124 protein-coding genes and 7 tRNA genes (2 of these 131 running past the window's edge) are annotated in these 115,343 nt (G+C 32.5%); 101 read left to right on the top strand and 30 right to left on the bottom strand.

Annotated features, from left to right (window positions below; genetic code table 11):
• On the bottom strand, positions 1-1,980 hold the 5' portion of the coding sequence (locus SULAZ_RS03085; protein ID WP_012674990.1) for a TonB-dependent receptor domain-containing protein. The gene continues 123 nt to the left of window position 1, outside the view; the window shows 1,980 of its 2,103 coding nt (coding positions 1-1,980); it begins with the start codon at positions 1,978-1,980; its stop codon lies beyond the left edge, outside the window.
• Positions 1,981-2,197: 217 nt separating this feature from the next.
• Here SULAZ_RS03085 and SULAZ_RS03080 point away from each other — a divergent pair, with 217 nt between their 5' ends.
• Both SULAZ_RS03080 and SULAZ_RS03075 read left to right on the top strand, forming a co-directional pair.
• Positions 2,198-3,139: an RpnC/YadD family protein gene (locus tag SULAZ_RS03080; RefSeq protein ID WP_012674494.1), complete on the top strand. Its 942-nt coding sequence runs from the start codon at positions 2,198-2,200 to the stop codon at positions 3,137-3,139.
• Between the two features lie 40 nt (positions 3,140-3,179).
• Complete coding sequence (locus tag SULAZ_RS03075) at positions 3,180-3,890, top strand: succinate dehydrogenase/fumarate reductase iron-sulfur subunit (RefSeq protein WP_012673734.1); 711 nt, start codon at positions 3,180-3,182, stop codon at positions 3,888-3,890.
• Here SULAZ_RS03075 and SULAZ_RS03070 read toward each other — a convergent pair.
• The 4 genes from SULAZ_RS03070 to SULAZ_RS03055 form a co-directional block, all read right to left on the bottom strand.
• Positions 3,887-4,951: an AI-2E family transporter gene (locus SULAZ_RS03070; RefSeq protein ID WP_012674442.1), complete on the bottom strand. Its 1,065-nt coding sequence runs from the start codon at positions 4,949-4,951 to the stop codon at positions 3,887-3,889. The two genes, SULAZ_RS03075 and SULAZ_RS03070, sit on opposite strands and share 4 nt — an antisense overlap.
• Before the next feature lie 165 nt (positions 4,952-5,116).
• Positions 5,117-5,923, bottom strand: coding sequence for a 2-amino-3,7-dideoxy-D-threo-hept-6-ulosonate synthase (locus SULAZ_RS03065; RefSeq protein WP_012675127.1), 807 nt, complete (start codon positions 5,921-5,923; stop codon positions 5,117-5,119).
• Between the two features lie 33 nt (positions 5,924-5,956).
• The gene (locus SULAZ_RS03060) at positions 5,957-6,280 is read right to left on the bottom strand and encodes a LapA family protein (protein ID WP_041675796.1); all 324 of its coding nucleotides are present in this window, start codon (positions 6,278-6,280) and stop codon (positions 5,957-5,959) included.
• Complete coding sequence (locus SULAZ_RS03055; RefSeq protein WP_012675000.1) at positions 6,270-6,758, bottom strand: HIT family protein; 489 nt, start codon at positions 6,756-6,758, stop codon at positions 6,270-6,272. Before SULAZ_RS03055 ends, SULAZ_RS03060 begins: the two co-directional genes overlap by 11 nt.
• Positions 6,759-6,857: 99 nt before the next feature.
• Here SULAZ_RS03055 and hemH point away from each other — a divergent pair, with 99 nt between their 5' ends.
• Complete coding sequence (hemH, locus tag SULAZ_RS03050) at positions 6,858-7,859, top strand: ferrochelatase (protein WP_012673584.1); 1,002 nt, start codon at positions 6,858-6,860, stop codon at positions 7,857-7,859.
• 4 nt (positions 7,860-7,863) lie between these two features.
• Here the strand turns inward: hemH and SULAZ_RS03045 are convergent, their stop codons facing one another.
• The 3 genes from SULAZ_RS03045 to SULAZ_RS03035 are packed head-to-tail and all read right to left on the bottom strand — an operon-like array spanning position 7,864 to position 11,075.
• Positions 7,864-9,816 carry a primosomal protein N' family DNA-binding protein gene (locus SULAZ_RS03045; RefSeq protein ID WP_012674768.1) on the bottom strand — a complete coding sequence of 651 codons (1,953 nt, stop codon included), beginning with the start codon at positions 9,814-9,816 and terminating at the stop codon, positions 7,864-7,866.
• A gap of 7 nt (positions 9,817-9,823) precedes the next feature.
• The gene (hslV, locus tag SULAZ_RS03040; RefSeq protein WP_012674237.1) at positions 9,824-10,360 is read right to left on the bottom strand and encodes an ATP-dependent protease subunit HslV; all 537 of its coding nucleotides are present in this window, start codon (positions 10,358-10,360) and stop codon (positions 9,824-9,826) included.
• Positions 10,347-11,075 carry a C40 family peptidase gene (locus SULAZ_RS03035; RefSeq protein ID WP_012673969.1) on the bottom strand — a complete coding sequence of 243 codons (729 nt, stop codon included), beginning with the start codon at positions 11,073-11,075 and terminating at the stop codon, positions 10,347-10,349. The genes hslV and SULAZ_RS03035 overlap by 14 nt, the downstream gene beginning before the upstream one ends.
• Before the next feature lie 115 nt (positions 11,076-11,190).
• Here SULAZ_RS03035 and SULAZ_RS03030 point away from each other — a divergent pair, with 115 nt between their 5' ends.
• From SULAZ_RS03030 to dtd, 9 genes are all read left to right on the top strand, one after another.
• Positions 11,191-12,030, top strand: coding sequence for an NAD(+)/NADH kinase (locus tag SULAZ_RS03030; RefSeq protein ID WP_012674779.1), 840 nt, complete (start codon positions 11,191-11,193; stop codon positions 12,028-12,030).
• Positions 12,021-12,503: a 2-C-methyl-D-erythritol 2,4-cyclodiphosphate synthase gene (ispF, locus tag SULAZ_RS03025; RefSeq protein WP_012674335.1), complete on the top strand. Its 483-nt coding sequence runs from the start codon at positions 12,021-12,023 to the stop codon at positions 12,501-12,503. The genes SULAZ_RS03030 and ispF overlap by 10 nt, the downstream gene beginning before the upstream one ends.
• A gap of 3 nt (positions 12,504-12,506) precedes the next feature.
• A complete protein-coding gene (locus SULAZ_RS03020; protein WP_012675119.1) occupies positions 12,507-12,728 on the top strand; it encodes a hypothetical protein in 222 nt (73 codons plus the stop codon).
• Positions 12,706-15,111 (top strand): ATP-dependent DNA helicase RecG, encoded by a 2,406-nt coding sequence (gene recG, locus SULAZ_RS03015; RefSeq protein ID WP_012674985.1) that lies wholly within the window; start codon positions 12,706-12,708, stop codon positions 15,109-15,111. The genes SULAZ_RS03020 and recG overlap by 23 nt, the downstream gene beginning before the upstream one ends.
• Before the next feature lie 112 nt (positions 15,112-15,223).
• Positions 15,224-16,117 carry a KaiC domain-containing protein gene (locus tag SULAZ_RS03010; RefSeq protein ID WP_041675990.1) on the top strand — a complete coding sequence of 298 codons (894 nt, stop codon included), beginning with the start codon at positions 15,224-15,226 and terminating at the stop codon, positions 16,115-16,117.
• A gap of 4 nt (positions 16,118-16,121) precedes the next feature.
• A complete protein-coding gene (locus SULAZ_RS03005; protein WP_012674895.1) occupies positions 16,122-16,790 on the top strand; it encodes a helix-turn-helix domain-containing protein in 669 nt (222 codons plus the stop codon).
• A 265-nt stretch (positions 16,791-17,055) separates the two neighbouring features.
• Positions 17,056-17,913 carry a DHH family phosphoesterase gene (locus SULAZ_RS03000; protein ID WP_012674585.1) on the top strand — a complete coding sequence of 286 codons (858 nt, stop codon included), beginning with the start codon at positions 17,056-17,058 and terminating at the stop codon, positions 17,911-17,913.
• A 14-nt stretch (positions 17,914-17,927) separates the two neighbouring features.
• Positions 17,928-18,524 (top strand): TetR/AcrR family transcriptional regulator, encoded by a 597-nt coding sequence (locus tag SULAZ_RS02995; protein ID WP_012674637.1) that lies wholly within the window; start codon positions 17,928-17,930, stop codon positions 18,522-18,524.
• Positions 18,521-18,964, top strand: a complete 444-nt coding sequence (gene dtd / locus SULAZ_RS02990; RefSeq protein ID WP_012673437.1) for a D-aminoacyl-tRNA deacylase — start codon at positions 18,521-18,523, stop codon at positions 18,962-18,964. The genes SULAZ_RS02995 and dtd overlap by 4 nt, the downstream gene beginning before the upstream one ends.
• Before the next feature lie 2 nt (positions 18,965-18,966).
• Here the strand turns inward: dtd and SULAZ_RS02985 are convergent, their stop codons facing one another.
• Complete coding sequence (locus SULAZ_RS02985) at positions 18,967-19,179, bottom strand: hypothetical protein (protein ID WP_012674639.1); 213 nt, start codon at positions 19,177-19,179, stop codon at positions 18,967-18,969.
• A 69-nt stretch (positions 19,180-19,248) separates the two neighbouring features.
• On the opposite strand from SULAZ_RS02985, the gene rimO reads away from it, so the two are divergent.
• From rimO to dxs, 7 genes are all read left to right on the top strand, one after another.
• Positions 19,249-20,541 (top strand): 30S ribosomal protein S12 methylthiotransferase RimO, encoded by a 1,293-nt coding sequence (gene rimO / locus SULAZ_RS02980; RefSeq protein WP_041675793.1) that lies wholly within the window; start codon positions 19,249-19,251, stop codon positions 20,539-20,541.
• Positions 20,538-21,560: an S-methyl-5-thioribose-1-phosphate isomerase gene (mtnA, locus tag SULAZ_RS02975; protein ID WP_012673880.1), complete on the top strand. Its 1,023-nt coding sequence runs from the start codon at positions 20,538-20,540 to the stop codon at positions 21,558-21,560. The genes rimO and mtnA overlap by 4 nt, the downstream gene beginning before the upstream one ends.
• 1 nt (position 21,561) lies before the next feature.
• Positions 21,562-22,557 carry a gluconeogenesis factor YvcK family protein gene (locus tag SULAZ_RS02970; protein ID WP_012674751.1) on the top strand — a complete coding sequence of 332 codons (996 nt, stop codon included), beginning with the start codon at positions 21,562-21,564 and terminating at the stop codon, positions 22,555-22,557.
• Positions 22,547-24,124 (top strand): L-aspartate oxidase, encoded by a 1,578-nt coding sequence (gene nadB, locus SULAZ_RS02965; protein WP_012674594.1) that lies wholly within the window; start codon positions 22,547-22,549, stop codon positions 24,122-24,124. Before SULAZ_RS02970 ends, nadB begins: the two co-directional genes overlap by 11 nt.
• A gap of 2 nt (positions 24,125-24,126) precedes the next feature.
• The gene (infC, locus tag SULAZ_RS02960) at positions 24,127-24,633 is read left to right on the top strand and encodes a translation initiation factor IF-3 (RefSeq protein ID WP_041675790.1); all 507 of its coding nucleotides are present in this window, start codon (positions 24,127-24,129) and stop codon (positions 24,631-24,633) included.
• Positions 24,634-24,665: 32 nt separating this feature from the next.
• Positions 24,666-24,749: transfer RNA gene (locus SULAZ_RS02955), tRNA-Leu, on the top strand.
• Between the two features lie 105 nt (positions 24,750-24,854).
• Positions 24,855-26,753, top strand: a complete 1,899-nt coding sequence (gene dxs, locus SULAZ_RS02950; RefSeq protein ID WP_012673428.1) for a 1-deoxy-D-xylulose-5-phosphate synthase — start codon at positions 24,855-24,857, stop codon at positions 26,751-26,753.
• Here the strand turns inward: dxs and SULAZ_RS02945 are convergent.
• Both SULAZ_RS02945 and SULAZ_RS02940 read right to left on the bottom strand, forming a co-directional pair.
• Positions 26,750-27,505 carry an energy transducer TonB family protein gene (locus SULAZ_RS02945; RefSeq protein WP_012674351.1) on the bottom strand — a complete coding sequence of 252 codons (756 nt, stop codon included), beginning with the start codon at positions 27,503-27,505 and terminating at the stop codon, positions 26,750-26,752. The two genes, dxs and SULAZ_RS02945, sit on opposite strands and share 4 nt — an antisense overlap.
• Entirely contained in the window at positions 27,502-28,152 is a 651-nt protein-coding gene (locus SULAZ_RS02940) for an endonuclease III domain-containing protein (RefSeq protein ID WP_012674389.1), read from the bottom strand. The genes SULAZ_RS02945 and SULAZ_RS02940 overlap by 4 nt, the downstream gene beginning before the upstream one ends.
• Positions 28,153-28,230: 78 nt before the next feature.
• Between SULAZ_RS02940 and hemN the strand changes: the two genes are divergently transcribed.
• Genes hemN through SULAZ_RS02915 form a run of 5 tightly spaced genes read left to right on the top strand, consistent with a single transcriptional unit; the run spans position 28,231 to position 33,464 of the window.
• The gene (hemN, locus tag SULAZ_RS02935; protein ID WP_012674071.1) at positions 28,231-29,619 is read left to right on the top strand and encodes an oxygen-independent coproporphyrinogen III oxidase; all 1,389 of its coding nucleotides are present in this window, start codon (positions 28,231-28,233) and stop codon (positions 29,617-29,619) included.
• Between the two features lie 8 nt (positions 29,620-29,627).
• Positions 29,628-30,359, top strand: coding sequence for an ABC transporter permease (locus SULAZ_RS02930; protein ID WP_012674075.1), 732 nt, complete (start codon positions 29,628-29,630; stop codon positions 30,357-30,359).
• Positions 30,347-31,531, top strand: coding sequence for a 3-deoxy-D-manno-octulosonic acid transferase (locus SULAZ_RS02925; RefSeq protein WP_012674894.1), 1,185 nt, complete (start codon positions 30,347-30,349; stop codon positions 31,529-31,531). Before SULAZ_RS02930 ends, SULAZ_RS02925 begins: the two co-directional genes overlap by 13 nt.
• Complete coding sequence (locus SULAZ_RS02920) at positions 31,522-32,604, top strand: VIT1/CCC1 transporter family protein (RefSeq protein WP_012673917.1); 1,083 nt, start codon at positions 31,522-31,524, stop codon at positions 32,602-32,604. The genes SULAZ_RS02925 and SULAZ_RS02920 overlap by 10 nt, the downstream gene beginning before the upstream one ends.
• A gap of 2 nt (positions 32,605-32,606) precedes the next feature.
• Positions 32,607-33,464, top strand: coding sequence for a YicC/YloC family endoribonuclease (locus tag SULAZ_RS02915; RefSeq protein WP_012674482.1), 858 nt, complete (start codon positions 32,607-32,609; stop codon positions 33,462-33,464).
• 120 nt (positions 33,465-33,584) lie between these two features.
• Here the strand turns inward: SULAZ_RS02915 and SULAZ_RS02910 are convergent, their stop codons facing one another.
• The 3 genes from SULAZ_RS02910 to SULAZ_RS02900 are packed head-to-tail and all read right to left on the bottom strand — an operon-like array spanning position 33,585 to position 34,866.
• Positions 33,585-33,875: a ferredoxin gene (locus tag SULAZ_RS02910; RefSeq protein WP_012673796.1), complete on the bottom strand. Its 291-nt coding sequence runs from the start codon at positions 33,873-33,875 to the stop codon at positions 33,585-33,587.
• 12 nt (positions 33,876-33,887) lie between these two features.
• Entirely contained in the window at positions 33,888-34,478 is a 591-nt protein-coding gene (locus SULAZ_RS02905; RefSeq protein WP_012674546.1) for a sulfite oxidase-like oxidoreductase, read from the bottom strand.
• Positions 34,462-34,866 (bottom strand): Fur family transcriptional regulator, encoded by a 405-nt coding sequence (locus SULAZ_RS02900; protein WP_012673560.1) that lies wholly within the window; start codon positions 34,864-34,866, stop codon positions 34,462-34,464. The genes SULAZ_RS02905 and SULAZ_RS02900 overlap by 17 nt, the downstream gene beginning before the upstream one ends.
• 116 nt (positions 34,867-34,982) lie before the next feature.
• Here SULAZ_RS02900 and SULAZ_RS02895 point away from each other — a divergent pair, with 116 nt between their 5' ends.
• From SULAZ_RS02895 to SULAZ_RS02870, 6 genes are read left to right on the top strand one after another with little or no spacing between them, the layout of a single operon-like run.
• The gene (locus SULAZ_RS02895) at positions 34,983-37,520 is read left to right on the top strand and encodes a BamA/OMP85 family outer membrane protein (protein WP_148205407.1); all 2,538 of its coding nucleotides are present in this window, start codon (positions 34,983-34,985) and stop codon (positions 37,518-37,520) included.
• Positions 37,521-37,533: 13 nt separating this feature from the next.
• Positions 37,534-37,875, top strand: a complete 342-nt coding sequence (gene tatB / locus SULAZ_RS02890; RefSeq protein WP_012675070.1) for a Sec-independent protein translocase protein TatB — start codon at positions 37,534-37,536, stop codon at positions 37,873-37,875.
• Between the two features lies 1 nt (position 37,876).
• The gene (tatC, locus tag SULAZ_RS02885) at positions 37,877-38,638 is read left to right on the top strand and encodes a twin-arginine translocase subunit TatC (protein WP_012673452.1); all 762 of its coding nucleotides are present in this window, start codon (positions 37,877-37,879) and stop codon (positions 38,636-38,638) included.
• Complete coding sequence (locus SULAZ_RS02880) at positions 38,631-39,302, top strand: LOG family protein (protein WP_012674772.1); 672 nt, start codon at positions 38,631-38,633, stop codon at positions 39,300-39,302. Before tatC ends, SULAZ_RS02880 begins: the two co-directional genes overlap by 8 nt.
• Before the next feature lies 1 nt (position 39,303).
• On the top strand, positions 39,304-39,912 hold the full coding sequence (locus SULAZ_RS02875) for a flavin reductase family protein (RefSeq protein ID WP_012674238.1): 609 nt from the start codon (positions 39,304-39,306) through the stop codon (positions 39,910-39,912).
• A 5-nt stretch (positions 39,913-39,917) separates the two neighbouring features.
• A complete protein-coding gene (locus tag SULAZ_RS02870; protein ID WP_012674593.1) occupies positions 39,918-40,355 on the top strand; it encodes a Fur family transcriptional regulator in 438 nt (145 codons plus the stop codon).
• A gap of 13 nt (positions 40,356-40,368) precedes the next feature.
• Here the strand turns inward: SULAZ_RS02870 and SULAZ_RS02865 are convergent, their stop codons facing one another.
• The 4 genes from SULAZ_RS02865 to SULAZ_RS02850 form a co-directional block, all read right to left on the bottom strand.
• The gene (locus SULAZ_RS02865; protein WP_012673852.1) at positions 40,369-40,851 is read right to left on the bottom strand and encodes an FKBP-type peptidyl-prolyl cis-trans isomerase; all 483 of its coding nucleotides are present in this window, start codon (positions 40,849-40,851) and stop codon (positions 40,369-40,371) included.
• A gap of 83 nt (positions 40,852-40,934) precedes the next feature.
• On the bottom strand, positions 40,935-42,185 hold the full coding sequence (gene hisZ, locus SULAZ_RS02860; RefSeq protein WP_041675988.1) for an ATP phosphoribosyltransferase regulatory subunit: 1,251 nt from the start codon (positions 42,183-42,185) through the stop codon (positions 40,935-40,937).
• A 10-nt stretch (positions 42,186-42,195) separates the two neighbouring features.
• Positions 42,196-42,831: a phosphoserine phosphatase PspA gene (gene pspA, locus SULAZ_RS02855; RefSeq protein WP_012673440.1), complete on the bottom strand. Its 636-nt coding sequence runs from the start codon at positions 42,829-42,831 to the stop codon at positions 42,196-42,198.
• A 12-nt stretch (positions 42,832-42,843) separates the two neighbouring features.
• Positions 42,844-43,983, bottom strand: a complete 1,140-nt coding sequence (locus tag SULAZ_RS02850) for a pyridoxal-phosphate-dependent aminotransferase family protein (protein ID WP_012675016.1) — start codon at positions 43,981-43,983, stop codon at positions 42,844-42,846.
• A gap of 255 nt (positions 43,984-44,238) precedes the next feature.
• On the opposite strand from SULAZ_RS02850, the gene SULAZ_RS02845 reads away from it, so the two are divergent.
• On the top strand, positions 44,239-45,087 hold the full coding sequence (locus tag SULAZ_RS02845) for an IS982 family transposase (protein ID WP_012674111.1): 849 nt from the start codon (positions 44,239-44,241) through the stop codon (positions 45,085-45,087).
• 185 nt (positions 45,088-45,272) lie between these two features.
• Positions 45,273-46,664, top strand: a complete 1,392-nt coding sequence (locus SULAZ_RS02840) for a hypothetical protein (protein WP_012675023.1) — start codon at positions 45,273-45,275, stop codon at positions 46,662-46,664.
• Positions 46,665-46,667: 3 nt separating this feature from the next.
• On the opposite strand, the gene SULAZ_RS02835 is transcribed toward SULAZ_RS02840, so the two are convergent.
• Positions 46,668-47,297 carry an O-methyltransferase gene (locus SULAZ_RS02835; protein WP_012673879.1) on the bottom strand — a complete coding sequence of 210 codons (630 nt, stop codon included), beginning with the start codon at positions 47,295-47,297 and terminating at the stop codon, positions 46,668-46,670.
• Between the two features lie 90 nt (positions 47,298-47,387).
• Between SULAZ_RS02835 and SULAZ_RS02830 the strand changes: the two genes are divergently transcribed.
• The 23 genes from SULAZ_RS02830 to SULAZ_RS02720 all read left to right on the top strand — a co-directional run bounded on the left by SULAZ_RS02830 (position 47,388) and on the right by SULAZ_RS02720 (position 66,562).
• On the top strand, positions 47,388-48,587 hold the full coding sequence (locus tag SULAZ_RS02830; RefSeq protein ID WP_012673786.1) for an argininosuccinate synthase: 1,200 nt from the start codon (positions 47,388-47,390) through the stop codon (positions 48,585-48,587).
• A gap of 3 nt (positions 48,588-48,590) precedes the next feature.
• The gene (locus SULAZ_RS02825; protein ID WP_012674661.1) at positions 48,591-51,512 is read left to right on the top strand and encodes a valine--tRNA ligase; all 2,922 of its coding nucleotides are present in this window, start codon (positions 48,591-48,593) and stop codon (positions 51,510-51,512) included.
• 52 nt (positions 51,513-51,564) lie between these two features.
• Positions 51,565-51,637, top strand: a tRNA-Asn gene (locus tag SULAZ_RS02820).
• Positions 51,638-51,672: 35 nt separating this feature from the next.
• Complete coding sequence (ppa, locus tag SULAZ_RS02815; RefSeq protein ID WP_012673500.1) at positions 51,673-52,200, top strand: inorganic diphosphatase; 528 nt, start codon at positions 51,673-51,675, stop codon at positions 52,198-52,200.
• Positions 52,201-52,243: 43 nt separating this feature from the next.
• Positions 52,244-52,316: transfer RNA gene (locus tag SULAZ_RS02810), tRNA-Pro, on the top strand.
• Positions 52,317-52,336: 20 nt separating this feature from the next.
• Positions 52,337-52,410, top strand: a tRNA-Arg gene (locus tag SULAZ_RS02805).
• 8 nt (positions 52,411-52,418) lie between these two features.
• Positions 52,419-52,495 (top strand) — tRNA-Met (locus SULAZ_RS02800).
• 315 nt (positions 52,496-52,810) lie between these two features.
• Positions 52,811-54,700, top strand: coding sequence for a lipoprotein N-acyltransferase Lnb domain-containing protein (locus SULAZ_RS08685; RefSeq protein WP_012673870.1), 1,890 nt, complete (start codon positions 52,811-52,813; stop codon positions 54,698-54,700).
• A 115-nt stretch (positions 54,701-54,815) separates the two neighbouring features.
• On the top strand, positions 54,816-55,427 hold the full coding sequence (locus tag SULAZ_RS02790) for a DUF8196 domain-containing protein (RefSeq protein ID WP_012675115.1): 612 nt from the start codon (positions 54,816-54,818) through the stop codon (positions 55,425-55,427).
• Positions 55,428-55,559: 132 nt separating this feature from the next.
• Positions 55,560-55,787 (top strand): ribbon-helix-helix domain-containing protein, encoded by a 228-nt coding sequence (locus tag SULAZ_RS02785; RefSeq protein WP_012674558.1) that lies wholly within the window; start codon positions 55,560-55,562, stop codon positions 55,785-55,787.
• Entirely contained in the window at positions 55,780-56,001 is a 222-nt protein-coding gene (locus SULAZ_RS02780) for a hypothetical protein (RefSeq protein WP_012673928.1), read from the top strand. The genes SULAZ_RS02785 and SULAZ_RS02780 overlap by 8 nt, the downstream gene beginning before the upstream one ends.
• Before the next feature lie 125 nt (positions 56,002-56,126).
• On the top strand, positions 56,127-56,876 hold the full coding sequence (locus SULAZ_RS02775) for an aminotransferase class IV (RefSeq protein WP_012674308.1): 750 nt from the start codon (positions 56,127-56,129) through the stop codon (positions 56,874-56,876).
• Positions 56,873-58,243: a D-alanyl-D-alanine carboxypeptidase/D-alanyl-D-alanine endopeptidase gene (gene dacB / locus SULAZ_RS02770; RefSeq protein ID WP_012673782.1), complete on the top strand. Its 1,371-nt coding sequence runs from the start codon at positions 56,873-56,875 to the stop codon at positions 58,241-58,243. The genes SULAZ_RS02775 and dacB overlap by 4 nt, the downstream gene beginning before the upstream one ends.
• Positions 58,244-58,285: 42 nt before the next feature.
• The gene (rseP, locus tag SULAZ_RS02765) at positions 58,286-59,596 is read left to right on the top strand and encodes an RIP metalloprotease RseP (protein ID WP_228357488.1); all 1,311 of its coding nucleotides are present in this window, start codon (positions 58,286-58,288) and stop codon (positions 59,594-59,596) included.
• A gap of 36 nt (positions 59,597-59,632) precedes the next feature.
• Complete coding sequence (locus SULAZ_RS02760) at positions 59,633-60,112, top strand: DsrE/DsrF/DrsH-like family protein (protein ID WP_012673752.1); 480 nt, start codon at positions 59,633-59,635, stop codon at positions 60,110-60,112.
• Between the two features lies 1 nt (position 60,113).
• A complete protein-coding gene (locus tag SULAZ_RS02755) occupies positions 60,114-60,797 on the top strand; it encodes a YggS family pyridoxal phosphate-dependent enzyme (protein ID WP_012674971.1) in 684 nt (227 codons plus the stop codon).
• Positions 60,794-60,982 (top strand): Trm112 family protein, encoded by a 189-nt coding sequence (locus SULAZ_RS02750; RefSeq protein WP_012673996.1) that lies wholly within the window; start codon positions 60,794-60,796, stop codon positions 60,980-60,982. Before SULAZ_RS02755 ends, SULAZ_RS02750 begins: the two co-directional genes overlap by 4 nt.
• Positions 60,966-62,705, top strand: coding sequence for an ABC transporter substrate-binding protein (locus SULAZ_RS02745; RefSeq protein ID WP_012675060.1), 1,740 nt, complete (start codon positions 60,966-60,968; stop codon positions 62,703-62,705). The genes SULAZ_RS02750 and SULAZ_RS02745 overlap by 17 nt, the downstream gene beginning before the upstream one ends.
• A 53-nt stretch (positions 62,706-62,758) precedes the next feature.
• Positions 62,759-63,046 (top strand): 30S ribosomal protein S15, encoded by a 288-nt coding sequence (rpsO, locus tag SULAZ_RS02740; RefSeq protein WP_012673882.1) that lies wholly within the window; start codon positions 62,759-62,761, stop codon positions 63,044-63,046.
• 14 nt (positions 63,047-63,060) lie between these two features.
• On the top strand, positions 63,061-65,184 hold the full coding sequence (locus SULAZ_RS02735; RefSeq protein WP_012674909.1) for a polyribonucleotide nucleotidyltransferase: 2,124 nt from the start codon (positions 63,061-63,063) through the stop codon (positions 65,182-65,184).
• A 17-nt stretch (positions 65,185-65,201) separates the two neighbouring features.
• The gene (locus SULAZ_RS02730; protein ID WP_012674572.1) at positions 65,202-65,600 is read left to right on the top strand and encodes a PA2779 family protein; all 399 of its coding nucleotides are present in this window, start codon (positions 65,202-65,204) and stop codon (positions 65,598-65,600) included.
• Between the two features lie 33 nt (positions 65,601-65,633).
• A complete protein-coding gene (locus tag SULAZ_RS02725; protein ID WP_012674589.1) occupies positions 65,634-66,122 on the top strand; it encodes a C39 family peptidase in 489 nt (162 codons plus the stop codon).
• Positions 66,119-66,562: a tetratricopeptide repeat protein gene (locus SULAZ_RS02720; RefSeq protein ID WP_012674438.1), complete on the top strand. Its 444-nt coding sequence runs from the start codon at positions 66,119-66,121 to the stop codon at positions 66,560-66,562. The genes SULAZ_RS02725 and SULAZ_RS02720 overlap by 4 nt, the downstream gene beginning before the upstream one ends.
• On the opposite strand, the gene queF is transcribed toward SULAZ_RS02720, so the two are convergent.
• Together queF and SULAZ_RS02710 are read right to left on the bottom strand one after the other, a co-directional pair.
• On the bottom strand, positions 66,559-66,930 hold the full coding sequence (queF, locus tag SULAZ_RS02715) for a preQ(1) synthase (RefSeq protein WP_012673459.1): 372 nt from the start codon (positions 66,928-66,930) through the stop codon (positions 66,559-66,561). The genes SULAZ_RS02720 and queF overlap by 4 nt on opposite strands.
• A 13-nt stretch (positions 66,931-66,943) precedes the next feature.
• Positions 66,944-67,810, bottom strand: coding sequence for a polyprenyl synthetase family protein (locus SULAZ_RS02710; protein WP_012673445.1), 867 nt, complete (start codon positions 67,808-67,810; stop codon positions 66,944-66,946).
• Positions 67,811-67,854: 44 nt separating this feature from the next.
• Here SULAZ_RS02710 and SULAZ_RS02705 point away from each other — a divergent pair, with 44 nt between their 5' ends.
• From SULAZ_RS02705 to SULAZ_RS02680, 6 genes are read left to right on the top strand one after another with little or no spacing between them, the layout of a single operon-like run.
• Complete coding sequence (locus tag SULAZ_RS02705; RefSeq protein WP_012674495.1) at positions 67,855-69,225, top strand: peptidylprolyl isomerase; 1,371 nt, start codon at positions 67,855-67,857, stop codon at positions 69,223-69,225.
• Positions 69,218-69,691 carry a hypothetical protein gene (locus SULAZ_RS02700; protein WP_012674836.1) on the top strand — a complete coding sequence of 158 codons (474 nt, stop codon included), beginning with the start codon at positions 69,218-69,220 and terminating at the stop codon, positions 69,689-69,691. Before SULAZ_RS02705 ends, SULAZ_RS02700 begins: the two co-directional genes overlap by 8 nt.
• Entirely contained in the window at positions 69,675-70,439 is a 765-nt protein-coding gene (locus tag SULAZ_RS02695) for an oxygen-binding di-iron domain-containing protein (RefSeq protein WP_012674736.1), read from the top strand. The genes SULAZ_RS02700 and SULAZ_RS02695 overlap by 17 nt, the downstream gene beginning before the upstream one ends.
• Positions 70,440-71,321 (top strand): 16S rRNA (cytosine(1402)-N(4))-methyltransferase RsmH, encoded by an 882-nt coding sequence (gene rsmH / locus SULAZ_RS02690; protein ID WP_012673761.1) that lies wholly within the window; start codon positions 70,440-70,442, stop codon positions 71,319-71,321.
• On the top strand, positions 71,321-71,641 hold the full coding sequence (gene ftsL, locus SULAZ_RS02685; RefSeq protein WP_012674539.1) for a cell division protein FtsL: 321 nt from the start codon (positions 71,321-71,323) through the stop codon (positions 71,639-71,641). The genes rsmH and ftsL overlap by 1 nt, the downstream gene beginning before the upstream one ends.
• Positions 71,634-73,358, top strand: coding sequence for a peptidoglycan D,D-transpeptidase FtsI family protein (locus tag SULAZ_RS02680; protein ID WP_012673629.1), 1,725 nt, complete (start codon positions 71,634-71,636; stop codon positions 73,356-73,358). Before ftsL ends, SULAZ_RS02680 begins: the two co-directional genes overlap by 8 nt.
• On the opposite strand, the gene uvrC is transcribed toward SULAZ_RS02680, so the two are convergent.
• Positions 73,315-75,033 (bottom strand): excinuclease ABC subunit UvrC, encoded by a 1,719-nt coding sequence (uvrC, locus tag SULAZ_RS02675; protein WP_012674437.1) that lies wholly within the window; start codon positions 75,031-75,033, stop codon positions 73,315-73,317. The two genes, SULAZ_RS02680 and uvrC, sit on opposite strands and share 44 nt — an antisense overlap.
• 18 nt (positions 75,034-75,051) lie before the next feature.
• Here uvrC and SULAZ_RS02670 point away from each other — a divergent pair, with 18 nt between their 5' ends.
• The 7 genes from SULAZ_RS02670 to SULAZ_RS02640 all read left to right on the top strand — a co-directional run bounded on the left by SULAZ_RS02670 (position 75,052) and on the right by SULAZ_RS02640 (position 82,268).
• Complete coding sequence (locus SULAZ_RS02670; protein ID WP_012674323.1) at positions 75,052-76,590, top strand: ArnT family glycosyltransferase; 1,539 nt, start codon at positions 75,052-75,054, stop codon at positions 76,588-76,590.
• Between the two features lie 88 nt (positions 76,591-76,678).
• Positions 76,679-77,605 carry a hydroxymethylbilane synthase gene (gene hemC / locus SULAZ_RS02665; RefSeq protein ID WP_012675001.1) on the top strand — a complete coding sequence of 309 codons (927 nt, stop codon included), beginning with the start codon at positions 76,679-76,681 and terminating at the stop codon, positions 77,603-77,605.
• 40 nt (positions 77,606-77,645) lie between these two features.
• A complete protein-coding gene (locus tag SULAZ_RS02660; protein WP_012674246.1) occupies positions 77,646-78,350 on the top strand; it encodes a helix-turn-helix domain-containing protein in 705 nt (234 codons plus the stop codon).
• The gene (locus SULAZ_RS02655) at positions 78,347-79,015 is read left to right on the top strand and encodes an N-glycosylase/DNA lyase (RefSeq protein WP_012674767.1); all 669 of its coding nucleotides are present in this window, start codon (positions 78,347-78,349) and stop codon (positions 79,013-79,015) included. Before SULAZ_RS02660 ends, SULAZ_RS02655 begins: the two co-directional genes overlap by 4 nt.
• Complete coding sequence (gene rsmG, locus SULAZ_RS02650) at positions 79,012-79,629, top strand: 16S rRNA (guanine(527)-N(7))-methyltransferase RsmG (protein WP_012673717.1); 618 nt, start codon at positions 79,012-79,014, stop codon at positions 79,627-79,629. The genes SULAZ_RS02655 and rsmG overlap by 4 nt, the downstream gene beginning before the upstream one ends.
• Positions 79,613-80,356, top strand: coding sequence for a pseudouridine synthase (locus SULAZ_RS02645; protein ID WP_012674297.1), 744 nt, complete (start codon positions 79,613-79,615; stop codon positions 80,354-80,356). The genes rsmG and SULAZ_RS02645 overlap by 17 nt, the downstream gene beginning before the upstream one ends.
• A complete protein-coding gene (locus SULAZ_RS02640) occupies positions 80,325-82,268 on the top strand; it encodes a glycoside hydrolase family 15 protein (protein WP_012674825.1) in 1,944 nt (647 codons plus the stop codon). Before SULAZ_RS02645 ends, SULAZ_RS02640 begins: the two co-directional genes overlap by 32 nt.
• On the opposite strand, the gene SULAZ_RS02635 is transcribed toward SULAZ_RS02640, so the two are convergent.
• The gene (locus SULAZ_RS02635; protein ID WP_012673908.1) at positions 82,234-83,463 is read right to left on the bottom strand and encodes an epoxyqueuosine reductase QueH; all 1,230 of its coding nucleotides are present in this window, start codon (positions 83,461-83,463) and stop codon (positions 82,234-82,236) included. The two genes, SULAZ_RS02640 and SULAZ_RS02635, sit on opposite strands and share 35 nt — an antisense overlap.
• Positions 83,464-83,572: 109 nt before the next feature.
• Between SULAZ_RS02635 and SULAZ_RS02630 the strand changes: the two genes are divergently transcribed.
• Complete coding sequence (locus SULAZ_RS02630; RefSeq protein WP_012674680.1) at positions 83,573-84,337, top strand: carbonic anhydrase; 765 nt, start codon at positions 83,573-83,575, stop codon at positions 84,335-84,337.
• Here SULAZ_RS02630 and bioB read toward each other — a convergent pair.
• A complete protein-coding gene (gene bioB / locus SULAZ_RS02625; RefSeq protein ID WP_012673692.1) occupies positions 84,334-85,341 on the bottom strand; it encodes a biotin synthase BioB in 1,008 nt (335 codons plus the stop codon). The two genes, SULAZ_RS02630 and bioB, sit on opposite strands and share 4 nt — an antisense overlap.
• A gap of 128 nt (positions 85,342-85,469) precedes the next feature.
• Between bioB and atpB the strand changes: the two genes are divergently transcribed.
• The 13 genes from atpB (at position 85,470) to SULAZ_RS02565 (ending at position 94,830) form a co-directional block, all read left to right on the top strand.
• Positions 85,470-86,099: a F0F1 ATP synthase subunit A gene (gene atpB, locus SULAZ_RS02620; protein ID WP_012673505.1), complete on the top strand. Its 630-nt coding sequence runs from the start codon at positions 85,470-85,472 to the stop codon at positions 86,097-86,099.
• 10 nt (positions 86,100-86,109) lie between these two features.
• Positions 86,110-86,508, top strand: coding sequence for a universal stress protein (locus SULAZ_RS02615; protein ID WP_012674545.1), 399 nt, complete (start codon positions 86,110-86,112; stop codon positions 86,506-86,508).
• A 26-nt stretch (positions 86,509-86,534) separates the two neighbouring features.
• Positions 86,535-86,879, top strand: coding sequence for an ATP synthase F0 subunit C (atpE, locus tag SULAZ_RS02610; RefSeq protein ID WP_012674451.1), 345 nt, complete (start codon positions 86,535-86,537; stop codon positions 86,877-86,879).
• 69 nt (positions 86,880-86,948) lie between these two features.
• Positions 86,949-87,092, top strand: coding sequence for a 50S ribosomal protein L34 (rpmH, locus tag SULAZ_RS02605; protein WP_012673723.1), 144 nt, complete (start codon positions 86,949-86,951; stop codon positions 87,090-87,092).
• Entirely contained in the window at positions 87,085-87,420 is a 336-nt protein-coding gene (gene rnpA / locus SULAZ_RS09305) for a ribonuclease P protein component (RefSeq protein WP_083758905.1), read from the top strand. The genes rpmH and rnpA overlap by 8 nt, the downstream gene beginning before the upstream one ends.
• The gene (gene yidD, locus SULAZ_RS02600; protein ID WP_012674379.1) at positions 87,414-87,623 is read left to right on the top strand and encodes a membrane protein insertion efficiency factor YidD; all 210 of its coding nucleotides are present in this window, start codon (positions 87,414-87,416) and stop codon (positions 87,621-87,623) included. Before rnpA ends, yidD begins: the two co-directional genes overlap by 7 nt.
• 14 nt (positions 87,624-87,637) lie before the next feature.
• Positions 87,638-89,182, top strand: a complete 1,545-nt coding sequence (gene yidC / locus SULAZ_RS02595) for a membrane protein insertase YidC (protein WP_012673842.1) — start codon at positions 87,638-87,640, stop codon at positions 89,180-89,182.
• A complete protein-coding gene (gene mnmE / locus SULAZ_RS02590; protein WP_012675012.1) occupies positions 89,179-90,522 on the top strand; it encodes a tRNA uridine-5-carboxymethylaminomethyl(34) synthesis GTPase MnmE in 1,344 nt (447 codons plus the stop codon). The genes yidC and mnmE overlap by 4 nt, the downstream gene beginning before the upstream one ends.
• A 20-nt stretch (positions 90,523-90,542) precedes the next feature.
• Entirely contained in the window at positions 90,543-91,811 is a 1,269-nt protein-coding gene (gene rho / locus SULAZ_RS02585) for a transcription termination factor Rho (protein ID WP_012673513.1), read from the top strand.
• 46 nt (positions 91,812-91,857) lie between these two features.
• The gene (gene rpmE, locus SULAZ_RS02580; protein ID WP_012673679.1) at positions 91,858-92,052 is read left to right on the top strand and encodes a 50S ribosomal protein L31; all 195 of its coding nucleotides are present in this window, start codon (positions 91,858-91,860) and stop codon (positions 92,050-92,052) included.
• A 3-nt stretch (positions 92,053-92,055) separates the two neighbouring features.
• Positions 92,056-93,138: a peptide chain release factor 1 gene (prfA, locus tag SULAZ_RS02575; RefSeq protein WP_012674714.1), complete on the top strand. Its 1,083-nt coding sequence runs from the start codon at positions 92,056-92,058 to the stop codon at positions 93,136-93,138.
• Positions 93,139-93,154: 16 nt separating this feature from the next.
• Positions 93,155-93,228, top strand: a tRNA-Arg gene (locus tag SULAZ_RS02570).
• 36 nt (positions 93,229-93,264) lie between these two features.
• Positions 93,265-94,830, top strand: a complete 1,566-nt coding sequence (locus SULAZ_RS02565; RefSeq protein ID WP_012674796.1) for an ATP-binding protein — start codon at positions 93,265-93,267, stop codon at positions 94,828-94,830.
• 55 nt (positions 94,831-94,885) lie between these two features.
• Here SULAZ_RS02565 and SULAZ_RS02560 read toward each other — a convergent pair whose 3' ends face one another.
• Positions 94,886-96,736, bottom strand: a complete 1,851-nt coding sequence (locus tag SULAZ_RS02560) for a citrate/2-methylcitrate synthase (protein WP_012673967.1) — start codon at positions 96,734-96,736, stop codon at positions 94,886-94,888.
• Positions 96,737-96,755: 19 nt separating this feature from the next.
• Positions 96,756-98,063, bottom strand: coding sequence for an ATP citrate lyase citrate-binding domain-containing protein (locus tag SULAZ_RS02555; RefSeq protein ID WP_012673604.1), 1,308 nt, complete (start codon positions 98,061-98,063; stop codon positions 96,756-96,758).
• A gap of 210 nt (positions 98,064-98,273) precedes the next feature.
• On the opposite strand from SULAZ_RS02555, the gene SULAZ_RS02550 reads away from it, so the two are divergent.
• The 16 genes from SULAZ_RS02550 to SULAZ_RS08810 all read left to right on the top strand — a co-directional run bounded on the left by SULAZ_RS02550 (position 98,274) and on the right by SULAZ_RS08810 (position 108,710).
• The gene (locus tag SULAZ_RS02550) at positions 98,274-99,539 is read left to right on the top strand and encodes an NADP-dependent isocitrate dehydrogenase (RefSeq protein WP_012674929.1); all 1,266 of its coding nucleotides are present in this window, start codon (positions 98,274-98,276) and stop codon (positions 99,537-99,539) included.
• 13 nt (positions 99,540-99,552) lie between these two features.
• Entirely contained in the window at positions 99,553-99,963 is a 411-nt protein-coding gene (locus SULAZ_RS02545) for an OsmC family protein (protein ID WP_012673744.1), read from the top strand.
• A 12-nt stretch (positions 99,964-99,975) separates the two neighbouring features.
• Entirely contained in the window at positions 99,976-101,394 is a 1,419-nt protein-coding gene (gene accC, locus SULAZ_RS02540) for an acetyl-CoA carboxylase biotin carboxylase subunit (protein ID WP_012674921.1), read from the top strand.
• Positions 101,395-101,418: 24 nt separating this feature from the next.
• Positions 101,419-103,362, top strand: coding sequence for a pyruvate/oxaloacetate carboxyltransferase (locus SULAZ_RS02535; protein WP_012673944.1), 1,944 nt, complete (start codon positions 101,419-101,421; stop codon positions 103,360-103,362).
• Between the two features lie 100 nt (positions 103,363-103,462).
• Complete coding sequence (locus SULAZ_RS02530) at positions 103,463-103,753, top strand: DUF4911 domain-containing protein (RefSeq protein ID WP_228357461.1); 291 nt, start codon at positions 103,463-103,465, stop codon at positions 103,751-103,753.
• Between the two features lie 4 nt (positions 103,754-103,757).
• Entirely contained in the window at positions 103,758-104,255 is a 498-nt protein-coding gene (locus SULAZ_RS02525; RefSeq protein ID WP_012673532.1) for a CPBP family glutamic-type intramembrane protease, read from the top strand.
• Positions 104,256-104,270: 15 nt separating this feature from the next.
• Positions 104,271-104,681, top strand: coding sequence for a glycine cleavage system protein GcvH (gcvH, locus tag SULAZ_RS02520; protein WP_012674474.1), 411 nt, complete (start codon positions 104,271-104,273; stop codon positions 104,679-104,681).
• Positions 104,678-105,196, top strand: a complete 519-nt coding sequence (locus SULAZ_RS02515; protein ID WP_012673658.1) for a glycine cleavage system transcriptional repressor — start codon at positions 104,678-104,680, stop codon at positions 105,194-105,196. The genes gcvH and SULAZ_RS02515 overlap by 4 nt, the downstream gene beginning before the upstream one ends.
• Positions 105,196-105,702 carry a peptide deformylase gene (gene def / locus SULAZ_RS02510; protein ID WP_012674643.1) on the top strand — a complete coding sequence of 169 codons (507 nt, stop codon included), beginning with the start codon at positions 105,196-105,198 and terminating at the stop codon, positions 105,700-105,702. The genes SULAZ_RS02515 and def overlap by 1 nt, the downstream gene beginning before the upstream one ends.
• A gap of 10 nt (positions 105,703-105,712) precedes the next feature.
• Entirely contained in the window at positions 105,713-105,871 is a 159-nt protein-coding gene (locus tag SULAZ_RS09000; RefSeq protein WP_012674822.1) for a hypothetical protein, read from the top strand.
• The gene (locus SULAZ_RS02505) at positions 105,846-106,664 is read left to right on the top strand and encodes a TlyA family RNA methyltransferase (RefSeq protein WP_012674518.1); all 819 of its coding nucleotides are present in this window, start codon (positions 105,846-105,848) and stop codon (positions 106,662-106,664) included. Before SULAZ_RS09000 ends, SULAZ_RS02505 begins: the two co-directional genes overlap by 26 nt.
• A 35-nt stretch (positions 106,665-106,699) precedes the next feature.
• A complete protein-coding gene (gene purS, locus SULAZ_RS02500) occupies positions 106,700-106,942 on the top strand; it encodes a phosphoribosylformylglycinamidine synthase subunit PurS (protein ID WP_012675058.1) in 243 nt (80 codons plus the stop codon).
• Positions 106,943-106,946: 4 nt separating this feature from the next.
• Positions 106,947-107,627 carry a phosphoribosylformylglycinamidine synthase I gene (purQ, locus tag SULAZ_RS02495; RefSeq protein ID WP_012674450.1) on the top strand — a complete coding sequence of 227 codons (681 nt, stop codon included), beginning with the start codon at positions 106,947-106,949 and terminating at the stop codon, positions 107,625-107,627.
• A 12-nt stretch (positions 107,628-107,639) separates the two neighbouring features.
• The gene (locus tag SULAZ_RS02490) at positions 107,640-107,888 is read left to right on the top strand and encodes a hypothetical protein (protein WP_012673812.1); all 249 of its coding nucleotides are present in this window, start codon (positions 107,640-107,642) and stop codon (positions 107,886-107,888) included.
• Entirely contained in the window at positions 107,857-108,258 is a 402-nt protein-coding gene (locus SULAZ_RS02485) for a hypothetical protein (protein WP_041675784.1), read from the top strand. The genes SULAZ_RS02490 and SULAZ_RS02485 overlap by 32 nt, the downstream gene beginning before the upstream one ends.
• A 2-nt stretch (positions 108,259-108,260) precedes the next feature.
• The gene (locus SULAZ_RS08810) at positions 108,261-108,710 is read left to right on the top strand and encodes a TlpA family protein disulfide reductase (RefSeq protein ID WP_012674866.1); all 450 of its coding nucleotides are present in this window, start codon (positions 108,261-108,263) and stop codon (positions 108,708-108,710) included.
• On the opposite strand, the gene SULAZ_RS02480 is transcribed toward SULAZ_RS08810, so the two are convergent.
• From SULAZ_RS02480 to accC (SULAZ_RS02470), 4 genes are all read right to left on the bottom strand, one after another.
• Positions 108,692-108,765: transfer RNA gene (locus SULAZ_RS02480), tRNA-Arg, on the bottom strand. The two genes, SULAZ_RS08810 and SULAZ_RS02480, sit on opposite strands and share 19 nt — an antisense overlap.
• Positions 108,756-109,598, bottom strand: coding sequence for a deoxyribonuclease IV (locus SULAZ_RS08805; RefSeq protein ID WP_012673652.1), 843 nt, complete (start codon positions 109,596-109,598; stop codon positions 108,756-108,758). Before SULAZ_RS08805 ends, SULAZ_RS02480 begins: the two co-directional genes overlap by 10 nt.
• A complete protein-coding gene (locus tag SULAZ_RS02475; RefSeq protein ID WP_012674942.1) occupies positions 109,592-110,230 on the bottom strand; it encodes an MBL fold metallo-hydrolase in 639 nt (212 codons plus the stop codon). Before SULAZ_RS02475 ends, SULAZ_RS08805 begins: the two co-directional genes overlap by 7 nt.
• Entirely contained in the window at positions 110,227-111,573 is a 1,347-nt protein-coding gene (gene accC, locus SULAZ_RS02470) for an acetyl-CoA carboxylase biotin carboxylase subunit (protein ID WP_012674274.1), read from the bottom strand. The genes SULAZ_RS02475 and accC (SULAZ_RS02470) overlap by 4 nt, the downstream gene beginning before the upstream one ends.
• A gap of 65 nt (positions 111,574-111,638) precedes the next feature.
• On the opposite strand from accC (SULAZ_RS02470), the gene SULAZ_RS02465 reads away from it, so the two are divergent.
• The 3 genes in view from SULAZ_RS02465 to SULAZ_RS02455 are tightly spaced (at most 12 nt apart) and all read left to right on the top strand, a layout consistent with a single transcriptional unit that may run on beyond the window.
• Positions 111,639-113,372, top strand: coding sequence for a GspE/PulE family protein (locus SULAZ_RS02465; RefSeq protein ID WP_012674988.1), 1,734 nt, complete (start codon positions 111,639-111,641; stop codon positions 113,370-113,372).
• Between the two features lie 12 nt (positions 113,373-113,384).
• On the top strand, positions 113,385-114,476 hold the full coding sequence (locus SULAZ_RS02460) for a type IV pilus twitching motility protein PilT (RefSeq protein WP_012673878.1): 1,092 nt from the start codon (positions 113,385-113,387) through the stop codon (positions 114,474-114,476).
• Positions 114,476-115,343, top strand: partial view of a type II secretion system F family protein gene (locus tag SULAZ_RS02455; RefSeq protein WP_012674863.1) — the 5' portion only. Its footprint extends 359 nt past the window's final position; the window shows 868 of its 1,227 coding nt (coding positions 1-868); its start codon is at positions 114,476-114,478; the stop codon falls past the right edge of the window. The genes SULAZ_RS02460 and SULAZ_RS02455 overlap by 1 nt, the downstream gene beginning before the upstream one ends.

Raw genomic sequence — 115,343 nt, 5'->3', positions numbered from 1 at the left:
CTTATCAAAAACGTTATCAACACCAACTCCAACAAAAAGCTTGTTAGCATAAGTGTATCCAGCTTTTACATTCATAATAAACCAGCTTCCTGTTTGTTGTTCTTTTAAATCAGAGTCTACTTTTGATTGTTTTGCAGAGTATATACCTTCTACCAAGCCATAAAATGTTCCATCGTCATACTTAACAGCTGCCCTTGCTTTCAAAGGTGGTATCTCAACTAAATCACTATCTGTGTATAAGCCTTTTTTACTTGTCTTTTTACCTACTTGGTATGCAATGCCAAGCTCTGCAAATACCTTGTCAGTAAATCCGTAAACTCCGTTTATATCACCACCGTATATAGCCGCATCAATATTTTTATAAGTAGTACAGGTTGTATTACCACTAGAACTAGGTACACAAGATGTATTGGAGGCTCTATACTGATACAAATAGATATAATCTTTTAAACTACTGTAAAAGAGATTAGCTTTTATACCTAAGTTGTTAACAGGGAAAAACTCTCCACCTAAATCTAACTCTGTGTTTTTGGTAGGTTTTAAATCTGGATTACCGTACCAAGGAGACATTCCAGATAATGATATAAACCTTTCTTCAGGGTCTGGAGCTCTAACTGTGTGTCCTAAGCCTACATAAACGTTATCTTTCTTGTTAAAGTTATACTTTCCTATCACGTAGCCAGATAGATAGTTATCACTGTTAGAGAATTTATTACCATTTTTAGAGGTAAATAAATTTTTATTACTTGAACTCATAGAATCAGGGTCTGCTTTTGAGTAGTTGTAATCGTATCTCAGCCCAGCTGATAAAGTCAATCTGTCTATATTTTTACTACCCTTAATAAACAGTCCTATATCTTTAATGTTAACATCTGGTATCATACCATTATTTACGTTAGATCCGCCTTGTTGCACGTTGTTTGCAAGCCAGTTTCTTAAATAAGAGTCAATTCCTACAGTCGTATCAACTCCTAATAGATTTAAATCTTTAGACAGTTTCCAGCCAAACATTTTGGACTCTGCATAGGTTTTCATACTATATCCAAGAGCAGGAAAAGGATTTGAAGTAGTTCTAAATGTATCTCTCATATCGTGTTTTACTTCGTTGTAGTAGATACTAAACTTCAATCCTATATCTTTTAATACAAAATCACCATTTAACCTGTTTGTTCTATCATAAAGAGCATCCATCTTTAAAGCAGGGTATAGAACATTCCTTGCATTTTCAAAAGCGTAAGAAAGTTTAATTTCAGCGTTATCGTTAGGTGTTAGTATAGTTTTAAACCAGACTCTATCTATGTTAAACGCTTTGTCATTTATGTATTGCGGTTTATATCTTCCATTTGGAGAATAAACAGCATACTCAGTTACTTTCTTTCCTTCTCCACTTTCGTAAGGTTTAGAGTACTGGTTAGAAGCTCCTGCCAATACTTTTATAAACTTGTTCCCCACATAACCCCAGCCATAAAGAGTCCTATAACTCCAGCTTCCATAACTTCCCCCTAATTCTCCTCCTACTCCTTCTTTAGGATCTTTTGTTTTAACGTTTACAACAGCTGCTAACGAACCAGCATTTTCTACATCAAACGGACCTTCTTTAATTGTTACTTTGTCTATTTGTGGGCTTGAAACGTGAAAAGCAGGTGGGTCCATTCTGTTAGGACATGCTCCGTAAATTTTTGAGTCATCAATTAAAACGTTGATATTATCTTTTGAAAAACCTCTTATATACAGGTCGTTAGCAATTCCTGCCTTTCTCATGTACCATATTTCCGGATAAAACTCAGATAAAATCTCTCCAAGGTCTATCTGCCTTGTAATCTTTGACTCTTCTTGAGTAAGCTCTTTTTTAGATGCAACTTCTTCTTTAGCAGCTTTCTCTTCAACTGTAATTTTTTCTATCCTGATACCTTCTACAGCCTGTGAGTAGTAAACAATTGCAGTAGTAGATAATAATACCCCTAAAGCCAACCTCTTCATATTAAACCTCCTTGTTAATTTAATATGACTATTTTAATATATTTTAATGTTTAAATCAACATATAAATCAACATATAAATAAACATTTTATATTTCACATTTTAAAAAACTACTATTTTGGATGGATTGACAGTTATAACTCGGTAGGTAGAAAAATACAACGAACCTACAAAAAAATGTTATCATATTAGAAAATTTTTAAAAGTTAAAAAACCAAATGGAAAAAATAAAAACCGATTTATTACTAAAACATCTATTCAAAAACCCAGCCACAAAACTCATAGAGATAATACTCGGAAAAAAAGTAAACTGGCAGCTCCTTCAAGATAGTGACCTTAAAATAGTTAAAACCAGAGAAGCTGACTTGGTTGTTAAGTTAGAAGACAATACCATTTTACATATAGAGATACAAAGCACAAACGACCCTTCTATGCCATATAGAATGTTTGAGTACTTTTATCTTATCACTGACAAGTATAAACCAAAAGACTTAATTCAAGTATGTATATACATAGGAAAAGAGCCTTTAAAAATGTCAGACAAGATACAGTTTTCAGACTGGACCTACAGGTATAGACTGATAGATATTAAAGATATACCGTGTAAAGAGTTAATAACAAGTCAAAATATCACAGACAAACTACTTGCAGGTCTATGTAAGATAGAAGACCCTAAGTTTTATGTGGAGAATGTGATAAAAGAGATAAAGAACGCAAACCCAAAAGATAGAAAAGAACTATTTACACTATTTCTTGAAATAAGTAAAATAAGGAATAATATAGAGGAAGAGATAAGAAGTTATATAAGACAGGAGGATTTTGAGATGCCAATTACAATAGAGTGGACAAGGGAAGAGATAGAGAGTTATCCAGTGTTAAGAGATGTTTTAAAGATTGGGAAAGAGGAAGGTTATAAAGAAGGATTACAACAAGGACTACAGCAAGGACTTAAAGAAGGACTGGAACAAGGAGTGCAACAAGGACTACAGAAAGGTTTAATAGAAGGATTAAGACAGAGTGTGATTGATACTATAGAGCTAAAATTTGGTTATGTGGAAGATGATTTAAGAGAGAAAATAAACCAAATATCTGATATTAAACAGTTAAAAGAACTACTTAGAAAAGTTATTATTGCAAATAGTTTAAATGATATAGTGTAAGGTGTCAAATATTTACATCGGATAGGAGAAAGTACTAAAGATGATTGTAAAAGTTAAAAGAGAAGATTACTTTTCAGAATTTGAAATAAATATACAAGAAAAAAGAATAACAATCTTAGAAGTGTTAGACTATATAAAAAACTACTTAGACCCAAGCTTATCCTACAGGTCTAACTGTAGAGCTTCTATATGCGGAACTTGCGGGGTAAAAGTAAACGGTAAACCAGTTTTAGCCTGTAAAACAAAAGCCTTGGATTTAGCAGAAAATAACACTCTACTCATAGAACCGGTTGATAATATGCCAATAATAAAAGATTTAATTGTAGACCAAGATGAATTTTTAGAAAAATTAAAGAAAGCAAAAGCGTGGTTTGAACCCAGAGACAACTTTGAAAAAGTTTATCCTCAAGATTTAGCATTGTTTGAAAAAGAGGCAGACTGTATACTGTGTGGAATATGCTACAGCGTTTGCCCTGCATTCCAGAACGATAAAAACTTTGGCGGACCTATCAACTTTATAAAAATTTTTAGATTCTGGAAAGATAAAAACGATGCCCTTGGCGATGTTAGAATAGAGATTGCAAAAGAAAACAACATCACATCTTGTATACATTGTAAGTACTGCACTTTCTCCTGTCCTAAAGAAATTCCAGTAGAATCAGACATAATGCAACTGGAATTTTTCGGAAAACAAAAAGGAATTATCCAGTCTCAAGATAACTTTGGATTCGGCTTTAATTTTGGTTTTTAATCAGGAATATTATACCTTTTCTTATAAAGCATTATAAACGCATCTATTACAGCAACTATAACGGGAGCTATAAATATTCCCAGAAAACCAAAAGCCTTTAAACCGCCTAATATAGCAAAAAATAAAATCATAGGATGAATATCTATCTTACTTCCTACCACTATAGGTCTTACAATGTTATCAACTGTACTTATTACAAAAGTCCCATATAAGAAAAATAACAATCCTGCAATAAAGCTCTTAGTAGCAAAAAGATAAATTGCCACCGGAACCCACACTAAAGAAGCTCCACCAAAGGGTATAAAAGCAGCCAAAAAAGTAATAAAAGCTATAATTATGGCATAATCTACCCCAGCTACCAACAAACCTATCAACGTTGCTACAGCCTGAGCCACTGCAACGAAAACACTCCCTAATATAACAGCTTGAACAGCTAAATAAGAGTTTTTAAACAGATAATCCTTTTCTTCTTTATCAAGTGGTATTACTGAATGAACCAACTTATAGAGTTTCTCTCCATCTTTAAAGAGAAAGAAAATATTTAAAATCAAGATAAAAATACCTATAGAAAATAAAATTAGATTTGTTAAAAATCCTTTAGCGATATCAAAAAATGTAGAAGCAAAGCCTTTAAGATAGTTGATAAAAGTTTCGTGTAGATTGCTGTTTACGTTATTAAAAATTTCATTTTGAACCTTTAAATACAAGTTATACAAATACGGCACTGATTTTAACTTTTCAACAAAGTAATTTGGATTAGATATATACTGAGATACTAATGGATACAAATCTATAATCTCCTTTGCCAAAAAGAAGACAATTAAACTTAAAGGTATAAGTATAAAAGTTAGAATTGTCAAGGTAGAAATCAAGGAAGATAAAATATCACTTTTAACTTTAGACTTTATTTTTAGATGAAATGGATAAAATATTACTACAAAAAGAAGAGATACAAGTATCAGCCCTACAAAGGGACTAAATATAACGTATCCTAAAAAAAGAAAAAGAAGAAAGGAAATAATAAAAAATATATTTCCTAACTTCTCATAATTAGAAAACAATCAGCCTCCTTTCTATTACTCTTCTCCTTTCTTTAAAGCTCCTCCAACGAAAGCAATAATACCTGTTAAAATTGTAAAAGCTGTCATAATGATAAACGCTAACCAAGCTTCCATCGCACACACCTCCTTGAGTATTTACTCTAAATTATAATCCATAATTATTTTTTAAGCAACATTTTTTATAAGATTTAATGCTTCTTCTACACTTATACCTTCATGGACTATTTTAGCTAATACAGAAGTTATTAAAGATACGTTATCATGCTGGAATATATTTCTTCCTATAGACAGTCCGGCACATCCAGCTACTACAACGGCATCATAAACCATCTTTAAAAGAGCCTCATCTGAATCTACTTTAGGACCTCCGGCTATCACAACTGGAACAGGGCAACCTTCTACAACCTCTCTAAATGTCTCAGGGTCTCCTGTGTAAGGAACTTTTACAATATCAGCTCCAAGTTCTGCTGCAATTCTTGCTATATGGGCTATCGCTTTAGGGTCGTAAGGGTTTTTTACTTCTGGACCTCTGTAGTACATCATAGCAAGAAGTGGCATCTGCCATTCAAGACATTTTTTAGATACTTCTCCAAAGTCTTTTAACATCTGTTTTTCATCTTCAGCACCTATGTTTACGTGTATAGAAACACCGTCAGCTCCTAACTTTATAGCTTCTTCTACAGTGCATACTAACACCTTATCGTTTTTTCTTAATGATAAATCTGTAGAAGCTGACATATGGATAATCAGACCTAAATCTTTACCTTTACCTCTGTGTCCTGCTTCTACCATACCCTTATGTAGTATTATTGCATTTGCACCACCTTCTGCTATCTTTTGAACTGTTTCTTTCAGGTTTACAATCCCTTTCATAGGACCTGAACTAACACCATGGTCCATAGGGACTAAAACAGTTTTTCCTGTATCTCTATTAATAAGTCTCTCTAATCTTACTCTCTTTCCTATGGACAATTTATTCCTCCACAGATGATTTTTGATTTATTATTATACATTACTCTCAGACTTTTCTTGTTGGTTTGTTAAGTTTTTAGTTTGTAGTAAAGCTTGCTTTTCCTTTTCGCAGTTTTGAAGCTGTTTATTTAATTTATTTATTTCCATTTTAAATTTAATCCAATCACCTATTGTAAGAGTTAAGGCAAATATTGCACCTATAACTACGCTAAATATGATAACTACAGATAATGGCATTGGAACGGTTTGGTATCCCGGAAGAAGATTAACACTTACAGAAGTTGCATTCATCGCCACAAAATAAGCAACTATCAACAATATAAAAAGCCAAATTATAAGCCTTATTTTACTCAACATCTTTCAACCCTTCTTTTAATTTATTATAAATTTCTTTTAAGTCTTGGGATATAACTCTTACCTCTCCTAAAACTGGCATAAAGTTAGTGTCTCCATTCCATCTTGGGACTATATGATTATGAATATGGGTTTCAAGTCCAGCTCCTGCAGCTCTTCCTATGTTATACCCTATATTAAAACCATCCGGATTAAGAACCTTTTTTAGAAGTTTTACCATCTTTTGAGTAAGTAAAGCTATTTCACACATAGTTTTCTCATCTATCTGGGTAAAATCTCCTATATGGTCGTTTGGGCATACCATTAAATGTCCAGCATTGTAAGGAAAAAGGTTCATTATAACAAAAGCATTTCTTCCTCTGTAAAGTACAAGATTTTTTTCATCATCATTATCTTTAAAAGCTCTACAAAGAAAGCATTCATCAGACTTACTAAGTCCTTCTATGTACTGGGACCTCCAAGGAGAGTAAAGTCTTTCCATACCTATTGCCTCCGTTTTATATGTAAATTTTTACATTTTGTGTATTTTTTCCACATTTTGTATGGTATAAATTATAACAATAAAATTAAGAGGTAAGCAATGAAAAAGATAGGTGTAGTTTTACTTAATATGGGTGGTCCTGACAGTTTAGATGCTATACAGCCATTTTTATACAATCTATTTTCTGACCATGATATCATACAAATACCAAAACCTATACAAAAACCAGTTGCATTTTTAATATCAAAGATTAGGTCTAAAAAAACAAGAAAGTATTACGAGATAATGGGTGGAAAATCTCCCCAAAAAGAACAAACCTTAAAGCAGGCACAAGCTTTACAGGAAGCTCTGGGAGATGATTATAAGGTAGTTGTTGCAATGAGATACTGGCATCCTTTTACTGATGAAGCTCTACAAGAACTGTTTAATTACGATTTAGAAAAGATAATACTATTACCTCTATATCCTCAATACAGCAGGACGACCACTGGTTCATCTTTTAATGAGTTTGACAGACAGATAAAAAAGTATATAAAAGCAGGAAAATACACTGTCTTATCAACCCTTAAAGGAGTAAAAAGTCCTTACTACTACTCTTCAAACATTCCAATTAAAAAAATCAACTGCTATTATAACAATATAGATTATATAAATGCAATGGTAGAAAATATAAAGGAAAACCTACCTCAAGACTATCAAAACTACTACTTTCTTTTTAGTGCCCATAGTCTTCCAGAAAAGATAATTTTAGATGGAGACCCATACAAACACCAAACAGAAGAAACTGTAAGGTTAATAATGGAAAACTTTAAAGGAGTTAGGTACTCTTTGGTATACCAGTCTAAAGTTGGACCAGTAAAGTGGTTAGAACCGTTTACAGACCAAGAGATTGAAAGACTATCAAAAGAAGGAGTTAAAAATTTAGTTGTAATACCTGTTAGTTTTGTTTCTGAACATTCTGAGACACTGTATGAACTTGATTATCAGTACGGCAACCTTGCCAAAGAGTTAGGCATAGAAAACTATATAAGAATACCAACCCTAAAAACCCACCCTAAGTTTATGCAAGCCTTAAAAAATTTAGTTTTACAGTGTAGTTAAAAAACTACTGAAAATTACTTGGGTTTACTTCTATTGTTATTTTAATATTTGACTTTTTAAGTGTTTTTTCATAAAAATCTTTAAATATTTTCTTATCTTCTTCATTTTTATACTCAAATATGTACATAAGATAGTTGTCAAGGACTGATTTTTTAATAATTTTTAAATTTTTAAAAAACTCTTCTACATAGTTAGAAACTATTGAACCTTTTAGATTTTTTGTAAATATCTCTAACTTTATAACTTTTATAAACGGTGGAAGGTTAAGTCTTTCCCTCTTTTTCAACTCCCAAGTTAAAAATTTATAAACATCAAAGTTAAACCTTTTTAACTCTTCTTCTTGATTAGTTATTGCAACATAATTTTTTTCACAAACGGTTATAGGAATCATCACTTTTTTAAAAAACTCATACTCTGACCTAAAATCTGGAAAATCTAAAATAAAGTCCGGATAAAGATTTATAACAGTTTCAAACTTCCCTACACTTAAAGTTTTTAGCTCCAAACTACTCACAACTTTAAACTTATTCCAAAACTCAACTGGAAGAGATTTTTTTAAAAAAACTTCCACTTTTTCCTTTCCAAACCCTGTTTCTGTAGTTTTAAAATCACACTCAGGACATAAAGGAGTGTATTCATACTTTGTTTTACACCTTCCACACTCTAAATATTTTTTCCCTTCTTTCAAATGGACGTTTAGATGATATCCACACTTTTGACAAATAGCCTGCCAACCACACCTCTCACATACAACTAAACTTGAGTAATAACTTTTATTTGCAACAATTAGACAGCTTCTACTTTTTGTGATAAGGTCCTTTATTACAAGCAAATCACTATTAATATTTTTATGGGGGATGATTTGGATGTTAGCTGAATTAATTTTAGGTTTGTTATTTAAATGTATAATCTGTTTTTTTTGTAAGGATAAAAAACTTTCTAAAGATGGAATAGATGAAGCAAAAATAACAGGTATACCTTTCTCTTTATTAATATAGTATGCAACTCTTTTAATATCTATTTTAGGAGTTCTTTTTGATTTATAGACTTTTGAATCTTCTTCTTCTACGATTAAGATTTTCTGGTTTTTTATTGGTATAACTGCAGAAGAGACCGTTCCTATAAGTATTACGTTTTGTTCCATTGCCTTTTTCCAAACCTGCCATTGAGTAGAAGGAGAGATTGAGTCGTTGTAAACATATACATTCTTAAATCTTCTTGAAAATATCTCATAGTAAATATTACAAAGTTCAACTGAAGGAAGGATAATATGGATACTACCATTTTTTATTTTTTGTGTAAGCTGCAAGTAGTAGTTTAGTCTTTTTTCCGGATAAAACTCATCAAAAAGGTAGATTTTGTTTTTTAAAGTGTTGATACTTTCGTAATCTTCCTTATAACTAGACAAAACTAAAGAGTCTTTTAATATACTTAGACCTTCTTTTACTTCTACTATCCCTTTATCTACCAAAGATTTAATAGTTTTTCTATCAAAACCTAACTCTTTTAGGTCTTCGTAGGTTAGATAATCTCTTTCGTATAGTAATTCCAATAACTCTTTTTGTTTGTGGGTTAACTTTTTTACTTGGGAATTTTCCTTTAAGAAAAAGAGTTTTCCTATAAAAGGGTCTTTTATGTTTTTTTCTCTTATTTTGTTTGGAACAAAGTAGTCAACTGTTAAACCTATTGGAGAAATGTAAAATTCTGAAAGATTTTTTATTATATTTATCTCTTTTTCCGTGAAAACTTTATCCTCTACTGAAAATACATCTTTTACCTTTGAAAAATCAGGCTGATTTTTAACACCTAATATTATTCCGTAATGTTTTGTTGATTTAAAAGGAACCTTTACTTTTCTACCTATTAAATCTGCTTTATTTAAGTGTAAAGGTATTCTATAGACAAAAGTGTTAAAAAGAGGAACAGGAACTGCAACTTCTACAAAAATTTCTTCCAAGATTGTTTTATTCTATCTCTTCAATAATAAAGTTTGTGTTTGTGTATATACAAATCTCGCCAGCTATCTTCATAGCCTCTTCTACTATCTTTCTTGCATCTAAATCTGTATTTCTATAAAGTGCAAGTGCAGCAGACCTTGCATAATCTCCTCCTGACCCAATAGCCAAAACCGGTTCATCCGGCTCTATAACATCTCCATTTCCAGACAAAAGCAGTATATTCTCCTTATCAGCTGCAATCATAACAGCTTCTAATCTTCTCAAGTATTTATCAAGTCTCCAGTCTTTTGCAAGTTCTACAGATGCTCTTATTAGATTTCCTCTGTGTTTGTTTAACTTTTCTTCAAGTCTCTCCATAAGTGCCAGTCCATCAGCTGCACTGCCTGCAAATCCTACAACTACTCTTCCTTCGTTTAACTTCCTAACTTTTTTGGCTGTTTGCTTCATTACAGAAGATCCAAGTGTAACTTGCCCGTCTCCTGCCATAACGGTCTTACCGTTTCTACGGACAACTAATATAGTTGTACTTCTAATTTTTTCCATCTTTTTCCTTTATAATTTTTGCTATAGGGTCTTCTTTCTTAGAATTTTCAGAGATATATTCTTCTATACTTTCTATTGAATCTTGTGGTACAAGTTCTTTCATATTTGCAGGTATTCTTTTTGCAAATAAAAATCTCTTTATATAGTAGTCTTGATTTATATCTGTGATCTCAACTTTTCCTCCTCGTGATGAAGCATGGATCATTTTTCCATTTCCTATGTATATTCCTACGTGGGAAGGATAACTGGCATAGGTTGCAAAAAATAGAAGGTCTCCGGGTTTGATATTTTCTCTTCTTACAAAATAGCCGTAGAGTGCTTGCTCTCTTGCAGTTCTTGGCATTTTATAACCAGCAAGTTCAAAAACGTGTTGGACAAAAGAAGAACAATCTATACCATTTATACTTTCTCCACCAAAAGTATATCTAGTACCTAACAATCCTATTGCATACTTGTAGATATCTCTGTTAGGTTCTAAATCATCCCCGTAAACTCTTGGCCCGTAGGAGTAAGAAACTTTTTTGACTTTTAAACTTTTTTTGGAGTGTTTTGAATGTCTCGAGTGTTTTGAGATTTTATCTAAACTTTTATGTTTTACACTGATACTTTTACTGTGTTTTTTTTCTATTTTTTTTGTTTTTGCTTCTGCAACTGATGGCATTATGAGTATTGCAGAACTCATAAAAATGCCTATAATCTTTTTTAACACTTTCATGTGCGTCCCCCTATTCTTTATACCTGTCAAAAATTATAACACTCTATTTTCGGTTTGTAAACTTTTTTACTTTACATTATAATAAAACTATTAAAATCATGGAGTTAATTAGGTAATGGCAATACTACCTATATATAAAAAGCTAAGAATTTTTTCTAAACAAAGTGAAGAAGCTAAAAATTTTTCTAAAAATTTAAACGACTGGCTTATAAAAAAAGGAATAGAATCTAAGATAATAGAAAACGTTCAAGATTTAGAAAAAGGAGAGATTAAGGAGATAGATGCATTAATAGTTGTAGGTGGAGACGGCTCTCTTTTAATAGCATCAAGAAGAGTAGCAAAGTATGGTATTCCACTTATAGGAATAAACTTGGGAAGACTTGGTTTTTTAACTGAGATAAATAAAGAAGAAGCTTATGAAAAATTAGAAGATATTTTGTCTAAACCTCTGTGTATATCAAAAAGAATGATGCTTAGGGCTACTTTAAAAAGGGATGGAAAAGAGGTTTTAACAGCTGATGTACTAAACGATGTTATAGTAAACAAGGCAATTTTGGCAAGAATTGTAGACGTAGCAGTTTATGTAGGAGATAGATACATAACAACTTTTAACGGTGATGGTGTTATAGTATCTACTCCAACAGGGTCTACAGCTTACGCTTTGTCAGCTGGAGGTCCAATCGTATACCCTCCTTTAGAAGTGTTTGTTTTAGTACCTATTTGCCCCCATACTTTAACAGACAGACCTATCATACTACCAACAACAGAGCCAATCAAAATAAAACTAATCTCAAAAGACAAAGACGCATGGTTAACTTTAGATGGCCAAGAAGGAACACAGCTTTTTTATGGTGACGAAATAGTGGTAAAACAATCTCCTTACTACACTTTCATAGTTAGAACTCCTTATAAAAATTACTTTGATATACTTAGAGAGAAGTTAAATTGGAAATAAGAGTAGGAATAGGTTACGACTTACACAAACTTGAGGAAGGAAGAAAGTTGATAATAGCAGGTGTAGAGATACCATCTGATAAAGGATTTTTAGCCCATTCTGACGGTGATATATTTTTTCACGCATTAACAGATGCCCTTTTGGGAGCTGTAGGTTATGGTGATATTGGACAACTGTTCCCAGACAGTGATAAAAAGTTTAAAGATGCTTCCAGTGAGATCTTTTTAAAAGAGGCTAAAAGGATTATTGATGATAAAAAATATAAAATTGTTAATATAGACGGCGTTATAATAATAGAAAAGCCAAAGATACTACCTTATAGAGAAAAAATGATAGAAAATACAGCCAAAATACTTGAGATAGAAAAAGATAGAGTGTTTTTAAAAGCAAAAACAAACGAAAAGATGGACAGTATAGGGAAACAAGAAGCAGCAGCTTGTTATGTTGTGGTATTACTAAAAAAGGAGGAGTAAATTATGAAAGATATAAACTTAGATACAACGGTTGAACAGGTTTTGAGGAAGTATCCCTTTACAAGAAGATTTTTTGAGTCTAAAAATATGTACTGCAATGTATGTGCCTGTAAACCTCATGAAAGACTACAGATAGCAGCTATCAACTACGGCCATGACCCAGTACAATTTGTAGAGGAGTTAAAACAGTTTATTATAGAGTATGGAAAACAACAATCCGGCTAAAAACCTAATAGAAAAACTTATAAACAGTGATGATGTATATTTAAGCAGGGTAAAAAGTTTAGGTGATACTCTAAAAACTCTACTAAAAGGAAAAGTACCTGAAGGTATACTTCAAGATTTACAACTTTTAGACAGTATGAACCCTGCCAAAAAAAGAAACTTTTTAAAAATAATACTATTTCATTTAAACTCCCAACCTTACAATGAGATTAAAACTACAAAAAACGAAGAAAAACCTAAAAATAGATTTACAATTTTTGACCTTGAAAAATACGAGATAAACAATCTATCTTCTTTGACAACCTTAGAGAAAAAATCTTTCAAAAAGATTATGGTAAAAAACGTTTACCAAGCCCTTTACAACTTTCCTGAAAAGTACGAAGACAGACGAGTAAAAAAAATACTAAAAGTCAAAGATGGAGAGACAGGGACATTTTACGCACAGGTAGAAGATATAAAAAAAGTAAACAGAGGTAAACTAAAAGTTGAAGTAATCTTAAGACAAGATAACGTTTTATTTTCTGCCTTGTTTTTCTACGATAAACCATACCTTTACACATACTTTAGAAAAGGTAGAACTGTAAAACTTTTTGGAAAAGTAAGCGTTTATAAAAAAAATTACTCTTTGATACAACCAGACTTACTTGAAGAAAAAGAAGACCCAATAGACACTATAGCCCCTGTTTACTCACTCCGAGGAGACAGCTCCATAAAAACAACAGGACAAACTATAAACCATCTAAGAAGAGGAATGTTTAAAATTGTAGAAAAGTTTTCAGATGTAAAAGATTACATTCCAAATTTTATTTTAGAAAAGTATAACTTCCCACCACTGTCAAAAGCTTTAAAGTTTATTCATCACCCAGACGAAAACACTGATATTGATGAGTTAAACAATTTTCAAAATATACACCAAAAAAGACTTATCTTTGATGAGCTGTTTTTATTACAACTTGCACAAAAATACAGAAAAGCCTTATTACAGAGAAATCCATCTTACAATATAAAAGTTAAAGAGGACTTTTTACAGGAAGTGGAGAAAAACCTTCCTTTCCAACTTACAAACGCTCAAAAAAGAACAATAAAAGAGATTTTATCAGATTTAGAAAAAGAGGTACCTATGAACAGAATGGTTTTAGGAGATGTGGGAAGTGGTAAGACTGTGGTAGCTGCGATATCATCTTTAGCAGTAGCTTTAAACAACTACCAATCAGCAGTAATGGCACCAACAGAAATACTTGCACAGCAACACTATAACAACTTTAAAAACTTCTTAAAACCATACTTAAAGGACTACGAGATAGCACTTTTAACAGGTAGTCTCTCGTCAACAGAAAAAAAGAAAATATACAAAGCAGTAGAAAGTGGTATAGTAAAAGTAGTTATCGGAACCCATGCACTACTTGAAGAAAAACTTAAGTTTAAAGACTTGGCTTTGGTAGTAGTTGACGAACAACACAGATTTGGAGTAGAGCAGAGAAAATCTTTAATAGAAAGGTCAGAAAAAAAGCCCCACGTGATGGTTATGACGGCAACACCAATACCAAGAACCTTAGCCCTTGCATACTACGGAGACTTAGACATATCAAAGTTAGACGAATTACCAAAAGGAAGAAAACCTGTAAAAACAGTTATACTTTTTGAAAAAGAGAGAGATAAACTTTACAGTGTAATAAAACAAGAGTTAGAAAAAGGGAGACAAGTATTTGTAGTCTATCCTTTAATCCAAGAATCAGAAAAGACAGACTTAAAATCAGCTGAGGAAGGATTTAAACACTATCAAGAAGCTTTCCCCGATTACAAAGTAGTCTTACTACACGGTAAGATGAAACAGGAAGAAAAAGACAGAATAATGCAAGAGTTTAAAGAAGGAAAAGCTCACATACTTGTATCGACGACAGTTATAGAAGTAGGAGTTGATATACCAAACGCAACAGTGATGGTAATAGAAGAAGCCCATAGGTTTGGACTTTCCCAAATCCATCAGCTGAGGGGTAGAATAGGAAGAGGACAGTACGAAGGATACTGTTTTTTAATGGCTCCAGACGAACTATCCCAACCCCAGTCAGACTCTTCCAAAGAAAAATCAAGACTAAAAGCGTTGGAAAGGTTAAAGATATTAGTTAAAACTAATAACGGCTTTGAAATTGCAGAAAAAGACTTAGAGCTAAGAGGTGCAGGAGACATAGCAGGAGTAAGACAGTCTGGAGAAAGTGGCTTTATATTAGCAGATTTAAAAAGAGATGAAGAACTTCTGGAAATAGCCACAAAAGAAGCCCAAGAGATGATAAACCAAGACCCAACCTTAAGTAAATACAAAGAGTTAAAAGATGTAGTGTACAAAATGTACGCAGACAAGTTTGACCTTGTAAGTATTGCATAATAAAATTTACAATATATAATTATTACTTAAAATTTACAATATATAATTATTACTATCGAAAATTTTTAATCATTTGGGGGAATTTATGGATAAAAGAAAAAAAGTAGAATCAATGGATGAAGAAATCCAACTGGAAGAAGCCGAAAAACAAGAGTACCATAAACCAGAGCCAGATTTAGAAGCTATATTTACAGGCTCTCAGGCGTTAAAAAAAGCTCCTAAGATTTACGGGGTATCTACAGGTATTGAAGGATTGGACGATTTATTTTTTATAGTAACAAGTGAAAATGGAAAGATTGTTAAAAAAACGTTAGGTGGTATACCAGCTTACTCTGTAATGAACATTACAGGTGTATCAGATACAGGAAAATCTCTTATGGTAGAACAGTTTACTGTCCATCAAGCTAGTAAAGGAAATAAAGTTGCTTTCATAACTGTTGAGTCTCCTGCCAACTTCGTTGTAGCTTCTTTAAAACTTAGAGCTTCTGCAATGGGGTTAAACTTTGATGACTTTCAAGACAACATCATCTTGATAGATGCAGCCTCTTCTACAAAGATAAGAGAAAATGTTCCAGACTTACTTGCAACACTTGCATACGTTATCCAACAGTACAAAGTAAAGTTTACCGTAATTGACTCTGTGACAGGACTTTTTGAAAATAAGGAGATGATGGCAAGGGCTATAGTAAGAAGACTGTTTAACTTTATGAAAAAATGGTATCAAACTGCGTTGTTTGTGTCTCAAAAAAGAAGTGGACACGAAGAACTTACAGCAGAAGCTGCAGGTGGTTATGCGGTAGGACATATAGTTGATGGAACAATGGTGTTGGCAAAGGAGCTAATAGACTCTCCTTTTAAAGCAAAAATGTATAAAAAAGAGATTGGAGATATTGTAAGGTTATTTAGAATAGATGGTTGTAGAATGTCTGGACACGATACAAAAACACACTTTTTAGAAATAACAGAAACAGGATTAGTAAAAATAAAACAACCAATAGGAGGTTAAGAAGATGGTGATTCAAATCACATCAATTCCAGAAAACACACAAGACGTAGAACATTTAGTAAGCAGAGTTTTTTTCAAATCAATTGACCTACTGGGAGGATTAAGCAAGTTAGCTGAGTTTAGAACTTTAACATGGCTTCCATCGTTGGCAAGAGCATCTTACGTTATTGTTTTAAGAGAAGAGTATCTAAAAACAGAAGAAGAGATAGCAGAGAAAGTAGGACTAACAAAAAATACAGTAAGAAACATACTCAGAGCAGACCCAACTTTAGCACTGGAAAAAATTAAAAAGTTGGAAGAGCTTGCAAAAGAAGAGCTAAAAGAGATGAAAGTTCATACAGCTGGTGGCATAGCAAAGCTTGCATACAAGATGATAAAAGAAGGTCAAGATGCAGAAACCCTTGTTCACTACTGTCAACTTGTATCTACAGAAGTTGCACAAATATTAGATGTTCCATGGGCTTATATGGTACTAAAACATATAAAAGGTATAAAGTATCCAATAACTGAAGCTAATCAGTTATTAGAAAAATTAAAAGATGTTAAAATAAAAGGTCATGATCCAAAAGAAATCTTAAATAAGCTTCACTATCCAATTAAAAATCCAGCTGCACTTTTACACGAAATAAAGCAAGTATTAAGTAGTAAAGAAGAGGCTACTTACGGTATCTAAATAGATATCAAAATCAACTTCATTATCAATAATGGGGGGAGATTATATCTCCCTCCGCCAACTTTTAATCTTAGCTAATCTAATTCTGATTTATAATCCTATTTATTTTAAGATTTCTTAATTTTAATATAAAAAATTATGTAATCATATATAGATATGCCTATATAATCCATACTATAATTATAATTGTCTATAATAATTTTAAAATTATTTAACACTTTACAGTTAGCAAATATTAACTTAAAATATTGTATGGAGGTTTAGAATGAAAACTGTTTGTATTTACCATAAAAACTGTACTGATGGAACCACCGCAGCTGCGATACTGCTTTTAAAGTATCCTGATTGTAAGTTATTTCCCTTAGACCATAACTATAGAGAAGAAGAATTTCAACCTATATTAGATGAGGTAGATAAAGATACAACGGTTTACATTGTGGATTTTTCAATTAAACAACCATTTTTTGAAAAGCTGGCAAGTAAAGCAAAAGAAGTTATAAACATAGACCACCATATAAGTGTAAAGGATATGTTAGAAGAGTTTACTAAAAAGTATAGCAACTTTAAATTAGTATTTGATAACGATAAATCAGGTGCATCTTTAACATGGCAGTATCTGTTTGGCAGTAATCCCCCAGATATCGTTAAGTATGTTGAAGATAAAGACATCTGGAAATGGGAGTTTGGCGATATAACAAAGTACGTTAACGATTATCTATTTTTATATACAAATAAACCTCAAGAGTTAAGGCAGCTTCTTGATAAAGATATAAACGAGATTATAGAAAAAGGTAAGATAATAAATCAGTATACTACCTACCTCATAGATAGTTTTGTAGAAAAATCAAAAGACTTATATATACAAATTGGAAGTTATAAAGTAAGAGCTTACAACACAGGACTGTTTCAATCAGAGATAGGAAATAAACTTTCAACTTTACATAATGAAGCTGTTTGTCTTTTTTCTATAAACGGAGATTACGTAAAACTAAGTTTTAGAAGTCTTGACCATCATAACCCTTCTGCTCTGGATTTAGCAAAGATGTTAAACGGTGGAGGACACAGAAACGCAGCTGGAGCTTCTATGAACTTAAAAGAGTTTTGTAATATTTTACTAATATAAAAAGAGGTGTGGAGATGCTTCAAACAGTTGAAGACCTTTCAACAAAAGAAAAAATAATACTAGCTGGTGCAGAAATAATAGTAAAGGAAGGATTGAGAAAATTTACTGCAAAAAACATTGGGAGTAAAGTTGGGATTACAGATGCGGCAATTTATAAGCATTTTACATCTCTAGATGAAATTATCGTTGAGATTATAAACAGATACATATCAAGATGCTCCCAAAATGTAGACAGAGCAATAGCTATGAATTTATCCACAGAAGAAACCCTAAAACAGGTTATGAGAGAGCACATAAAAGTTTTAGAAGAAACAAAAGGAGCTGTACCGATTTTATGTTTTGAGTTTAGCCGTTCTGGTAATAAAAAATTTTTTGATATACTCCATGGATTTGTAGAAAGTTATAAAGAAAAGTTATCCCAGATTATAGAAAAAGGTATAAATGAAGGAATAGTAAGGGAAGACATAGACCCTAAAGAAACTGTTATGCTCTTTGTAGGTTTAATACAGGCAAAAGTCTTTGCATACGTAATGGAAAACAGAGAAGGCCCTATAATAAGAAACCCAGAAGGTTTAATATCAGAGTTATTCTACGGAATTATGAAAAGATGATAGCAGTTGTCCAAAGGGTATTACAGTCCAAGGTAGAAATTGAAGGTAAAGTAGTAGGAGAGATTGGGAAAGGTGTAAACATCCTTTTAGGTGTTTCAAAGGAAGACGAGATTATAGATGTAGATAAACTTGTTGACAAAATTGTAAACTTGAGAATATTTGAAGATGAAAAAGGAAAGATGAATTTTTCACTAATTGATATCAAGGGAGAAGCTCTGGTTGTATCCCAGTTTACACTCCTTGCAAACTTAAAAAAGGGTAGAAGACCATCTTTTGAAAATGCAGCTGACCCTGAAAAAGCAAAATACCTTTACCAAGAGTTTATAAAAAAAATTTCAACATTTGTACCAACTAAAACAGGCATATTTGCAGCTGATATGAAAGTTTATATTCTAAACGATGGACCTGTTACGTTTATCCTTGATTCTAAACAGTTATAACTTTACCTTCTAAACCAATGCCTTTTTTCGCCTTTAGCTTCACGAGGTGGGAATATACTTCTATACAGGTTTTTCCAAAACACTTTAGCTCGTGTAGATTTGTAAGCCCAGATAGAAACAGATACAGAAAGAACTATCCATAAAGGAATAAGTATTTTTATTAATAACTCTGTTGCCTGTTTTTCCATTTGATTAAAAGCTGATGGGTCAACCATTAAAACTCCACCTTGAAGTTTTTTAATAAAAAGTATATCTTATTTTAAACTTTTTTCAAGGAGGAGAAACTGAGAAAGGTAAAGATAAACGTAATAAGTTTAGGATGCCCTAAAAACTTAGTAGATACAGAAAATATACTTGGAATGTTAAATACTACAGAAGTAGAGTTTACCCAAAGTAGTGAAGATGCAGATGTGATACTTATAAACACCTGTGGTTTTATAGACGCTGCAAAAGAAGAGTCTATAAACACAATATTAGAAGCTGTATCTTTAAAAGAAAAATCTCATAAAAAAGTGATAGTAACAGGTTGTTTGGTAGAAAGGTATAAACAAGAGTTAGAAAAGGAAATTCCTGAGGTTGATGAATTTATAGATTTAAAAAATCAAACAACAATTCCACAAAAACTATCAATACAGGTAAAACCTGAAAGTAAAAGAATCATATCAACACCAAAACATTTAGCATACCTGAAAATATCAGAAGGTTGCGACCATACTTGCTCTTTTTGTGCTATCCCAAACATTAGAGGAAAACATAAAAGTAAACCTATAGAGAAACTAGTTGAAGAAGCAAAGTACTTAGCAGACCAAGGAGTAAAAGAGTTAAATATAGTATCCCAAGACACGAGTTATTATGGAACTGATATTTATGGAAAACCTATGCTTTTTGAACTTTTAAGAAAGTTAGAAAAAGTAGAAGGTATAAAATGGATAAGGCTTTACTATCTTTATCCAACAACTGTTAACGAAGACTTTTTTAAATTTATAAAAGACAGTCAAAAAGTTTTACCTTACATAGAAATGCCTATTCAACATACACAAGACCACATTTTAAAAGATATGATGAGAGGTTATAGAAAGAAAAAGTTGTACCAAATACTAGAGTGGAAAGAAAAGTACACTCCAGATATGACCATAAGAAGCTCAGTTATAGTAGGTTATCCTACGGAAAAAGAAAAGGATTTTTTAAGTATGCTTGAGTTTTTAAAAGAAGCAAAGTTTGATTGGCTTGGAGTCTTTACATACTCCCACGAAGAAGGAACTCCTGCCTATGAAAAACATAAAGATAAAATTCCTAAAAAAGAAAAACTTAGAAGATTTAACGAAGTTATCAAACTACAAGAAGATATAACTTACGAAAAAAACTTTCAAACAGTTGGAAAAGAGTTTGAAGTGATTGTTGACGGATTTTCTGAAGAATGGGAGACACTACCAATCGGCAGGTCATACAGGTCAGCTTACGATATAGATGGAATAATTTACATAGAAACAACACAACCTTTAAAAACAGGTGATATAATAAAAGTCAAAATTAAAGAAGTGGCTGATAAATACGACCTTGTTGGAGAAGAGGTTTGAGAAAGTTAAAAGATATAAGACCTTTAGAGTTTAGAGAAGATTTTTTATTTGTGATAAATCAGTTGAAGCTTCCCCATGAACTGCAGTGGGTAAAGCTTTCTAACTTAGAAGATTACGAAAAAGCTATAAAAGATATGGTAGTAAGGGGAGCTCCCCTTATAGGTATAGTGGGTGCTTACGGTTTTTATCAAGGGATAAAAGAAGGTATACCAGCTCAAGAGGCTTACCAAAGGTTGAAAAATACAAGACCTACAGCTGTAAATCTCTTTTGGGCTTTAGATAGAATGCTTAACTTCTACCTTAAATACAAAGAAGACTCTGACATTTTACGAAAACTTTTAAAAGAAGCTCAAAGGATAGAGCTTGAAGATTATCACGCCAACAGAATGATAGGTGGTTATGGCGAAGTTTTGATTCCTGATAATTCAAACATCCTTACCCACTGTAATACAGGAGCTCTGGCAACAGCAGGATGGGGTACCGCTTTAGGAATAATAAGGTCAGCTTGGGAAAACGGTAAAGATATAACAGTTTATGTTGATGAGACAAGACCTTACTTACAAGGCTCAAGACTTACAGCTTGGGAGCTTTTAGAAGAAGGAATACCTCACTACATAATAACTGACTCTTCTGCGGGATTTTTAATGTCAAAAGGTGTTATAAATGTAGTTGTAGTAGGTGCAGACAGGATAACAGTTAACGGTGATGTAGCAAATAAAATTGGAACTTACTCATTATCAGTTTTGGCAAAATATCACAACATACCTTTTTATGTTGCAGCTCCTACGTCCACATTTGATTTATCGTTAGAAAATGGAAAAGATATTCCTATAGAAGAAAGGAAAGAAGAGGAAGTTAAAAACTGTCACTGTTGTCCAGTTGCCCCTAAAGAATCAAAAGCTTTAAACTACTCTTTCGATATAACACCAGCAGAAAACATAACTGCCATAATAACAGAAAAAGGTATAATAGATAGACCTAATAGAGAAAAGATTTTAAAATTTTTCGGGAGAAAGTAATATGAAAGTAGTAGCCATAGGTGGAGGTACAGGGTTATCTACACTTTTAAGAAGTTTAAAACATTTTGTGCCTGATTATATAAGTGATTTATCTGCAATTGTTACAGTATCAGACAACGGTGGAAGTACAGGGATACTTAGAAAAGAGATGAATATTCCAGCTCCGGGAGATGTTAGAAACTGTATAACAGCACTGGCAGAAGATGAAGATATCTTTACCAAAGTTATGCAGTATAGATTCACAGAAGGAGAAGGGCTAAAAGGACACAGTTTTGGAAACCTTTTTTTAACTGTACTTACAAAGATAACAGGAAACTTTTTAACTGCTATAGAAATAACCTCAAAAATTCTTAAGATAAAAGGTAAAATAATACCTTCAACAGACTCTATGGTTAACCTTGTTGCAGAGTTCACAGATGGAAAGATAATTAAAGGAGAAGTTGAGATAACAGAATACGGAAGGAAACTCGTAGCAAAGATAAAAAGAATTTGGCTTGAACCCCAAGATGTAAAAGCGCCACCTGAAGCAGTAGAAAAAATTATGGAAGCAGATATGATAATACTTGGTCCTGGTAGTTTATTTACAAGTATAATTCCAAACCTTTTAATAGATGATATTAAAGAAGCAGTATTAAACAGTCAGGCTTATAAAGTATATATCTGTAATGTTATGACCCAGTTTGGAGAGACAGATAACTTCACAGCTTCTGACCATGTTAAAGCTTTAAATAAAGTAATAACAGGAAATCCAGATGTAAACTTTTTAAACGCGGTTATACTCAACACTACAATACCCCCAGATGAAGTACTTAAAAGATACCTTAAAGAACACTCAGAACCGGTTGTCGCAGATGCAGGAAACTTATCAAGAATGGGACTTACTGTCTATGCAAAAGACCTGTTAGATGAAGGAAACTATGCAAGACATAGCCCAGAGAAACTAAACAACGTAATTTTAGAAATAATTCAAAACTTAAAAATAAAAAATGTACATTAATAGATATTTAACCTGCTTTAATACAAAAAATATACAAAATGAAGTTGTTGATACTGTAATAGTTGGAAGTGGACTTGCTGGGATATCTACAGCTTACTACCTCTTAAAACTAGGAATAAAACCACTAATTATAACAAAAAAAAAGCCCGGTATATCCAACTCTTTCCTAGCCCAAGGCGGAATAGCAGCTGCTATAGGATGTTTAGACTCTGTGGATTTACACTTTCAAGATACTATTAACGCAGGAAAGGGACTTTGTATAGAAAAAAATGTCAGAATACTTGTAGAAGAAGGTTTAGAGAGAGTAATAGACCTTATAGTAGCAGGTGTTGAGTTTGACAAAGATGAAAACGGTTTTCCAAAGCTCACAAAAGAAGGAGCTCACAGTATAAACAGAGTGCTACACTCTAAAGATAAAACAGGACACGAAATAGGGAAAAAACTTTTAGAGTATGTAAAAAATAACGTATTTTTAGCAGACGGCTTTTATTTAGAAGAAATTCTTACTGATGAAGACAAGTACGTAGGAATACTTCTTTCAGATGGAAAAAATCAAAAAGTTGTAAGGTCTAAATCTCTCGTTTTGGCAACAGGAGGTTATAGCGGCGTTTTTTTAAGGAATACTTCAGCCTACAATGTATCTGGAGATAGTATAGCTGTTGCTTACAGGTCAGGTTGTGAGTTAATGGATTTAGAGTTTGTACAATTTCATCCAACGGCTATTTATATAGAAGGAAAACCCGGTTGGCTTATATCAGAAGCTGTAAGAGGAGAAGGAGCTATACTTGTAGATGAAAACGGAGAAAGGTTTATAGACGAGTTAAAACCAAGAGATGAAGTTGCCCGTGCAATACTAAAAAAGTATCAAGAAGGGCACAAAGTATTCTTAGATATAAAACCCATCATTGATAAAGGCATTGATTTTAAAGAAAGATTTCCGAATGTTTTCAGTATGTTAAAAGAGTTTGGATTAGAGAACTTTACAAAGATACCTGTAAGTCCATCAGCCCATTACACTATAGGTGGAGTAAAAGCCCAGTTAGATGGCAGAACAGATATAAAAGGAATTTTTGCAGTTGGAGAAACAGCTTGTAGCGGTGTTCACGGAGCAAACAGACTTGCAAGTAACTCACTACTTGAGTGTATTGTATCTGGATACAAAACAGCATATAATGTTTACATAAATAATATGTGTAGTAAAATAAATTATACTGATATAGATAACGACAACGATGCAAAAAGACAGATGGAAAAATCTAAAAGAGAGTATTTTTTAAAAGAAATTAAAACTGTAATGTGGGAAAAAGTAGGTTTAATAAGATCACAAACCAGCTTAGAAACAGCTTTAAAGAAGATAGAGTCTATATACGATGATTTATCACCATACTGTAATGTTAGATATCTTAAAGACTTAACCATCTTATGTAAAGGAATTATTCTTTCAGCATTGTCAAGAAAAGAAAGTAGAGGAGTCCACTTTAGGGAAGACTATCCAAACCAGTCAGACGAATTTTTAAAACATACTATTTTGCAAAAAAATTTTGAAATAAACTTTAGGAGGTTTTAGCCATTCAGGAGTTAAGAATTAACAACCAGATAAGAGTAAAAGAAGTAAGGCTCATTGATGAAGATGGTAAAAATTTAGGAATAGTACCAATTGACGAAGCTTTAAGACTTGCCAAAGAAAAAAATTTAGATTTAGTAGAGGTATCTCCAAACGCAAATCCACCTGTATGTAAAATAATGGATTACGGCAAGTACAAATTTGAACAAAAGAAAAAAGAGAAGGAAGCTAAAAAGAAACAGCATGTTCAAGAAGTTAAAGAGATGAAGTTTAAACTTAACATAGAGAAGCACGACTATGAAACAAAGATAAAACACATAAGAGAGTTTATTCAAGACGGAGATAAAGTTAGAGTCTGGATTTGGTTTAGAGGTAGAGAAAACGTCCATCCAGAACTGGGAGATAAATTAGCTCAAAAAATTATAGAAGACGTTTCAGATATAGCTGTTGTAGAAAAAACACCAGTTAAAGAAGGTAGGAATATGATGTTTACGCTCATTCCTAAAAAGTAGTATAATAAAAAGTAGTATAATATAGATATAAAGCCGAAGTGGCGGAATTGGCAGACGCAGGGGACTCAAAATCCCCCGCCCGCAAGGGCGTGCGGGTTCGACTCCCGCCTTCGGCATATAAACACTCTCAATTTAAATTTACTCTGATTTAAATCTCAAAAAAATCCTTGAAAAAATCTGTATAATGGTAATTATTTTCTTAAATATCTTTGAGGTTTTTTATGATGGGTGAGTTTAAAGTTTTAAGTAAAATTAAAAATTACAAAGATTTAAAAAACTTAACAAAAGAAGAGATTACAGACCTTTGTCAAGATATAAGAGATTACATTATAGAAGTAACATCTATAAATGGAGGTCATATAGGACCGTCTTTGGGAACTGTTGAGTTAACCGTTGCTCTTCTTATGGCTTTTGACCCAGAAAAAGACAAGATAGTATGGGATGTAGGACACCAAACCTATGCTTATAAAATATTAACAGATAGAAAAGAGTCTTTTAAAACACTTCGCCAGTATAAAGGAATCTCTGGATTTTCTAAAATAAAAGAAAGTAAGTATGACCACTTTGGAACTGGACATAGTAGCACTTCCATATCTGCAGCTCTTGGCATGAGAGTAGGTAAAGACTTAAAAGGAGATGAGTCTTATACTATTGCAGTTATTGGGGATGGTGCAATGACTGCAGGTCAGGCTTTTGAAGGTTTAAATAATGCCGGATGGCTTGACCCTTCAAGGTTCATAGTTATCCTTAATGATAACCAAATGTCTATATCTCCAAACGTAGGAGCTATATACACATACTTCAACAAGATAATAACAAAACAAGTATTCCAAAAACCAAGACAGAAATTAAAAGAAGCTATAAACAAAATATTTGGAGACCAAGGTGTTAAGATTTTTAGAAAGATTGAAGAGTATACAAAAGGTTTATTTGCTCCGGGAATCATATTTGAAGAGCTTGGATTTACGTACGTAGGACCTATAGATGGACATAGTCTGTTTGACCTTGAGCAAACATTAGAAAATGTAAAATCTATGAGAGGTCCTATTCTTATTCACGTAATCACTCAAAAAGGAAAAGGATACAAATTTGCAGAAGAAAACCCAGTAGTATTCCATGGAGTGTCTCCTTTTGATAAAATATCAGGAATATTTAATAAAACATCTACAGCTCCTTCATACAGTAAAGTATTTGGAGATGCTTTGGTCGAACTTGCAGAAAAAGATGAAAAGATAGTAGCCATTACGCCTGCCATGAAAGAAGGTTCTGGACTTGTAGAGTTTGCAAAGAGATTTCCAAACAGATTTTTTGACGTAGGAATAGCAGAGCAGCACGCTGCAACCTTTGCAGGGGGGCTTGCATTAGAAGGTTTTAAACCAGTAGCAGCTTACTACTCAACTTTTCTACAAAGGGCTTACGACCAAGTGATACATGACATAGCCCTTCAAGAACTTCCCGTTTTATTTGCAATAGACAGGGGAGGACTAGTAGGAGACGATGGACCTACTCACCACGGTGTTTTTGATATAGCATTTTTAAGGTTAGTACCAAACATAATAATAGCAGCTCCAAAAGATGAACAAGAACTTAGAGACTTTTTATACACAGGATTAAACAGTGGAAAGACATTTGCCTTGAGGTATCCAAGGGGAAATGGATACGGTGTTAAACTTGAAGATTTTAAAGAAATAAAGATAGGTTCATGGGAAGAGCTTGTAAGTGGTAGAGATGTAGCAATCTTGGCAGTAGGTAAGTACGTTTATAGAGCTTTAGAAGTTAAGAAAAATCTAAAACTAAAAGGTTTCAACCCAACGGTTATAAATGCAAGATTTATAAAACCTATGGATGAAGAACTCTTAAAAAGAGTTTTAAAAACCCATGAATTTATTATAACAATGGAAGATGGTGTTTTAAACGGTGGTTTTGGTTCAGCTGTTGCAGAGTATATCCTTGACAACGGCTTTTCAAATAAGCTCCTTAGGTTTGGTATTCCAGACAGATTTATAGAACATGGCAAAGTAGAGATATTAGAAAAGGATTTAGGACTTGATATTTCTTCTATGACAGATAAAATATCCGAGTTTATAGTAAAAAAACAGCCGGCCTTAAATATAGCTTAATTGTTAAACCTTATAGTGACGATAGCCCACTGAAGCTCCGTTGATGATATTTTATTAAATTTCCATCTTTTCATATAAGATATAACAGTTGAGTTTACTTCAGGGTCTCCTGTAGTTGTAAGAAGTTCTACCTTTGAGACAGACCCATCAGGATTTATCCATATCTTTACCTTTACAGAAGGTAGAGTTTCTGAGGTTGTTATTTTAGGAGGATTAGGTTTATAGATTACAGACCTTGAAGAACCTGTTCCACTTACAGACGAATCTATCTTAGATAAACTCTCTCCAAAAGATATCTCTTGATTAGAAGCTGCACTTTCTTTCTTACCACTTGACACAGATTGAAGCTGCCCTAATAGTTTTAGATTCTCATCATCTATCTTTAAGATATCTGGATTTGAAGATTTTACTTGATGTTTAATTGTAGCTTCTTGACTGTTAATTACAGCTTGTTTTGATACAACAGGTTGTTTTTCTTTTACTTCTTGACTTTTTGGTTTATTAGTTACTTTTCTATCAGGAGATACTAACTTTTTTTCTTCTTTACTTTCAATGGATTTTTGGTGAACTTGAACTTTTTTCTCTACAGTTTTCTTTATCTCTTCTTCCTCTAACTTTATCTCTATAGGCTGATTTAAAGGGAAGTCTAAAACTCTAATAGGAAGAAGCTGAAGAAGTATAAAAATAAGAAGGTGGAGTATTAAAGATACCTGAAAACCTATAATAAGTAGTTTGTTTTCATATAAACTCATGCTTTTATTTTACCAAACTCACAAAAATTTTTTACAGGACATATATCACACATAGGTTTAATAGGTTTACATATTGTCTGTCCAAAAGCAACTAAAACCCAGTTTACATCTCTCCAGTACTTTTTCGGCAGAATCTCCATAAGTTTAAACTCTGTTTCTTCTGGAGTTTTTGTTTTTACAACACCAAGTCTATTTGATATTCTATGGACATGTACATCTACACAGATTGCAGGTTTTTTATAACCTTCTGATAAAACAAGGTTTGCAGTCTTTCTTCCTACCCCTTTTAAAGATAAAAGGTCTTCAAGGTTGTCTGGCACTTTACCAGCGTATTTTTCAAGGATTATTTTAGATATCTCCTTTATCGTCTTTGCTTTGTTTTTGTAAAAACCTACAGGGTATATAAGTTTTTCTATCTCTTCTGCTGGTAGATTTACCATTTTTTCTGGAGTGTCTGCAACCTTAAAAAGCCTGTCTGATGCCAAAGCTGTTATTTGGTCTTTTGTCCTAAGACTTAAAATAGTGGCTATTAATACTTTGTATGGATTATTTTCTGTCCTACCCATAAAAGCAACAACAGGAGCATTCCAGTTTTTACTTTCTTTTTTAAGTATTTTCAAAACTTCTACAAAAGTTTTACCGTCCATAAAATCTCCTATGACAAAAATTAATGAAAAACAAAATTTAAGGTATATAATATTAACAAAAACCTAAAGGTGAAGAAGATGGAATTTTTAACTCAAGAAGTTAAATTTGATTTAGATATGATAAAAAAATACGACAAGCCAGCTCCAAGGTACACAAGTTATCCACCTGCAACAGAGTTTACCCACGATATAGATAAAAAAGATTACGTTAAAAAGATAATACAGTCAAACGATAGAAAAACACCCTTATCTTTATACTTTCATATACCATTTTGTGAAAATGCTTGCCACTTTTGTGGTTGCAACGTAATAATAACAAGAAGAAAAGAAGTTGTAAAACCATATTTAGACCATCTTTACAAAGAAATGGATTTATACAAAAATCTTATAGATACTAATAATAGAAAAGTAGTTCAGCTCCACTGGGGTGGAGGAACACCTAACTACTTATCAGATGAGGAAACAGTTGAACTTTTCAATGAGATAAAAAAGAGATTTATAATAGACCCACAAGCAGAGGTAAGTATTGAGATAGACCCTCGCCACGTTGATAAAGACAGAATATTCTTATTAAAAGAGATAGGGTTTAACAGAGTAAGTTTTGGTATTCAAGACTTTAACCCAAAAGTCCAAGAAGCTGTCAACAGAATACAACCAGAAGAGATGATATTTAACGTTATGTCATGGCTTAGACAAGCAGGGTTTGAAAGTGTAAACATAGACCTTATCTACGGGCTTCCATACCAAACGTTAGAAACATTTACAGAAACCATAGAAAAAACTATCAAGTTAAATCCAGACAGAATAGCGGTCTTTAACTTTGCATATGTTCCATGGCTTAAAAGACTTCAAAGAAATATAGATGAAAAAACACTTCCACCACCAGCTGAAAAACTAAGAATCCTTCAAATGACAATAGAAAAGCTCACTAATGCAGGGTATGTATTTATAGGAATGGACCACTTTGCAAAGCCAAACGACGAGCTGGCAATAGCTCAAAGGGAAAGAACTCTACACAGAAACTTTCAAGGTTATACAACAAAAGCTCAAGCAGAACTCTTTGGCTTTGGAGCAACATCTATAAGTATGCTTTACGATGGCTATGTACAAAACTATAAAGTTTTAAGAGATTACTATGAAACCATAGACTCTGGAAACCTTCCCATAGAAAGAGGAGTGTACCTCAATCAAGATGACATAATAAGAAGAGACGTTATAATGAAACTAATGTGCCACTTTAGGCTTGTTAAATCAGAGATAAGTGAAAAGTATAATATAGATTTCGATACATACTTTGAAACAGAGTTAAATCAGCTTCAAGACATGGAAAAAGATGGATTATTAAAACTCTATCCAGACAGAATAGATATCACACCTATAGGGAGACTTTTAATAAGAAACATAGCATCTACCTTTGACATTTACCTTAGAAACAAAAAAGAGAGAAGATTTTCTAAAGCAATCTGAGGTAGAGTTTGAGTATAGAGTATAAATTTTTATTCGCTTACGTTCTTATCTTAATCTCTATTTACATATCTTATAAAGAAAAAATAGGATTAGAAAAAGAGATACTGATAAACAGTATCAGGGCTTTTATTCAGCTACTTATTTTAGGATATGCTTTAATCTTCATTTTAAAACTGTCTAACGTATTTGAACTTTTTGGAATTTTGTTTGTTATGATTGTTTTTGCAGTTTATACAGCTGTAAAAAGGGTAAGCATACACGATGGAGTAAAAATAGCTTTTTTATCTATTTTTTTATCTTCTTTCATCATAATTGGAACCTTGGTTTTAACTAATGTACTGAGTTTAAAAGCAAACGAAATAATTCCTATAGGTGGAATGATTATAGGAAACTCTTTAAACGCTTACACTCAAACTATAGAAAGATTTAAAAGTGATGTAAAAAATAACGTTGACCTGATAGAAAACTTAATAGCTCTTGGACTACCCCTTAAAGAAGCTTTTAGGTTCCAAATAAAAAACTCAATAAAAGCAGCTCTTATACCTATACTTAACAATCTACAAACCTTAGGCATAATCTGGATTCCTGGAATAACTGCAGGAATGGTTTTGGCAGGGGCAAATCCTATTCATGCTGTTTTTTTTCAACTTGTTATAATGTTTAGTATGGTTGCAGTGGCAGTTTTAACATCTTACTTTGCAACAAACTTAAGTTATAAAAAAATACTATGGTCTATTTAGTTAGACTTTTTTATAATCTAATATTAACTTTTTTAATTATATTTTTTGTTCCCCTATGGTACTTTTTAAACGTTAGAAAAGGGTATAAAGTTGGACTTTTAGAAAGGTTTTTACTAAAGACAAAAAAGTTAGATTACCAACCTGTATGGATTCACTGTGCAAGTACAGGAGAGATAAAAACAGCTTTGCCTATTATAGATTATATAAAATCCAAAGAAAAAGTATTACTTACAGTATTCTCACCAAGAGCTTACAACTTTGCAGTAAACAATCTAAAAGATATGACGGTAGTATTTCTACCTTTTGATTTTGGATTTTTAATAAAAAGGTTTTTAAAAGTATACAATCCTAAACTATTGATAGTAGAAGAAGCTGAATTCTGGTTTAACCTTATTTACCATTCATCTAAAAAAATACCTGTTATATCAATCAACACAAAACTACCAAAAAATGTAAACAACATCTACTACAGAGAGATACTTAAAAGATTTTCTTTCTTTATAGTAAGAACTGAGGAAGATAAACAACCTCTTAAAAAGGTTGTAGCAGAGGATAAGATAGCAGTTTGTGGAAATCTCAAACTTTTGTCTCAAGTTAATTTAAAAGATGTTAAATTAGACAAAAAAGGTAAAAAAGTTATCTTAGCAGGAAGTACTCACTATCCAGAGGAAGAGATTTTAATAAAAGTTTTTCAAAAGATTAAAGAAACTCTCCCAAACACCTGCTTAATAATAGCTCCACGACACGTTGAAAGGGTAAAGGAAATTATCCAAACCATTAAAAAATACAACCTATCTTTCGATTTAAGGTCTAAAACCCTAGCATTAGACAACGATGTTTACATTGTAGATACATTGGGTGAGTTGTCATCTTTATACAAGTATGGTGATGTTGTTTTTGTAGGAGGAACTTTTTCAAAAGTAGGAGGCCACAACATTTTTGAACCAATACTAACAGGCAAAAAAGTTATAATAGGAAAAAATTACTTTAAAATAAAAGATTTAGTTATACAAGGGGAAAAATTAGGAGCTGTTGTAGTCGTAGAAGATGAAAATCAGTTAAAAGATGCTATTTTAGAACTTTTAAAAAATTCTGACTTAAAAGTAGATATTAGCAAAATTCAAATAGATATTTATAACTGTTATAAAAAGGAGATAGACAGATGGATTTGATAGAAAAGGCAAAAGAGTTTTATATAAACGAGATTTATGACTACAACTTTTACTCATTTTTAGCAGATAAAACAAAGAATCTATCTTTAAAAGAAAATCTATTAAAGATAGCAAAAGCAGAAGAAAAACACTCTAACTTCTGGAAGTATTTTATAACATCAAGAGGTCATAATTTACCTGAAATACCACAAGGTTATACAAAAAACAAATATTGGCAGTTTTTTGCAAATGTATTTAACCCAATACTTTTAATATCCATTTTAGAACAGGGAGAAAGTAATGCTTTAAAAGATTACTACAAATTCTTAAAAGAAGCTGACCTTAATGAGTACGAAGTAAACTCTTTAAAAAACATAATATTAGATGAAATAGAACACGAAACATTCTTTTCAAAAGAGGCAGAAAAACTTGGACTTACAAACGTAAGAGATTTAATACTGGGAATGAACGATGGATTAGTTGAGATTTTAGGAACGGTAGCAGGTCTTTCTGCAGTATATCCAACTAATCCTTTTTTAGTAGGTATCAGCGGTTGTGTAGTAGGTATAGCTGGAAGTTTGTCTATGGGTATAGGAGCTTACATATCGGTACGGTCTCAGAGACAGATAAGTGAAGCATTTAACGAAAGGAACAAAATAATAATGGATATTTTCCCAGAGAAAAGTTATGAACTTTTTGAAGAAAAACTAAAAGAAAGTGATATTCCTGATAATGTAGTTAAGGAAGTGGTAGAAAAGTTAAAAAAAGAAAATGTAAGTTTATCAAGTGTATTTCAAAAAGAAGTAGAAGAAAATGAGATAAAATCTGGATTTTTTACGGGATTTTCTTACTTACTTGGTGTAATTTTCCCAGTTTTACCGTTTTTCTTATTTGGTAATTCTTTTGTAGCTCTTGGTTTTTCTTTGGTTTTTGCGATGTTGATACTTAGTTTTGTAGCTTCTTTTGTAGCTATATTTTCTGGTATTTCTATTAAGAAAAAAATAACAGAGATGATTCTCGCAGCATCTTTTGCAGCTGCTACATCTTTTACTTTTGGTAAAATAGTCCAATACTTTTTTGGAATTGAGGTGTAATTATGCCATACAGTATGACAGGATTTACTTTTGTAAAAAAAACCTTTCCAGACTATGAGATATCTGTAAGTGTAAAATCTTTAAATAGTAAAGGTTTTGATTTGTCTTTAAAAGGGGATAAAAATGTTGTAATGTACTTAGATTTAGATATTAGAAAACTTTTTCAAGAAAGTTTTGAAAGGGGAACTTTTCAAGTTGTTATAAATATAACTTACCAAAATCTATCTAATGTTTTAGATGTAGAAAAATTAAAAATCATTCTATCTCAAATAAAAGACTTAGTAAACAATCTAAACTTAAACCTTACAGACGATAAAATCTATGATATCTTAAGTTATCAACTAAACTCAAACAACTCTGAAGAACTACCAAACCAGCTAAAAGAAGATGTACTAAATACAGTAAAAGAAAGTATCTCACTTTTAAAACAAGAAAGAAAGAGAGAAGGAGATAAGCTAATTTTGGACATAGAAAGTAGATTAAAAATAATAAAAGACTTTACAGAAAAAATAGAAAAAGAAAAGGAAGTTATCTTAGAAAAGGCAAAAGAAAGAATATACCAAAAAGTAAAACAGCTCCTTGGAGAAAACTACTCAGAAAGGGCATTTATAGAAGCTACACTCCTTGCAGACAAAATAGATATCACAGAAGAAGTAATAAGATTAAAAACCCATTTAGAAAGGTTTTACCAGCTAATCAAGTTAGATAAACCTATAGGTAGAAAGTTAGACTTTTTGTGTCAGGAGATGCACAGAGAGATAAACACTCTTGGAAACAAAATGCCAGACTTTAGCAATTACACTGTAGAGATGAAAACGCAACTGGAAAAAATCCGTCAACAAGTTCAGAATATAGAGTAGTTATCCAGCTTTAATATATAAATAAGCCATCACTGCAAAGAGTATAGCTGGTATAAGTATCAGCAATACTTTTACGTTTCTTTCGTATATACCATATATTTTGTCAAGCATAATTATCTCCTAAGGGTATAGTTGTTCTCCAGTATCAGGGTCGTAAATAAATATAGCTTTTACAGGACAAGCCTCAGCAGCTCTAAACATATCTTCAGATTCATCATCTGATAGCTCTAAAACAACTTCTTGTCTTTTCTTTTCTGCAACTTCTTGGAATAATTTTTCTTTATCTTTACCCGGTTCTAATATTACTGCTTTATGTCTTTTATCTAAAATTAGATATTTAGGAGCTTCTGGAACACATACTCCAATGCCTTCACATAAAGTCCTATCTACAACTACTTTTAACTTTACCATTCCAAACCTCCATCAATATGAGTATCTTTGTTCTTTCCAAGGGTCTCCTAAAATATGATAACCTCTCATCTCCCAAAAGCCGGGTCTGTCCTCTGGCATAAACTCAATACCAGCTACAAACTTTGCACTTTTCCAAGAGTACAGTTTTGGGACTATCAGTCTTAGTGGGTATCCGTTGTCCGGTGGTATAGGTTTTCCAAAAAGTTTATAAGCAAAAATTACATCTTCATCAAAAAAGTACTCTATAGGAATGTTAGTTGTATACCCATCTAAAGAGTGTATCATAACCGATTTAGCAGTTGGTTTTATGTTAACTAACTTTTTTATCTCATCTACGTGAAAGCCTTGCCACACAACATCTTTACAGCTCCATCTTGTTACACAGTGAAAGTCAGCAACAAGTTCAACAGGCTCTAAATCCATTATATCTTCCCAAGTTAAAACAACTGGTTTTTCAACTTCTCCAAATATCTTAAGTCTATACTGAGATAAATCCAATTCAGGAGGGTCTGATATTCCAAGAATAATAAGCTTATCTGTCCAATGTTGTCCTGGGGGAAGTCTATCGGGTCTAAAATTTATAGGGCTAACTATTCTTCTCAAGTTTCTCTCCTTTAGCACATTTTGGACATACACCTTCTATATCTATGTTTACATCTTTTACCTTAAACCCTTTCCTTGAAAGTTTCTTTAAATCCATATTGATATGTACCATATCAAGGCCTATATCGTAGATACTTTCACATTTTACACATTTAAAGTGGTAATGTCTATCAGTCCTTGCATCAAACCTACTTTGTTTTCCATCGTTTATCTCAGTGATGAAACCTTCCTCTTTTAAAATCTTTAAATTTCTGTAAACAGTACCTAAACTGATGTTTGGAATGTAAAGTCTTGCCTTTTCATAAATCCAGTCTGCAGTCGGATGTATATTAGTACTTTTAACTATCTCGTATATAATCTTTCTTTGGTTAGTGTTCCTTCTTTGCACTACTTTACCTCATAAAAAAATTCCAAGTACAATAATATTATAATTTATTAACAGATTTTAAATGATTTTAGACATACGGAGAGTTAATGGTATATCGTTTTATTGTCTTTACATTGATGCTTTTTTGGACGGTTGCTTACTGTAGTGATGATGTTATAATCTCTAACTATAAGCTCCCTAAAAACAATGCTTTGGAAGTGTACGAAAAAACAAAAGATTTAGAGCTTTTAAAAACACTGTTTGAACAAACAAACGATTTTGAAAGTATAGAGATAAAGGATAATAAAATATTTTTAGAAAAAAAACCAACACTTAAAACTTTAAATATATCTGGAAATAAAAGTTTTTGGAAATCAGAGATAAAAGCAATTACAGGCTTAAACGAAAATTACACTTTTGACACATCTCTACTTCAAACTATACCATTAAGAATAAGACAGTTCTATGCCGATAAAGGTTTTCTTTTTACAACTGTAGATATAACCTCTAACTATACTCCAGATGGTTATGCCACTATAAACTTGAAAATAAACGAAGGTAAAAAAACAAAGTTAAACGATATAATTTTCTTGTCAGACCAAAGTATTTCAGAGCTTGATAGAATAACCTTTCTAAAGGTTCTTAAATTAAAAAAAGGAGATTACTTATACTTTGATGAGATAGAAAAAAAGATAGAAAATCTTTTATCTTTCCTTAGAAAAGGTGGCTATTACGATGCTTTTGTTAATTTACAAGATATAGAGCAAGTAAATGAAAACTATGCAAACCTCTATGTAGCAATAAACTTTGGGACAAAGTACACTGTTAACTTTAAAGGAAACAAAGCTTTTAACGAAAATGAATTAAGAAAACTCTTAACCCTTGAAGAAAACGGCTTTAACCACTACCAGTTAAATAAATCCAAAGAAAACATTATCGAGTTTTACAAAGGACAAGGATTTTTGGATGTAGATGTTTCTTACGAAGTTTCAGAGTCAGAAGACCTTTATCAAGGTCTTTATTCACTTTTTTCTATAATAAACATAAACATAGAAGAGGGACAAAGGTATAAAGTTGATAAATTGGAAGTCAAAACAGATACTCCCGGAATTATGGATGGTGTTAAAAAGATACTAAGTAATTACTACAACCAAAGAGAGTTAAAAGAATTTTTAGAAAAAAGGGAAGAAGACTTCTACTCAAAAGGTTATCTTTCTGTAAACTACTCTATAAAAGAAAATGTTAAAGATAATGGTTTAGTTGATGTAGAAATATCATTCTACAAAGGAAAACAGTACATACTTACAAAAATAAATCAAGAAAACTATAAAACAAAAATTGAAGTTAAACTACCTAAGATTTACGACCCAAAAGAAATAGTAGAGATACAGAAAACCTTAAAGAAAAGTCTTCAAGAAGATGGATTTTTAGATGGTGATGTGCTGCTCAACGTAATAACTCAAGAGAAAGAAGATAAAGTAGAAGTAATAGCTGACTTTGTGTATGAAAAAGGCTCTATCTATAAAAACGGTATAACATTTATATACGGAAGTAATTATCTAAACCCTAAAGTAGTAAAATGGCAGCTGAGGGAAAAAGATACATTTGACTCTAAAGTAGTAGATGTAGCGATTAATAGACTCTATGATTCGAGACTCTTTGATTATATAAACCCTGTATTTTTAAAAAACGAGGAAGAGAAAGTCTTAGACAAAGCTTTAATACTACACGATGACAAAAGAGGCCTACTACAAGGTAGCGTAGGTTATAGTACAGACCAACAGTTTAAGGTATCAGCTGCGTTAATACTTAAAAATCTTTTCAGTTATGGATTAGAGAGCTCTATCTACTTAGAAAGATCAAACTTCCAAACAAACTACAGACTTAGTTTTGGTAGTAGACTCCTTCCTTACGGTTTAACCTCTTTTATATCTCCATATAAAAACATACAGTATAGAAGATACTTTAACCTTTCTTCACAAGGGTTTGACTTTTTTATTGAAAAGTTTCACAATAAATTTGTAAGGTTAAGGATTACTTTTGAAAGTAAAGATAGTTCTTTAGATAAACTAACCTTACCAAGCCCAGTAAAAAGCTATTCTCAATTTAAAATATCCTTATCTTTAACTGACGACCATAGAAACTCCAAAATTGACCCTAAAAAAGGTTATCTGTTTATATCTAAAATATCTAAATCTTTTAAAGATATAGACTATTATTCCGGAGAACTTTCTTTAAGGTTGTACAGTGAGTTTTTCAACTATTTAGTCTTCTCCCCAAGATTTTCAACAGGTTATATATTTAAAAATAATAACACCTTACCTATCTCAGAAAGATACTTTTTAGGTGGTATATCTTCTTTGAGAGGTTTTGGTATAGATGAAGTAGCAGGGGAAAAAGGAATTGGAGGAAACAGTTTTATCCTTATAAACAACGATTTAAGATTTTTAGTCTATCCAAAGTATAATATATATCTACTTACATTTTACGATTTAGGAAATGTTTATACAGACTTTAAAGAGTATAAAAGTCATAAATTTAGAAAGACAGCTGGAATAGGTATTTATGTTCCAACTCCTGCAGGTTCACTTATTTTAGATTATGCAAAGAAGTTAGACAGAAAGCCAGGAGAAAGTGGATACAGAATAGAGTTTAGTATAGGACTTGATTTTTAAGGAGGATAAAATTATGTTTGGTATAGGTTTACAAGAGCTTTTATTGATAATGGTTGTAGCCTTAATAGTTTTAGGTCCTCAAAGATTACCAGAAGTAGCAAAAGCTTTAGGTAAATTTTATAGAGAGATTAAATCTTCTGTTGATGAAGTAAAATCTTCTGTAGTAAATGATATATCCTCTGTTAAAAGTATACAAAAAGATATTAAAATAGATGATTTTAACCAAGTTAAACCTCAAGAGACTTCAAAAAGTTCGTTTGATGAAGAGTTTGAAAAAGAGATAAAAAAGCCTGAAGATAAAAAAGAAGTGGTAAGAGAAAAGGTAAGCTTTAAAAAAGAATCAAAAGAGGTATAAGATGGAGAATCAGCAACTTCCAGAAGCTCCAATAACAGAGCATCTTGCAGAGTTAAGAACAAGACTTATTAGAATAGTCCTTGCTTTAATAATTGGAACTGTAATAGCCTTCACTAAGGCAAACTACATATTCGAACTTTTAAAACAGCCTCTTTTAAAAGTTAACCCTAATCTAAAACTGTACTTTCTCTCACCTACTGAACCTTTCTTCACAGCTTTTAAAATATCATTTTTAGCGGGGTTTATACTGGTTTCACCTTTTGTTTTCTACCAAATATGGAAGTTTATTGAACCTGCTTTGTATGAACATGAAAAAAAGTTGGCAGTACCGTTTGTATTTTTTACAACATTGTTTTTTGCTATTGGATGTTTGTTTTCATTTTATCTTGTTCTACCTATAGCAATAGGATTTTTTATTAACTTTGGTAATATCCAACTTGGAGCTGAGGCTATATTTTCTGTAAAAGAATATATATCTTTTGTTTTGAGAATGATTTTAGCTTTTGGATTAACCTTTGAGCTTCCTGTTGTTTTATCATTACTCGCAAGACTTGGTTTAGTAACTCCAGAGTTTTTACAAAAAGCAAGACCATACTTTATTGTAATTGCTTTTATAGTTGCAGCTGTACTTACACCAACTCCAGATGTTTTTAGTCAGTTGATGCTGGCTATTCCATTGATTTTATTCTATGAAATTTCTATAATTATAGCAAAGATACTTTATCCAAAAAGTACAAAGTACAAGGAGCTACAGAATGAATAACTACATAATAAATGAACTAAAAAAAGAAGAATCTTGGAGACTTTTTAAAATTATCGGAGACTTTATAGATGGCTTTGAAGTAATGCCAGATTACCAGCCAAGTGTAACTATCTTTGGGTCTGCAAGGGTAAAAGAAGGGGACAAATACTACGATTCTGCAAGACAACTTGGATTTAAACTAGCAAAGAAAGGTTTTACGATAGTCACGGGAGGAGGTCCAGGAATAATGGAAGCTGCCAATAGAGGAGCTTTTGAAGCAGGAGGAAACTCTATAGGTCTCAACATCAAACTACCAAAAGAGCAAAAGCCCAACCCATATTTAACATTAACGTTAAACTTTAACTATTTCTTTGCAAGAAAAGTTATGCTTGTCAAGTACGCTACAGGTTTTGTACTCTTCCCCGGGGGATATGGAACCTTAGATGAGGTTTTTGAGACATTAACTTTAATTCAAACCAAAAAGTTAAAACCTTTTCCTGTGATTTTTTTTGGAAGTGATTACTGGGATGGACTTTTACAGTGGTTAAAATCAAAAGTGGTAGCTAATAATTATATAGATGAAGAAGACTTAAATATATTTAAAATAATGGATAACATAGATGAAGTTGTAGATTACATAGAAAGCTTTTATATTAAACATTCAAAAGAGATAGGAGAATTTTAAAATGGTTGTTGATGTAAAAAATTTATCAGAAGACCAGATATATAAGTTAATGATAAGTACAATAGCTCCAAGACCTATTGCATGGATTTCAACAGTATCTAAAGAAGGCATATACAACATTGCACCATTTAGCTTTTATATGGGAATATCGTCATCTCCCCCTTTAATAGCGGTATCTATTGGTAAAAAAGATAATGAAAGAAAAAAAGATACTTGGAAAAATATTGAAGAAACAGGAGAGTTTGTTATAAATGTTGTCACATACGATTTAGTAGAAAAAATGAATATTACAGCTGTAGCTTTTGACGAAAAAATAGATGAGTTTAAAGAAGCAGAATTAACACCTGTACCCTCAGATATAGTAAAAGCACCAAGAATAAAAGAATCCCCTATTAACATAGAGTGTAGAAAATACATGATTATAGAAATAGCTGACATGGGACTTATTTTTGGAGAGATTTTGAAATACCATATAGATGACAACCTCTTAAATGAAAAAGGCTATGTGGATAACAAAAAACTAAAAATTGTAGGAAGGTTAGGGGGAGCTGACTATTGCTATGTATCTTTAGAAAATATCTTTACTTTAAAAAGACCTGACAAGAGGTGAGTAATATGAATACCGAGCAAATTGAGATATTACTAAAAGAAAAAAATCTAAAGCTAACAAAACAAAGAAAAAATATAATTAACAAGCTTTTAGAAATAAAAGGGCATTTTGAGATAGAAGAACTTGCTTACAAACTTAAAAATAAAGGGATTAAAGCCTCAAGAGCAACAGTTTATAGAACTTTATCTATTTTAAAAGAGCTTGGACTTATAAACGAAGTTATAAAACACGGTAATAAAACTTATTACGAAGTAAATTTAAAAGAACATCACGATCATTTAGTATGTTTATCTTGTGGAAAAATAATTGAGTTTCACGACGAAAAAATAGAAAAAATCCAAAATAAAGTCTGTAAAAAGTTTAAATTTAAACCTTATTACCACAGACTTGAGATTTTTGGAATATGTAATGAATGTCAAAAAAAGTTAAAAAAGAGGGGTTAACCCCCCTTTTTTATTAGTGATGATGACCACCTATTCCGTGAGCGTGTCCATGTAATATCTCATCTGGAGTAGCTTCTCTAACATTTACAACTTCAATCTCAAACACTAAGTCTCTACCAGCTAAAGGATGGTTTAAATCTACTGTAACAGTATTTTCATCAAAATCGACTACAACCATACTAATAATTTGCCCTTCTGGAGTTTGAGCTTGTAAAGGTAATCCAACTTCAAGGTTAATACCTTGGAAATACTCTCTTGGAACTTTCTGAATTAAGTTTGGGTCAGGTAAGCCGTAAGCTTCCTCTGCCGGTACTTCTATAACTCTTTTTTCTCCTTGCTTCATACCCTGCATTCTTGACTCTAAACCGGGGATTATTTCTCCTACACCTGTTAAAAATGTTAGTGGTTGACCTGCACTTGCATCAAGCACTTCTCCAGTTTCTTTGTCTTTGAGAGTGTACTCAAAAGACACAACTTTTCTGTCTCCTACTTCCATACTAAAACTCCTTAAAAAATATTTAGTACCCTAAGGCACTATCTGGATACTTTCAGATAAAGATAATTCCTAAAGAACTACCTTTACTTGAAAATACCCTCAAGATTTAACTCTTCTTTTTCTTTTTTATTGTTAAAAATATAAACCTTTTTGTCTGAATTTTCAAGTGTTATAACTATCACTTTCTTAAAACCGTTTTTAAATGCAAAATCCATGGATTTTTCAACTTCTCTTTTTACTATATCCCTTGCAACAGAAAAACCTTTTTCTCTTAGATACTTAGCTATTTGATAAGCCAAAGTTTTATCCTCAGTCGTATCTATTATGTAATAATCTTTTTGGGGTTTTAAATCTAAAGTTAACTTTTTTAAGTAATCAAAGAGATAGAGAGTATCAAAAGCAAAACCTGTAGCTGGATAATCATCGTTATACATGCTTAGTAGTCTATCGTACCTTCCACCATAACCAACAGGTTTAGGAAAATCTTTTATAAAAATCTCAAAAACCATACCTGTATAGTAATCAAACTCTCTTGGTTCTGATAAATCAAAAAACACATGTTTATGAAGGTCGTATTCTTGTAAAATTGTGTATATTTTAATAAATTCTTGTAAAACTTGATAAATAGCGGGATAATCTTTAAGCTGATCTGCTTGAGCTTTTATCATATCAATACTTCCATTTAAGGTAGGTAAAGAGATTATAAAACTCTTTAGCTTTTTATCTATGTTTAAATGTTGTACGAAACTTTCTAACTTATAAATTTCTCTGTTTTTAATACAACTTAAAAACTCTTGATATTCATTTTGAGAAAGGTTTAAAAGCTGTTTTAACACTTGAAATAGTTTTATGTTGTTTATATCTATCTGAAAGTTTTCTATTCCCAAATTTTTCAATGAAGAGGTTGCAACTGCTAAAACTTCCGCATCAGCTTCCAGCTGAGAGACACCTATCAATTCTATACCTATCTGTTTTCTTTCGTAAAGTTTATCACCTTTTGGAACAGTGTATCTAAATACATCTCCACAGTAGTAGAGTCTTATAGGAAAATCTTTATCTTTTAAAGATGCAACATACCTTGCTATCTGGGTTGTAAAGTCTACTCTTAGGATAAGTATTTCACCTTCAAATCTATCTATAATTCTAAAAAGATTTTTTCTTATATCAGGAGAAAAAATATGACTATGAACGTCATAATACTCAATAGTAGGAAGTGTAATTTTATCGTATCCCCAAACTTTAAAAGTGTTTTCTATAGTTTTTTCTATATGGTCTAAAAGAAAGCTGTCTTCTACATTAAAACATCTAACACCTTTAGGTAAATCTATCTTCAACTTTTTACCCTTAAAGTGCATCTAAAGCGGGAACAAACTCTTCCCCAAGATAGTAAGTGTTGTTAAGTTTATAAAGTATAGGTCTTAGTGGGTCATAGTCTAGTATTGAATAAGAAGCGTTATCACAACCAAAACTCCAGAATTTATCCATATCAAGATTTAACCCTGCCGTTAAACAGGCTCTTATAGGCACTGTATGGGATACAACCACTATGGTTTCTCCTTCATGTTTTGATAACATATCAGATAAAAATTTTTTTACTCTATCAAAAACATCTTTTAAAGACTCTCCTTTTGGAAACTTAACTTCGTGAGGTTGATATATCCACTGTCTAAACATATCTGGATATTTTTCTTTTACCTCTTCAACTAACAACCCTGACCAGTCTCCATGGTCTATCTCTATAATATCTTGATTTTTTATTATAGGTAAATTCAACTCTTGACTTATATACTCTGCGGTTTGATATGTTCTTTTAAGAGGGCTTGAGTAAAGAGCTGAAGGGTTGTATTTTTTTAAAGCCTTTCCTATGAGTTTTGCTTGTCTATGACCTCTTTCACTTAGTTCAGGGTCAAGTCTTCCTTGATACCTTCCTATTGGGTTCCATAAACTCTCTGCATGTCTTACAAATATAATTCTAACCACTTTTATATCTCCTTAAACACTGTTTATGTATATTTCTTGAGCTTTTTTTACACCTTTTCCAAGGTCAACCTTATAACCGTTTTTATAAAGAGCTATCTCTATTGCAGATATAACTTCTATCATATCAAGGTAATCAAAGTATCCCATATGGGCTATTCTTATTATCTTACCTTTTAAATGGTCTTGTCCACCAGCTACTCTTATACCTATTTTTAACAAATCCTTTCTAAATTTATCTGCATCTATACCTTCAGGAGTAAATACACCTGTTGCAGAGTTTGAAGGACTTTCAGAAAGTAGTTTTAAACCAATTTCTTTCATAGCTTCCCTTGTCATCTGGGCTAAGATAGAATGCCTTTTTTCTAAATTATCTAATCCTTCTTCAAGTATAAGGTTAAGACTTTCGTTAAGTGCAATAATAAGGTTTATAGCAGGTGTGTAGGCAGTTTGACCTTTTGCTTGTTTTTTACTTTCTGCTTTTACGGAAAAGTAGTACTTTGGTAAATTACTTTTTTCTAATCTCTTTTCAGCTTTTTCACTGTAATAAAGTATAGAAAGACCCGGAGGAAGCATTAAAGCTTTTTGGCTTCCTGTTACAAGGATATCTATACCTATTTCTTGTGGAAAAACTTTGTAAACACCTACAGAAGTAATACCATCAACTACTAATAGACAATCTTCTAAAGAAGAAGAGATTTGAGATAAAAATTGTAAATCGTGTAAAGTTGTAGTTGAAGTTTCAGAATGCTGAACTAGTATACCTTTTAAATCTGGGTTATTTTTCACAATCTCACTTACTTTATCTTTGTCGTAGGTCCTTCCCCACTCTATTTGGTAATCTATCACTTGTAGTCTAAAAGTTTTGGCTAAATCTCTCCACCTTTCTCCAAACTTTCCTGCATTTATAACTAAAACTTTGTCATTTTCACTGAAGAAATTTACTATGGAAGCTTCCATAGCTCCAGTTCCAGAAGAAGCAAACATTAAAACATCTCTATCTGTGTTGAAAAGTTTTTGGAGTTTTTCTCTTGTTTGTAAGAATATATTTGTAAATTCTGGTGTTCTGTGGTGGATTATCTGTTGACCTAATGCTTTTATAACTTGTGGTGGTAAAGGTACAGGTCCGGGAGTAAACAGCCTTTCTTTAATCAATAAAGATTCCTCCAAATCTAAAAATTTTTAAATATTTTAACACAAAAAAGGGGAGTTAGACTAACTCTAACTCCCAAAATTTTGGAGGAGGTAGGTTAAAAAGGTTTAGCAGCAGGAGCTCTTAAAGATACACACAAAATTTATGCCAAATTTTTAACTTGTAAATTATAGACCCTAATTTCCAATTCGAAAAAAAGATGAAATAAAAAACCTCCAGTGGTATCATAAAGTAAAACTACCACTGGAGGTAAAATCATGACTTTTAGAGATTATATCATAAACGTTTATATTCTGACAGATGAAATCCTAAAACTCATAAAACATAAACATAAAACAAATAAGCCTAAATTCTCTGATGTAGAGCTTATAACTCTCATCATATTTTCTATGAGCTATAGAAAAGGTGATTACAAAATAACACTTAAGAAATTTAAAGAGAATTACAATGACCTTTTCCCTTATGTTCCTCAATTACCAGCAATAGTAAAAAGAGCTAAAAAACTATATAAACTTGCTCAAGTAATCTCAATCATTCTTACAAATTTATTTTCTGAGAAGATAACCACAGTATACATAGCAGATACAAAACCAATACCTGTTTGTAAAAATCAAAGAATGAAAAGAAACAAGAAAGTTTCTGGTAAGTTATACAAAGGAAATAATGCAGCAAAAGAATGGTTTGGTTTTAAAATAGGATTAATAGTGGATTATTACAAAAGACCGATAGGATATGAGATTATTCCAGCTTCAAAGCATGATATAAACTTTTTAAAGGAAGTAAAAGAGGACAGTGTTTTGATAGATATATTAAACAAAGGGACAATAATAGCAGACAAAGCTTTTAATTCAAAGGATTTAAAAGAAGAATTTAAGAGTTTAGGAATAGAGTTAGAGGCTATAAGAAAGAAGGGGAAAGTACATCACAAACAAAAGGATAAACAAGAGTTTTTAAAGAGAGTAAGGAAGAGAATAGAGACAGTATTTAGCAAGTTATACTATATGGGAATAGAGGATATCAGGGCAGTATCTTTAGAAGGATTTAAAGCTAAGATAAACTTCTTCATTTTAGCTTTAAGTTTTGCTACTTGTCTTGGTTTGTTTTAAAATTATTTAAATTGGAAATTAGAGTTATAGAATATTTTGGAATATACACAGTCTCTTTTAGGACAGTTTTGTCCCATTTGGGACATACCAAAAAGGGCTAAAGAAAATGATAAATAAATTATTGGAAAACAAGGTTAAAATATTGTATAATTTTAATGTTTTGAAAAGCGGAGGAGATAATAGATATGATAAAAAAGGTACATTATTTACACTTTATAATATTCTTGTTAATCTACAGTTTAAAAGCTTTAGCTCAAATTCAAGTAGAAGCTGGAGACTTATCTTACTTCTATGTAGAGTATAAACAAACCATAATGGCAGGAGAGAGCATACCTGTAAAGATTATAGCAAAAGACCCGTTTGATAACGATATAGAAAACTTTAGTGGAATTGTTGATATTATTTATGATGGCAAATCAGAGAAAGTTAAAATAGAAAGAGGTGTTGGTAGGTTTAACTTTTCAACTACTAAAATTGGAAAGTATGATTTTCGTATAAATTACAATGGAAAAATCTACCTTGTTAAAGATAAATATACAAATGGTCTTTTAAACGGTTTTAAAATCTATGTTAAAAACGGTCCTGCAGAAAAAGTAGATATAATAACTTCCCCAGAATTTATTCCCGGTTATACTAAAAGGTTAAAGTTAGTTGCTAAAGATGCATACGGTAATTTAGTATCCGACACTTCAGGTGTAGAACAAACTCTAAGTATAGAATCTAATGGAACTTTCAAAACAACTTTAGATATAAAATCTTTTAACAATGGATCAAAAGAAATTGAATTTGTACCTTTAGATTTACACGATATAATCTTGAAGGTTAAGAGTGATGGTAAAACTTTAGGAGAAGCAAAATTAGAGTACAAAAAACAAGAAATAGGTGAGATAAAAGTAGCATACCCAGAAAAAGTAAAAGCAGGTCAAGAGTTTGATTTCTATATAGCAGTGTACGATACAAACGGCTTACTTATTAAAGTTTATGACAAGATTGGTAAACCTATAAAACTAACCCATAACGGTAAAGGCATACTATACCCTGATACTATTGAACCTTCTGCATTTGTAAACGGAGAAGCTACTGTAAAACTTGTATACACTAAATCAGAAGAAATAAAAATAAAACCTGTTATAGAAGATAAAGCACCTAATATAATAAAGGAAGAAAAACCAAAGAAAAGTGAAACTATAAAAAAAGAACCTGAAAAACCTCAAACTTTAAAAGAAGAAGAAAAACCTAAACCTGTGGAAAAATTTACTGCTAAACCAAGATTAATGCAAGAACCTGTTAAAATCTTAAATTTAATTATCCCAAAGAATTTTGGAAAAATAGATAAGGTTATAGAAAAAGGTAAAAATGAGTATCTCGTAATGATAGCTGATAGGAATGAGAATTTTGACTTTGTCCCTATAGAAAGGGATGTAACAGTAAAAAATAGAAATATTGGAAAACTGAGAATCTCTGCGGACAACAACAGTGAAAATTTAATTCTTAAATTAAACATCCTTAAAGAATATAAAGTAGAAGTTAAACCTGACAAAGATAACAACTTGATTAGGGTAGAAATCTATGAATAGGTATTAAACTTTTATTGCAACAAGCAAGCCATCTCTTAATGGAATTAAGGTTGTAAAAAATTCTTGTGATGAAAACATATACTCGTTAAACTCTTTAATCTTTCTTGTTTGCTTATCTACATCTTCTTCTAACACTTTACCGTGCCAAAGGGTATTATCTGCTATAACAAGTCCACCAGAACTTAAATTATCTTTTAGTATTAAAATACTGTCTAAATACTTGGCTTTTTCATGGTCAAAAAATAGAATATCAATATTTTTATACTCTTTTGCTATCTCTACTCCATTACCTAATCTTAATTCAACTTTATCTATTAAACCAGCTCCCGATAAAAAATCTTTTGCCATCTCTAAATTATCTTGACTGTAATCCGTTAAAACTACTTTACCACTACTTAAAGCTTTTGCAAACCAGTAAGCAGAATAGCCGTATCCTGAACCTACTTCAACAATTAGCTTAGGATTTTTAAGCTTTGTAATCAAATACAAAAACCTTCCGACAGACCTGCCAACTATCGGGAAACCTACCTTTTGTGCGTAATTTTCCATATGTTGCAAAATCTCTTCATCTTCTACTTTAGACAGGTAGTTTAATTTATCTATATAACGTTGGATATCTTCAAATAAAATCATCTCACACCTCTCAAATCAATGTATATGGGGATTATAGCATAAATGGTATAATAGTTTAAAAATTTTTTAACATACTGGAGGACAAAATTTATGAAAAAGAGAGTTGTACTTGCTTACTCAGGAGGATTAGATACCTCTGTAATAGTTAGATGGCTCACAGACAGAGGTTTTGAAGTTATAACTTATACAGCTGACGTAGGTCAAGGGGAAGAGCTGTCTGAGATAGAAGAAAAAGCGTTAAAAGCAGGAGCTGTAAAGGCTATAATAGATGATATAAAAGAAGAGTTTGCAAGGGATTACTGTATGCCACTTATGAGAGCTACAGCTTTATACGAAGGTAAATACACTTTACTGTCATCTTTATCAAGACCTTTAATTGCAAAAAAGTTAGTTGAAGTTGCCCATAGAGAAGGAGCTCATTATGTAGCACACGGTTCAACTGGAAAGGGAAATGACCAAGTTAGATTTGAAGCTTCTGTATGGGCTTTAGACCCGGATATAGAAGTTTTAGCACCTGTAAGAGAATGGGAGTTTAAGTCAAGAGAAGAAGAGATAGACTACGCAATGAAACACGGTATTCCAGTAAAAGCAACAAAAGAAAAACCATACTCATATGATAGAAACTTATGGGGAGTTGCTATAGAAGCTGGTCCACTGGAAGACCCTTGGACAGAACCTCCAGAAGATGCTTTTGAGATTACAGTCTCCCCAGAAAAAGCACCAGATACTCCAGAGTATATAGAAATTGAGTTTAAAGAAGGAACGCCTATTAAGTTAAACGGAAAAGAGTACGATCAACTTTGGAAACTTATTTGGGATTTAAACGAGATAGCAGGAAAACACGGCGTTGGTAGAATAGATATGGTAGAAAACAGACTTGTAGGAATAAAAACAAGAGAAGTTTACGAGTCTCCAGCCGGACTTATCCTTATATCAGCTTACGATGACCTTGAAAGTATAGTTTTAGACAGATTTACTTATCATTACAAAAAAGACCATATATCTCACCCTTACGCAAAGTTAGTTTATGAGGGGTTATGGTTTTCCAAATTAAGAGAATCTTTAGATGCTTTTAACAACGAAATTGCCAAAATAGTTAACGGAAAAGTAAGAGTTAAACTTTATAAAGGAAGCTTTAAAATAGTAGGAAGACAATCTCCAAACTCTCTTTACAGTGAAGACCTTGCAACCTACAGTCCTAAGGATGCTTTTGACCATAAAGCAGGTGGTGCATTTACAAAAGTATGGGCTTTACCACTAAAAGTATTTGCAAGAGCAAACAAGAGGTAAAAGATGCTGAAAGAGTATAACCATACTGAAATAGAAAATAAATGGTCTTCTGTTTATAAAGAAAACCCTATTTTTAAAGGTAAAACTGGAGAAAAACCATACTTTTGTGTTGTTCTACCTCCCCCAAACGTAACTGGAAGTCTACATATAGGACATGCTCTTAACGCTACACTGCAAGATATTATAGTCCGCTACAAACGGATGAAAGGCTTTAATACGCTTTGGCTTCCTGGATTTGACCATGCTGGAATTGCTACCCAATGGGTTGTTGTAAGAGAACTTCAAAAACAAGGGATAAGTAGGTTTGACCTTGGAAGAGAAAATTTCATTAAAAAAGTTTGGGAATGGGTTCCAAAGTCAAGGGACTCTATAAAAAATCAGCTTATAAGGTTGGGAGCTTCCTGTGATTGGTCAAGACAGAGATTTACCCTTGATGAAGGATTTTCAAGGTCAGTAAGGGAAGCCTTTGTAAGACTATATAAAGAAGGACTAATATTTAAAGCACCTTATATTGTAAACTGGGACCCAAAAGAAAGAACAGCTATATCAGATTTAGAGGTTGAGTATTACGAAGAAAAAGGAAAACTATGGCATATAAAGTATCCTTTAGAAGATGGTAGTGGCTATATAACTGTAGCAACCACAAGACCAGAAACAATGTTAGGTGATACAGCTGTAGCAGTAAATCCAAACGATGATAGGTATAAACATCTGATAGGTAAAAAAGTCATTCTCCCGTTAGCTCCAGCAGAAAGGATAGATATAAACGGAAACAAAGTAAGTAATTTAATTCCTATAATAGCAGATGAGTACGTTGACCCTGCTTTTGGAACAGGTGTTGTAAAAATAACTCCAGCCCACGACCCTAACGACTTTGAACTAGGAAAAAGACATAACCTTCCTATGGTTATAGTTATGGACGAAGGAGCTTACATCAACGAAAATGGAGGAGAGTTTAAAGGTCTATACAGGTACGAAGCACGGGAAAAAATAGTAGAGAAATTAAAAGAGTTAGGATTACTTGAAAAAGAAGAAGACCATATTCACAATGTAGGACACTCCCAAAGGTCAAAAGAAGTTATAGAGCCTTACCTTTCTACCCAGTGGTTTGTTGATACTAAAAAATTAGCAGAAAAAGCTATAAAAGTTGTAGAAGAAGGAAAAATAAAGTTTATTCCTGAAGGATGGACAAAGACTTACCTTAACTGGATGTACAACATTAGAGAGTGGTGTATATCAAGACAGATATGGTGGGGACACAGAATTCCTGTATGGTACTGTAAAGACTGTGATAGTCCAAACGCCTTCAACGATGAATTTTTACCTTCACTAGATGAGAAGATTATCTTTAATCTCTACGCAGATGGAAAAATAAGTCAAATTTTCTGTGTTGACGATGTTTTGGAGGTTTTAAACAAACAAAACTTTACCCATCCTGATAAAACGAACTTAGAGTTTTACGAAAAGGTAGTCTTTTTAAAAGAAACTGATAAACTAAAATCAAAACAATCTTTAATAGATCTTCTTGAAACATCAAATCACTTTAAAAAGTTATACGAAGAAAGATATCAACTTATACTAAAATGTGAAAAATGTGGAAGTGAAAACCTTCATCAAGATGAAGATGTTTTAGATACTTGGTTTTCATCTGGACTTTGGCCTTTTGGAACTTTAGGCTGGCCTGTTGAAACCCAAGACCTAAAAACCTTTTACCCAACATCTCTACTTATAACAGGTTTCGATATAATCTTCTTCTGGGTTGCAAGAATGATAATGATGGGAACAAAGTTTACCGATAACATTCCATTTCACGACGTTTACATACACGCACTTGTAAGAGATGAAAAAGGCGAAAAGATGTCCAAAACAAAAGGAAACGTAATAGATCCTCTTGAAATGGCTGAAAAGTATGGAGCTGATGCTTTAAGGTTTACCCTTACGGCACTGGCAGCCCAAGGAAGAGACATAAGATTATCAGAAAAAAGAATAGAAGGTTATAAGCACTTTTCCAACAAAATATGGAACGCATCAAAGTTTGTTTTAACAAACAGCCAGAATATAGAAGTTAAAGATGTAAAACAGTTAAACTTATCAACTGAAGATAAATGGATTTTAACAGCTCTTATGAAAACAGTAAAAAAATCATCTAACGAACTTGAAAACTACAGGTATAACGAATATGCAAACACAATATACGACTTTTTCTGGCACGATTACTGTGATTGGTACATAGAATTTACAAAAGAAAGAATATATAAAGGCTCTCAAGAAGAAAAACAAACAGCTGTAAGCGTTTTAAACTTTGTATTAAGAGAATCCTTAAAACTCTTACATCCAATAATGCCTTTCATAACAGAAGAAATATACCAATATCTACCAATAAAAGAAACAGACTTTATAGCCATAGCTATTTATCCACAATATGAAGAAGATTTAGTATTTGAGGAAGATTACAACTTTATAGAATCCTTAAAAGAACTTATCACAAGCATAAGAACGGTAAGAAGCGACTTTAACATTGAACCAACAAGAAAATTAAACATTAGAATAAAACTTTCTTCGAAAGAGATACAACAAAAACTTAATAACTTAGCCAACCAAATAAAGCAATTGGTAAAGGCAGAAAACCTCACTATTGATACCGATATCTCAAAACAAGATACAGAAGTGATTACAGTTTCTAAGTTGGGAGAGAGTTTCATAGATTTAGCTGGAGTTTTAGATATAGAAAAAGAAATTCAAAGACAAGAAAAACTACTTCAAGAAGTTGAAAAATCTATAAAGATATCAGAAAGTAAACTAAATAATGAAAACTTTGTAAACAAAGCTCCTGAGCATGTAGTAGAAAAAGAAAAACAGCTCTACGAAGAACTCAAAGTCAAAAGAGATAAGATATTAAACACATTAAAGATGTTAAAACGTTAAAAAGTTATTGCATTTTGACAGGATTATGATATAATATTTATTACTTATTTGTTCCCGAGTAGCTCAGCAGGCAGAGCGGTCGGCTGTTAACCGACTGGTCGGGGGTTCGAATCCCTCCTCGGGAGCTTCTTAAAAATCTTTTTAAAATCAGGGGGTAAAAATGGACTTAAAGAAAATTCCACCTGGTAAAAATCCACCAGAAGACATATTCGTTGTAATTGAAATACCTCAAGGAAGTGGAATAAAGTACGAAGTTGATAAAGAAAGTGGAGCTATTTTTGTAGATAGATTTTTATTTACAGCTATGTACTATCCTTTTAACTACGGATTTATACCTAATACTTTAGCTGATGATGGAGACCCTACTGATGTTTTAGTAATATCAAGAGAGCCTGTAGTTCCGGGAAGTGTTATAAGAGCCAGACCTATTGGAATGTTAGAGATGGAAGACGAAGAAGGAATAGACACTAAAATAATAGCTGTTCCTGTATCAAAGTTAGATAACACTTTTGACAACATAAAAGAAGTAAACGACTTGCCAGAAGCTACTTTAAACAAGATAAAACACTTCTTTGAACACTACAAAGAGTTAGAATCTGGAAAGTGGGTTAAAGTTAAATCTTTTAAAGGTTCAGAAGAAGCTAAAAAAGATATACAAAAATCTATAGAAAACTTTAAAAACTCTTGACTAAAGTTTAAATAAGAGATATAATATTTATCTCTTTTGAATACGGAGTGTAGCTCAGGTGGGAGAGCACGTGCCTTGGGAGCACGGGGTCGCAGGTTCAAGTCCTGCCACTCCGACTACTGATTAAAAGGAAGGCGCGCCCGTAGCTCAGCTGGATAGAGCAACGGACTTCTAATCCGTAGGTCGCACGTTCGAATCGTGCCGGGCGCATATAACACCGCGGGGTGGAGCAGCTTGGTAGCTCGCCGGGCTCATAACCCGGAGGTCGCAGGTTCAAATCCTGCCCCCGCAACCAAAATAAAAAAATAAAACAAAAAAATTATATATATCACTAAATCAACGTTACTTCAGTTGGTAAAACTGAGGTTCCTTTTAAAGTAGATGAACAAACATATAAAACACCTGCAGTAGCTACTGTCCAAAGAGAAAATAAAGACAAAGTTTTACAAGTATTAGATCAACAATGTGCACAAAAAGAGGTAGTTTTACAAAAGAAAATAAACCCAGTATTCTTTGCTAGTATTTTCATAGTAGGCGTAATAGGGTCCACTACAGACTATGCAACAAATGCAATGTGGGAGTATGACAACAAAGTTGAAATTCAATGTAAATGATAAATATTTTATCCTTTACAAGGAAGGGTTTTATTCCTTCCTTCCTCTTTCTATTTTTATTTCTTAATGTAAATTTTGGTTTTGCTTATGATACTAAAAAGGAAAATCTAAACAAAATATTAGAAAAAATTGAAAATTTAAAACTTTATGAAAATCCAGTATGGAAAGCTCTCTTACATTATGATCCTAAAAATAAAAATTCCTTTATAACAGATAAGAATTTTTTACTTAGTTTACGGGAGGGAAAATTTTCTCTAAAAAGAGAAATGGAGCTAACAGTAGAAGCTCTTTTAAACAACAAAGATTTAGAAGAAAATTCAAATCCTGTTTGTAAATTCCCAGCAAGACTGTACTGGTTAAAATTAAATATACCAGAGTTAAACGATCTCATTCCAGAAGTAAAATGTAAAGATCTCAATACGTATCTGGAAAAGGTATCAGTGGACAAAATTACACTAGTGTTTGCTGCAGAAGATATTAAAAATCCAAGCAGTATGATGGGACATGTTTTTTTAAAATTGACAGGTTATAACAAAGAAGGTATATATGTTGAACATGCAGTTTCTTACTTTGCAGTTATAGATACAGTTAACCCTATTAAACTTTTAGTAAAAAGTACTATCACAGGAATGGATAGTTTTTTTTCTCTAAAACCTTATAGAAAATTTATAAGTAGATATCTATTGGATGAAGAACGTGTTATATGGGAGTTTCCTCTTAAAGATCTAAATGATGAAAAAAAGGAAATTATACGTTTACACATATGGGAATTAAAAGATGTTAAAACTAAATACTACTTTACAGAATATAATTGTGCGACAGTAATATACTATATATTATCAATAGCAGATCCAAAAATGTTGGAAGAAAAACAAAGTTGGATATCACCAAGGGATGTAATAAGAATAGCCAAAAAAGTATCCCTTATAGACGAAGCAGAATTGATTCCTACTGATGAATGGTTAATACGAATACTTGAAGATAAAATATCTTTTAAGGATTTAAAGAAAATAAAAAAGAGTATATCTCTAGGTCATTGTGATAATTCCCTGTTTGAAAATACAAATTATACAAATTTTGAGTATAAATTTTACATAGCCAACCTCTATGAAAACTATATAACCTTTTTAAAGCGAAAAGAACGTATATCTAACACTCAAGCAGAAGAACTTTCTTCATGTATACCCTCAATAAAAGGATATACTATTGATTTAACAAACTACAAAAATCCATACAATGCTCCATTAAATAGTAAAGTAAGTTTAGGATACTCTAGATTTAATGATAAAGATTATTTACATTTGGTTTTTACTCCAACTTATAATACAATTTTGGACAATAACAGACAGGTTTTTTTGTTTGAAACAGATTTAAGACTTTTTGAATTTAGCTTATTACTCAACAAATCTAATATTAAGATAGACCACATATACCTTTATCATATTTACAGTTTGAAACCTTATAGCTTACTTACTGGTGGTTTATCTTACAACTTTAAAATCGGTTTAGAAAATCATTACCAAAAGTTAGATCCAAAGTTATCTCTTTTTACTTCTACAGGTTTAGGAATAACTTTAAATCCTCATAAAGACTTTTACATCTTTTTTTTACAAAATGTAGGTATTGGATATGGCAAAAACACTTTATATCCATATACATATCCAGAATTAGGACTGATAGTTTACGAAATTTTTAATATGAAATCCGTACTATCTTATAAGTACATGTTTAACCAGTTTAACTCAAAACAATCATATAATATATTATCTTTAAACCATGTAATAAACCTAAAATCAAATCTTCAGCTAATTCTAACCTTAGACTATCTAAAGGACAATCACAAAAATAAAACAAATTTCTTTTTAAACCTAACTAAAAATTTCTAAAAATCTTTAACTCAAAACCTAAGGAAAATCACCTAAAAGAAGATGATATAATAGAGTTTGAAGATAATTAGAAAAGAATTAAATTTAATCATCATAACCTTCGGAGGAAAAATATATGGAAATTCTTGAAGAAAAGGTATCCAGACTAGAAGAGATGATGATGAGATTAGTTTACATTCAACAAAAAACAGAAATGGAGTTACAAAGTTTAGCTAAAGAGATGAAAGAATACAAACAAGAGGTTGATAAACAAATAAGAGAATACAAACAGGAAGTTAACAAGCAAATAAAAGAAATGAATAAAAAATGGGGAGAGTTGTCTAACAAGATGGGAACTATAGTTGAAGATATAATATCCCCAGCTACAAGACCTGTTTTAGAAAAGTACTTTAAGTGTAATATCGAGAAAAAATTGGTAAACGTTGAAGTCAACGAAGAAAATATTCATACAGAGTTTGATGTTATTGCAGTTAGTAATTCCTGTAAGACAGCGTTTTTGATAGAAGTAAAAACTACTTTTAGGGGAAAGTTTATAGAAGATGTTTTTGAAAAGATCGAAAAGTTTAAAAAGGCTTTCCCAGAGTATAAAGATTATAAAATAGTACCAATCTTAGCCTCTTTATCTATGGACGAAAACACTGTAAATATACTAACAAAAAACAAAATCTACGCAATGGCTTATAGAGAATGGGAATATCTGGATATACTTAACTTTAACCAGCTTTAGGATATGAAAAACCATCAAACATTGTTTATGAAGTGTGATAAAATTTTTCGGATAGAAGTATGAATGAGGTATTGCAGCTCATACGAAGCTGGAGTATATTATGTAATTATAACTTTTAAAAAGGTGTAAAATATGGCTAAAAAAACTATAAACATTGAAAAAAAATTGGCAACAGAGCTTGAAACTTTATCCAAAATCTTAGAGGTATCTCAAAGTAAAATAATTGAAAAAGCTTTGGATTTTTATCTTGACTATATAGATGGAATGATTGCAGAAAGGGTAAGTAAAGGAATAAAAGAAGGAAAGATTAAAGTTAAGGAAGCTGATGAAGTATTCAAGAAATTAGGGATAAATGTATAAACTTTTAATATCTGAGATAGCAGAAAAAGACTTAGAAAATTTTTCAAACAATGAAAAAGTTTTTATAGCGGAAAAATTAAAATATCTAGCAGAAAATTTTGAAATTTTAAGAAAAACTAAAAAAGTTAAAAAACTTCAAGGCTATGATAAATACTACAGATATGTAATATCCAAAAAAATTAGAGCAATTTTGAAGTTGAAGAAGACAAATTAATAATTTTAATACTAAGAATTGATAGAAGAAAAGATATATATAAAGATTTAGAACTTTAACCAAATCTTTCAAACAAATTCTAATATATCTGGTAAAATAAAATTTATTTAAATTGAGGGATTTGCATGGAAAAGTTTTTTTTAAATGGTCAACCTTTTAACGATTTATCACTTTTAAGACCTTTAATGTATGGAGAAGGAGTCTTTGAAACTTTTAGATACAAAGAAAAACTTCCTAAGTACATAGACTACCACTACAAAAGACTTATAAAAGGAGCTTCTTTCTTAAAAATACCTCCTATAACTAAAGAAGATTACCTTTACTATATTAATCAGGCCGTAAACTCAATAGAAGATAAAGACCTGTACATAAAAACAATTTTACTGTCAGAAGGTAATTCTTACTACCCTTTACAACCCTATAAAAGTAATCTTTTAGTGGTTGTAAAACCTTATAAAGCAATAAATACTCCTATTACCTTAACTATCTCTCCTTACAAAGTTCACAGTAAAGACCCATTACTAAAAATCAAATCAACTAACTACCTTAGAAATATTTTAGTAAAAAGGTATGCACAAGAAAAAGGGTTTTTTGATGCAATTATCTTAAATGAAGATGATTGTATAACTGAGACTTCATCTGCTAACATTTTCTGGATAAAAGGTAGATACCTATACACTCCTTCATTAGAGTGTGGTGTGTTAGAGGGTATATCAAGAAAGAAGATATTAGAAGAGGGAAAAAATCAAGGATTTGTCGTTATAGAAGGAGAGTTTAATTTAAAAGATTTAAAAGGTGCAAATCTTATATTTTTATCCAACGCCCTACACGGAATAATGAAAGTAGAAAGTATAGACCCAGAGGCTTTTAAATGAGATTAAAAGTTTTAATTTTAGCTGTTTTATACACTTTTTTACTATCTTACGCAAACCCTTTAAGAGAAGAGATTGAAAGTTTAACAAAAGACCAAAGTGTTGACGTAGGAATTTATGTAGAGTCATTAGCCACAAAAAGTTTTAAATTTGCTTTAAAAGATAAACAGCCTTTCATCCCAGCTTCTAACCAGAAAATCTTAACTACAGCTTCAGCTATAATCAATTTAACCCCAGACTATAGATTCAAAACTCAGATTTTAACAGATGGGTTTGTAAAAGATGGTGTTTTAAAAGGAAATTTATACCTAAAAGGCGGAGCTGACCCATCTTTAAGTTATGAGGATTTAAAAAGTTTTGCAGATTACTTAAAACAGATAGGTATCTTAAAAATTGAAGGAGACATTATTGGAGACAACTCTTTCTTTTTAGAGGAAGGAAGAGGACACGGCTGGCCTGAAAAAGATTTTGAATACTGTTTCACAGCTCCATTTAGTGCTTTGTCTTTAAATGAAAACTGTTTAAGATTGGAGCTTATCTCCGACAAAAAGAGAGTAAGTGTAAAAATGTACCCAGATAACGAATACTATGAGATTGTTAACAACCTTGCAATATCTAAAAAATACTCAGACTACAAAGTAAAAGCTGAAGGAAGAAAGATATACTTAACTGGATATATTAAACCTCTATCTAAAGCTGAAGTCTCAATTCCTGTTAAGAATCCATCATTACATACAACTTCTGCCTTTTATAAAATGATGAAAGAAAGCGGTATAAAGATTACTGGAAAATACCATTTAGGGAAAACACCACCAAATGCAAATACTATAATCACTCATAAATCCCAGCCACTTAAAGAGATTATAAAAAAAGCAAACAAAGACAGTAATAATTTTTATGCAGAACAGATATTTAGAACATTAGGTAAAGAGATTTTAGGTAAGGGAGACACAGAAACATCTGCTACTGTTGTAATAAACACTCTAAAAAAAGTTGGAATAGATGTTTCTAACATAAGAATCTACGATGGTAGTGGACTTTCAAAATTTAATCAACTTACTCCTGAAAGCATAGCAAAGATACTATCTTATATGTACAACACTCCATACTTTTTTGACTTTTATCAGTCTTTAGCAGTAGCAGGAACAGACGGAACATTAAAACATAGGTTTAAGGATGTAAAAGGTAAGATATATGCAAAAACAGGATACATTAAAGGAGTAAAGAATTTATCTGGATATATCCTTTCAGATAACGGAGAGGTTTACGTATTTTCTATATTAGTAAACAATCTTAAATCTACTGAAATTGCAAACAAAATTCAAGAGAGTGTATGTTTAATCCTTGCCAATGGAAAAACTCAGTTATAATTTATTTTTTAATATTTTAGGAGGTTTGAAAAGTTGACTTTAGTGGCATTTTTAATTATGTTAGGTGTTTTGATAACGATTCATGAGCTTGGACACTTTTTATTTGCAAGGTTGTTTGGTGTTAAAGTAGAGTCTTTCTCAATAGGTTTTGGTCCACCTATCTTTAAATGGAAAGGTAAAGAAACTGAGTACCAAATTGCTCTTATTCCCCTAGGTGGATATGTAAAAATGTACGGTGAAGACTCAATGACAGAACCTATCCAAGGAAATATAGATAAATCCGCCTTCTCTGACCCAAGGTCTTTTCACTCCAAACCAAACTGGCAAAAAATGTTAATTGCCTTTGCAGGACCTCTGTTTAACATTGTACTTGCCATAATATTATTTATAGCTGTTTACATAATGGGAGTAAAAGAACCTGCTTACCTTTCTCAGCCTGTTGTTGTAGGTTATGTAGAGAAAAACTCTATTGCTGAAAAAGTAGGAATACAACCCTTTGATAAAATCGTTAAAGTAAACGGAAAAGAAGTAAAAAACTGGAAAGAATTTACAATAGAGATAGGTATGAAAGCTGGGAAAAACGTTGAGATAGAGATTCTCAGGAACGGAAGCATTCAAAAAATCTCAGTCATACTTCCAGAGGATATGACAAAACAATCCTTTGGTATCTCTCCTGTTTTACCTGCCAAAGTAGGTAAAGTGTTAGAAAACTCTCCAGCTGCAAAAGCAGGACTAAAGGAAGGAGATATTATAGTTGGGGTTAACGGAAGACCTATAAATACGTGGTTTGAGTTTGCAGACTTTATGGCATCTTTAAAAGAAAAACAGAGTGTAAATTTACTTGTTAAAAGAGATAACAAGATATTTAGTATTATGTTAGAACCTCAATACAACGAAGAACTTAAAAAATACACTATCGGAATAGCACCAAAGTTTGAAACTGTAACTATACAGTACTCTCCTATAGAAGCTGTAGGAAAGGCTTTAGAAAAGACTAAGGATTTGACAGTTGCAATATATAACGTAGTTGCTGGACTTATAACGGGAGAGGTATCTTTTAAAACCCTTGGAGGTCCTATATCTATAGCTAAGTTTTCAGGAGAAGCTTTAGAGACAGGGGTAAGTACATTCTTGTTTGCTATGGCTTTTATATCTTTACAACTTGGATACTTAAACCTTTTACCAATACCTGTTTTAGATGGAGGGTTAATACTTATTTTACTTATAGAAACAATAATAAGAAGACCTTTACCAGATAAAGCCAAAGAGTATTTAGCCTACTTTGGATTTGCACTCCTTGGAACTTTAATGATATACGTCATTTTTAATGATATATTAAGAGTCATACAATAATTATATTAAATATATTTTTATATATGGAGTAGAAAAATGGCTACAAGGGTAGGAATTATCGTTTTAAGTGGAACATTAGATAAGGTAATGCCTGCGTTCATCATAGGAACTACAGCTGCGGCAATGGGAATGGAAGTTGGAATGTTTTTCAGCTTCTACGGTTTAAACGCCATCCACAAGGAAAAACACAAAAACCTAAAAGTATCACCTATAGGAAACCCAGCTATGCCGATGCCTGTACCTGTACCTCAAATACTTACTATAATGCCGGGTATGATGGACTTTGCAACCTCTATGATGAAATCAATGATGGAAAAACACAAAGTCCCATCACTGCCTGACCTTATTAGGCAAGCAAAAGATTTAGAGATAAAACTATACCCTTGCCAAACTGCTATGACTTTATTTGGTTATACTACTGACGATTTAATTGAAGGAGTGGAAAAACCAGCTGGAGCTGCCACATTTTTGAGTTTTGTTAATGCAGGAGAAAAGTCAATTGTGTTAAACTTTTAATATGAGTGTAAAAGAAAATTGCCAAAAGATAGAAGAGAGAATACTTAAAGCTTGCCAAAGAAGTGGTAGAAAAAGAGAAGAAGTTGTACTTCTTGCAGCTTCTAAAACCCAGCCTGTAGAAAAGATACTACAGGCTTACTATTGTGGTATAAGATACTTTGGAGAAAACAGAGTTCAAGAAGGAATAGAAAAAATAGAAGCTTTAAAAGATTATAAAGATATCCACTGGCATCTCATTGGAGGACTTCAAACCAACAAAGTAAAATATGCAGTTAAATACTTTGAAATGATTCACTCAATAGACAGAGAAGAACTTGTTGACGAGATAGAAAAAAGAGCTTCAAAAATGAACAAAATCCAAGAAGGACTTATAGAAGTAAACTTTGGAGAAGAGTCTAAATACGGAGTAAAAGAAGAAAATTTAAAAAAGCTTTTTGAGTACATTCTAACAAAAGAACATATAAAAATACTTGGCCTTATGGCAATACCACCTTACTTTGAAAATCCAGAAGATGTAAGACCATTTTTTAGAAAGTTAAGACAGTTAAAAGAAGATTTAGAAAAGGATTTTAATGTAAAACTTCCACATCTTTCTATGGGAATGTCCCACGACTTTGAAGTTGCAATAGAAGAAGGTGCTACAATAGTTAGAATAGGAACTGCACTTTTTGGAGAAAGGATATGATAAACAAAGACCTTTTAACTATACTTGCTTGCCCCGTTTGTAAGTCTGATTTAGAGTTTATAGAAATAAAAGAAAACCAGTACCTTAAATGTTTAAAATGTAATCTTTACTACCCGATAAAAGAAGACATACCAATCTTACTTGAAGATGAAGCTTTAAAGGAAGAAGATGTTAAAAGAGGTTAAATATCTACTTTTAGCTTTTTTTGTTATCCTTATAGGATTCTTACCATTTTACCTAATATCTTCAAAGCCATCAAATTCAATTGAAATAAAGAAGTTAGATATAACAAACTTAGAACCCGTCGTAGGAAAAGAAGGAGGAGTCTTAAAGAGGACTTTATCATCTGACCCTAAAACACTAAACCCTGTAATGGCTCAAGAAACAAGCTCTACAGCAGTTATAGGACCTTTGTTTAACGGACTTACAAAAGTAAACGAAAAAACACTACTTCCAGAAGGAGATTTAGCAGAGAGATGGGAAGTTGATAATACTGGGACTGTTTGGAGATTTTATCTAAGAGATGTAAAATGGTTTGACGGAAAACCAGTTACAGCTGATGATGTGGTATTTACATATAACCAGATATACTATAACGACTCAATACCAACTTCTTCAAGGGACGTTTTAACAGTAGAAGGAAAACCTTTTAAAGTAAGAAAAATAGATGACAAAACAGTAGAGTTTACATTGTCTAAACCTTTTGCTGTATTTTTAAACGCTGTAGGTCAACCAATACTTCCAAAACACATTCTTGAAAAATCAGTAAAAGAAGGAAAATTTCCCTCAACATGGACAGTAAACACAGACCCTAAAGAGATAGTGGGGACAGGTCCTTATAAATTAGTAAAGTATGTTCAAGGTCAGTATGTAATCTATGAAAGAAATCCCTACTACTGGGAAAAAGATAAATTGGGACAGCAATTACCTTACATAGTCTCAATACAATCCCAGATAATAAAAGACCCAGACGTTTCTTTAGTTAAATTTTTATCAGGAGAAAGTGATATATACGGTGTTAGACCTTCCGATTTACCAAAGTTAGCAGAAAACTACAAAAAAGGAGATTTTACTATTTACAACTTAGGTCCAACGCCAGCTATAACATTTATAGTGTTTAACCAAAATCCAAAGGCACCAATACCTAAGTATAAACTTAAATGGTTTCAAAACGAAAAATTCCGTCAAGCTATCTCTTACGCTATAGACAGGGTAGGTATTGTAAATATGGTGTACAATGGACTTGCTTACCCTATATACACAGCTGTAACACCAGCTCAAAAAAGGTTGTTTGATGAAAGCTACTATCCAAAGTATCCTTACAACTTAAAAAAAGCAAAAGAGATACTTTTATCTATAGGGTTCACAGAAGGTAAAGACGGCTTTTTATACGACAAAGAAGGGCACAAACTTAGCTTTACACTGATAACAAACGCAGGAAATAAAGAGAGAGAATCTATAGGAAACATTGTAAAAGAAGATTTAAAAAAAATAGGAGTAGAAGTAAATTTTCAAGGACTTGACTTTAACAACTTGGTATCAAAACTGATGGCAAACTACGACTTTGAAGCTGTAATAATAGGTCTTACAGGAAGTATAGACCCATACTTTGGACAGAGTGTGTGGCTATCTTCTGGACATATGCATATGTGGAACCCAAAGCAAAAAACACCAGCCACAGACTGGGAAGCAAAGATAGACCAACTCTTTAAAGAAGCATCTATAGAACTTGACCCTGTAAAAAGAGATAACCTTTACAAACAGGCATTTAAAATAATTGGAGAAAAACAACCTATGATATTCATAGCAGCTCCGGAAGAGATGGTAGCCGTAAAAAATAAACTAAAAAACGTCTTCCCAACTGTATGGGGATGGTACAAAGGAGATTACGTATTTATTGATAAGTGATTATGTTATAATATTATATTGAAAATTTCAAACACTTTTATTAGGAGGTATAGATGTCAATTACAGCTGAGAAAAAGCAAGAGTTAATTAAAAAGTTTGCTTTACACGAAAACGATACGGGTTCACCGGAAGTTCAAATTGCAATACTTACAGAGAGAATAAGAAACCTTACAGAACACATTAAAGCAAACAAAAAAGACCTTCACTCAAGAAGAGGTCTTATCGGGATGGTTAACAAAAGAAAAAAACTCTTAAACTATTTAAAAAGAACAGATGAACAAAGATACAGAAAAATAATAGAGGAGTTAGGTATAAGAGAATCTGCTGGAACAAATCAATAATGTAGGGAGCTGTAATGGAGATAGAAGAAATTAAAGTCCAAACAGAGGTTAATGGAGCTCCTTTTATAATTGAAACAGGATACTTTGCAAAACAAGCTAACGGGGCTGTGATAGTAAGACAGGGGGATACTGCTGTTTTAGTGGCTGCAGTAATGTCTGAAGAACCGCAAGCTGATATAGATTTTCTTCCATTGACTGTTGAGTATAGAGAGAAATACTACGCTTACGGTAAAATCCCCGGCGGTTTTGTAAAAAGAGAAGGAAAACCTACAGACAGAGAGATTTTGGTAGCAAGGAACATAGACAGACCTATCAGACCTTTATTTCCAAAAGGTTTTTACAATGATATAGTTATCACCGCTTACACACTATCAGCAGATGATAAATACGATCCAGATGTTTTAGGAATAGTAGGAGCTTCTGCAGCTTTACATATATCAGATATACCTTTTGAAGGCCCTATTGCAGGTGTTAGAGTTTGTAGAGTAAACGGAGAGTTTATAGTAAACCCAACTTACCAACAAAAAGCTCAAGCAGATATTGAGATAGTTGTTGCTGGTTCAAAAGATGCAATAGTTATGGTAGAAGGTGGAGCTAAAGAAGTTCCTGAAGAAGATATTCTTGAAGCTATGATGTTTGGCCATCAAGAAATAAAAAAGTTAATAGAGCTTCAAGAAGAATTAAGATTAAAGTGTGGTAAAGAAAAAATACAAGTTGCTATAGATGAAGAAGAAATAATTTTAAAAGATAAGTTAAAAGAATTTTCATACGAAAAAATCAAAGAAGCTTTTAAAATCACAGACAAAAAGCAAAGAAACAAAACTATAAACGCTATATTTGAAGAAGCCTTTAAAACCCTTGAAATACCAGAAGAGAAAATAAAAAAAGCATCCTTTATTTACAAAGATATAGTAAGTAATGTAATGAGAGATAACATATTAAATGAAGGTATAAGAATAGATGGAAGAAAGCCAGAAGAAATAAGACCTATATGGATTAAAGTCGGAGTATTTCCACGAAACCACGGATCTGCAATATTTACCAGAGGGCAAACTCAAGCTTTTGTTACAGTAACTTTAGGTTCTCTTTCTGAAGGTCAGATAGAGGAAAGTATTGAGGCTGGAGAAGTGATGAAGAGGTTTATGCTTCACTATAACTTCCCTCCTTTCTCTACAGGTGAAGCTAAACCTCCAAGGGCAACTTCAAGAAGAGAGATAGGACACGGAAATTTAGCAGAAAGGGCTTTAGAACCCCTTATACCACCAGAAGAAGAGTTCCCATACGCAATAAGGGTTGTATCAGATATATTAGAATCTAACGGATCTACATCTATGGCAACTGTTTGTGGTGGATCTTTAGCTTTATTTGATGCTGGAGTTCCTATGAAGAAACATGTTGCTGGTATAGCAATGGGATTAATTAAAGCTGAAGACAAATTTGTAATACTTTCTGACATACTTGGAGATGAAGACCACCTTGGAGATATGGACTTTAAAGTTGCAGGGACAAGAGACGGTGTTACATCTATCCAGATGGACATAAAAGTCAAAGGTCTAACCAAGGAAATCCTTGAAAAAGCTTTACAGCAAGCAAGAGATGGCAGAAATTACATACTAGACCTTATGTACCAAGCTATACCAGAGCCAAGGAAAGAAGTATCTCCTTATGCACCTACTGTTACTACTTTAAGAGTTTTACCTGATAAAATACCTATCATAATAGGTCCAGCCGGTAAAAACATTAAGAAAATTATAGAAGAAACTAAAGTTAAAATTGATTTAGATCCAGAAGGATTAGTCAAAATATACGCAACTTCTAAAGAAGCAGCAGAGAAAGCTGTAAGCATGATAAACGAACTTATTTTAGACGTAGAAGTAGGCGAAGTTTACATGGGGAAAGTTACAAGGGTAGAGGACTATGGAGCTTTTGTTGAGCTACTACCGGGAAGATTATCTTTACTACATGTATCCCAGATAACTGGTGAGAGATTAAAGTCTGCAAAAGAAAAGATAAAAGTCGGTGATGTACTAAAAGTTAAAGTGTCTGAAATAGACGATCAAGGAAGAATTAAAGTTTCATTAAAGGATGTACCTGAAAATGTCGAACCTAAAAATAAATTCCTTTTTAAGGAAGAGTAAATTTAGAGGGTGTTAGGATGATAAACAAGTTTAAGAAAGCAAGCATAGCTTTTACAATGGCAGGTTATATGACTTTGTTATCAATAGCTCCTGCTCCTGCTGCAATGGTAGATTCAGTTATGTCTCAGAATAATACTATTACTCAAAATCAAAGGGAAGCTGATATAGATAAAATTCAAAGAGCTTTAGAAAATCAGCTTGTTAAAGAAAAGTTAAAAGCTTACGGTTTAACAGATGAAGAAGTAAAGCAAAAGTTAGATAAAATGAGCGATCAGCAGATACATATGTTAGCACAAGCTTCAGATAAAGTTTTAGCAGGTGGTGATGCAATCGGTGCAGTTATAGGTGTTCTTATAATAGTTTTACTTATCATAGTAATTCTTAAACTTTTAAACAAAGAAATAATAATTAGATAACATAGTAGGGAGGTTTGCCTCCCTTTAAAAATTATGAAAAAAATTTTTTTTGTTATTTTATTTTTATTTAATGTATCTTATGGTCAAGTCCTTTTAGACGTTCCTTTTGTAAAACAAAAAGATGAATTTTGTGGCCCAGCTTCTCTATCTTCTGTGTTTAAATTTTATGGAATAGATATACCTCAAGAAGATATTGGAAAAGAAGTTTACAATCCAAAGTTAAAAGGTGCCTTAATAACAGATTTAGAAGACTTTGCTAAATCTAAAGGTTTTAAAACAGTTTTAAAAAAATCTAATATTGATGAAATAAAAGTATTTATAGACGAAAAAAAACCCGTAATTGCGTTGATAGATTTAGGTTTTTGGATTATCTCTCAACCTCATTACGTTGTAATTGTTGGATACAACGATAAAGGATTTTTTGTACATTCTGGGTATGAAGAAAAAGTTTTTATTCCTTACGAAGATTTTGAAAAAAAATGGAATAAACTTGGAAAAACTATTTTGGTGATTTACAAATGAGAAAGAGTTTTATTGCAATTTTATTAGGCTTTTTTATATTATCTTGTTCTATTCCTAAAATTGTTGTATATGATGACCCGTTATCAGCCTCTGAGCATAACGATTTAGGAGTTATCTATGAAAAAAAAGGAAAATTTGATTTAGCAGAAAAAGAGTATAAAAAAGCTATAAGCAAAGATAAAAACTGGTACTTACCTTACTTTAATCTTGGGAATCTATACTATAAAATGGGTCAAAAAGAAAAAGCAGTAGAATACTATTTAAAATCTTTAGAGAAGGAAAGAAACCCAGACACGTTAAACAACTTAGCCTATGTTTTATACGAACTTGGTAGGTACGAAGAAGCTAAAAAGTACATAGAAGAAGCTTTTTCCATTAAAAAAGACCCTAACTATGAAGACACCTATAGAAAAATATTAGAGAAACTAAATAACCGTTAAGGATTATCTTCACTACTTACTTTTATAATCGTTTTTACATTACCCCTTGGATTCCAATCTCCTATAACTTGCAACTTCCTTGGCTTTAAAAGATTGTATAAATCTTCGTATATCTTGTTCGTAGCTTCTTCGTGGGATATATACTGATTCCTATACTTATTTAAGTAAAGCTTTAATGATTTTAGTTCTACTATATACTGGTCTGGTATGTAAGTTATTTTTATAGTAGCGTAATCAGGATAGCCTGACCTTGGGCAAAGACATGAAAACTCTGGAAAGGTTATCTCTATAGTATAATTCCTATCAGGATAAGGATTTGGCCAAGGCTCTAATTTAGATTCTAATATCTCTTTTTCTCCGTATTTCATGCACCACCTCTTTTTAAAGTTCTCTGCTTACTATGTAATCTGCTATGGATATTAGTATATCAGGATTTTTTAAATATTTAACTTCTTGTTTTGCCTTTTCAACGTAATCTTTAGCCATTTTTATTGAATTATCAAGTCCATAAACAGAAGGATAAGTTATCTTGTTTTTTTCTTTGTCTTTGTGAAGTTTTTTTCCAACTTTTTCTTCATCTCCTATCTCATCAAGTATATCATCCCATATTTGAAAAGCAATTCCTATATAAAGTCCGTAATTTTTTAAATTTTCAATTTCTTTCTTTGAAGCTCCAGCTAAAATACCACCTACCTGACAGCATCCAGATATAAACTTTGCTGTTTTATGAGTGTGGATAAAGTCTATATCTTTAAAATTTTCTAAAATATCTCCTGCCTGACCACCAACCATCCCGTAAACACCAACACTGTTTGATATTACGTTTATAACTTTCAGCAGTTTATCAGGAGTTATCTTTTGATTACCACTTATTAGTTCAAAAGCGTAGGTAAGAAGTCCATCCCCAGCTAAGATTGCTATAGCTTCCCCAAAAACTTTATGACAGGTAGGTTTACCTCTTCTTAGGTCATCATCATCCATAGCAGGTAGGTCATCGTGGATAAGAGAGTAGGTATGTATAAACTCAACACTTAAAGCAACATCTATAAAATCTTCAATATCAACATCTGGATTTACTGCTTTGGAAGACTCTATAATCAAAATAGGTCTTATCCTTTTACCACCTACTGTTAGAGAATATTCCATAGCATCAAAAAGTTCTTTAGGTGTTCCTTTTGGGATAAGGTTTTTTAGATACGTGTTTATAAGCTCAGCTTTTTGTTTTAGGTAGATTTTAATATCAGTCATGTAAATATTATATAATATTCTTTAAAAATTTTAAGGAGTAAAGCTTGTTTACTAAAATTGCAGGCTCAAAGTGGAAAAATATTGTTTTATACATAACAGCTTTTGCTTTTGTGGCTACTTCAATAGTTGCAGTTATAATATACAAACTAAGTGGAGAGATATACGGAGCTGCAGAGGTAAACGGTAGAGAGATACCTATGTACGAGTTTAACTATACTTATGAGATGATTGGAAGGAATTTACAAAATCAAGATATAGATATTACTCCCTTTAAAAAAGAGATAGCAAAACAAGCTATAGAAACCCTTATAGAAAACGAGCTTCTATATCAAGAAGCTGAGAAAGAAGGTATAGTAGCAACAAAAGAGCAAGTTAAAGAAGAACTCCTAAACATTCCAGCTTTCCAAGTAAACGGAAAGTTTGATAAAAACACTTACATTCAGATTATAAACTCTTTAGGTTTAACACCGGAAGGTTTTGAATCAATACTTCAAAAACAGATCACAGTAAACAACCTAAGGTCTATATTACTATCAACGTTGTACGTGTCTGATGAAGAAGTAGAAACATTTACAAAAAAACAACTTACAAGAATATCAGGAGAGGTAACGTTAATAAAGCCAAAAGAACCTACAATCACAGACCAGATGATAAAAGATTACTACGAAAAACATAAAAGTGATTACACAGTAAAAGAGGGAAAGAAAGTAGAGATTTATAAAATAGATATAAACAAGTTAGGACAGGAAAAGGCAGAAATTATAGCAAAAGATTTATTTACAAAAGCTAAAACTGGGAATATAACAAATATACCACAAGAAGTAGAAAAAATCTTTGACGGTGAAGTTTACGAAGATAAAAAGCCAGAAAACGTACCTCAGGATGTGTTATCCCTTTCAAAAGACAAAAAAGTCTCCTTTTCTAAAACAAACGATGGGTATTACATAGGTATCTATAAAGGTGATGTCTCACAATCAAAACCTTTTGAAGAGATAAAAACAGAAATTACAGAGAAGTTAAAAAGACAAGAGTATCAAAAAGTAGTGGATCAATTACATAAAACAACAGATATAACAGCTCTGCTTTCAAACAATCCTGTAGAAAAAAATCAAATTTCTGATATGACTATACAGGAGTTTGTAGTTAAGTATGGAGTAAAAGCAGACAGTTTAAGTAGTATAACCAGACTAAAAGTAGGAGAAACATCTAAACCGATAAATACTGAAGAAGGTGTTTTAATATTTAAACTTTCTCAACTTACTGAACCAGATAAAGATAAGATGGAAGAGATGAAAAAGACCATAGTACCTATGATTAAAGCTCAAAAATTTAACGATATATATAAGATGTACGTAGACAACCTGAAAAAGAAGGCAAAAATCAAGATAAACAAGAGGTTGTTAGAAAGTGAATAAAAGCCCGTACGCTTTGGACTTTTTATGGCACCAGATAGAAGTGATAAAAAGCAATATCAAAAAGCCAAAGTATAAAGAGATTTTAAATCAAATATTTGAGAATAAAGACATGGTGGAGCTTTTTGAAAAAGCAAAAGATAAAAAAGCAAGAAACTACCAACACGGTATATTAGAAAGGACAGCTTCCGTCGGATCTTTGGCTTTGTGTGTGTACGATAACTACCCAACGATAGATATAGACCTTTTACTTACAGGAATAATTTTAGCAGGATTTAGGGATAGTTTAGGAAGACCTTTTTTTTACAAGTATGTAAAAGAGTATCAAGAAGTATCAGAGCTACTTTATAAAAAAAATAGAAAAAAATCAAAATTAGAGTATTTTTTATTTGATGAACTTTTTAAAATTGACGAAAGGGTTATTAACTTTATGAAAAGAAAGGAGGATGTGGATGGAAACTTTATTTGACAACGGTACACATAAAAACATTCTCTTGGAAGACTTTGGGCACGGCGAGATGGTTCAGGCTAACGTCCATCTTATCGTTGACAGTGGAAAAGGTATGATACTTGACCCGGGAGGACATAAAGTATTCAAACACCTTCTTCAAGAAATAGGAACTATTATAGGTATCGATAACCTTCAATGGATATTTTTCTCCCACCAAGACCCTGATATAGTTGCAGCTGCAAACGGATGGCTTATGACAACAAAGGCTTATGCTCTTGTATCTAAACTGTGGCTTAGATTCATACCTCACTTTGGGGTTGATAGGTTGGTTGTAGATAGAATAATAGGTCTTGACGATGAAGGTGCGATAATAAAACTTGGTAATACAGACCTTTATATACTTCCTGCTCACTGGCTTCACTCCCCTGGAAACTTTCAAGTTTACGACCCAGTTTCAAAGATACTCTACTCTGGAGACCTTGGAGCTTCTTTAGGGCAAGACTATACGTACGTCCAAAACTTTGAAGAACACATAAAGTACATGGAAGGCTTTCACAAAAGGTATATAAACAGTGGAAGGGCACTTAAAAACTGGGCTAAAATGGTAAGACAGTTAGATATAGAGATTATAGCTCCTCAACACGGAGCAATATTTAAAGGTAAAGATATGGTTAATAAATTTATAAACTGGGTTGAAACACTAGAGACAGGCATTGACATAATGGATGATGTTTACAAAATACCTACAAAAAGGTTGACAGTGTAATTGGTAGAACATTACTCTGTATTACATAGAGAAGTATTAGAATTTACAAAAGATTTAAAAGAGGGTTACTTTATAGATGCAACAGTGGGAGGAGGTGGGCATTCCTACCTTATTTTAAAGCAAAATCCAAAATTAAAAATAATAGGTGTAGATAAAGATGATTACGCTTTAGAAGTTGCAAAAGAAAGACTAAAAGATTTTGAGGGAAGGTTTAGTTTAGTAAAGTCTTCTTTTAAAGATATAGACAAAATTGTAAAAGATTTAGATGTAAATCCTGTTGTAGGTATTTTATTTGACTTTGGTGTGTCTCACTTTCAGCTTAAACTTCCAAGAGGTTTTTCATTTCAAAGGGAAGAACCTTTAGATATGAGAATGGATACATCTTCTGAGCTGACAGCTTACTATGTTGTTAACTATTATCCAGAATCTCGCCTTTTTAACATAATATCCAAATACGGTGAAGAAAAGTTTGCAAAAAGAATAGCTAAGAATATAGTAGAGTATAGAAAGAAAAAAAAGATAGAAACAACAAAAGAACTTGCAGACATTGTATATAGGTCTTATCCTCCTAATTTAAGACATTCAAGAATTCATCCTGCAACAAAAACTTTTCAAGCCATAAGAATAGAAGTAAACAATGAGTTATTAGAGATAGAGGAGGCTTTAGAAAAGGCAATTCATATAGTATCAAAAGAAGGAATCATAATTACTATCTCCTTCCACTCTTTAGAAGACCGAATAGTTAAAAATACATTTAAAAAGTACAAAGAATTAAAGTTTTTAGATATTTTGACGAAAAAACCAATAACGCCAAAGGAAGATGAAATTAGAGAAAATCCAGCTTCAAGAAGTGCGAAGATGAGAGTGGCAAGGAGGTTGTAATGATAAAGGAGTTAATTTTAAATAAAAATGAAGTTTTAAACGATGTAAAAATAGGACTTTCAAGGCATAAACTTAGCCTTTTAGTTATAATGACTTCTCTTTTAGCATTAGTTTTATACAGCCAGTTAAATTATAAAATAGACAACGAGATAGTTAAGTTAAACGCTGAAAAAAACTACCTTATTGCAGAAAACTTTAAACTAAAAAATCAGATAACAGTCCTTTCTTCACCTGAAAGAATAAGTAAGATAGCAAAACAAGAAGGTGGTATGAAAAAGGTAGACTATAACCAGGTTAGATTCATAGATGTAAATGAGTGAAAAAAAGACTTACTTTGTTCTCTTTATACTCTCATTCTCATTTTTAATAGCACTTGGTAGAATTTTGCAGATACAGGTCTTTGAAAGAGAAGAGTTTCAAAAAAGAATAGAAAAACAGTACTATCAAGAAGAAGAGATAATTTTACCAAGAGGTACTATCTTTGATAGAAATGGAAAATTTGCAGCAATAAGTATTCCAACACTTTCAGTTTACGTTATTCCAAAATACATAAAAGACAAAGAAAATACAGCAAAACAGCTCTCACTTCTTTTAAAGATTCCATATGAAGATTTAAGAAAAGTACTATATGAGAGAAAAAACTACACTATAATTGCTACAAATGTAGATAAATCCTTAAGACCTCAGTTAGAAAAACTAAGGTTTGATTTAAAGGAATGGAATATCGGAATTTTAGACAATAGCATGAGATTTTATCCTTTTGGGTTTACTGCAGGAAACGTTATAGGTTTTGTCAGTAAAAAAACAGGACTAGGACTTGAAGGTATGGAATACCAACTTAACGACTATTTAGGTGGGGGAAAAGCTAAACTTAGATTTTTAAAAGATGCAAAAGGGAATCTAATAGCAATTGAAAAAGCTGATATCCAGAAAAAAACTTACAATGCAGTTTTGACTATAGATATGAATGTTCAGCACATAGCAGAAGATTCTTTAATGGAGTTAGTCCAAGAAAGAAATCCGTTAGAAGCTGCTGTTTTGATAATGAACCCTTACACAGGTGAGATACTAGCAGCTGCGTCTTACCCTAACTATGACCCTAACAACTATCAAGCTTTCAAGTACAGGAAAAATATCGTTTTTCAGCACGCTTATGAAGTTGGTTCTGTTGCAAAACCTATATTTTTAGCAGAGGCTATAGATGAGAAAAAGGTTAATCTAAATGAGATAATAGACTGTCAAAATGGTTCCATATACGTAGATGGTATAAGGATAAGAGACCATAAAAAATTTGGTCTTTTAACTCCTGCTCAGATAATTCAGCACTCTTCTAACGTTGGAGCAATAAAGATAGCATTAAGGTTAGACCCAAAGTCAGTTTATAAAAAACTAAGAGATTTAGGATTTGGTCAGAAAACTGGTATATTCCCGGGGGAAGCAAGCGGGTCTTTAAAGGAAGATTACAGACCAGTTAACATAGCCTACGCCTCTATAGGTCAGAACTGGACTGCAACTGTCTTACAGGTAGGTGTTGCTTACTCAGCTTTTGCAAACGGTGGATACTTAGTAAAACCAATGCTCTTAAAAGGTTTAACTGATGATTCGGGCAATTACGTTAAAGTTTTTCAGCCACAGGTTGTTAAGAAAGTTTTAAGTGATGAAAGTATAGAAAAGATAAAACCAATATTAAAACTTGTTGTAGAAGATGGAACGGCTAAATCTGGAAAATCAGACTTTTTTACAATCGCTGGAAAAACTGGTACAGCTCAAAAGTACGACCCTACTATAAAGGCACTATCTAACACAAAGTGGTACACTTGGTTTGCTGGCTTTTTCCCTGTAGAAAAGCCAATGTTTACAGTTGTAGTATTTGCTAACGAGCCAAAACCCAAATTTACGGGAGAACATATAGGTGGAGGTGGAGTTTCTGCAACAGTTTTAAAAAACTTAGTTGATAGGATTATGTTTTACTATAAACAAAAACCTGATAAAGTTAAGAATTTAGATACTCCTTTATCTTCTGGGCAACGGAGGTAGGTATACCCAACTTTTTCAACTCTTCATCAGGAGCTTTCAAGATGTTGTCAAGGGTTTTGTAAGTTCTGTAAAGTACTTCTTTTCTTTTTTCTCCTATCCCTTCTATGTTATCTAAAATACTTTTTAATCCTTCTTTTTCTCTTAACTTTCTATTGTAGCTAATTGCGAACCTGTGGGCTTCATCCCGAAGTTGAGTAAAAAGTTTTAAAAGTGGTAAACTATCAAAAAGTTTTATCTCTTTCCCATCATCGGTGTAAAGTATTTCTTCTTTTTTTGCTATAGAAAATACCTTTATATTCAAACCTAACTTCTCCCTAACTTCTATTCCTTGGGAGAGTTGACCTTTGCCACCGTCTATTAAAATCAGCTGGGGAGGATTTTCCATCTCTAAATACTTTCTAAATCTTCTTGTAAGGACTTCTCTTAAAGAGGCATAATCATCAACCTTATCAACGGTTTTTACTTTAAACCTTCTGTACTCTTTTTTGTTCATATAACCATCTTCCCAAACAACGCAAGACCCAACAGTAAACTCTCCCTGTAGGTGTGATATATCAAAACATTCTATCCTTCTTGGAAGTGGGAAATTAAAAGTTTTTTCAAACACTTCTTTTAAAGTTTCTAAATCTGCTATATTTATATTCCGGTCTATAAAATTTTTAATCTGGGGTAGAATTGCAAAATCTATCTCAACTTTCTTACCTTTACTTTGATAAAGCCACTGTTTCAAGTTATCAATATCTTGTACCTTTTTATTTAAGATTATCTTTTCAGGGATATAGTTGTTTTCATAGTAAGAAGTTAAAACAAAAACTTCACTTCCTTCTTCAAAATCTTGGTTAGATATTCTTAGCTCCTCTTTACCTATTATAGTATGACCCCTTACAACTATGAGAAATACTCTTTTATCAATAAAGTAAAATACATCAGCTTCTTGAATAGGAATACCTAACACTTCTTGCTTTCTTATGACCGTTTCTATGGCTTTTATCTGGTCTCTTATGACAGCAGCTTTCTCAAACATTAACTTTTGGGTGTACTCATTTATTTTATCGTAAAGGTTGTAAAGTACGTCTTTAGCGTTTCCTGAGAGAAAAGTTTTTGCTATTTTCGCATCTTCGTTGTAATCTTTTTTAGATATTTTGTTTGCACAAGGTCCTGAGCATAAACCTAAATGATAATCAAAACATACTATATTCCTAATAGGCATAGGGTCACAGGTTCTGAGTTTAAAGAGTTTATGAATAAGGTCTTTCATATGTCTTGCTGTCTTTGCAGGTAAAAAAGGTCCAAAGTAGCTTCCTTTAATCTCTCCATACTTTCTACTTATTTTGACTGTTGGGTATTCTTCATCTGTAATAACTACCATAGGATAGCTACTTCCAGATTTTAGTCTAACGTTGTACTTTGGTTTGTACTGTTTTATAAGTTCATTTTCAAGGACGAAAGCTTCGTAATCTGACTTTGTTATTATCCACTCTATCTGACTGCTTTCTGCAAATATCTTTCTCTCTTTTGGATCTGTTTTTATCTGTTGGTAATGGTTTTTTAGGCGGTTTTTTATGTTTACAGCTTTTCCTATGTAGATATACTGCTTCTTTTTATTTTTAAAAAGATAAACTCCTGACTCTTGGGGAGCGTTTTCTATAAACTCTAAAGCCCATTCATAACTCATGATAGAATAAATTATAGCATGGAGAAAAGATTTTCAAACTATTTTACTTTATGGTTTATTGCCTTTGTTTTGATGGTTTCTAATATATGGGGTATTTCTATATTTAGTCTTGACGAAGCAAAAAATGCTTCCTGTGCAAGGGAGATGTTAGAGAGGGGAGACTTGATAGTTCCTACATTTAACTACGAACTTCGTACAGATAAACCACCCCTTCACTACTACTTTATGATGATAGCCTACAAACTCTTTGGAGTAAATGAGTTTTCTGCAAGATTTTTTTCTTCTTTGTTTGGAAGTTTTACTGTTTTAGTTACATTTTTGTTTGCTAAAAGGGTTTTTGACGAGAAAATAGCTTTACTTAGCTACTTAGTCCTTTTATCTTCTCTACACTTTGTGTTCCAGTTTCATATGGCCGTTCCAGATCCATTTTTGATCTTTTTTATAACGTCAGCCGTCTTTAGTTTCTATATATTCTATAAAGAAGGTAAAAAAATATTCTTATGGCTTTTTTATATTTGTTTGGGTTTTGGTATACTTTCAAAAGGTTTAGTTGCTATTGTCTTACCAACTTTTACAGTTTTGGTTTTCTTGGCTTTAAGAAGGGAGCTAGGATTTTTAAAAAGTATGAGTATTTCAAAAGGATTGCTTATAACAATTTTAATATCTCTTCCTTGGTATATAGCAGTAGGTATAAAGACAGACTGGATTTGGGTTAAAGAGTTTTTGCTAAAACACAACATATCAAGATTTTCAGATTCTATGGAAGGACATGGAGGTATATTTTTAATAACTTTTCTGTTTGTTATCATTGGAATGCTTCCTTTTAGTATTTTTTTACCACAAACTGTAAAGGAGGTTTTAAAGAATAAAACAAATCCAGCTGTCTTGTTTTTATCTTTGTTTGTGTTTATTTATACACTATTTTTTAGTATATCTAAAACGAAGCTCCCTAACTACACAGTTGTTGTTTACCCATCTTTGGCAGTTTTGATAGGTATTACCCTGACCAAGTTGAAAATTTATAAGTATTTTTACAGTTTACTTTTTTATTTTATCTTGACTTTGATTATTCCTATAGCTCTTTACTTTATCTTAAAAAACGATGAAAATCTTTATTTAGTAGCTCAGCACTCATTTTTCTTCTTTATTTTAACAGTTGGAGCTTTCTTGTCGCTAATTTTTTATAAAAATATCAAAAAAGTTATCATTTCTCTATCACTATCTTCTATTTTGATGACTTTAGTCTTCTTTTTTATCTTAATGCCAAGAATAGATAAAGAGTCTTCAGTAAAGGTAATCTTACCATACATAGATAAAGACTTACCTATTGGCTACTACAAAAGGTACAACCCTGCTTTCTCTTTCTACCTCAAAAAGAGGATAGTTAAGTTAGAAAGTCCACAAGAGGTAGAAGAGTTTATAAAACAAGGGAAAGTTAACATACTTACAAGAGAGGAGTTTTTAGAAGAGTTAAGAGATGTAAAAGGTTTAAAAGTTGTAGTTAAAAAGAAAGACCTTTTTGAAAATCCCACCTCTGTTTTACTTAAAAATTTTTGATTCTAAAACTCTTCTAAGGAGTGTATCAAAATTGCCTTTTTCCTCATTTCTATTATAATAGATTAACAAAAAAACTTTGGAGAGTGTGTTGAAGGTAAGGATTGGTACAAGAAAAAGTCAACTTGCACTTTGGCAAGCAAACTACATAGCTAACTTAATTAATCAAATTCACGGTGTAGAAGTAGAGCTTGTAAAAATTACTACATCAGGAGACAAAATATTAGACGTCCCCCTTGCAAAGATAGGAGGTAAAGGTCTCTTTGTAAAAGAGATAGAAGATGCAATGTTAAAAGGTGAGATAGATATAGCCGTTCACTCTCTTAAAGATGTTCCTACACAGCTCCCTGAAGGACTTGATATAATTGCAATAACAGAAAGAGAAGACCCAAGAGATGCTTTCTTATCTACTAAATATAAATCTTTAAAAGACCTACCAGCCGGTGCAGTAGTTGGGACAAGTAGTTTAAGAAGAAAGTCTCAAATTATGAAAATGAGAGATGATTTAATAATAAATGATTTAAGAGGAAACGTTGACACAAGGATAAGAAAACTTGAAGAAGGTCAGTACGATGCTATAATCCTTGCCTATGCTGGCTTAAAAAGGTTAGGACTTGATAGTAAAGCTTCCTACATCTTTTCTCCCCAAGAGATGATTCCTGCCGTTTGTCAAGGATTTTTAGGTATTGAGGCAAGGGTTGACGATGAAAGAATAAAGAAAATTTTAGAGCCGATAAACAACCAAGAAAGTTTTATAAGGGCAACTGCAGAAAGGAGCTTCTTAAAAACACTAGAGGGAGGATGTCAGGTTCCACTGGGAGCTTACTGTGAGATTAAAGATGACTTTATTCATATAACAGGCTTTATAGCAGATTTAGAAGGAAAAACATTTATAAAAGAGAGTTTATCAGAGAAGTTAACTAACATAAATCAAGCAAAAGAGTTAGGGCAAAGGCTTGCAAACATACTACTTAAAAGAGGTGGTAAAGATATACTAACTAAAATTTACAACTTATGATAAAATAGATACTAAAGAAAATCATGTGGGATGTCGAAAAGTGGAAATTAGCAAGATTATAAAGTTAGAGAGAGAACAAAGAAATTTAAGTATAAATCAACTATCAGAACAAGTAGAGATACCATCTTACATAATAGAAAAGTTAGAAAATGATGAAAATTACGCAACTCAAGACCCATATGGAAAATTATACGCAAGAAAAGTGCTAAAATTCTTTGGTGTTGATGTACCTTATGAAGAAAAACAGGAAGTAGTAGAAGAAACCCCAAAAATAACTACTAAGATTTTAAATCCTTTAGTTAGTGTATTACCTCACACTTTAACAATTTTAGTGTTAGCTTTATTTATCTATGCAAACGCAAACTTCTTTTCAAATAAAATGGAAGTACAAGTAAACAATATTCCAGAAAAGTATGTAAATACAGTTAACACAACCAAAGACCAAACCCAAGACCAAAAAGTTATAGACAGTATTACACTTGTATCAGAAGGTGATGTTTGGATTACTATCTCTGTTGATGGAGAAAAAAGTATTATAAACCTTAAAGAAGGAGAAAGTAAAACTATAAAATTTAACAATAAAATAGCCTTTGAGACTATAGGAAACGCTGATAAATTAAAGATTATATACGATGGAAAAGAAGTTAAAATAACAGGAAGAGAGATTATACACAATGTTTTTGTTGACTCAGACGGTATTTTCTACAACGGATACAACGTCTTGAGAGGTGTTCCTAAGATTTGATTCCCCCAAAAGAAGCTATAGAAAAAGCAATATTACAAGTATCAGACAAAGTAAAGGAGAGAATTCAGCAGTTTAAAAACCTAAAACAAAAAGGTATTACAACTTTTGATTTTAAACCTTTTTTAGATGTACAGCCTTACCAAGCTGACATATTCTCAGAAGCATGTTTTTGTATACTAACAGCAAACTTTAAAGCAGCTACAGGAATAAAAATTCAAGCAGAAGTTGGAATTGAAGGATTTAAAAACTATCCCCTCGAAAAACTCTACCAAATAATACAATCCCATGGACACAGATTCGCAATGCAAAGGGCAGAAAGAATAGTAGCTTTAAGAGACCTAAAAGAATTTTTAGAAAACATTGTAAAAGAAAAAGATGGAAAAAAAGCAAGGGAAAAGCTTGTAGAAAAAGTAAATGGCTACGGCTACAAAGAAGCTTCTCACTTTTTAAGAAACGTAGGCTTTGACGATGTAGCCATTATAGACAGACATATATCAAGATTTTTATTTGAATCAGGATTAGTTAAACCAAGAAAAACCATAACGAAAAAAGTATACTTAGAGTGCGAGGAAGCATTGGAAAAAATCTGTCAAGATTTAAACTTAACTCAATCAGAATTAGACTTGTACATTTTTTATATTAAAACAGGTAAAGTTTTAAAATGATGGATCTGCTTGAAAAACTTGCAAAAGAAAACTCTATAGAACTTTCTAAAGACAAAATTGAGAAGTTTGAGATTTACTTATACATGCTTTTAAAATGGAATAAAGCTTATAATCTTACTTCAATAAGAAAAAAAGAAGAGATAATAGTTAAACACTTTTTAGACAGCCTTACTTTAGTTAAACTTTTTGAAGCAAAAGGTATAGATTTGTCAGGGAAAAAAGTAGCAGACTTTGGAACTGGAGCTGGCTTTCCTGGAGTGCCACTGAAGATATACTATCAAGATAAAATAGACCTTTACCTAATTGAATCTATTACAAAAAAGTGTATCTTTTTAGAAATGTTATCTAAAGAGTTAAAGTTAAAATACACTGTTTTGTGTAAGAGAGCTGAAGATATCCAAGAAAAGTTTGATATAGTAGTTAGTAGAGCAACAGGTAAAACTTTTGAAGTTTTAAAAATCGGTAAAAATTTACTTAAAGAAGGCGGAATTATAGTTATAATGAAAGGTAAAGAGGTAGAAGAAGAGCTACGACCCTTTACAACTTCTATGTCTTTCAAAGGGCTTCCAGAAAGAAAATTTATCTTGATCCAGAAAGATGGAAAGGCTCAATAAATATATAGCAAAATCAGGAATATGTTCAAGAAGAAAAGCAGATGAGCTTATTCTTGAAGGAAAAGTAAAAGTAAACGGTAAAACTGTAAAAAATTTAGGCCTAAAAATAGACCCTAAAAAAGATGTTGTAGAAGTTGAAGGAAAGATAGTAAAACCTACTGAGAAAAAGATATATTTAGCCATTTACAAGCCTGTAGGATATTTATCAGCTGTAGGTAAAGACAGATTTGGAAGAAAAACATTAACAGACTTTTTAAACGAGCTTAAAATCCCTTACAAACTCTTTCCTGTTGGAAGACTTGACTACAACAGTGAAGGACTACTAATTCTTACCAACGACGGTGAGTTTGCAAATAAAGTAGCCCACCCAAGAAATGAGATTAAAAAAGTTTATAAAGTAAAAGTTGCAGGAGAAGTTTCCCAAGAAACCTTAAAAAAGATGGAAGAAGGAACAATTTTAGAAGATGGCTTTTTTAAACCTGATAAAATAAAGATGCTTAAAAGAGAAGAAGATGGAACTTGGCTTTTAGTAGAGATACATAGTGGAAAAAAAAGAATAATAAGAAGGTTTATGGATAGCTTTGGTCATAGAGTAAAAAGGTTAATTAGAGTTAAAATAGGAAGTATAGATATCGGAAATCTTAAACCTTTTGATTACAGATACTTGTCTGAAAAGGAGATAAGGAGCATCTTAGATGAAAAAAGAGATAGTTTTAAGCAACGGTAAATTTTTTATAAACATAGATAAAGATTTAGCTATAAGAGATTTCTACTTTCCTTACGTTGGAATGTATAACCATCTAAACTCTCAAGCAAACAGTATAGGAGTATGGACAGGTGGAAAGTTTCGATGGATTGATGACTCTTGGCAAAAATCGTTTGATTACTATGAAAACTCTTTAGTAGCTAAACTACAGGCAATATCAGAAGAGCTACAAATTAAATTAGATTTTACAACAGCTATTCATAAATATAGTGATATACTTATCCATAAAGTAAAAGTTACTAATTTATCTATGGAAAAACAAGATTTTAAAGTATTCTTTTATCACTGTTTTAGGTTAAATGAGTCTGAGATTGGTAATACAGCTTACTACGACCCAAAGTTAAAAGGACTTATCCACTACAAAGGAGCTACTTACATATATATTTCGTCAGAAGGTTTAGAGTACGAGTATACAGTATCAAAAAAGAACCATGAGACAGGTGCGTGGAAAGAGATAGAATCTGGAAAACTATTAAAAACAAAAATAATGCAAGGTGAGATAGACAGTGCATGGGGAGTAAAAGGAGAGTTATTACCATTAGAGTCTAAAGAGTTTTTCTACTACATTTTGGTAGGAAAAAGGTACGAAGATATAGTAAACCTAAAAAGGAAGGTAGAAAGGGAAGGACTACAACATTTACTTGAAGAGACTGACGAATACTGGAAAGGATGGATCAAAACAAAAGATAGGCTTCTTCCATCTTTGTCTAAAGATTTAAAAAATCAGTACTACAGAAGCCTTTTAATAATAAGATCACACTTTGATAACGAAGGAGCTGTCGTTGCTGCAAACGACACATCAATATACAAATTTAATAAAGATCACTACAGTTATCTTTGGCCAAGGGATGGAGCTTTTATCTGTATGACATTAGATAATGCAGGCTATACAAATCTAACTCAGAAGTTTTATAAGTTTTGTAAAAAACACATAACAGAAGAAGGTTATTTACTTCACAAGTACTCTCCTGACGGAACTGCAGGGTCTTCGTGGCATCCTTGGTGTGATGAGGACGAAAACTATCAGCTTCCTATTCAAGAAGATGAAACAGCTTTAGTTATATTTGCTCTATACAACCATTACATAAACAGTAAAGATATTGAGTTTATAGATATGATGTACAACGGTTTTGTTAGAAAAGCTGCTAACTTTATGGTTAATTACACAGACCCAAACACTAATCTACCCCTTGAAAGCTATGATTTGTGGGAAGAAAGAAGAGGAGTTTTTACATATACAGCTTCTACGGTTTACGCAGGTTTATTATCTGCATCTAAACTTGCATATTTAGTTGGGAATAAAGAGGAAGGACTGATATACGAAGAAAAAGCAGAAAAAATTAGGGAAGGTATTTTAAAGTACCTTTACGATGAAGAGTCAGGCAGATTTTTGAGGGGTATATACCAAGATAAAAATGGAAACATTATAAAGGATAAAACTTTAGAAAGTAGTTTACTTTTAATACACGAGTTTGGGGTAGTAGACCCAGAAGATTATAGAATGATAAACACGGTAAAAGCGATAGAAGAAGGACTTTGGATAAAAGAAGGGATAGGGGGTCTTGCAAGGTATGAAAATGACTACTACCATAGAGTTAGTGATAACGTTCCTGGAAACCCTTGGATAATCACAACACTTTGGCTTGCAAACTGGTACACAGAAGTCGGTCTGTTTGATAAAACATTTTCACTTTTAAACTGGGTTTTAAAAAGAAAAACTCAAGCTGGACTTTTAGCAGAGCAGTACAACCCCTTTACTGGAGAGCCTTTGTCTGTATGCCCACTTACTTGGTCCCACTCTTCTTTTTGCTACAGTGTTCAAAAGTTAAACAAAAAACTTATACAACAGAAAATTCCTGAATACGTAGAGTAGAGAATTTCTTTCCTATCTGACCAACCAGATGAGCTCCGTAAACAGCAACAAGAAGATCTCCCTTCTCTATTTTCTCCATGTTATCCTTTACAAAGTAACAAATCTCTTCTAACCTATACCCTTGGTTCCCTTCAATATCAGTATCACTGTAGAACTCTACAATCTCTTTGAATGTGCCTTTATTTCCTATATAAAGGTTTTGAGATTTCATAGATGGGTTAAACTCAGTTTTAAGTTGTAGTTCAAGCTTATCTCCTACTTTTACTTCCTCTTTTATTAAAAATACTGGTTTCGTTATATACCTTGGATCTTTTAAAACAGGTTCGTTTAAATTTGTTGTAAGATAAACTTCTACATTGTTTTTATTTAAGACCAAACTATTTTCCTTAACATCTAAAACAGAAGTTCTTAAAATTCCGTTTATGCTTACAGAGTAAGGTAAAACTTTGTGAGGTATATATTCATTATTTAGTTTTACAGAGGAAGAGATTAACCTCCAACCTATAAAATTAAACTCTTCTTCAAAACAGTTTAAACCTAAATTTTCTGCATAAAGTCTTATCTGTTTTATAAATAAAAGCTCTTCTCTACTTCCTGCCAGTCTTCCTTTACCAAAAGACACAAGTTCAGGGTAAAAATCTAAATTTTTTCGTTGGTTGAAAAGTCCGTATATACAACCACAGTAGTTTTGATGATAAAGTTGAGACTCTTTAGAAAGCTTATTCATTATCTGAGTTCCACCGTTTTTTCTAAAATCAACGGCTAAAAACTCCAGACCATACTTTTGGGCTACCTTTTCTCCTACTTCTTTTAAAACATCAAAATCTTTTTTAGGACTCATCATCAAAACAGTTGTGATTTTATTACAACCTAAATCTTTTGCAACCTGTGCAGATTTTTCAAGTCTCAAATCGTGGCATATGGTACACCTTTCTCCTCTTTCCGGCTCATTTTCATAACCTTTTACAGCTTCCATCCATTTGTCTAATTCATAATCTCCTTTTATACATTCTATACCAAGCTGATCACAAACCCTTTTAGTCTCAATCCATCTAAGTTCAAACTCTTCCTGAGGATGAATGTTAGGGTCATAAAAGTATCCTATAAGCTTACTGTTTGGATAATCCTCTTTAAGCTTTCTTAAAGCATAAATACTATCAACACCACAACATATATGCACAAGAATTTTTTCCATTCTTCTCACCTTTTAAAATTGTTACTTAATTATATTTTAGAACATTTCCATTAAATATTTCTATGATAAAATGGTTAATAAAACAATTTAGAATTTAAGGAGGCATGACGTGAAAAAGTTTATACTTTCTATTTTATCTTTAAGTATCGTTTCTATTGCTGGTGAACATGCAATCTTACAAAAAAATGCAGAAGTGCACCACTGGAGTTATGAAGGAGAAAACGGACCAGAAAACTGGGCAAAATTAAACCCAGAGTACTTTTGGTGTAATTTGAAAAATCAATCACCTGTAGATATTTCAGATAACTATAAAGTTCATGCAAAATTAGAAAAGCTTCATATAAATTACAATAAGGCAGTTAACCCAGAGATAGTAAATAATGGTCATACTATTCAAGTAAACGTTTTAGAAGATTTTAAACTAAATATCAAAGGTAAGGAGTACCACTTAAAACAGTTTCACTTCCATGCTCCAAGTGAACACACTGTAAATGGTAAATATTATCCATTAGAGATGCATTTAGTTCATAAAGACAAGGATGGAAATATAGCTGTTATAGGAGTCTTCTTCAAAGAAGGGAAAGCCAATCCAGAGTTAGATAAAGTATTTAAAAATGCTTTAAAAGAAGAAGGCAGTAAAGTTTTTGATGGAAGTATAAATATAAATGCTTTACTTCCACCTGTAAAAAATTACTATACATACTCAGGATCTTTAACAACTCCTCCCTGTACAGAAGGAGTCTTATGGATCGTTTTAAAACAACCTATTACCGCTTCAAAACAACAAATAGAGTTATTCAAATCTATTATGAAACATAATAATAACAGACCTACCCAACCTATAAACAGTAGGTACATATTAGAAAGTAATTAAGCATTGAGAGGATTTTTGTTAAAGCTCTCTCTATTCTTTACAAGATACCTGCCGAGCCTTCTTGCCATCTCTTCGTCTTTACCCGGCTCTCTTCCGGCTCTGGTTAGGTATCCACCTGCCATTAAACAGTTAGCCACTTCAAAGGCAATATCGTGATACTCTTTAAGGTTTGCTTCCCTTCCTCCACACAATCTTATTTCTGCATTTGGATTAAAAAGTCTAAACAAGGCAACAATCTTTAAACACTTTAAAGGAGTAAGATTATGGGCATTACCAAGAGGTGTTCCTGGAATAGGCATTAAAAAGTTAAGAGGTATAGAGTCAACATTTAAATCTCTATAAGTCATTGCTAAATCTACAATATCCTCATCAGATTCTCCCATTCCAAATATTCCACCACTACAAGTTGAAAGTCCTACTTTTTGTACTTTTTTAATCGTTTCATACCTTTCTTTCCAAGTATGAGTAGTTACAATATTTTTAAAGAAGTTTTCTGATGCTTCAAGATTATGGTTTATTCTATCAACACCAGCCTCTTTTAAAAGTCGTAAGTCTTCTTCATCTACAGTACCTAAAGAACAACATACTTTTACAGGATAGGTTTTATTTATCTCCTTAACAGCTTCTGCTATCTTTTGTACTTCTTCTTTTGATGCTCTTCTACCACTTACAACTATACAGTATCTATTCGCATTTATCATCACAGCTTTTTCTGCTCCTTCAAGCATTTGATCTTTACTTACAAGAGAGTAAGCGTTGATAGGAGTCTTAAAATGAGCAGACTGGGCACAAAAAGAACAATCTTCAGTACAAGCTCCATTTTTTGCATTTATAAGACTACAAAACTCCATCTGATTTTTAAACACAGCTTCTCTAACCTTAGCAGCTTCTTCTACTAAATCCATGACGTACTGATCGTCTATAGATAGTATCTTTAAACCATCTTCCTTTGATAACTTCTCGCCGTTTAAAACTCTTTCAGCAAGGCTTTTTATAAATTCCATATCTTTTCCTCCTTTGTTAACTATAAATTTTAAAATAGTTTACCATTTTAAAAGAAGATTTACAACATTAAAAAATTCCTGTATAATATTTCAAAGATGGTAAACAAATTAACAAATGGAGGAAAAAGTTGGAACTTCAAACTCATGTAGTTATGGCAGTTATTGTTGTAATAGCGGTGCCAATACTTTTTTCGATTTTAGCTAAAAAACCTTCGTTGATTCCAACACCAGTTCAAAACATTTTTGAAATTTACATACAGTTTATAGATAACTTAATAAAAGAAAATATGGGAGAAAAAGGTACGAAATACTTTACTTTAATAGCTGCAATTGGTTTGTTTGTATTTTTTGGAAACCTTCTTGGTATGATTCCCGGATTTGAGTCTCCAACTGCTAACTTAAACACAACTATGGCATTGGCTTTAATGGTATTTTTCATATACAACTTTGAAGGAATAAGGGAACAAGGTTTATCTTACTTTAAACACTTTTTAGGTCCTGTTCCTGCAATGGCTCCTGTATTTGTTATAATAGAACTACTTAGCCATTTAAGTAGACCAGTTACCCTTGCTTTACGTTTATTTGCAAATATGACAGGTGGAGAGCTTGTTAGCGTTGTTTTAATAATGCTTGTTCCATTCTTAGTTCCTATGCCTGTAATATTAATACACCTTATAGCAGTCTTTTTACAAACTTACGTTTTTGTAGTTTTAACAACTGTTTATATTGCTGGAGCAATAACTCACGCTGAACATTAATGGAGGGAATATGGTAGAGATTAAAAAGATAATGGTTAACATACAGTTTGATGGAGCATCTTTAAGGGCTTTAGAATTGGCAAAAGATTTAGCTGAAAAGTACAACAGTCAACTTGTGGTGTTCCACGAAATAGTTGATGTTTATATGATGAAAAAGGTAGCTGCAAGTTTTGGAATGCCAGTTCCTCCTGATACAGAAGAAAAAAGTAAAAAAAGCGCTTTAGAAAAAATAGAGGATTTATTGTTAGATTTTAATGGAAATAGAAAAGTTATAGTCGATATATCAGGAAGAGTGAAAGATACTTTACCTAAGTTTGTAAACGAAGAAAAACCAGATTTAGTTGTTATAACTGATGAGTACGAGTACATAAGCAAGAAGGTAAATGTAAACACGTTAATTGTAAAATAAATCACTTATAGGAGGTTGTATAAATAATGGTTAAGTTTTCAAGAGTCTTAATGCTGATGGTACTTGCAGGAACAGTTTCAGCGGCTTTTGCAGCTGAAGGAGACCCTATGGCAAGAGCTGTATTCTATGGTGCATTGGCTATCGGTGCAGGTGTAGCTATTGGTGCCGCTGCTGGTGGAGGTGCTGCAGGTCTTGGTAACGCGATAAGAGGTGTTCTTGAAGGAATGGCAAGAAACCCAAACATGGGTCCAAAACTTTTAACAACTATGTTCATTGGTATGGCATTAATTGAAACGTTTGTTCTCTATGCACTATTAATTGCTATCATCTTCATCTTTACAGGAATATTTGACTCTAAAGCAGGATTCTAATATAATATCTTACTTATCTAACAAGGCAGCTACAAGCTGCCTTTATTTTATTTTAAGGAGGTTGTCAACATGGCAAATATGAAAGCAAAGTCTCATCTTTCTAACAAAAAGAGAAAGAGAGTGTCAGGATTTTTAGCAAGGATGAGAACTAAGTCTGGAAGAAAGATAATAGCAAGAAGAAGGGCTAAAGGAAGAAAACGTTTAGCTGCTTAATGGAAACCTTAAAAAAAAAGATATTCAAGAAGTATTTGAAACTGGAAACAAAATTAACAGTCGATACTTTTATCTAGTATTTAAAAAAAATCAAATTGGTTATCCAAGATTTGCTTTTATTGCATCTAAAAAGATTTTTAAAAAATCAACTCAAAGAAATAGAGTTAAAAGGCTTCTAAGGGAAGTCGTAAGACTTCTCTTACCTAAACTAAATGTTTTAAGTTGTGATATTATACTAGTTGGAAAATCAGAGATACTTAATTTAAAATCGTTTCAGTTGAAAGAGAACTTTATAAGTATTTTGGAAAAATTGGAAAGGGAATGTTAAGTAAGCTTTTGATAAATTTAATAAAACTTTACCAAAAGTATGTATCTCCTTTAAAAAAACCTTCCTGTAGGTTCTACCCTACTTGCTCTAACTATGCCATACTTGCAATAGAAAAGTATGGTTTTTTAAAGGGTAGTTTAAAGGCTGTATGGAGAGTTTTAAGATGTAATCCTTTTTCAAAAGGTGGAGTTGATTATCCCTAAGGTGAGGTGAGAAAATGCAACAAGAAGATATGCAAAAACGAATGTTAATATTTTTTGCAGTTGTATCTTTTTTATTTATAAGTTTTACTGTTATAAGTCAGTTTTTCTTTCCAGAAAACAAAAAAGAAAGTCCACAGTCAAGCCAAAAACAAGAGATTAACAATCAAAATATTCCAATACAAACGTCAGGTAATTTTGACTTAATCCTAACAAACGAGAGAGTCAACTTAGATACTTCCAAAAATATTAAAGTAAAAACAAAGTTTGGTTATATAGAGTTTACTCCCTTTGGTGGAAGAATAACTTCTGTTTATGTTGAAAAGTATAACCACGATATGATAAGTGATTTTTCAAAGAAAAATAAAATATTTATAGGAGAGTTGATAACTTCCAATCCAAACCTAACAAGGATACTTAACTTCTCAGAGTACACAGTATCACAAAACAATAAAGAAATTACATTTAAATTAGAAAAAGAAAATGTAAGTATAGAAAAAACCTATACTATACAAGACGATGGTGTTATAAGTATAGCCGTTAAAACCAAAGGTATAGAAAACACCTCTGTAGCTTTACTATCTGGGGTTTCTCTAAACTCTGAGGGTTCGTTTGGACATGAAGGAGCAATAATAAAAACTGATAAAGATTTAATTAGAATAGATAAAGAATTAAAACAACCTCAAATTATTAGAGATAACATCCTATGGGCTGGGGAAGAAAATAAATACTTTTTACAGATATTTGCTCCCAAAAATGGAACAAACACTGTTAACGTAATCCCAGTAGCTAAAGATACTACTGCAGTCTTAGTTAATGTAAGCCCTGACTTTGAAGGTTTTATTTACAGTGGTGCTAAACTGTACTCAATTTTAGGCCAAATAACAGATTACTACAAAGACCTTTGGAAAGTGGATTTAGATTTAAGAAGTAGTATAGACTTTGGATTTTTTGGTATACTTGGAAAACCTCTATTTTTACTCCTACACTTCTTCTACACTTACATTCCTAACTGGGGTGTAGCTATAATCATTCTTACAGTCTTAATTAGAATTCTATTCTTCCCTCTAAACCATAAGTCTCTAAAAGCAATGAGAAAAATGGCAGACTTAGCTCCAGAAATAGAAAAGTTAAAGAAAAAGTATGCAAAAGACCCTCAAAAATTGCAGGAAGAGATAATGAAGCTCTATGCAGAAGCTGGAGCAAACCCAATGAGTGGTTGTTTACCTATTTTAGTTCAAATTCCTGTTTTTATAGCTCTATACAACGTCCTAATGGTTACGGTAGAACTAAAAAATGCACCTTTTATACTATGGATAAAAGACCTATCTGATAAAGACCCATACTACATACTACCTATTTTAATGGGATTATCTATGATAGCTCAACAGTGGATAACACCTTCTTCAGATAAAAACCAAAAGATGATTATGTATATAATGGCAGGCGTGTTTACTTTCATGTTTATGAATTTTCCTGCAGGACTTGTTTTATACTGGCTTACGAATAATATATTAGGATTATTACAAAGCTTTATAGTAAATAAAACTATGAAAAAATGAAGAAAGACACTATTGTAGCAAATGCAACTCCACTTATCCCATCAGCTGTAGGAATAGTTCGGATAAGTGGAGAAGATGCTCTAAAAATAGGAAAACAAATTTTCACACTTCCACAGGAAATACAAGAGAGAAAAGCGTACTTTGGAAAAATTTTAGACTTAGATGGATCTGTTTTGGATGAAGGATTATTTATTTACTTTAAAGCTCCTAAAAGCTTTACAGGAGAAGATGTTGTAGAAATTTATCCCCATGGAAGTGTACCAGTTATAAAAAAAATTATAGAAAATGTTATAACTTTAGGAGGAAGGTTAGCAAACCCTGGAGAGTTTACATACCGTGCTTTTTTAAATGGAAAGATAGACCTTACTCAAGCAGAAGCTATAGCAGACCTTATATCGGCCAAAACAGAAAAAGCATCAAAAGCAGCTGTAAGATTACTTGAAGGTAAACTCTCAGAAAAGATAAACTCTTTAAGGGAAACTTTGCTAAATTTAATATCTTTAATAGAGGCAGAGATAAATTTTCCTGAGGATGTAGAAGAGATAGATTCTCAACTAATCGTAGAAAATTTATTAAAAGTTAAAAAGTCTATAGATAAACTAGTTGGATCTTACAAAAAGGGTAGTTTAATAAAAGAAGGTATAAAATTAGCAATAGTTGGAAGGCCAAACGTTGGAAAATCTTCCCTTTTTAATGCAATGGTTGGCTATGAAAGGTCCATAGTATCTAGCTATCAAGGGACTACAAGAGATTTTATAGAAGAAACCTTAAAGATAAAAGATATTCCTATAATTTTACTTGATACAGCTGGTATAAGAGAAACAGCAGAGTATGTAGAAAAATTAGGTATAGAAAGGTCTAAACAAAAAATAGAAGAAGCAGATATTATTCTTTTTGTTATAGATGGGTCACAAGGTTTTACAGACGAAGATAAAAAAATATACGATGAAATTAAAAACAAAATACATATTATTGTAATAAACAAAGCAGATTTAATAACAAAACCACTTGATATTTTTGAAAAATCTGATAATATAATTTATACTAGTAGTGTAACATTCCAAGGAATAAAAGATTTAGAAGAAAAAATCATAGAAATCTTAGGAATTACAGAAACAGAAGATGAAATTATTATTAATCTCAGACATTACACACTTTTAAAACAAGCAATAGAAAAAATAGAAAAAGTTGTAGAGAACATAGATTTTTTAATAGAAAACAAAGAAATACTTATGTTGGATTTACAAGAAGTACTTAACTATTTAGAAGAAATAGTAGGTCATATAACTACTGAAGATGTTTTAGGCAATATTTTCAGTAAATTCTGCATAGGTAAATAAAACTAACCCAAGGAGGCGTTATGGACTTATCTACATTAACTCCGGAAAAGTTAAAGGATATGACTTTAGCAGAGCTTAGAAAAATTGGAGAAGAGTTAGAGTTAGAAAGAGTGACAGGACTGAAGAAAGAAGAACTTATACAAAAAATCATAGAAAAGAAAGAAGAAAAAGAAGGTTTAATGAAAATAAACGGTGTATTAGAGGTTCTTCCTGAAGGGTTTGGTTTTATAAGATTTTTAGAAAATAATTACGCTCCAAGTCCTTCTGACGTATATGTATCTCCTTATCAAATAAAGAAAACTGGTTTAAAAACAGGAGATACAATAATAGGTGTAGCAAGAAACCCAAAAGAAGGGGAAAAGTACAGAGCATTAGTCAGGATAGATAAAGTCGGTGGTCTTCATCCAGATGATCTAAAGAAAAGGGTATCTTTTGATAAACTTGTACCTTACCATCCTACTGAAAGGTTTAACCTTGAGTATGATCCTTCTGACCTTTCAACAAGAGTCGTAAGTTTAGTTGCACCGATAGGTAAAGGTCAGAGAGGTTTAATAGTTGCACCTCCTAAAGCGGGTAAAACTGTTTTAATTCAAAGACTTGCAAAAGCCATAATAAAAAACCATCCAGAAGTAGTGCTAATAATACTTCTTATAGATGAAAGACCAGAAGAAGTTACAGAAATGAGAAGAATTGTAGGATCTGGAGCTGAGGTAGTTGCATCTACATTTGACGAACCACCGGAAAGACACATCCAAATATCTGAACTTGTAATTGAAAAAGCAAAAAGGTTAGTTGAAGAAGGAAGAGACGTAGTAATACTTCTTGACTCTATGACAAGACTGGCAAGGGCTTCTAACTCAGTTACACCACCATCTGGAAGAGTTTTATCTGGTGGTATTGAGGCTACTGCATTACAGAGACCTAAAAAGTTTTTCGGAGCTGCAAGAAACATAGAAGGTGGTGGAAGTCTTACAATACTGGCAACAGCTTTAGTTGAAACAGGTTCAAGAATGGACGATGTTATATTTGAAGAATTCAAAGGTACAGGTAATATGGAACTTTACCTTGATAGAAGACTTATGGAGAAAAGAATCTTCCCTGCAATAAATATTGCAAAATCTGGAACAAGGAAAGAAGAGCTACTTGTTCAAGACTGGGAATTACAAAGACTTTGGATACTTAGAAAATTTTTATCTACTATGGACGAAGTAGAGGCTATGGAATTTTTATTAAGCAAACTTGGTAAGTTTAAAACAAACGAAGAGTTTTTAAAATCTATGAACGCATAAAATTTGGTATAATATTAGTTTCAAAATTTCTATAGGAGGAATTAAATTGAAGAAAGGAATACATCCAGAATTAAAGTTAACAAAGTTTTCTTGTGGTTGTGGAAACGAGTTTGAAATTTACACAGTTAAAGGCGGGGTTGTTCACCTTGAAGTATGTAATAACTGCCACCCATTTTACACTGGAAAATTAAGAATTAAGCCTAAATTTTTAGAGTTACAAGGACAAGTAGCAGAAAAGTAATTAATGAAAAAGAAGATATTAGACCAGATAAAAAACATTGAAGAAAAAGTTAAAAAGTTAGAACAGTTATTAACGGATCCTGAAGTTTTAAAGGATCCGTCTAAAATACAATCAATAGCAAAAGAACATAAAGATTTGTCTGAGATCCTATCTCTTTATAACCAGTATGAAAAAGTAAACTTCCAGATAGAAGAAGTAAAACAACTTATAAACTCTACTACAGAAGATGACTTAAGAGAGCTTGCAGAGTTAGAACTTGAAGAATTAAAGCAAGAATTATCAGAGTTAGAAAAAAAGATAGAACTTGCTTTTCTACCCAAAGACCCTAACGATGAAAAAAACGTTATCTTAGAAATAAGACAAGGAACAGGAGGAGAAGAAGCTGCATTATTTGCAGCTGAGCTTTTTAGGATGTACCAAAGGTATGCAGAAAGACATGGCTGGAAAACTGAAGTTTTGAGTATTCATCCTACAGACAGAGGTGGTGTTAAAGAAGTTATAGCACTAATAAAAGGTAAAGGAGCATACTCAAGGTTAAAGTATGAAAGTGGTGTCCATAGAGTCCAACGAGTTCCAGAGACAGAATCTTCAGGAAGAATACATACATCAACTGCAACAGTAGCAGTTTTACCAGAAGCTGAAGAAGTTGATATAGAAATAAAACCTGAAGATTTAAAGATAGAAACTATGAGAGCCGGTGGAGCAGGAGGACAGCACGTTAACACTACAGACTCAGCCGTTAGAATAACCCACCTACCAACAGGCATAGTTGTTCAATGTCAAGATGAAAGGTCTCAGCTTCAAAATAAATTAAAAGCAATGCAAATCTTAAGAGCAAGATTAAAAGACTACTATGATAGGTTAGAAAGAGAAAAGATAGCAAAAGAAAGAAAAGAGCAAGTTGGAACAGGGGAGAGAAGTGAAAAAATAAGGACTTACAACTTCCCTCAAAATAGAGTAACAGACCACAGAGTTAATTATACATCTTATAGAATAAATGACATTCTTGACGGGGATTTAGACGAGATAATAGAAGTACTTATAGCAAAAGAAAACGAAGAAAAACTGGCAAAGTTAGAAATATAAAATAAAATATAAACGTGCGCCCATAGCTCAATTGGATAGAGCATGTGACTACGGATCACAAGGTTGGGGGTTCGAGTCCCTCTGGGCGCGCTAAGTTATGTTAAAAAGGTGCTATTGTAAACAACTATGAAAAAACTACCAATAGGAATATCAAGCTTAGAAAAGTTAAGAAAAGAAAACTGCTATTATGTTGATAAAACCCATTTTGTAGAAAAACTTGTAAACAAAGGAAATCAATTTTTCTTAAGCAGACCAAGAAGGTTTGGAAAGTCATTGTTTGTTGACACACTAAAACAGGCTTTTTTAGGAAATAAGCAGCTGTTTGAAGGATTATACTTAGAGAATAACTGGGATTGGAGTGTAAAGTATCCGGTTATACACATAGATTTTGGTGGTGGAACAGTTAAAGACCCACAAGACCTAAAAAATTGGATAATAAAACAGTTAAAACGTCATATGTTAACCTATAACATCTCAGTAGAAGATACAGATAATGTAAGATTTATGTTTACAGACACTATATACAGCTTATACCAAGAGTATAAAAACCCTGTTGTAGTCCTTGTAGATGAGTACGATAAACCAATCCTTGATAATATAGAAAACGATAATATAGAAAACACAGAAAAAGCTATAGAAATAAGAGAAGTTTTAAAAGACTTTTACAGTATTTTAAAAGCTTCTGACCAGTACTTAAAACTCGTATTTATAACAGGCGTGTCAAGATTTTCAAAAATATCTATATTTAGTGGTTTAAACCAGTTAAACGATATAACCTTAGACACAGAATTTGCAACTATATGCGGATATACCCAATCAGAACTTGAAACAGTGTTTAAAGATAGGTTAGAAGGAGTGAATTTAGAAGAGCTAAAATACTGGTATAACGGTTATAACTGGCTTGGTGAAAAGGTTTATAATCCTTTTGATGTTTTGTTATTTTTTGATAAAAAAGATTTTAGACCTTACTGGTTTGAAACCGGAACTCCTACATTTTTGATGAAGCTTATTTTAAATAACAAAGTATTTTTACCAAAACTTGAAGAAATAAAAGCAAACGATGAGATACTTGCTAATCTTGATGTAGACTTTTTGAAGATTGAGAATTTATTCTTTCAAACAGGTTATCTAACCATAAGAGAAACTAAAAAATTAGGATTAAGGACTATCTATATTCTTACTTATCCAAACTTTGAAGTAAAATCAAGTTTTAACAACTTTTTCCTATCAGACATACTTCCATCAGTATCAGACAAAGAAGATGCTCAAAACAGCATAGTAGAAGCTATAGAAGAGAACGATTTAGAAAAAATAAAAACAGCCCTATACAGCTTTTTTGCAAGTATACCAAACGATTGGTATAGGAGAAATGATTTAGACAGCTATGAAGGATTTTATGCATCTGTGGTATATGCACTTTTTACCGGAAGTGGGTTAGATACAAAAGCAGAAGATACAACAAACACAGGAAAGATAGATTTAACAGTGTTTTATCAAGATAGAGCTTACATCATAGAGTTTAAGGTAGTAGAGAAAGATAGTGAAGGAAAGGCTTTAAGTCAGATAAAAGAGAAGAAGTATTATGAAAAGTATACAAGCAACTGCAGGGAGATTTATTTAGTAGGGATAGAGTTTAGCAAGGAAAAGAGAAATATAGTTTATTTTGAGTATGAAAAACTTAATATAAGATAAAATGAATATAATTTAAATTTTAAGCCCCCTAAAAAGGGGACTTAAGGGTTTATTATTATACTCCTTCAGGTCTTTTTACATCGTAAAGGATATCATCAGTTGGATGTCTGTAAAGTGGCATATCTAAACGTTTTTCGTCTAAGTAGTGACCTATAAATCCTATAGATCTTCCAAGAACGAAGAAAGCGTTAAATGCACCTGCTTCTATCATATTATCTATCTCTTCGTTAGAGTAACCTATAGTTTTAAACAGGTCAACTAGTAAAACACCAATTGTTCCGTCAACGTTTAGTATAAGGTTCTCTTTCTTAGAGGTTGTTACTTTTTCAACTTCTAACGCATAGTCTAAAAGCTCAACCTTAGGAAAGTTTCTTCTAGCATAATCTTTTAAAAGTTCTACCCTTTTATCAGGATTTTTTGTAGATTTTACCCTGTGTCCTATTCCCGGAATAGGTATTTTTTCAACATTCTTCATATACTCTACAAATTCGTGAGGTAACATGTTCTTTTCATAAGCCATTTTAAAGTATTTTGCAGCTCCGTCTATAGCTCCTCCAAATCTTGGACCTATTGCTAGTATACCTGTTGCCAACGAAGACATTAGGTCTTTTCCGGCTCTTGCTGTTACTTTTACGTTGTGAGCTCCTGCTACTGCTGGTCCATGGTCTGCAACTACTCTAATAACCATATCTATAAAATTAGATGCCCAAGTAGGGAATTTACGCTTAAACCAAAGTAATCCTATAACATCTGCTATCGTTAAACCTTTTTCAATAACTTCACTTATAGGAACTCCACAGTAAGTAGCTTCTTCTCCTCTATCATCAGAGATTGTACATATAAAGTTTGTAGGTTTTCTTACTTTTCCTTCTCTGATGGCTTTTGAGAGATCTTCAGGAATTGGAGGAACTTCCGGTTCTACAACAGGCCGGATTTTTCCTTCACCTCTTAACATTTCATATATTCCTTTTATTACGTGAGGAAGTTCGTTAAAGTTGTTTGGAACGTGGATTCCTACTTCTCTCATTGCTCTATTTTTAGCGTCTGCTGTTTCTCTGTCAACTCCTGCCTTAGCTCCGGCGTGTCCAAATTGAACTTCTCCTCCAAAGAATTTCGATATTGTTCCAATACACCAACCTATCACAGGTTTTGTAATAAGTCCGTTTTTAACAGCTTCTACTACTTTGTACTCCGCCTCTCCACCAACTTCTCCAAGAAGTATCATAAATTCAACTTGAGGGTTTTTCTCAAATCTTAGCATATGGTCTAAAAAGTCTGACCCTGGAAATCTATCTCCACCTATAGCTATACCTTCTGCTACACCATCAGCGTTTCTTGCGATTATGTTGGAAAGTTCGTTAAATAAACCTCCTGATCTTGTCACTAATCCAACTGAACCGGGTCTATGGAGTTTAGACGCAATTATGTTTTCTATTGTTCCACCTGTGTTTGCTATTCTGAAAGCTCCTGGTGCTATACCTCCAACTGTAGCAGGACCAATAATCCACTTACCAAGTTGTTTAGCTTTTATCCTCATATCTCTAGCAAATCTTTCTGGTATACCTTCTGCAGTGATTATGATCGTTCTTATTGTAGGTATCTCAAATGCTTCTAATGTAACAGGATACGCCGTTCTAAAAGAAGCAAAGTTTAATAAAACATCAGCTTCTGGATGGAATTTTGCAGCTTCTTTTGTAGATTTATAAATAGGTATTATTATCTCTTTTGTTCCATAGAAAAACTTTTCAAAAGATCTTTCTGAAGTTGGAGCTACTATTGCTGCTATACTTGGACTTCTTCCAACTACATAGTCGTAGTCTAACATCCTTTGAATAGCATTTGTGTTAAGGTTCCAGAAAATAGCCTTAGTGTTTCTGTCAAAAAGTAAGTATTCAGGTTTGCTCATTGCTCTATTCCTCCTTAAATTATGCTACTTTTTCTTCTTCTAACGCTTTTCTTACTATATCTGTCATATGAAGTTCTGGACCATAAACTTCTATTGGTAGTCCAAGTTCTTCAGCTGCCTGTTTAATTTTTTTAAGTCCCACTTCGTAGTTAGGTCCACCTCTTCTTACGTAAATTCTTACTCCCACTTGCCTCATTTTTTCTGCGTACTCTTTAAATGCATCTATTATTCCATCAAAGGTTTTGGCAACATCTGTAAAGTTAGCTATCGCTCCACCTATTAAAAGTATTTTAGGTTTTCCAGATGGATGTTTGTTTCTTGTCATAAGGTCTAAAACTGTTTTTACATACTCTCTGGTTTCTGTTCTTGTTGGGTTTCCTGAATACTCACCGTAGTTTGCAAGCTCGTTAACATATCCCATATCTGCTACTGTATCAGCATAAACAACAGAAGCTCCACCACCTGCTACTAATGTCCATATTCTTCCTTCTGGATTGAGTATCGTTAACTTTAGAGAAGAACCAGATTTTTCATCTAACTCTTTTATATACTTTTCCTCTGGTGTTAGATCTCTTCCAAACCCAGACGGAAACTCAAGCTCTCCCCATTTTTTGCCAACAACAAATCCTGCAGTATCGTCAACTTTACCAACAAAGTCTAATAGGTAAGCCTTATTTCCAACTAAAACCAATGGGTTTATTTCAAAGTAAACAAAATGTAAGTCTCTAAACATTTTATAAGCTCTAATTACAAAATCTGCGTATTTTTCTTTATCTTTTATCTCTTTTGGAACGTTTTGTTTTATAAGTTTTTCTATCTCTTCATCTGAAGCTGTAGGAGGTATTTTTACTTCAGAAACTTTATCCCAGTTCTCTTCAACATCTATTCCACCAAAGGCTGACATGTAAACAGTATCGTAATCATCACCCATAGAGAATGCTACATAGTACTCTTCTTCTGGTTTGTGAGGAACAAAAGGCTCTATTAAAAAATGTGTAAGATGCCCCTTTACACCGTTAATCTCAACTTCTTCCTGCATCTTTTGTTTTATCCACTTAACCGCATCTTCGTAAGTAACGTCTCCCGGTTCGTTGATTTTAAATAAAACTAAACCTAACTTTCCTCTTTTTCCAAAAAGCATGTCCGGTTTTGCTACCAAAGGAGTGGTCTTTAACCAAGGATGTTCTTCAGGAAGTTTCTCAAAATCTGTTTCAGGAGTTACTAACACAGATTTAAAATCGTACTCAAAGGCATCACCAAAGTAATCTTTCCAGTTTTGGGCTATAATTCTCTTTCCATCATATTCTCTTATTCCTCTCTGAGCCATACTACCCTTCCCTTCTTACAAACCTATAGAGGTTTGTAGGCCGGAATATTTTTATTCCGCCATTAATTCCGGCAGGCGGTACTGTATACAGAGTATTATAGCATAATTTTATTTAATAATAAAACACTGTTTGATTTTTCTTGACTTACTGTAAAACATAATGTTATAATGAAATAATAAAACGTTGTTTTAAAATTAAGGAGTTGTGAAATGGAAAATATTTTTTGGTGGAAAGGTAAGGTAGAAATTCCTTCAGAAGGTAGTTTCATAAAGTTAAATCCAGACAAAACAATAACAGTTCCAGACAATCCAATTATCCCTTTCATAATGGGAGATGGGATAGGTTTTGAAATAACTCCAGAAATGATAAAAGTTGTAAATGCAGCTGTTGAAAAAGTTTACGGAAATTCGAAAAAAATATACTGGCTTGAAGTTTTGGCTGGAGATAAAGCAGAAGAAAACGGCTTAAATAGAATGCCTCAAGAAACATTAGATTTATTAAAACAAAGTATAGTCAGTATAAAAGGCCCCTTAGGTACTCCTGTAGGCAAAGGAGGTAAATCCTTAAACGCTATTTTAAGACAATCTATGGATTTTTACTCAGCTATAAGACCTGTGTTTTATATGGGACAACCATCTCCAATCCCAAATCCAGAAAGAGTAAACGTAACTGTCTTTAGAGAAAACTCTGATGACGTTTATATGGCCATAGAGTATATGCCAAAAACAGAAGAGGTTAAAAAAGTTAAAGAGTTTTTTATAAACCAAATGGGCGTTAGCGAGTATGCCTTACCTGAAGATGTGGGTATAACTGTAAAACCTATGTCTGAATATAAAACAAAGAGACATGTTAGAAAAGCATTTAGATACGCTCTTGAAAACGGGAAAAAACATATAGCTGTAGTCGGAAAAGGAAACATAATGAAAGCTACAGAAGGTGCTTTTATAAATTGGGCCTTTGAAGTTGCACAAGAAGATGAATTTAAAGGGAAAATAATAACAGAAGGAGAACCTCAAGAAGGGCAGGCTAAAATATACAAAGTTATAACCGACCAAATGTTAATGCAACTTGTTTTAAAACCAGAGTACTACGATGTTATAATCACTCAAAATCTAAACGGAGATTACATATCAGACCTTGCCTCTGCTTTAGTAGGAGGACCTGGATTTGTTCCAAGTGGAAATATAGGAGACGGTTATGCCTTATTTGAAAGTACCCATGGAACAGCTAACGATATAGCAGGTAAAGGTATTGCAAATCCTCTTTCAATTATACTTTCAGGTGCAATGATGCTTGAGTACTTAGGGTGGAAAGATGCAAGTAATGTAATATACAAAGCCGTAAAACAAGTTATATCTGAAGGAAAAGGAACTCCTGACATTGCAAACGGATTTAGAAAATTAGGTAAACAGGCTGTAGAATTATCTACTCAAGCTTTTGGAGATGAAATAGTAAAAGCAATAAAAAATAACTAAAGAGAGGTGAAAGATGAAGGTAGTAGTAAAACAAAAAGAAGACTTTCATTTTATAGGGAAAGGTGAAGCAGGGATAGAACTTCCAATAGACGCAGCTGCTTACGTTGGAGGTAAAGGAAGAGGAGTAAGACCTCCAGAGTTACTATTCCACTCTATAGCAGGGTGCATGGGTATACACGTTTATGAAGCTCTTCACAAAGCAGGTAAAAAAGTTGATGATATAGTAGTAGAGACCGATGCAGAAAGAAAAGATACCTATCCAAAAGTGTTTACAAAAATATACTTAAAGTTCACTATCAAGGGAGATGTAACAGAACAAGACGTTAAAGATGCAATAGAAACATCGTTAAATAAAACTTGTAGCATAGCTTACATGATTAATCAAGTAGCTCCTATTAGCTATGAATTTAAAATAGAAAAGTAAGGAGTAAAAGCAATGTTTAAAAAAATACTTGTAGCAAACAGAGGAGAGATAGCTTGTAGAATAATAAAAGCATCTCATGAACTTGGAATACCTACAGTTGCTATTTACTCAGATGTAGAGTCCACAGCAAGACACGTTAAAATGGCAGATGAAGCCTATATGATAGGTGCTAATCCGTTAGATACTTATCTAAACAAACAGTTAATAATAGACCTTGCTAAATCCGTAGGTGCAGATGCTATACATCCAGGGTACGGATTTTTAGCCGAAAACGAAGAGTTTGCAAAAATGTGTGAAGACAACGGCATTACATTTATAGGACCATCTTCTGAAGTTATAGCAATGATGGGAGATAAAGCAAGGTCTAAAGAGATAATGAAGAAGTTTGGTGTTCCCACAGTTCCAGGTAGTGATGGAGTACTTAAATCAGTAGAGGAAGCTGTAGCTCTAGCAAAAGAGATAGGATATCCTGTACTTCTTAAAGCTTCTGCAGGTGGTGGTGGTAGAGGTATAAGAATTTGTAACGATGAAGAAGAGTTAAAAAGAAATTATGAACAGGCTTATAAAGAAGCTGAAAAAGCTTTTGGAAGAGGAGACTTACTACTTGAAAAGTATATACAAAATCCAAAACATATAGAGTTTCAAATTTTAGGAGACAAGTATGGAAACGTAATACATCTTGGTGAAAGGGACTGTTCAATTCAAAGGAGAAATCAAAAATTAGTAGAAATAGCTCCTTCACTTGTTTTAGACGAAGAAAAGAGAAGAAAGTACGGAGAAATATGTGCAAACGCAGCTAAAAACATTGGTTATTACAGTGCTGGTACTATGGAATTTGTATCAGACTTAGAAGGAAACATATACTTTATAGAAATGAACACAAGAATACAAGTAGAACACCCAGTAACAGAAATGATTACCGGAATTGATATAGTTAGAGAACAAATTAAAATAGCAGCTGGTGAAAAACTTTCAATAAAACAAGAAGATGTTAAATTTAATGGATTTGCTATTGAATGTAGAATAAACGCAGAAGATCCAAAAAAGAACTACGCTCCAAGTATCGGAACAATTAAAAGATACTATGCTCCAGGAGGATTTGGAGTAAGGATAGAAAGCTCAGCATCTGTAGGCTTTGAAGTAACTCCTTACTTTGACTCAATGATAGCAAAACTTATCTGTTGGGGTAAAACATTTGATGAAGCAATAAGTGTAACAAAAGCTGCTTTAGATTATTTTGAAATAAGTGGAGTAAAAACAACTATCCCCCTCCTTAAAGAAATTATGAAAGACCCTAAGTTTAAAGAAGGAATGTTTACAACTAAGTATTTACAAGAAAATCCACAACTTCTAGATTACAAAGAAGAACTAAGTAAAGAAGACATAGTCTCATTTATAGCAGCTTCTATAGCAGCACATTATGGATTATAAGAATATAATTAGGAGGTTTTAGATATGAATATTAAACTTTTTAAAGATTTACTTCAACAAGGCAACTTAGAAGTTGCACCACCAAAACCTATTAAAATTACAGATTTAACACCAAGAGACGGCCAACAATGTAAGTTAGCTACAAGGGTAAGAACAGATGACCTTTTACCTTTATGTGAAAAGATGGATAAGGCTGGATTCTATGCTGTAGAGGTATGGGGTGGAGCTACTTTTGACGTATGCTTGAGATACCTAAAGGAAGACCCTTGGGAAAGGCTAAAAAGAATAAAAGAAGTTATGCCTCGAACAAAGCTTCAAATGCTATTTAGAGGACAAAACATTGTTGGATACAAACCTAAATCAGACAAAGTTGTTAAAAAGTTTGTTGAAAAAGCTATAGAACACGGTATTACCGTATTTAGAGTATTTGACTCATTAAACGATAACAGAAACATAGAGGTTGCTGTAAAAGCTATAAAAGAGTTTGGCGGAGAAGTTCACGCAGAAATAAGTTATACAAAAAGCCCTGTACATACTTTAGAAAAGTGGATGTCCTACGCAGATGAGCTAATAGATTTAGAACCAGACTGGATATGTTTTAAAGATGCTACAGGTATACTTATGCCTGAGGACACATATAACATAATAAGAGGTATAAAACAGAAAATAAAAGAAAAAGCTAACGATAGAATTAAACTAGTACTACATAACCACGACATGAGTGGTACAGCTATAATGAACCATATGATGGCTATCCTTGCAGGTGTAGATATGGTAGATACAGTTCTTTCACCACTTGCTTTTGGTTCTTCCCATCCGGCAACCGAAAGTGTAGTTGCAGCTCTTAAGGACACACCTTACGATACAGGTTTAGATTTAAAAGTTTTAGATGAGTTAGCAGAAATAACAAGAGAAATTAAGAAAAAGTATAAGAAGTATGAAACAGAGTATGCAGGTGTAAACGCAAAAGTACTAATCCATAAGATACCGGGTGGAATGATATCTAATATGGTTGCTCAGCTTATGGAAGCTAATGCATTAGATAAAATGGAAGAAGCTTTAGAAGAAGTTCCAAATGTAGAAAGAGACCTTGGATATCCACCACTTTTAACCCCTTCATCACAAATAGTAGGTGTACAAGCAGTTTTAAACGTAATATCAGGAGAGAGATACAAAATAATTACAAAAGAAGTTAGAGACTACGTAGAAGGAAAGTATGGTAAACCTCCTGGACCTATATCTAAAGAGCTTGCAGAAAAGATACTTGGACCTGGTAAAGAACCGGACTTTTCTATCAGAGCAGGTGATTTAGCAGACAAGGAAGAGTGGGAAAAAGCGTACAACGAAGTTAAGTTAATACTAAATAGAGAACCTACAGACGAAGAAGTACTCTTAATGGTACTATTCCCATTACAAGCAAAGGAGTTCTTAATAGCAAGGGAAAAAGGAGAGTTAACAACACTTCCACCAGATGTTGTAGAACCAAAAGAAATGAAGCCAGATGGAATAGAAAACGTAGCTCCTGTAGAGTTTGAAATAATCTACCACGGTGATAAGTTTAAAGTAAAAATAGAAGGAGTATCTCCAGAACAAGATCCATCAAAACCAAGAAAGTTCTATGTAAACGTAAACGGAAGATTAGAAGAAGTTCAACTAACACCACTAGCAGTTACATTAGTAGGTAAGTCTGGATTTGTTGCAAGTGCACCGGCTGCAGCTTCTGGGTCTGGAAGACCAAGACCAGAAAAAGAAGGGGACGTAGCTCCACCTATGCCAGGAAAAGTATCTAAAATCCTTGTAAACGTTGGAGATAAAGTTAAAAAAGGTCAGGTTGTGGCAATGGTTGAAGCAATGAAGATGGAAAACGAAATACATGCTCCTATAGATGGAGTAGTTAAAGAAATATACGCAAAAGTTGGAGACAACATAACTCCTGATGAAACTTTAATAAGAATAGAACCCGCTTAAAATTAATCTTAAGAGAGCCTTTTACGGCTCTCTCTTTAAAAATTCTAAGAAAAAATGCTATAATAAGTTTAAATATCCTATTAAAAGGTAGATAAAATTGTTGTCAGAAGAACTTTTAAAAAAACTTTCAAATGTACCCAGAAAAAGTGTAAATTTAGTCATTAAATGTAATCCTGAGAAGATGAACTTTATTTCAATGGTAATAAACGGTTATGACAGGATAGCTCTACCAAGAACAAGATACGGTAAAGAAGGAATCTTAGACTTAATAACATCTCCAGATTTTGTAGAGGATTTATACCTTATACTAGATGATATAAAGAAAAACCATGACCCAACGTTAGAAATTATAGGAGAGTTAGGAGACAACTGGTTAATAGCAGTTACATAATACCTTGAAAACATATACAACACCACTACTTTTATACACCGGACTTCTATTATCTGTAATACTAAACAAATACTATAACATCTCTTTTTTAACACCCTTAATTTTACTCATACCTTTACTGTTTGTTGATTTAAAAAATTTAAATTTAATATCTAAGTGGAGTCTCGGTTTGCTTTGTACCGTTCCTTTTATCTTTTTCCAAGATTTATACTCTACTTTAAATCAACTTTCTATTGCATTTTCAGAAGAACTTTTTTTTAGAGTTTACCTGATGAGTTTCTTTTCTAACTTTACCACTTCAATTCTATTTACAATTCCACATATACTACTATATGGAGATTTACACTCTTTTCTTGTATTTTTACCTTCTTTAATCTACGGTTTTGTGTATCAAAAGACTAAATCATTCATATTAATAGCTGTTTTACACTTTTTATCTAATGTGTTTTACGATAAAATTTTATTGAACTCTGATATAATAAATTCTGGATTTAGATTATAAATATGAGGAGGAAAGATGGAAGAGTATAGAATCCCAGAAGGTCTTTATTACACAAAAGAACACATATGGGTAAGGATAGAAAATGATGTTGCAACTATAGGTATCACAGACTATGGTCAGCACCAACTTGGAGATGTTGTGTTTGTTGATTTGCCAGAATTGGGAAGAGAGGTAGAGTCAGGGGAAGTTATAGCTTCTGTTGAGTCTGTAAAAGCTGTTTCTGAAATCTACTCACCAGTAACAGGGAAAATAATAGCTATAAACGAAGATTTAGCAAACGATCCATCAGTTATAAACTCAGACCCTTACGGAGATGGTTGGATAGCTGATATCCAGATGAAGGACCTATCAGAAGTAGAAGATTTAATGACAGCTGAAGACTACAAAGCATACTTAGAAGAACTTGAAAAAGAGGAAGAGTTTTGAGAACCTTTTTAATAACAGCTTTTGGAGAAGATAGACCAGGTATCGTTGCAAAAGTAAGTCAGATACTTTACAAAAATGGCCTAAACATAGAAGACTCTGCTATGACAAGATTAAACAACGAATTTGTTATAATACTGATAGTAAAAGGAGATATAGATTACGACACCTTAAAGCAGGATTTAGATACACTAGAAGAAGAAAATCTTAACGTTACACTGAAAGAGATTACAGGATTAGATAAAAAAATTAAAGAGAGTAATTTAAACTACAACATCATCGTGTATGGGTCAGACAAACCAGGTATTGTTTACAATGTTTCAAAACTACTTGCAGATAACTCTATAAACATAGCAGATTTAAGAACTGAGAAAACAAACGAGTTATACGTTATGTTTATTCAGGCAGAAATCCCAGAAAGTTTAGACTTAAAAAAGTTTGAAAAAGAGATAGAAAATCTCAAGAATATTTTGAATGTTGATATAGCAATAGAAAGTATAGATACGGCAAGCTTATAATGGAAAAACTTCCTATCCTTCAATATCCCGATGAAAGATTAAAGAAAAAATCTATAGAAGTAGTTGATTTTGGAAAAGAGTTTAAAGAGTTTGTAGAAAAGTTAAAGTACACTATGTACAATTCACCTGGAGGGGTAGGTATAGCAGCTCCTCAAGTAAATAACCATATAAGAACGATAATAGTAGATACATCCAAATCTACTCACAAGACAAATAAAGTATCCCACGGTTTAATGGTACTATCCAACCCAAAAATTATCTATGGAGAAGGAGAAATTATATTTAGGGAAGGATGTATGTCAGTACCAGATTACACAGGAAATGTAAAAAGGTTTTACTATATAAAGGTAGAAGCCCTTGACGAAAACGGTAAACTGATTACATTTGATACAGAAGGGTTTGAAGCTGTAGTAATACAGCACGAGATAGACCATTTAGATGGAAAAGTTTTTATAGAAAAGGTGGTTTCACCTAAAGATATCTTTAAAAGAAAAGTTTACAAGTGAGGAATGTGTTATGCAAGTAAACCCCATAGATGTTTTAGCAGTAGAATTATTTAAACAGATGTTAGAGCTTTCAAAACAGCTAAACCAACAGATGCTTCAAACAATACCAAATAGCCAGCAAAAACAACCACCACCAAATCCAGATGGAAAAATCTCAATCTACGCCTAAAAAAGAGAGGATAGATAAACTTCTTGTAGATAAGGGACTTGTAGAGACGAGAGAAAAAGCCCAAGCTCTTATTATGTCTGGTGTAGTTTTTGTAAACAATCAAAAAATAGACAAACCCGGAACAAAAATACCAACCGATGCAAACATACACATCAAAGAAAAGATACCTTACGTATCAAGAGGAGGCTTTAAACTTGAAAAAGGGATAAAAGTGTTTAATCTTGATGTGAAAGATAAAGTATGCCTTGATATTGGGTCTTCTACAGGAGGGTTCACAGACTGTCTTCTTCAAAACGGTGCAAAGAAAGTTTACGCCGTAGATGTAGGAAAAAATCAGCTCCATGAAAAGTTAAGGTCAGACCCAAGAGTTGTATCAATAGAAGAGTTTAACGCAAGGTACCTATCAAAAAAAGAAATTCCAGAAGAAATAGATATAGTAGTTGCTGACGTATCTTTTATATCTATAACTAAGATACTTCCAAATATCTGTGATATTTTAAAAGAAGATTTTAAAGGAGTTATTCTTATAAAACCTCAGTTTGAACTGTCTAAAAAAGAAGTAAAAAACGGAGTCGTAAAAGACCCATCTCTACACGAAAAAGCCATAATCTCTGTGATAAACTTATTACACGAAAGCTGTTACTGTGTTAAAGGTTTAGACTTTTCTCCTATTAAAGGACCTGAAGGTAATATTGAATTTTTAGCCTACATTGAAAGGAAAAATAAAGACTGTAAACCTATAAGTTATGAAGAGGTAAAACAGGTAGTTTCACAAGCCCACGAAACTCTATGATATAATTTTATAAAACTGTGCTTGCGAGGATGCTAATGCTTATAAAATTCTACATCAAACCAAGAAAAGGTGTTTTAGACCCTCAAGGTAGAGCTGTATCAGAAAGCTTAAAATCTCTTGGTTTTTCTGATGTTAAAGATGTAAAGGTAGGAAAGTATATAGAAGTATACATTGAAAATAAAGATAAAGAAAAAGCAGTAGAAGAAGCAAAAGAAATGGCAAGAAAAGCTCTAGTAAACGACCTTATAGAAGATTACGAATTTGAGATAGTGGAGTAGTGAAATGAAGTTTGGTGTGGCTGTTTACCCCGGGTCAAACTGTGATTACGATACTTACTACGTAATAAGAGATGTATTAAACAAAGATGTGGACTTTATAGATTACAGAGAGACAAAAATAGACAAGTATGACTGTATAATAGTTCCCGGAGGCTTTTCTTTTGGAGATTATTTAAGACCTGGAGTTATAGCATCCCATACACCACTAACTAACGCTTTAAAAGAGTTTGTAGAAAAAGGAAAATTTGTAATTGGTATATGTAATGGTTTTCAGATACTTACAGAAGCCCATCTTCTTCCTGGAGCTCTACTTCCTAACAACCACGGAAAATTTATATGCAAACATCAATACCTAAAAGTTGAAAACAACAACACACCATTTACAAAAAAGCTAAATAAAGAAGAAATTATAAAACTTCCTATAGCCCACCACGATGGAAATTACTTCGTTGACGATCAAAGCCTTAAAAGTATGGAAGAAAAGGGTCAGATAATACTAAGATACTGTGATAAAGACGGCAATGTAAATGAAGAATCAAATCCAAACGGCTCTATATCTAATATAGCTGGCGTTTGTAACGAGAAGTTTAACGTGTTTGGACTTATGCCCCATCCAGAGAGGGCTTGTGAATCTATACTTGGAACATCTGATGGGTTAAAAATATTTTTATCAATAATTAACTAAGGAGTATAAAAGATGACTGATATAGAAAGAAAAAAGTTAGATGATCTAGTAGCAAGAGTTTTTACTTTAGCTTACGAGCTTGGAACAAACGTAGATGAACTTTTTAAAGAAGTTAGAAAACTTAGGTTTGAAACGAAAGACAAAGATTTTGAAGCAGCTCTCATAAACTTAGAACATGCGTTTTTTATGGTAGCTCAATCTATAAATATACTAAAAGAACAAACAAGAAATGCAACAATCCCAACAAAAAAGCTTGCATAGTGAAGATTTAAAAGTCTACTTAAAAACTTACGAAGTTTTAGAAAATGGTCAATTAAAACCTGTTGAAGAAACTCCTACTAATCTTATAATTGTAGAAAATGTAGAAAACTTTAAGGAAAACACATTTTGGTTGAAGATAAAAAATCTATGGGTTTTAGTAGGTAAGGTACCTCCTTTATCTATACAAAGTGGTGATATTATACTTTTTAAAGAAAAAGGTAAATGGGGAATGTTTAGATTTATTGAAAAGAAGGAAGATACTGTTATTCTATCTGATGTTAAAGGAAAAAAAAAGACAAAAGTTAAAGAGGAAAACTTTACATCAATTAATATCTTAGGAAAGGTTATAAGAATACAGGACAAAGTTTAAGAATGAAGAAAGTATTTTTTTTAGTTTTAATGCTTTTTTCTTTATCATTTAGCAAAGAGAAAACTCTTCTTTTAGATAAATTCTCAAATCCTGTACCTTTACCTTCTGATAAGCTTATAATCTTAAACTTTATGGCTTATTCTTGTGGACACTGTATGGCAGAGATACCTACTATAAAAAAAGTCCTTAAAGAAAAGGAATTTGAAGGTAAGTTTATAGTGATTGCTTTTGCATTAGATGGTAAAGATAATAACTTTAAAGACAAAGATTTTCCTATCTATGCAAATAATCCCAAAAATCAGGTTTTATTTCCGATATTTGGTACTCCTACAACCTACATAATTAACCCTTCTGGGAAAAAGTTAGCAGTAGTATACGGAGCCTTAACGGAAGAAAACCTTAGAAAGTATTTAAGAGAAGCTCTGTCTAAAAGTGCGTCCGGCAGGATTTGAACCTGCGACCTTCGGCCCCGGAAACCGATGCTCTATCCAACTGAGCTACGGACGCACAAGAGAGTATAGTACATTCATATTTATTATATCCATATTACCTTCCTTTGGTGTTTCAAGTATAAATGGGAGAGTTTTAAAATATTCATCATTTAAAAAATTTTCAAAGGCTTTAAGTCCTAAAAAACCTTTTCCAATATGTTCATGCCTATCTTTATGAGAGTTAAAAGGTGTTTTTGAGTCATTACAGTGAATAACTTTAACCTTTTCTAAACCTATTAAATCTTGAAGTTTAGATTTATAATCTTTAAAACCTTCTTCTATATGGATAGGGTATCCAGCTGCGAAAATATGGCAGGTATCTAAACATACTCCTAATTTTTCTGTAGAAAAAGGATCTATAAGATCTTTTACTTCTTCTAAAGTAGAACCTACTTCACCAGATTGACCGGCTAACGTTTCTACTAAGAAAGTTGTATTTTTTAGGCTTACTTTACTAAATATAACTTCAAAAGCTTTTAATATCCTATTTATTCCATACTCTTTTGATTTACCTTTAGTTTTTCCTGCATGAATAACGTAGTAATCTACTTTTAATTCTTCACATAATTCTAACTCTTCTATAACAGAGCTAATAGATTTATTAAAAAGTTCATCATCATAAGATGCCAAGTTAAACAGATAAGAAGCATGGACTACAGTCGGATTTATACCGTAAGTATTTTTCTTCTTTAAAAAGAGCTGTTTTTCTGACTCTTTTCTTTCAATCCAGCTCCAAGACCTTGGAGACCTTAAGAAAAACTGAATACTTTTAGCTCCTACTTCTTTTCCTCTATCAAAAACAAGGTCTAAAGATTTTGAAGAAGATACATGGGTTCCTATGTTTACCATTTTAGCTTAAACACACCAGTTATAAAAGGGTTTGTTCTTTTTTCTTTACCTATTGTTGTTCTACCACCATGTCCGGGATAAACAACTGTATCTTCCGGGAGAGTCATAAGTTTACTTAAAGATTTCTCAAGCTCAGCTCCATTTCCGCCAGGAAGGTCAACCCTTCCTACACTTCCGGCAAAAAGTGTATCTCCACTTATAAGGATTTTGTTTTCTTGATTGTAAAAGCACACACTTCCGGGAGTATGTCCTGGCGTCTCTATAACATAAAAGGATATACTACCAAACTTTAAGTTATCTCCTTCTTTTAAATCAAAATCAGGGTTTGGACACTTTGTAGCTTTGATTATCATAGAAAATCCAGGAAATATATCATTATTTATTAAAAACTCATCTTTTACATTCATATAAAAAGGAACGTCTAAAATCTTTTTTAAAAAGCCAACTTGTCCTACGTGGTCTAAATGGCCATGAGTAGCTAATATAGCTTTTACGTTAAAATGTTCAACTTCTTCTAATATATCTTCACCATCAGCTCCTGGGTCTATTATCACACAGTCTTTCGTTTTTTCATCGTATATAACTACACAGTTTTCTGCTAAAGGACCAACTGTAAGGACTTTTACAATCACTTTAAAAACTCTCTATCAACTAAAGAAGTTGTATAAGTTCCTTTTAAAAACTCTTTGTGTTCAAGGATTTTTAGGTGGAAGGGAATAGTTGTTTTTAGTCCTTCTATCTTAAACTCTTGAAGTGCTCTCTTTGCTCTTCTTATAGTTTCTTCCCTTGTTTTACCCCACACTATAAGTTTTGCCATTAGTGAGTCATAGTAAGGTGGTATTTGATATCCTTGGTATATATGAGTGTCTACTCTTACTCCATATCCACCAGGGAGGTACAGCCTTTCTATCTTTCCAGGAGACGGAGTAAAAGTTTCAGGGTCTTCTGCGTTTATTCTAAACTCTATTGCATGGCCGTTTATTTTTACATCGTCTTGTGATAATGTTAACTTTTGGCCATCTGCTATTCTTAGTTGCCAAGATACTATATCTATCCCAGTAACCATCTCTGTAACTGGATGTTCAACTTGAATTCTTCCATTCATCTCAATAAAGTAAAAGTTTTTATCTTTGTCAACTATAAACTCAACTGTACCTGCACCTGTAAACCCTACAGCTTTTGCAAACCTTACAGCCGCCTCTCCCATCTCCTTTCTTATTTTTTCATCTATAAAAGGTGAAGGAGACTCTTCAATAAGTTTTTGATGTCTTCTTTGAACAGAGCACTCTCTCTCTCCAAGGTGTATGATGTTTCCATACTCATCAGCAAGAATTTGAATCTCTATATGTTTAGGATTTTCTATAAACTTTTCTATATAAACTGTTTTATCTCCAAAAGCACTTTCAGCTTCTCTTTGAGCCAGTGGTAGTAGTCTCGTTAACTCTTGATCGTTATGGACTACTCTCATACCTCTACCACCGCCACCAGCAGCTGCTTTTATCAAAACAGGATAACCTATTTTTGAAGCTACTTCTAACGCATCTTTTAACTGGTCTACAGGCGGACTTCCTGGGATAATTGGAACGTTTGCCTTTTTAGCCGCTTCCCGTGCAGCTGCCTTATCTCCTGTAAGTTTTAAGGTTTTTGAAGAAGGTCCTATAAACTTTATATTACTTTTTTCACAAATTGCAGCAAAATTTGGATTTTCAGCTAAAAATCCATATCCGGGATAAACTGCATCTGCATGTACCAAATCAACCGCAGATAAAATAGCAGGAATATTTAGATAACTCTGAGAAGGATGAGGTCCTCCTATACATACTGAAATATCAGCAAGATCCTTATGTATAGAGTTTTTATCTCCCTCTGAATATATGGCAACACTTTCTCCACCAAGTTCCCTTATACTCCTAATTGCTCTGACAGCTATTTCACCCCTATTTGCAATAAGAATCCTTTTTATGTTTTTCAGCAAACTTTCTCTCCGGAAAATTTTTGTTGTATTATTATATTATAAAAATTTTAACGAAAGGTATAAAAATGCAGAACAATCCACAACAAAAAAGAGTTTTTCTTGTTCTCAGAAGGATGGTTGATGAGGGAATTGTCCCTTTAGAAAAAGTCAGAGGAAATCCAAACATTAATCCTAGAAAAACTTTCACAGAAGTCCTTGAATACTTAATAAAAAATAATATAGTAGATGAAAACAAAGTAAAAGAGTTTTTTATAAAGTTTTTTGGATATAAACCTTTTGATCCTACAGTTCATAAAATTGATATAAGTAAGGAAGTCTTAGAAAAAATATCTCCATCCTTCATGGAAAAAAATAAGATAGTACCATTCAGTATAGAAAACAACATTTTAAAAATAGCAGTTTTAAACCCGACAGATAAAGAAGCCATAAATCAAATAAAATTTTTTACAGGAGTTAAATTTCTAGATACATATGTAGCAACTTTAAGTGAGATTGAGAATTTATACAAAAGTATACTTCCCTTAATCCCTGCAAAAAAAATGATAGAAGATATATCTTTAGATGTAGATGTTACTGAAGAACAACAAGAAAAAGAACAAAATTTAGAAAATATCCTTTCTGAAGCAGAAGAAAGTCCTATAGTTAAACTTTCAAGAGCCATAATAGTTGATGCAATTAATTCACAAGCTTCTGATATTCATATAGAACCTATGGAAAAGTTGCTAAGGATAAGATACAGGGTCGATGGGATTTTAAGAACTGTAAAAGAGTTTCCTCCAACTATAAAAGATGCTTTGGCCGCTAGATACAAGATTATGGCTAATCTTGATATAGCTGAAAAAAGGTTGCCTCAAGATGGAAGGATAAGGATAGTTATAAATGGAAAAAAATACGATTTAAGGGTTTCTATACTTCCTATTGTTTACGGCGAAAAAATTGTTATGAGAATACAAGATGCAGAGAGTTATCTAAACATAAAGTTAGAAGACTTAGGGTTTGAAGAAGACGATTTAAAACTATTCAGAGAGGGTATTTACTCACCTTGGGGTATGGTTTTAGTTACAGGACCAACAGGTTCAGGTAAAACAACCACCCTTTACTCTGCTTTAATGGAAAGAAATAAAGATGATGTAAATATTATGACAGCGGAAGACCCAGTTGAAGTATCTATATTCGGTATAAATCAAGTTCATGTAAAGGAAGAGATTGGTCTTACTTTTGCTGCAGCTTTACGGGCATTTTTAAGACAGGACCCAGATATTATCCTTGTAGGTGAGATAAGGGACAGGGAAACAGCTGAAATAGCTGTAAAAGCAGCTTTGACAGGACACTTAGTATTTTCTACTCTGCATACAAACGACGCTCCATCTACTATAACAAGACTTGTAGACATAGGAGTAGACAGATTTTTAGTATCTACTGCAGTTCATACAATAGTAGCACAAAGGCTTATAAGAAAGCTATGCAACAACTGTAAACAACCTGCAAATTATCCTCCAGAAGTGTTAAAGAGTTTTGGATTTTCTGACGAAGATATAAAAGAAGGAACTTTTTTTGTCCATAATCCAAAAGGATGTGAAAAGTGTAACGGAACTGGTTATAAAGGAAGGACAGCTGTTCATGAAATTTTAAAATTAGATGAAAACATAAAAAAATTGATTATAGCGGGAAAAAGTGCAGATGATATAAGAGAGGTTGCAATAAAAAACGGAATGAAAACATTATATAAAGATGGTCTAATAAAGATGAAAAAAGGGATCACCGATATAGCAGAAATAGAAAGAGTGCTTATGAAGTAAGGAGGTTGAGAGATGGAGACAGCAGCTCCCAGATTATCAATAGACGAGATAGCAAAAATTGCAGTAGAAAGAAGAGCTTCGGACATTCATATAACTGCAGGTCTTCCTCCTTGTATAAGGGTTGATGGAAAGATAACTCCTCTTGAAATGTATCCTCCTTTAACACCTAAGGACTCCCAATCTCTTATATACTCATTTATGAACGAAAAACAAAAAAAGACATTTGAAGAAAATAAAGAAATAGACTTTTCATTTGGAATTAAAGGTATAGGAAGGTTTAGGGTAAACGTTTACTATCAAAGAGGCACCGTAGCAGCTGCCTTAAGAAGGATACCCTATGAAATAAAATCAATGGAAGAGCTTGGACTGATACCTAAAGTAAGAGACCTGTGCCATTTATCTATGGGTCTAGTTTTAGTTACGGGGCCAACAGGTTCGGGAAAAACAACTACATTAGCATCTATGATAGACTACATTAACACAAACTTTCCTCATCATATTATTACTATAGAAGATCCAATAGAGTATGTATATCAACATAAAAAGTCTAAAATCGCTCAAAGAGAAGTAGGTACAGACACAGACTCGTTCGCTAGAGCACTAAAGTATGCATTAAGGGAAGACCCAGACGTAATTCTAGTTGGAGAGATGAGGGATTTAGAAACTATAAGAGCAGCGTTAACAGCTGCTGAAACAGGACACCTTGTATTTGGAACACTTCACACCAATACAGCCGTCCAAACCATAAACAGAATAATAAACGTTTTTCCAATGGAAGAACAAGACCAAGTAAGAACAGAACTTAGTTTTGTATTACAAGGTGTTATATCTCAAAGACTACTACCTAAAATAGGAGGTGGGAGAGTTTTAATTCACGAAGTTATGATACCTAACACAGCTATAAGAAACTTAATAAGGGAAAATAAGATACACCAAATATACGGCTTAATGCAAACGGGACAAGCTGAAAGTGGAATGCAAACTATGAACCAATCACTACTAAAAGCATTAAAAAATAGACTAATCACAGTAGAAGATGCATTAAAAATATCTCCTGAACCAGAAGAACTAAAAAGAATGATATCAGCTGCAGGGATTAGATAATGAAAGTTAAGTATATAGCAAGAGACAGATATGGTATAAAGAGAGAAGGTGAAATAGAAGCCTCTACTATTGAAGAAGCAGAAGAAATATTAAAAAATCAAGGTTTTATTGATATCCAAATAAATGTAAAAAATGTTAAAGATAAAAAGGATGCAAAAGCTACTTCTTCTGGTGGAATAAAGCTTTTTAAGAGTAAAGTTAAAGAACTGGATCTAGCAATATTTACAAGACAGCTTGGAGCTATGATAAACGCAGGTATAGGCATTACACAAGCTCTTGAAATACTGGCTCAACAGATGCCAAATCCTACTTTACAAGAAGCAATTAATAAAGTTAGAGATGACGTAGTAACTGGTATGTCTTTATCTAAAACAATGGCTAAACATCCTAATGTTTTTCCTCCTTTTTTAGTAAATTTGGTAGATGCAGCAGAAGAGTCTGGTAAGTTAGACGAGACTTTAAAAAGAGCAACTGTTTATTACGAAAAATTAGCAGCCATAAAAGGGAAGATAAAAAGTGCCTCTTGGTACCCTACAGCTGTTTTAGTTATTGCAACATTAATAGTTTTAGGGCTTTTAACGTTTGTAGTCCCAACCTTTGCAGAAATATACAGTAGTATGGGAGGAGAACTTCCATTTTTAACACAAATACTTATAAACATAAGTAACAACCTTAAATCTAACATTCTATTTATTATAGGATTTATAATAGCAGTAGTTGTTATAAATAAACAGATTTACAAGACTTACAGTGGTAAAAGATTCTACCACAAACTGTTTTTAAAAATTCCTTTAATTGGAAAAATCTTACACAAAGGAGCTTTAGCAAAGTTTGCAAGAACGTTTGCAACATTGATAAACGGTGGAG

Source organism: Sulfurihydrogenibium azorense Az-Fu1 (assembly GCF_000021545.1).
Taxonomy (GTDB): domain Bacteria; phylum Aquificota; class Aquificia; order Aquificales; family Hydrogenothermaceae; genus Sulfurihydrogenibium; species Sulfurihydrogenibium azorense.
Note: the sequence above shows the minus strand (reverse complement) of the source record. Positions and strands in the feature narration are given on the sequence as shown.

Bases quoted from the DNA above. Each gene is read 5' to 3' on its own strand.
- SULAZ_RS03080 (WP_012674494.1), top strand. From the start codon at position 2,198: ATGGAAAAAATAAAAACCGATTTATTACTAAAACATCTATTCAAAAAC.
- SULAZ_RS03075 (WP_012673734.1), top strand. From the start codon at position 3,180: ATGATTGTAAAAGTTAAAAGAGAAGATTACTTTTCAGAATTTGAAATA.
- SULAZ_RS03060 (WP_041675796.1), bottom strand. From the start codon at position 6,280: ATGTTGAGTAAAATAAGGCTTATAATTTGGCTTTTTATATTGTTGATA.
- SULAZ_RS03055 (WP_012675000.1), bottom strand. From the start codon at position 6,758: ATGGAAAGACTTTACTCTCCTTGGAGGTCCCAGTACATAGAAGGACTT.
- hemH (WP_012673584.1), top strand. From the start codon at position 6,858: ATGAAAAAGATAGGTGTAGTTTTACTTAATATGGGTGGTCCTGACAGT.
- hslV (WP_012674237.1), bottom strand. From the start codon at position 10,360: ATGGAAAAAATTAGAAGTACAACTATATTAGTTGTCCGTAGAAACGGT.
- SULAZ_RS03035 (WP_012673969.1), bottom strand. From the start codon at position 11,075: ATGAAAGTGTTAAAAAAGATTATAGGCATTTTTATGAGTTCTGCAATA.
- SULAZ_RS03030 (WP_012674779.1), top strand. From the start codon at position 11,191: ATGGCAATACTACCTATATATAAAAAGCTAAGAATTTTTTCTAAACAA.
- SULAZ_RS03020 (WP_012675119.1), top strand. From the start codon at position 12,507: ATGAAAGATATAAACTTAGATACAACGGTTGAACAGGTTTTGAGGAAG.
- recG (WP_012674985.1), top strand. From the start codon at position 12,706: ATGGAAAACAACAATCCGGCTAAAAACCTAATAGAAAAACTTATAAAC.
- SULAZ_RS03010 (WP_041675990.1), top strand. From the start codon at position 15,224: ATGGATGAAGAAATCCAACTGGAAGAAGCCGAAAAACAAGAGTACCAT.
- SULAZ_RS03005 (WP_012674895.1), top strand. From the start codon at position 16,122: ATGGTGATTCAAATCACATCAATTCCAGAAAACACACAAGACGTAGAA.
- SULAZ_RS03000 (WP_012674585.1), top strand. From the start codon at position 17,056: ATGAAAACTGTTTGTATTTACCATAAAAACTGTACTGATGGAACCACC.
- SULAZ_RS02995 (WP_012674637.1), top strand. From the start codon at position 17,928: ATGCTTCAAACAGTTGAAGACCTTTCAACAAAAGAAAAAATAATACTA.
- dtd (WP_012673437.1), top strand. From the start codon at position 18,521: ATGATAGCAGTTGTCCAAAGGGTATTACAGTCCAAGGTAGAAATTGAA.
- SULAZ_RS02985 (WP_012674639.1), bottom strand. From the start codon at position 19,179: ATGGTTGACCCATCAGCTTTTAATCAAATGGAAAAACAGGCAACAGAG.
- SULAZ_RS02970 (WP_012674751.1), top strand. From the start codon at position 21,562: ATGAAAGTAGTAGCCATAGGTGGAGGTACAGGGTTATCTACACTTTTA.
- nadB (WP_012674594.1), top strand. From the start codon at position 22,547: ATGTACATTAATAGATATTTAACCTGCTTTAATACAAAAAATATACAA.
- dxs (WP_012673428.1), top strand. From the start codon at position 24,855: ATGATGGGTGAGTTTAAAGTTTTAAGTAAAATTAAAAATTACAAAGAT.
- SULAZ_RS02945 (WP_012674351.1), bottom strand. From the start codon at position 27,505: ATGAGTTTATATGAAAACAAACTACTTATTATAGGTTTTCAGGTATCT.
- SULAZ_RS02940 (WP_012674389.1), bottom strand. From the start codon at position 28,152: ATGGACGGTAAAACTTTTGTAGAAGTTTTGAAAATACTTAAAAAAGAA.
- hemN (WP_012674071.1), top strand. From the start codon at position 28,231: ATGGAATTTTTAACTCAAGAAGTTAAATTTGATTTAGATATGATAAAA.
- SULAZ_RS02925 (WP_012674894.1), top strand. From the start codon at position 30,347: ATGGTCTATTTAGTTAGACTTTTTTATAATCTAATATTAACTTTTTTA.
- SULAZ_RS02920 (WP_012673917.1), top strand. From the start codon at position 31,522: ATGGATTTGATAGAAAAGGCAAAAGAGTTTTATATAAACGAGATTTAT.
- SULAZ_RS02915 (WP_012674482.1), top strand. From the start codon at position 32,607: ATGCCATACAGTATGACAGGATTTACTTTTGTAAAAAAAACCTTTCCA.
- SULAZ_RS02910 (WP_012673796.1), bottom strand. From the start codon at position 33,875: ATGGTAAAGTTAAAAGTAGTTGTAGATAGGACTTTATGTGAAGGCATT.
- SULAZ_RS02895 (WP_148205407.1), top strand. From the start codon at position 34,983: ATGCTTTTTTGGACGGTTGCTTACTGTAGTGATGATGTTATAATCTCT.
- tatB (WP_012675070.1), top strand. From the start codon at position 37,534: ATGTTTGGTATAGGTTTACAAGAGCTTTTATTGATAATGGTTGTAGCC.
- tatC (WP_012673452.1), top strand. From the start codon at position 37,877: ATGGAGAATCAGCAACTTCCAGAAGCTCCAATAACAGAGCATCTTGCA.
- SULAZ_RS02880 (WP_012674772.1), top strand. From the start codon at position 38,631: ATGAATAACTACATAATAAATGAACTAAAAAAAGAAGAATCTTGGAGA.
- SULAZ_RS02875 (WP_012674238.1), top strand. From the start codon at position 39,304: ATGGTTGTTGATGTAAAAAATTTATCAGAAGACCAGATATATAAGTTA.
- SULAZ_RS02870 (WP_012674593.1), top strand. From the start codon at position 39,918: ATGAATACCGAGCAAATTGAGATATTACTAAAAGAAAAAAATCTAAAG.
- SULAZ_RS02865 (WP_012673852.1), bottom strand. From the start codon at position 40,851: ATGGAAGTAGGAGACAGAAAAGTTGTGTCTTTTGAGTACACTCTCAAA.
- SULAZ_RS02845 (WP_012674111.1), top strand. From the start codon at position 44,239: ATGACTTTTAGAGATTATATCATAAACGTTTATATTCTGACAGATGAA.
- SULAZ_RS02840 (WP_012675023.1), top strand. From the start codon at position 45,273: ATGATAAAAAAGGTACATTATTTACACTTTATAATATTCTTGTTAATC.
- SULAZ_RS02835 (WP_012673879.1), bottom strand. From the start codon at position 47,297: ATGATTTTATTTGAAGATATCCAACGTTATATAGATAAATTAAACTAC.
- SULAZ_RS02830 (WP_012673786.1), top strand. From the start codon at position 47,388: ATGAAAAAGAGAGTTGTACTTGCTTACTCAGGAGGATTAGATACCTCT.
- SULAZ_RS02825 (WP_012674661.1), top strand. From the start codon at position 48,591: ATGCTGAAAGAGTATAACCATACTGAAATAGAAAATAAATGGTCTTCT.
- ppa (WP_012673500.1), top strand. From the start codon at position 51,673: ATGGACTTAAAGAAAATTCCACCTGGTAAAAATCCACCAGAAGACATA.
- SULAZ_RS08685 (WP_012673870.1), top strand. From the start codon at position 52,811: ATGATAAATATTTTATCCTTTACAAGGAAGGGTTTTATTCCTTCCTTC.
- SULAZ_RS02790 (WP_012675115.1), top strand. From the start codon at position 54,816: ATGGAAATTCTTGAAGAAAAGGTATCCAGACTAGAAGAGATGATGATG.
- SULAZ_RS02785 (WP_012674558.1), top strand. From the start codon at position 55,560: ATGGCTAAAAAAACTATAAACATTGAAAAAAAATTGGCAACAGAGCTT.
- SULAZ_RS02780 (WP_012673928.1), top strand. From the start codon at position 55,780: ATGTATAAACTTTTAATATCTGAGATAGCAGAAAAAGACTTAGAAAAT.
- SULAZ_RS02775 (WP_012674308.1), top strand. From the start codon at position 56,127: ATGGAAAAGTTTTTTTTAAATGGTCAACCTTTTAACGATTTATCACTT.
- dacB (WP_012673782.1), top strand. From the start codon at position 56,873: ATGAGATTAAAAGTTTTAATTTTAGCTGTTTTATACACTTTTTTACTA.
- SULAZ_RS02760 (WP_012673752.1), top strand. From the start codon at position 59,633: ATGGCTACAAGGGTAGGAATTATCGTTTTAAGTGGAACATTAGATAAG.
- SULAZ_RS02755 (WP_012674971.1), top strand. From the start codon at position 60,114: ATGAGTGTAAAAGAAAATTGCCAAAAGATAGAAGAGAGAATACTTAAA.
- SULAZ_RS02750 (WP_012673996.1), top strand. From the start codon at position 60,794: ATGATAAACAAAGACCTTTTAACTATACTTGCTTGCCCCGTTTGTAAG.
- SULAZ_RS02745 (WP_012675060.1), top strand. From the start codon at position 60,966: ATGTTAAAAGAGGTTAAATATCTACTTTTAGCTTTTTTTGTTATCCTT.
- rpsO (WP_012673882.1), top strand. From the start codon at position 62,759: ATGTCAATTACAGCTGAGAAAAAGCAAGAGTTAATTAAAAAGTTTGCT.
- SULAZ_RS02735 (WP_012674909.1), top strand. From the start codon at position 63,061: ATGGAGATAGAAGAAATTAAAGTCCAAACAGAGGTTAATGGAGCTCCT.
- SULAZ_RS02730 (WP_012674572.1), top strand. From the start codon at position 65,202: ATGATAAACAAGTTTAAGAAAGCAAGCATAGCTTTTACAATGGCAGGT.
- SULAZ_RS02725 (WP_012674589.1), top strand. From the start codon at position 65,634: ATGAAAAAAATTTTTTTTGTTATTTTATTTTTATTTAATGTATCTTAT.
- SULAZ_RS02720 (WP_012674438.1), top strand. From the start codon at position 66,119: ATGAGAAAGAGTTTTATTGCAATTTTATTAGGCTTTTTTATATTATCT.
- queF (WP_012673459.1), bottom strand. From the start codon at position 66,930: ATGAAATACGGAGAAAAAGAGATATTAGAATCTAAATTAGAGCCTTGG.
- SULAZ_RS02710 (WP_012673445.1), bottom strand. From the start codon at position 67,810: ATGACTGATATTAAAATCTACCTAAAACAAAAAGCTGAGCTTATAAAC.
- SULAZ_RS02695 (WP_012674736.1), top strand. From the start codon at position 69,675: ATGGAAACTTTATTTGACAACGGTACACATAAAAACATTCTCTTGGAA.
- ftsL (WP_012674539.1), top strand. From the start codon at position 71,321: ATGATAAAGGAGTTAATTTTAAATAAAAATGAAGTTTTAAACGATGTA.
- SULAZ_RS02680 (WP_012673629.1), top strand. From the start codon at position 71,634: ATGAGTGAAAAAAAGACTTACTTTGTTCTCTTTATACTCTCATTCTCA.
- uvrC (WP_012674437.1), bottom strand. From the start codon at position 75,033: ATGAGTTATGAATGGGCTTTAGAGTTTATAGAAAACGCTCCCCAAGAG.
- SULAZ_RS02670 (WP_012674323.1), top strand. From the start codon at position 75,052: ATGGAGAAAAGATTTTCAAACTATTTTACTTTATGGTTTATTGCCTTT.
- rsmG (WP_012673717.1), top strand. From the start codon at position 79,012: ATGATGGATCTGCTTGAAAAACTTGCAAAAGAAAACTCTATAGAACTT.
- SULAZ_RS02645 (WP_012674297.1), top strand. From the start codon at position 79,613: ATGGAAAGGCTCAATAAATATATAGCAAAATCAGGAATATGTTCAAGA.
- SULAZ_RS02640 (WP_012674825.1), top strand. From the start codon at position 80,325: ATGAAAAAAGAGATAGTTTTAAGCAACGGTAAATTTTTTATAAACATA.
- SULAZ_RS02635 (WP_012673908.1), bottom strand. From the start codon at position 83,463: ATGGAAAAAATTCTTGTGCATATATGTTGTGGTGTTGATAGTATTTAT.
- bioB (WP_012673692.1), bottom strand. From the start codon at position 85,341: ATGGAATTTATAAAAAGCCTTGCTGAAAGAGTTTTAAACGGCGAGAAG.
- SULAZ_RS02615 (WP_012674545.1), top strand. From the start codon at position 86,110: ATGGTAGAGATTAAAAAGATAATGGTTAACATACAGTTTGATGGAGCA.
- atpE (WP_012674451.1), top strand. From the start codon at position 86,535: ATGGTTAAGTTTTCAAGAGTCTTAATGCTGATGGTACTTGCAGGAACA.
- rpmH (WP_012673723.1), top strand. From the start codon at position 86,949: ATGGCAAATATGAAAGCAAAGTCTCATCTTTCTAACAAAAAGAGAAAG.
- yidD (WP_012674379.1), top strand. From the start codon at position 87,414: ATGTTAAGTAAGCTTTTGATAAATTTAATAAAACTTTACCAAAAGTAT.
- yidC (WP_012673842.1), top strand. From the start codon at position 87,638: ATGCAACAAGAAGATATGCAAAAACGAATGTTAATATTTTTTGCAGTT.
- mnmE (WP_012675012.1), top strand. From the start codon at position 89,179: ATGAAGAAAGACACTATTGTAGCAAATGCAACTCCACTTATCCCATCA.
- rho (WP_012673513.1), top strand. From the start codon at position 90,543: ATGGACTTATCTACATTAACTCCGGAAAAGTTAAAGGATATGACTTTA.
- prfA (WP_012674714.1), top strand. From the start codon at position 92,056: ATGAAAAAGAAGATATTAGACCAGATAAAAAACATTGAAGAAAAAGTT.
- SULAZ_RS02565 (WP_012674796.1), top strand. From the start codon at position 93,265: ATGAAAAAACTACCAATAGGAATATCAAGCTTAGAAAAGTTAAGAAAA.
- SULAZ_RS02560 (WP_012673967.1), bottom strand. From the start codon at position 96,736: ATGAGCAAACCTGAATACTTACTTTTTGACAGAAACACTAAGGCTATT.
- SULAZ_RS02555 (WP_012673604.1), bottom strand. From the start codon at position 98,063: ATGGCTCAGAGAGGAATAAGAGAATATGATGGAAAGAGAATTATAGCC.
- SULAZ_RS02550 (WP_012674929.1), top strand. From the start codon at position 98,274: ATGGAAAATATTTTTTGGTGGAAAGGTAAGGTAGAAATTCCTTCAGAA.
- SULAZ_RS02545 (WP_012673744.1), top strand. From the start codon at position 99,553: ATGAAGGTAGTAGTAAAACAAAAAGAAGACTTTCATTTTATAGGGAAA.
- accC (WP_012674921.1), top strand. From the start codon at position 99,976: ATGTTTAAAAAAATACTTGTAGCAAACAGAGGAGAGATAGCTTGTAGA.
- SULAZ_RS02535 (WP_012673944.1), top strand. From the start codon at position 101,419: ATGAATATTAAACTTTTTAAAGATTTACTTCAACAAGGCAACTTAGAA.
- gcvH (WP_012674474.1), top strand. From the start codon at position 104,271: ATGGAAGAGTATAGAATCCCAGAAGGTCTTTATTACACAAAAGAACAC.
- def (WP_012674643.1), top strand. From the start codon at position 105,196: ATGGAAAAACTTCCTATCCTTCAATATCCCGATGAAAGATTAAAGAAA.
- SULAZ_RS09000 (WP_012674822.1), top strand. From the start codon at position 105,713: ATGCAAGTAAACCCCATAGATGTTTTAGCAGTAGAATTATTTAAACAG.
- SULAZ_RS02505 (WP_012674518.1), top strand. From the start codon at position 105,846: ATGGAAAAATCTCAATCTACGCCTAAAAAAGAGAGGATAGATAAACTT.
- purS (WP_012675058.1), top strand. From the start codon at position 106,700: ATGCTTATAAAATTCTACATCAAACCAAGAAAAGGTGTTTTAGACCCT.
- purQ (WP_012674450.1), top strand. From the start codon at position 106,947: ATGAAGTTTGGTGTGGCTGTTTACCCCGGGTCAAACTGTGATTACGAT.
- SULAZ_RS02490 (WP_012673812.1), top strand. From the start codon at position 107,640: ATGACTGATATAGAAAGAAAAAAGTTAGATGATCTAGTAGCAAGAGTT.
- SULAZ_RS02485 (WP_041675784.1), top strand. From the start codon at position 107,857: ATGCAACAATCCCAACAAAAAAGCTTGCATAGTGAAGATTTAAAAGTC.
- SULAZ_RS08810 (WP_012674866.1), top strand. From the start codon at position 108,261: ATGAAGAAAGTATTTTTTTTAGTTTTAATGCTTTTTTCTTTATCATTT.
- SULAZ_RS08805 (WP_012673652.1), bottom strand. From the start codon at position 109,598: ATGGTAAACATAGGAACCCATGTATCTTCTTCAAAATCTTTAGACCTT.
- SULAZ_RS02465 (WP_012674988.1), top strand. From the start codon at position 111,639: ATGCAGAACAATCCACAACAAAAAAGAGTTTTTCTTGTTCTCAGAAGG.
- SULAZ_RS02460 (WP_012673878.1), top strand. From the start codon at position 113,385: ATGGAGACAGCAGCTCCCAGATTATCAATAGACGAGATAGCAAAAATT.